This is a genomic window from Microbacterium sp. Z10_103, assembly GCF_058310455.1.
Genome location: NZ_JBZEGK010000001.1, coordinates 2,754,024 through 2,867,493, shown reverse-complemented (window position 1 = coordinate 2,867,493; position 113,470 = coordinate 2,754,024). Strand labels below are relative to the sequence as shown.

Genomic DNA, 113,470 nt, shown 5'->3' with positions numbered 1-113,470 from the left:
GCGTCGCGGCCCACCGTGGTCACGCTCTCCAGCAGTGCGGGCTCGTTCTGGGCGGTGAACAACCCGGATCGGATGGAGTCGGGCCTGTCCGTCGCGCTCTACTCGGCGTCCAAGGCCGCGGCAACGATGCTCACCGTGCAGTACGCCAAGGCGCATCCGGACATCACGTTCAACGCCCTGGAGCCGGGAACGACGGCGACCGACATGACCGCCCGCTTCGGAACGGGCAGGTCGCCCGAAGAGAGCGCCCGGGTCGTCGTGCGCGCCGTGACTCTGGGCGTGAACGGCCAGAGCGGCACCTTCCAGGACGAAGATGGCGAACTGCCCTGGTAGGTGGCTCGCACCGCCCGCGGGCCCACCCGCTGATGACTGAGCAGGAGGGGTGGAGCGCTGAGCGCTCCACCCCTCCTTATACATATGTGCGCCCTCGTTACATCGTGAGAGGCTGACCCAGCATCACGCGGCCCTGGGAGGCGAGCAGCACGTCGTGCTGCGCGCCGATGTGCGTGCGGTACATCGCCGCATCCTGGTAGTACTTGCCCATCCGGGTCCCTGCCAGTCCGGCCGACGTGCTGCCCGCCGTGGTGAAGGCGATCTCGATGGCCTCCTGTGCGAGGCGCGCGGCCTGCACGATCTGGCCGCGGATGCGGACGTCATCGGCGGTGGTGAACTCCGCGCCGCCTTCGCTCCACGCGCGGTTGAGCTGCTCGAACTCGCGGATGGCCCCGAGCAGCAGCGTCTGCGACGCCTCGGCGAGCGAGGTGACCTTGCCGTACCAGAGCTGGTACTCCGGTGACTGCGAGCGGGGGATCCGCGGGGGGAAGCTCGAGCCGCGCTGCATGAGGGTTTCGTACTCGTCCATGCAGGCCAGGGCTGCGCCCACCTGGGTCTGCGTGAGGCCCGCGATGAAGAACGCCGACGTGCGACCGAGGTACAGCGGGTTCCCGTGCAGCTGGTAGCCGGGCGTGCCTTTCTCGCCCCACACGATGTCCTTGAAGTTGAACGGCACCACGTTGTGGGAGGGGACGAACGCGTCGTCGATCTCGATCGAGTTGGAGCTGGACGCGTGCAGGCCGATGGTCTTTCCGAAGCCCCAGTCATCCAGGATGGTGAAGTCCTCGCGCGGCAGGATGAACATGTACAGCGCCTTGCTGCCGTCCTCCTGCGTGATCGGGGCGACCGGCATGAAATGCGTGCCGTACGTGCATCCCGAGTTGTAGTCCCACCGGCCGGTCAGGCGGTAGCCGCCGTCCACGGCGGTGACCTCGGCGCGCTGCGGGAACGCGCGGGAGGGGGAGATGAACGGATGCGCCGACCCGAACACCTCGTCCTGCGACTGCGCGGGGAAGTGCGAGGCGAACTGGTAGGCATGGCTGGCTCCCAGTTCCCATGACCAGCCCACGCCCGGGTCGCCGCGCGAGATCTCGATGGCGACGCGGAAGAAGGTCTCGAGGTCGGTCTCGAACCCGCCGTAGCGGCGCGGGCGAAGAAGGTCATAGAGCCCGGCCTCGCGGAACGCCTCGTGGATCTCAGGCGAGTAGGTCCCGAGCTGCGCGTGCTCCGGCTGCAGCTCGCGCAGGCGTTCGCGCAGCGCCCGGGCGCGGGCGATGAGTTCGTCCGCGGTCGGCTGCTCGGTCGCGTCGCGTTCCTCGACCATCGTCATGTGGATCTCCGTTCGCTTCATCGCGTAGCGGTGCGCAATGTATATACCAACTATAACGATACCGGCGCGCGGTGGGGGGCGCAAGGCGTCGAGCCGCCGCTCGGTAAGCTCGGGGCATGCCGCAATCCCCTACGCGCGACGAGCTGCTCGGCGAGCTGGGCGACCGCATCATCGAGGTCTTCCGGGCGCTGCAAGGCCAGGTGACCGTGCCCCGCGAGGGCCTCATCCACGTGACCCGCTCCGAGGCCGACATCATGCGCATCCTCATGGAGTCGCCGGGAACGACGGTGACCGAGATCGCCCGCGCCTTCGGCCAGCACAAGAGCAACACGAGCACGCGGGTGGCCGCTCTCGTGGAGAAAGGGCTGGCCCGGAAGGCCTCGGCGGAGGCGGACGGGCGAGAGGTCCGCGTCTTCGCGACCGACCTCGCGCGCGAGAACCTCCTGAAGTACCGCTCCGTGTGGGCCGAGCACCTCGCGCCGGTCGCGCCCGAGGACGACGAGCGCCTGGCTGTGGCGGCACAGGTCATCGCCGAGATCGCCGACGGGCTCGAACGCGGCGGTCGCCGCACGCCGGAGCGCTGAGCGCGCTCAGGCCGCAGCACCCGGGAGCGCTGAGCGCGCTCAGAATCCGACGAACACACCGGTGATGTCCTCCGCGGTGAGCGAATTGCGCACCACGAGGTCGATATCTCCCAGCGCGTAGGTCCGGGTCACGATCGGGCTCGGGTCGAGTTCGCCGCGCTCGAGCATGCCCGCCCAGCGGGCCAGGTCTGGAGCCGGAACGATCTGGCCGTTCTGGCAACCGACGACCTTCTTGCCGTACACCGTCAGCTCCAGCTGGGGCAACACGACCTCGGTGTCGGAGTGGTCCACGCCCGCGAGCACCACCGTGCCGGCGCGGCGCGCCATGAGCACCGCCTGCCGGGTGGCGCGCGCAGGCCCGGCTGCCTCGATGACCGCGTCGGCGCCGCGCCCTTCCGTGAGCGCGCGCACGGCCGCCACCGGGTCGGTGCTGGCCGGATCCACGTCGTCGGTGGCGCCGAGCCGGCGTGCCACCGCGCGGCGATGCGGGTCGGGATCGAGCGCGATGATCCGTTCCGCTCCGGCCAGACGGGCGCCCTGCACCGCCCACAGGCCCACGTGGCCGAGCCCGACCACGGCGACCGATTGGCCGGGCTGCACCTGGGCGATGGTGAAGACCGAGCCGAGCGCCGTGCTGACGCCGCACCCCAGCAGGCACGCCACCTCATCCGGAAGGGCGTCGGAGAGGGGATGCACCTGCACACGGTCGACGCGGAGCAGCTCGGCGTACGCGCCGACACGGCCCGCCGCACGCACCTCCCGCCCGTCCGGGAGATCGGCCACGATCGGGTCGGAGCCGTCCATCAGGACGGAGCACTGGTCGGGTCTGCCGGCCGCGCAATAGAAGCACTCGCCGCACTGCGGAGTGGCGGAGACGATCACCCGCTGCCCCGGGCGGAGACCATCCACGGCGCTGCCGACGCTTTCGACGACACCGATGGCGGTGTGACCGAGGATCACCGGGGGCACCTTGCGGCGCATCGCGCGCCATCCCATCCAATCCGTGGAGCAGAAGGGCGCCGCCGTCGTCCGGACGACCAGCTGGCCGGCGTCGGGCTCCCGCAGCTCGACATCGCGCACCTCGAAGGGCGAGGCGAAGGCCGTGAGGACGGCTGCGCGTGCCCGCACGTCAGTGGCCTCGGTCGTCGCCGTGGATGAGGCGGGCGACGTGTCCGCGGAGGTGGATGAAGTCGGGGTTCTCGCGCGTCGTGATCTGGTTCCGCGGTTCGGGAAGGTGCACGGCGATGTCTTCGACGATGTGTGCCGGAGGGCGGGAGAGAACGAGCACGCGGTTGGCGAGATAGACACTCTCGTCGATGTCGTGCGTGACGAAGAGGATCGTCATGTCGTACCGCTCGCGAATCTGCAGGACGAGATCCTCCAGGCCCTCTCGGGTCTGCGCATCCACCGAGGCGAACGGCTCGTCCATGAGGAGGAGCTTCGGGCGGTACGCGAGAGCCCGCGCGATCGCGACGCGCTGCTGCATCCCTCCGGAAAGCTGCCACGGGTAGCGCTTGGCCATCCCCGTGAGGCCCACCGCGTCCAGCGACTCGGTGACGAGCGCGGCGCGTTCGGCCTTCGACATGCTCGATCCCTGCAGCGGGAAGGCGACGTTCTTCTCGATCGTGAGCCATGGCAGGAGCGAGCGGCTGTAGTCCTGGAACACCATGGCCATGCCGGCGGGAACGCCCGCGCTCTTCTTCCCGCCCACCCAGACCGCACCCTCGGTGGGGGTGAGGAGCCCGGCGAGGGTGCGCAGGAGTGTCGTCTTCCCCGCGCCGGAGGGGCCGACGATGGAGACGAACTCGCGCGGTTGCACCGAGAACGCGAGGCCTTGGATCGCGTGGTGAGCCGTGGGACCCGAGCCGTAGACGTGCGACACATTGTCGACGACGACGATCGCGTCGGAGGTGGCGGGCGATGTGCCCGCGGTCTGGGGAGTGGTGTCAGTCATGGCTGCGTCCTTCAGGTCCGAGCACGGGAGAGCCGGTGCCACGCGAGGGTGCGGCGCTCCACGAGGTCGAGTAGCGAGTTGATGATCAGTCCGAGGATGGCCAGCGCCAGCATCCACGACCACATGTCCAGTAGCTGGAAGCGGCCCTGCGCCTGGATGAGGAGGAATCCGATGCCGTTGCTGGCGAGCATGAACTCCGAGACGATCGCGAGGAGGAGTGCCGCGGTGCTCGCGATGCGCAGGCCCGCGAAGATCTTCGGCATCGCCCCCGGCAGGATGATCGAGAACAGTCGCCGTGCGGGGGAGATCTTGAAGACCCGGCCCATGTCGAGCATCGTGCTCGCGATCGAACCGACGCCGGATGCGGTGTTGATCAGCACGAACCAGGAAACGCCGTAGGCGATGAACGCGACGCGCATGTCGTCGCCGCCGCCGAGCAGGATGATGAACAACGGCAGCGTGGCGGTCGCGGGGATCGAGCGGAGGAACTCCACGATCGGCGTCACCGTCTCGCGGGCGGCGCGGTTGAGACCCATCGCCGTGCCGACGATGACGCCCCAGACCGTTCCGATGGCGAAGCCGAGCACCATGCGCCCCACCGTGGCGAGGAAGTCGCCGAAGAAGAGCGGTGTGAAGAACCCCGGGCCGCCGAAGAGCAGCTGCCACAGGTTCGCCGCGATGGCCAGCGGCGGGGGGAAGAACGGGGAGGGTGCGAGTGTCGTTGCCACCTGCCACACCGCCACGACGGCGGCCAGAGGCACCAGGAAGTAGGCGAGTCCTACCAGGAACCGTCGGCTGCGACGAGGACGCCGGACCGTGGGGACGCCGTGGGTGAGCAGCGAGTGCGGCGCTGCCTGGATCTGGGTCATCGCCCCTCCGCTCGGGTCGTGGCTTCCCAGCCGAAGAAGCGGCGCTCCACCCAGCCGATGGCCAGGTTGATGACAAGGCCCAGCACGCCGGCGGTGACGGTCGCGGCCAGGACCGCGAGGTACGCGCCGGCGTCGCCGTAGGCACGCTCGCGCGAGATGAACGCCCCGATGCCTTCGGCGCCGCCGGCGATGAGTTCCACGGTGATGACGACGATCAGCGCGATCGAGCTGGCGATGCGGATGCCGGTCATCACGAACGGCGCGGCGGAGGGGACGACGATGCGCCGGACGATTCCCCATCGGCCGATGCCGAAGGTGCGCGCCATGTCTTTGGCGTAGGGGTCGACGTCATGGACGCCGTAGAGGGTATTGAAGACGATGGGCCAGACGGCGGCGAACACCACGATGACGAGCTTCATCTCCATGCCCGCCCCGAGGATCAGCAGCACGAGCGGCACCAGGGCGACCGGCGGGATGGGGCGGACGAGCTCGACGATCGCGCGCGCGCCGCGGTACGCGGGCTGGTAGATGCCGAAGGCCACGCCCAGGGGAATCGCGATGACGCAGGCGATCAGCATCCCGAGGATGTAGGTCAGGAGCGTGGAGCCGACGTCGGCCCGGAAGACGGGATCGCCCCACAGGGCGACCGCCTCGACGACGACGGCCGAGAAAGGTGGCAGGTAGGTCGTGCTGACCAATCCCGAGCGCGAGATGATCTCGAGCAGGACGGCAAGACCCACCACGCCGGCGACGCCGCGCAGGATGGCCGTCGTCCGGCGCCGGGAGGCTGCGCGCCCTTGCGCCGAACGCGCCGCGCGGCGAGGCGCCACGGTGGTCGGACTGGTCACGGGGTGGTTCCTTCGGTCGGGGGAGTGCGGCGGAGCGAGGTTCACCCGCTCCGCCGCACCGGGTCAGCAGTTGGACGGAGCCGGCAGGACGTGGGAAGAGAAGTCGAACTCTTCCTCGAGGCTGCCGCTGGCGAAGTAGATGTCCGCGTTGCGCTGGATCTCTACCAGACGGTTCTCCGTCTGGTAGTCGAGCATCACTTCGTTGGCAGCGACCTCGGCAGGCGCACCCAGGAACGCCGAGAACTGCTCCTCGAAGAGGGCGCGGTCCTCCGCCAGCGCACCCTGCGCTGCGAAGATCGAGCACTGGATGGCGGCGACGGTGTTGGGGTTCTTCTCGACGAAGTCACGCGAAGCGACCCAGCCCGATTCGGCCATGCCCTCGTACTCGCCCGAGCCGTAGTCGAACACGGGAACGCTACCCATGCCGCGGACGGCGGCAAGGGTCGGGCCGACGGCGCTGGACGCGTCGACGGTGCCCTGCTCGAGGGCGGCGGCGACCTCGCCATAGGGCAGCTCGACCCAGTTGACCTCTTCGGGATCGAGATCGGCCTGGAGCATCGCGTCCCGCAGCTTGATGGCGTGGCTGCTGGTGAGGGAGATGACGTTCACCGTCTTCCCCGCGAGGTCTTCGATGCCCTCGATGCCCGAATCCGGGAGCGCTTCGAGCGAGCCGGTCTCCGGCGTGCTCGCCCAGCCCTCGGCGATGACGACGAGCGGGAGGCCCTGGTTGATGGCGTCGATCACGCCGAAGTAGCTGGTGTTGGCCGCTGCGGCGTCACCGGAGATCACCGAGGTGACCGCGATTCCGCTGTTGTCGACGAAGGAGGGCTCGATGGTCAGCCCGTATTCGCTGCCGTACTCGTCGGCGGCGAACTGCAACGGGATGGTGCCCGGGCCGCGGATGCCGGTGAGCGTCACATCGGTGACCTCGGCCGCCGTGGGGTCGCCGGTGGCCTCGGGGGTGGACGCGTCGTCGTCGCCGCCGGCCCCGGAGGTGCAAGCGGACAGGGCGAGTACGCCCGCGAGCATGACACCGGTGACAGCAGCCAGTCGCGAACGGTGTCGAGTGTGCGTGGAAGACATGCGATTCCTCTCCATTGAGAACCGGCGAGTGCAACGCGCGGCCTTGTCCGACAATAATACGGCGGACAGATGCGGTCAATATACCCGCTATAACTAACCTGCTCCGGAGCGCCTGTATGGCGCCCGGCGGGGCCCGCTACTCGGCGTTCTCGGCGGCGCGAAGGTGCTTGAGGGCGGTCTTCGCGGCATTGCGCACGTGGGTGGCGCAGAGCTCGGCCGCGGCTTTGCCCTCCCGCTTTCGTGCTGCCGCTGCCACCGCGCGCAGCTCTTCGGCGGCCACTTCGGCGCGGCCGGGTTCGCTCATGGACGTCGCCCGCAGCAGCCGCACGCGGGCCTGCAGCCCCTCGATGATGTTCTGCAGCGACGGACTGGCGGCTCCCTCGACGAGAACCTCGTAGATCTTGTCCTTGGCGTCCAGGACGATGCGGATGTCGTCGGTGCCCGCGGTGAGGCGGGCGAAGTCTTCCACGCTCGCGTCGAGGCGGTCGAGTTGTGCGTCGGTGGCGCGCTCGACGAAGCGCTCCACCAGCACGGATTCGAGAACGGCGCGGATGTCGTACATGTCCTCGGCCTCGGCGAGCGAGGGTGCGCTGACGACGGCGCCGCGCTGGGGGACGACGGTGACCAGGCCCTCGCTGGTGAGTTCGCGCAGTGCCTCACGGACGGTGGTGCGCGAGACCCCGAGCTGTTCGATGAGTTCGCGTTCGACCAGGCGCTGTCCTGGCCGCAACTGGAAGTCGAGGATGGCTGCGCGCAGGGCCATGATGACCTGTTCTCGCAGCGGGGCGGCCACTCTGTCGACCGGCGATCCTGACCATGCTGCCACGGGGTTCGTTGTCGACATCAGGGGGCATCCTCACTGCGGGCGGTGACACAGATCATACCCGCGGGAGGGTGGGATCGTCGGGCAATCATGCAAAGGCGCCGCTCCGCTGACCTATATTATCGTCAGACAATCTGCGCGGGGCTCGCCCGGCGGATGCGGGCGTCGACGGAGGCGCGGAAAGGCGGGACGATGTCGTACGCGGGTCTGCAGGGGAAGGTGGCCATCGTCACCGGAGGAGCCGGCGGGATCGGCGCGGCCGTCGTCACGCGATTGTCCGAGGCGGGCGCAAAGCTCGTGGTCGTCGACATCGACGAAGCACGGGCGAAGGCGGCGGCGGACGCCGTCGAAGGGGAGGCCATCGGCGTCGGCGCCGACGTGTCGACGGAAGAGGGTGTCCGGACGTACCTCGACGCGGCACTCGGGGAGTTCGGCTCAGCCGATCTCCACCACCTCAACGCGGGCATCGCCGGAAAGCCGGGACTTCAGGTTCCCGACACCACCGTGTCGGAGTGGGACGCCGTCATGGGAGTGAACCTGCGCGGCCCTTATCTCGGCATCCGCGAGGCGATCCGCCACTACGCCGCCACCGGGACCACGGGGTCGATCGTGGTGACCGCCTCGATTGCGAGCCTGCGCGGCGCGGCCGACCTGCTGGCCTATACGACGTCGAAGCACGGCGTCATCGGGTTGGTCCACGGCGCGGCCGTGTACGCCGGGCCCGCTGGGGTGCGCATCAATGCGGTTGCGCCGGGCATCGTTCCGACGCCGATCTTCGGCGCAGCCGGGATCGAGGACATGAACCACCGCGCGAGCACGTCGCCGCTGCGCCGCGCGGGCACCCCCGATGAGGTGGCAGCCGCCGTGGCGTTCCTCCTCAGTGACGACAGCTCGTACATCACGGGTACCGTCCTGTCGGTGGACGGCGGGGCGAGCGTGCAGAACACCAACCGTTATGGCGGAGGGGCAGGCCTGTGGGATACCGCTGCGGTGGATGCCGACCTTCATCAGCTGTTCGGGAACCGCCCATAGATTGTCATACGGTATTTACATCACACAAACTGTCAGACAGGATGGGGGACACCCATCCGCGCTGTTTCAAGGGAGAAGCCGCCATGTACGTCATTACTGGTGTGGGCGGATACGTGGGAAACGCGGTCGCGGAGAACCTTCTCGCTTCCGTCCCCGCTGATCAGATCATCGTGACCAGCCGCAACCCGGACGTGCTCGAACGGTGGGCCGAACGCGGGGTCGCGGCTCGCGCGGCCGACTACGAGGACGCCGATTCGCTGCGGGCGGCCTTCGCCGGCGGAGATCGCCTGTTCCTGGTCTCCGCCATGGAGGCGGGCCCCAACCGCCAGCGCCAGCATCGCAACGCGGTGGAGGCGGCGAAGGATGCCGGCATCCAGCACATCATCTACACGTCGTTCATCGGAACAGAGCGGCCGGACGTGATGTCGCACGAGGTCGCGGACCACAAGTTCACCGAGAAGCTCATCATGGACAGCGGCATGAGCTGGAACATGCTGCGCAACAACCAGTACGCCGACGCGATGGCCGAGAACCAGGCCGCCATCGCCATCACGAGCGGTCAGTCGATCGGCAACACCGCCGACGGAAAGGTCGCCTTCGTGGCCCGCGACGATGTCGCCGCTGTGGCCGCCGAGATCCTCAAGGGCGCCGGCGAACCGAACACGGGGTACGACGTCACCGGCCCGGAGATGTTCACCTACCGGGAGGTGGGGGAGATGATCATCGAGCTCAGCGGGGCGCCCATCCAGATCGTCGACCTCAGCGATGACGAGATGTACGCCATGTGGGACGCCCTCGGGGTTCCGCGCGAGGCGACGGGTGACTTCTCCTCCTCGCCCGTTCCGTGGTGCAGCGACGGCATGGTCTCCTTCGGACAGATGGTGCGGATGGGCAGCATGGCGAAGGTCACCGACGTCGTCGAGCGGTTCACGGGGCGCAAGCCCCGGCGCCTGATCGACCTCATGCAGGAGCGCCGAGCCGGCTGGCCGTCGGCCCCGCAGGGGGTGGCCGGATGAGCGACGAGTACGAGGTCGTCATCGTTCAGTACGGCACACGACGAGGGCGCCGCTCCGAGGTCTTCCTGAACTACCACATCTACGGCCAGGACGATGCTCCGATCGGCATGGACTACTTCGTCTGGGTGCTCCGCAACGACGAGCGCACGATCCTCGTCGACACGGGGTTCTCGGAGGAAGGCGGACGCAACCGCCATCGCACGTTCGTGCGCGAGCTCCCGGAGATCTACGCGGCGCTCGGGATCGACACCGACGCCGAGCAGACGATCGTGGTCACCCACGCCCACTACGACCACATCGGCAACCTCGGCCTGTTCCCGCGCGCGCAGATCGTGATCGCCGAGTCGGAGTTCGACTTCTGGACCGGCGACATGGGCCGGCGCGCCCAGTTCCGCTACTCCACCGAGGACGCCGAGATCGATGAGCTGCGGGCGGCGCACGCGCAGGGCCGCGTGCGCACGTTCCGCGACCGGCTGGAACTCGCTCCCGGCGTCGAGCTGCTCGAACTCGGCGGGCACACGCCCGGCCAGTGCGCGGTGCGCGTGCGCACCTCGGAGGGCGATGCTCTGCTCGCGTCGGATGCCGTCCATTACTACGAGGAGTACGAGGACGACCTGCCCTTCGCGTTCGTCGCGGACCTGCCGAAGATGTACGCCGGGTTCGACCGCGTGCGGGCACTGATGGGCGACGGGGTGCGGCATCTCGTGTCGGGCCACGACCCCGACACACTGGGCCGATTCCGCAAGGTGGAGTCGGGACCGCTCGCCGGGGTCGCAGCGACCATCGGCACCGCCGGATCACGAAAGGGAACAGCATGACCGATCGCGTCGGATTCATCGGCCTGGGCAACATGGGAGGCCGCATGACGCGGCGGATCGTCGACGGCGGCGTTCCCGTGCTCGGCTTCGACATGGTGCGCGACGCCGTGACCGCCGCCGGCGCCGATCCGGCCGGAAGCGCCGTCGAGGTCGCCTCCCAGTCCGACATCGTCTTCCTGTCCCTCCCGGACAGCAAGGTCGTGGAGCGCGTGATCCTGGGTGACGAGGCGTTCATCCCGGCCCTCCGCGAGGGCACCGTCGTCGTCGACCTCAGCACCGCCGCACCCAGCTCGACCGTCCGCATCTCGGCGCTGCTGGCCGAGCGCGGCGTCGATTACGTCGATGCCGGGATCTCCGGCGGCGCGGCCGCTGCGGAGAAGGGCACGCTCACCCTGATGGTGGGCGGCTCGGCCGAGGCGCTCGAGCGAGCACGTCCCGTTCTGGCCCACTTCGCCACCGGCATCCACCCCATGGGCGCCTCGGGCACCGGGCACAGCATGAAGCTGCTCAACAACTTCCTCAACGCCATCAGCCTGTCCGCCACCGCGGAGGTCATGGTGGCCGCGAAGAAGGCGGGGCTCGACCTCGAGACCGTGCTCGACGTGCTCAACTCCAGCTCGGGCGTGAACTTCGCCACCCAGAACCGCTTCCCGAAGATCATCCACGGCGACTACCTCAAGGGCGGCCTCACGAACGCGCTCATGACGAAGGACGTGGTGCTCTACGTGGATCACCTCCACGAGCTGGGCGTGGCCTCGCTCAACTCCGCCGCCCCGCTGGCGGCCTTCGGACTGGCCAACGCGCTGGGCTATGCCGACGAGATCAGCAACCGCGTCGTCGACGCGATCGGCGACGTCTCGGGACACGTGCGCCTGACCGATCCCGCGTGAGCATCCCCGCTCGCGCGCCCCACACCCCCCTCCAGAACAGGAACAACCGCGACATGGCGAACAACGACGACCCCACCCGACGTGAGACATACGAGGACGGCCTCCAGGTGCGCCGCGAGGTGCTCGGCACCGCACACGTGGACCGTTCGCTGGGGCAGGTCACCGAGTTCTCCCGCCCCATCCAGGAGCTCGTCACCGAGTACTGCTGGGGTGCCGTGTGGACCCGGCCTGGGCTGGACCGCCGCACACGGAGCCTGTTGAACCTGGCGATGCTGTCGGCGCTCAACCGCGGTCACGAGCTCGGCGTGCACGTGCGCGGCGCGATCCGCAACGGTGTCACCCCGGAAGAGATCCAGGAAGCCCTCATGCAGGTCGCCGTCTACGTCGGGGTGCCGGCATCGCTGGAGTCGTTCCGCATCGCCGAGGCCAAGCTCGAGGAGATGAAGGCGGCGGGCGAACTGTGAGCGTCTCCACGGTCGGTTTCGTCGGCCTCGGCAACATGGGGACGCCCATGGCGCGCCGCCTGGTCGAGGCCGGGCATCGTGTCGTCGGCTTCGACATCGCGGAATCGGCGCGTGAGCGCCTCACCGCCGCGGGCGGCGAAGCCGTCGCGCGCGCAACCGACGTGGTCCGGGATGCGCAGATCGTCATCCTGATGCTGCCCAATTCCGACATCGTGGATGCGGCCGTGCTCGGCCCCGACGGACTCCTCGCTGCCGCTCCGGCCGGCACCCTGTTCGTCGACATGAGTTCGTCAGAACCCCTGCGCACGCGGGCCCTCGCCGACCTCGTTGCCGTCGGCGGCGCGCGACTCATCGACGCGCCGGTATCCGGAGGCGTCGGCGGTGCCGAGAAGGGCACGCTCACGATCATGGTCGGCGGCGACGCGGCCGACGTCGCCGAGGCCACGCCGGTGTTCGAGGTGCTCGGGCGACCGGCCCATGTCGGCGCGATCGGCGCGGGGCATGCGCTGAAGGCTCTCAACAACCTGATGTCCGCCGCGCACCTGTGGGTCACCAGCGAAGCGATGCTCACCGGGATGGCCTTCGGTCTCGACCCGAAGGTGATGCTCGAGGCGATCAACCGCTCGAGCGGTCGCAGCGGATCCACCGAGCACAAGTGGCCGAACTTCATCGTCGGGGAGACCTACGATTCCGGGTTCGGCCTGAGCCTCATGCTCAAAGACATGAAGATCGCCACGGGCCTCGCCGAGCGCCTCGGGGTGCCGCACGAACTGAGCGACGCGGCGGTCGCGCACTGGGCCACCGCATCCGAAGACCTCGGCCCGCGCGCCGATCACACCGAGGTCGCTCGCTGGCTGCGCGCCGAGAAGGCCCCCACGACGAAGGAAGGAGCCCAGCAATGACCGACGCCGAACGCCGCCAGCAGATCCGCACCGAGGTCGAAGAGACCGTCGGCGGATGGGACGGACGGCTGCAGGCCGTGCTCGACCTCGATCCCGAGTTCCTCTCCGCCTACGGGCGGCTCGCGGGGGTCCCCGATCGCACCGGCGCTCTCCCGGAGAAGGTGCGTCACTTCATCCGCCTGGCCGTCGCCGCCAACTCCACCCACCTCTATCTTCCGCCGGTGCGCGGCCACATCCGCCGGGCGCTGGATGCCGGCGCGACGCCGGCCGAGGTGATGGAGGTGCTCGAGTGCTGCGCGACGCTGGGAATCCACGCCATGAACATCGGTGTGCCGATCCTCGTCGAGGTGCTCGAGGAGGCCGGGATCCGCACCGAGGCGGCCGCGCTGACGGACTACCAGGAGAAGCTCAAGGCCGACTTCACCGAGAAGCGCGGCTATTGGCATGACTTCTGGAACGAGATCCTCGAGCTGGCGCCGGAGTTCTTCGACGCGTACACCGAGTTCTCCTCCGTGCCGTGGGTGAGTGGGCCGCTCGAACCGAAGGTGAAGGAATTCATCTACATCGCCTTCGACACCGCCGCCACGCACCTCTACACCTCGGGACTCAAGCTCCACCTGCAGAACGCGGTGCGTTATGGCGCGACGGCGCAGGAGCTCATCGAGGTCATGGAGATCGCCGCGACCCTCGGCATCCACGGCGTGCTCGAAGCGGCCCCGATCCTCGCCGAGGAAGCGGGACGATGAGCATCGCCCAGCGGGACGCGAGCTATGCCCTGCCGGCCGAAGCCGTGCAGCGCTTCCGCGAAGCGCTGGGTGATGAGGCGGTCGTGGTCGACGAGGCCGGCCGCGACGAGTACCGCGACCCGTACTGGCTTCCCGAAGACCGCACGTACGACTCCTCGGCCGTGCTGTACCCCTCCTCCACGGAGGAAGTGCAGGCGTTGGTCCGCATCGCGAACGACCTCGGTGTGCCGCTGTGGACGTCGTCGCAGGGCCGCAACAACGGCTACGGCGGGCCCTCGCCACGGGTGAAGGGCTCGGTTCTGGTGAGCCTGCGGCGCATGAACCGCGTGCTGGAGATCAACGACGAACTCGCCTACGCGGTCGTCGAGCCCGGCGTCACGTGGATGGAGCTGCACGCCGCCATCGAAGAGGCCGGTTACGACCTGCTCGTGTCGATACCGGACCTCGGGTGGGGATCGGTCATCGGCAACACGATGGACAGCGGCGTGACGTACCTGCCGCTGGGCATGGACTGGCAGGCCCCCACCGGCATGGAGGTCGTGCTCGCCGACGGATCGCTGCTGCGGACCGGCATGGGTGCCATTCCCGACTCCCCGTCGTGGCACGTCTACAAGCGCGGGCTCGGCCCGGTGCTGGATCCCCTGTTCGTGCAGTCCAACTTCGGCATCGTCACGCGCATGGGCTACTGGCTCATGCGCAAGCCCGATGCGTACGCGCCGCTCTTCCTCACCGTGCCCCGTGACGGGCAGCTGGAGCAGGCCATCGACATCCTTCGCGAGCTGCGCCTGGCCGGAGTCATCCGGGGCGTCCCGGTCATGCAGAACACCGTGACCCTCGCCTCGCACTTCCCCGAGCTCCTGGGCAAGATGCAGGGGGCGGACACGACGCTCAGCTCCGAGAAGCTCGACGAGATCGCCGATCTCACCGGCGTCGGCCGGTGGGGCATGCGCACCGCCGTGTGGGGGGATGCGGCGGTCGTGGCCCGCCACGTCGAGATGATCACGCACGCCTGGTCTGCCATCGAGGGATCTCGTGTGGACCACGCCCGCACCTACCGCCACGACGAGTGGGATCAGATCGAGCACTTCGTGGACAAGGTGCAGGGCGGCATCCCGAGCCTGGACATGCTCGAGGCGATGCCAGACAACGTCGGCCACGTCGGGTTCTCCCCGGCGGTGCCGCTGCAGGGCGCCGCGATCCGCGAGGTCGTCGATCTCCTCGAGGACATCGTCGTGCGGGAGGCGGGAGTGAACTTCGTCGTCGGCATCTGCGTCTCCAGCGAGCGCAGCGCGATCGTGGTCAGCGGCCTGGCCTTCGACGCATCCGATGAAGAGCAGTCCCGCACCGCCTACGCGACGGTGAAGACGATGGTCCGGGAGGCCGGCAAGCTCGGCTACGGCGAGTACCGGGCGCACCTGGATTTCATGGATCTCGCCGCCGAACAGTACTCGTTCAACGACTTCGCGTACCGCAGGTTCGTGGAACGCATCAAGGACGCCGTCGACCCGCGCGGCATCCTCTCACCGGGCCGGCACGGCATCTGGCCGGCGAACAGACGAAAGGACTGACATGGGAGCCCAACTCGACAGCGCCGTCGATGAACTCCGCGGCACGATCACCGGCACGGTGTATCTGCGTGGCGAAGAGGGATACGCGGCCGAGATCGGCGGGTTCAACCTGCTCTCGCCGAACAACCCCGATCTGGTCGTCACCCCCGCCGATGAGGCAGAGGTGCAGACCGTGGTGCGGTGGGCCGCCGCGCAGGGGACGACCGTCCATCCGCAGGCCACCGGGCACGGCGCGTACCGCCAGCTCGACTCCGGTGTGCTGTTGAAGACCAGCCGCCTCGACACCCTCGTCGTCGACGCGGAGAACGCACGATTCACCCTCGGTGCGGGGCTCACCTGGCAGGACATCGTCCCCGCCCTGCACGCCGCCGGACTCGGCGCGGTGACCGGCTCCGCCCGGACCGTCGGTGCGGTCGGCCTGGTGCTGGGCGGCGGTATCGGACCGCTCGGACGCACGCTCGGCATGGCCGGCGACTGGGTGCGCGGATTCCGCGTGGTCGACGGGAACGGCGACGTGCTCGTGGCGACCCCGACCGAGAACGACGACCTGTTCTGGGCGCTCCGCGGCGGCAAGGTCGGACTCGGCGTCGTCACGGAGATGACCGTCGAAGCCCCGCGCATGCCGTACGTCTACGGCGGCGGCATCTTCTACGCCGAGGAGGACATCGACCGCCTCGCCCACGCGTGGCTGGACTGGGTGCCCGGTCTGCAGGACTCGGCGAACACGTCGTTCGCGATCCTGCGCCTTCCCCCCGACCTCCCGGCTCCGCTGGGTGGCGCGACGGTGTTCCACATCCGCTTCGCGTACGTCGAGCTGGGTGCCACGAACGAGGAGCTCGCCGAGCGCGGCGAGGCGATCCTCGCCTCCTGGCGGGAGATCGCCGGCCCCGGCATCCTCGACACCGTCGGGATCCTGCCGAGCGACCGGATCGCCGAAATCCACTCCGAGCCCACCGACCCGCTGCCGCTGTGGGAGTGGGGCGACTTCCTCGGGAGGGTGGACCACGAGCTGATCGACGTGCTCGTCGAGAACGCCGGCGGGGGCGTCGCCTGCCCCCTCGCTACCGTCGAGGTGCGCTATCACGGTGGCGCGCTGGCCCGCGATCCCGAGCACCCGAGCGCGATCGGCGGACGCAAGGAGCCCTTCACGCTGCTCGTCCTGGGCGTGCCCATCGACGGCATCGCGCCCTGGGAGGTCGTCGAGGCCGCCGGCTACGCCATCCGCGACCGGCTGACCACCTACAGCGGCGCCGAGGTGAACTACAACTGGGCGGGCCACCCCACCGCCGAGGTCTTCCAGAACCGGCTGTGGTCGAAGGCGAACGCCGCGCGCCTGAGCGAGATCCGCCGCGCGCACGACCCCGCCGGCGTGTTCGAGTTCGGCAACTGACGTGACGAGCATCGCGGGACGCGTCGCCGTCGTCACGGGCGGAGCCTCGGGCATCGGCCGGGGCATCGCCGAGCAGTTGATCGCCGAAGGCGCGACTGTCGTGATCGCCGACATCGAGCGCAGGGCGCTGGAGGCGACGGCCGCGGACATCGGGGCCACCGGCATCCGCGTCGACGTGAGCGACCCCGCCAGCGTGGAGGGGCTGGCCGACGAGGTGGTCGACCGGTTCGGCTCGGTGGGGATCGTCGTGAACAACGCGGGAGTGGGACCCCTGGCGCGCATGGCCGAGATGACGCTGGATGACTGGCGCTTCCTGGTGAACGTGAACCTCTGGGGGGTCATCCACGGGGTCTCCACCTTCCTGCCGCGACTTCTGGCCAACCCGGATGGCGGGCACATCGTGAACACCGGATCGATGGCGTCGTTCTCGCCGATGTCGGGGGCCGGCGCCTACGCCGTGACCAAGTACGGGGTCGCCGCGCTCACCGAAGCTCTCGCCCTCGAGCTCGCCGAGGACGACGCGAACGTGCACGTCACGCTCCTCGCCCCCGGCACCGTGCGCACCAACATCAAGGCGAGCCTGCGCAATCGCCCTGCGGGGCAGGGTGGTGCGCTCGCCGACGTCGACATCTCCGAGGGTCCGGCGGGAGACCTCCGGTGGATCGACCCCATCGACGCGGGCCGCATCGTCACGCGGGCGATCCGCAACGACGACCTGTACGCGGTGACCCACCCGGACTGGTGGCACATCGTCGACGTGCGCCAGCAGGCGATCCGTGCGGCGTTCGAGAAATACCCCGTGGAGGAGTCATGAGCGTTTTCGGTGCTGCCGGAGTCCTGCGGCAGATCGGCGAGCCGTTCTCGATCGAACAGGTCGAGATGCTGCCGCTGGATCCCACCCGGGTGCTGGTGAAGACCCACGCGAGCCCGTTCTGCTCGACCGACGTGAAGAACTGGCAGGGCAAGCTCTACAAGATCCCGCCCACGATCCTCGGTCACGCCTCCATCGGCGAGGTCGTCGAGGTCGGCGCCGACGTGCGCGGTGTCTCCGTCGGCCAGCGTGTGGTCGTGCCGGGCACCCCCGAGTGCGGCCGCTGCTACTACTGCTCCATCGGTGAGCCGTGGCAGTGCTCCGAGCTGTTCGACCTGGGTGGGATCTACCCCGACATCGCCCGCGGTGCCGACGGCGCGCTCATCTCGTGCGCGGGATGCGTCGGCGGTTACGCGGAGTACATGTCGATCTCGGGCAACCAGGTGTTCCCCGTCGAGTCCGACCTGTCCTCCGAGGTGCTCTCGCTCCTCGGGTGCGGCGTCAGCACGGGCGTGGGCTCGGTAGAGAACGTCGCGCAGCTGGCCCCCGGCGAGTCGGTCGCGATCGTCGGCGCCGGCCACCTCGGACTGTGGATGCTGCAGGCTGCACGTCTGGCGGGAGCCGGAACGATCGTCGTCATCGAGCCGCATGAAGGGCGGCGCCTGCTCGCGGCCGACATGGGCGCCGACCACGTCATCGACCCGTCCGACGTCGACCCCGTCGCTGCCGTGCGCGACCTCACCGGCGGTCGCGGGGCCGATGTCGGACTCGAAGCAGCCGGTCCCACCGCATCCCAGCGCACGGCGGTGGAGGCGACGCGTCGCGGCGGGCGCACCGTGCTCACCGGGTTCGAGATCGGTGGCGCGCAGCTCACGCTGCCGCAGGTGGAGACGGCTCTGCAGAGCCGCCGCATCCTCAGCTCCCAGAACGGGCAGCTGCACATGCGCAGCGACCTGCAGCGCTACGCGGGTCTGCTCGAGCGCGGGCGACTGGACCCTGCGCCCATCCTGACGCGGACCTACGCGCTGTCCGAGCTCGACTCGGCCCGCGACCGGTCCGGGTCGCTCGAAGACGTCTGCGGAGTCATCGTCTTCGACCACTGAGCCCCCTCGGGCTGAGCTCCCGAAGGCTCAGCCCGAGGGCCTGTCCCTGATCCGCTCGGTGCGCGCGGATCAGGCGCGGTACTTCGCGGGCCAGATGCCGTGCCGGCCGGGGGAGAGGATCCCTCCGGGATCGACAGCATCCTTGATGGCCTCGGCGAACCGGCGGTACGCGTGGTCGCCGAAGGAGTACTGCGCCGCGGCGTCATCCATGAAGTCGAGGTGGGCGCGGTATTCGCCGTACCCCATCGCGCCGACCTCGGCGATGAGCTCGCGGACCGTATCGAAGGTCGCACGCACCTGCGCCTCATCCCGGCGGTCGAAGCTCATGGCGCTGACGATCATGGCGCTGCGGTCGTTGGTCGGGAAGATCGCGCACACGAAGTTCGCGCCCGTCCGCGCCACCACGCGCTCCTTGATCCGGTCGATCACGCGCACGACCTCGCCACCCTGCAGCGGCACGACCGGCGAGAACCCGACGTGGCCGACCCAGTCGGGCATCTGCTCCATCATGTCCATCGAGGGGATGCCGGCGGAGATCTTCTGCATGAACGTGGTGATCTCGCCCCAGTTGTCCGGGGTGAACCGGCCGAGCACGTCGACGCGGGCGCCGTCGATGTCCGACCACGCCTCGCGGATGCGCGACAGGTGGTGCTCCACGACCGGCTCATCACCCCACAGCGCCGTGCGTACGCCCCAGCGGCCGATGCCGGTTGCATCCGCCAGCTCGTCGAGGCGCTCCTCGGACCACGTCGGGTCCGCACCGGGGAACATCCCCATGTGCTCGGGGAACTGGGTGCCCATGGTGATGAGGTTCTGCAGGTTGGGCACGCCGCGGATGATGCCATCCAGACGCAGCTCGCGGATGATGTCGACGGCCTGCCCGAGCTGCGCGTCGCGCGGCACCGACAGGTAGAGGGGCAGATAGGACCGGGGGCGGCGTTGCAGCCACACGCCCATCCGCGTCACGATGCCGTAGTTGGACTGCGTGAACAGCGGGTCCAGCGTCGGGCCGAGACCCCGCTTGAACAGGTGCCACGACGCGCTGTCGGGGATCGCCCCCATCCCGGTGCGCATGAGCGACCCGTCGGCGAGCACGACCTCCATGCCGGTGGGTGCCTGGTAGTCGCTTCCCAGCGGCAGGTAGGTCATGCCGTTGTCGAGCGAGTTGCCGATGATCGAGCCCCACCCGATGTCGGGTACCGAGAGCATCAGCTCGTCACCGAGCTCGTGCAGCGCCTCATGAAGGTCGAGCCAGCGGACGCCCGGCTCCACGACGGCGTAGGCGAGTTCGGTGTCGATGTGCAGGATGCGGTTCATCCGGCGCAGTCCGATGAGGAGCGACCCGCTCACCCGCGGGGACGGACCGCCGTAGCCGTTGTTGCGTCCCTGCGACGACGTCCACACCGGGATGCCGTGGCGCCCGGCGATGCGGACGACCTCCTGCAGTTGCTCGACGCTGTCGGGGAAGACCGCGCCGCAGGAGTCGTACGTGCGATCTTCCTGGAACCAGTACGGGTCACGGTAGGTGTCGCGCTCCTCCTGCGTGAACAGGGTGTTCTCGCGGCCGACGACGGCCACGAGTTCGTCGCGCGCCGCCTCCGGAAGCACCGGCGCCGCGGACGCGACGGGGTCTGTCATCGCGTGCCCTCCGCCTGCTGCGCGGCGTCGTAGTCGGCCTCGGAAACCTCCTCCAGCCAGACCGTGTCGCCGAGGGTGATGGCGGTGTGACCCATCAGGGACTCGGCGGTGCCGCCGTGCCAATGGCGTTCGCCGGGCTCGATCCACACGGTGTCACCCTCGGTGATCACGCGCGGCTGGCCGTCGGCCCCGCACACCAGGCCCCGGCCGCGGAACACCTGCAGGATCTGTCCCTGCGAGTGGTGGTGCCAGTAGGTACGCGCGCACGGCGTGAAGATCACGTTGTTGATCTTCACGTCAGGGGAATCGGTGATCACCGGATCCATCCACACTTCTCCGGTGAACGTGCCGCTGGCGCGTCCGGAGGCGGATCCTGATCTGCCCGGAATGAGTCGCATCTGGGTGCCTTTCTTCGAACGTCATCGTCCGGATTGTCAGACAGTACTATACCGCGCGGCAGAGATAGTTGTATGTGTTGTAACTAAAAGCTATCATCGCTACGCGGCCGTGCGGTCGCGATCGAAGACGCGAAGGAGCTCGACGATGAACACTCTCGACACCCCCATCGAGCCGCCGTCCAAGGGGGAGTTCCGCGACGTGATGGGCCGGTTCGCCAGCGGCGTGACCGTCATCACCACGCGCGAGGGAGATGTCGATTTCGGCGCGGCCGCCAGCGCCGTCAGCTCCCTCTCCGACGAACCGCCGATGATCCTCATCTGCCTCAACGTCACCTCCTCCACGGCGCAGGCGATCACCCGCACCGGCACCTTCGCCGTCAATGTCCTGGCCGAGGACTCCGCACCCATTGCGCAGCGGTTCGCCAGCAAGGGCGCCGACAAGTTCCAGTCGATGGCCCTCGAGCGCGGCCACGGCGGGGCTCCGCTCCTGTCGGGCTCCATCGCGCAGTTCGAATGCGTGGTGGAGGACTCCGTGCGCGGGGGAACCCACCTCGTCTTCCTGGCGCGTGTCGTTCGCGTGACCTCCCACCCCGGTAACCCGCTGGCGTATTTCCGTGGATCGTTCGGAACGATGGAGACCGCCCCGGACTCCGCGGCCCTGCGTGCCGTGCGCGACTACGTCGTGAATACGGTCACCGATCAGTCGGTGCCCCTGGATGCGGAGGCCATCGCCGAGGCCCTCGAGATCGAGGTCGGCCGCGCCTTCCGCGCCCTGGTCGCGCTCGTGGATGAGGGGCTCGTCCGCCGCTCGGGTGCCACCTTCGAAGTGGAGCCGGTGCCCGACCAGGTGATCTTCGACTACTACGCCGCCAAGCTCGCGATCGAAGTGGGCGCGGCCTCACAAACGGTCGGCCGGCTCGGCGAGGATCAGCTGGCCGAGCTCCGCCGGCTCATGGAGGACACGCTCCAGTACGTGCACGATGACGAGTTCGTCGACCCGGAGGGGTGGATCCGGTCCAACGCGGCGTTCCACGAGTATCTCGTGACGCTCGCCGGCAGCGTCATCCTCACCGAGACGTACAAGGGCTTGCGCCTCCCGTCGCTCGAGCTGCGCACCATCCGCCAGTCGACGAAAGCCACGTCGAAGCTTCTGGATGACCACTCCGCGATCGTCGAGGGCTACGAGTCCGGTGACGTGGCTAAGGTGCTGGAGACCCTGGCCCTGCACGCTCGCCGCCCGCAGGAGAGCCGGGCCGCCGTCGCGTCCTGACGGCTCCGGTCCGCGCTCCCCGCCCCCCGGCCCGGTCCGCGCGCCGGCCCGCGCCCCGGCGCGAAATCAGGAGATGCGGCGGAGGCAGGACGATTTCGGCCGGATCCTCCTGTGTCCGCCGCATCTCCTGAACTCGGCGCGCGACGTAGCGCCCGCGCCGCGGACTGTGCGCGGCGTGGCGCTGTGACGCTCGGCACGCACCGCGTCCTGAGGCCGCGGCGTCCTGAGGCCGCGCCGTCCTGACGCCCGCCCCGGGGCCGCCGGCCCGCACGCCTCCGGCCCGCACGCCTCCGGCCCCCCCCGCCGCCCGGCGCGAAATCAGGAGATGCGGCGGAGGCAGGACGGTTTCGGCCGGATCCTCCTGTGTCCGCCGCATCTCCTGAACTCGGCGCGCGACGGCGCCGGGCGGGCGCGGGTGGCGGGGTCACATCACCATGCCGCCGTTGACGTTGATGGTCTGACCGGTGATGAACTGCGCCTCATCCGAGCAGAGGTAGACGATCGTGGCCGCCATCTCCGACGGCGGGACCACCCGCGGGATCGGCTGGAGCTGCACGAGTGAATCGAGAAGCTCCTCGTCCTGCGGAAGCATCGCGGTGCGGGTGGCGGCGGGCGCGACGGCGTTGACGCGGATGTTCTCGCTGCCGACGAGGGCCGCGATAGCCCGGGTCATCCCGAGCACGCCGGCCTTCGACGCCGGGTAGGCGGCCTGCAGGGGGTACGGGGCGAGCGCGCCGACGCTGGAGATCGTGACGATCGCGCCGCCGCGCTCGCCGACGCGGCGGATCAGCGGCAGTGCCGCGCGGACGCAGTAGAAGGTTCCGGTGAGGTTCACCCGGATGACGAGGTCCCAGGCGGCGTCGTCGATCGTGGACGGATCGGGGTCGCCGCCGCGTTCGGTCAGCCGCCACGGAGCATCCGCGATGCCTGCCGCGGTCACGAGGGCGTCCAGGCGTCCGTGCTCCGCCTCGATGCGCGCGAAGGCCGCGTTGACGGCGCCGCTGTCACCGACGTCGACGGTCAAGGGGGTGACTCCGGAGTCGGCGGGCCACGCCTGCGCCAGCGCGTCCGCGGACAGATCCAGGGCGTACACGACGGCCCCCTCGGCGCGAAGCCGATCGGCCACCGCGAACCCGATGCCCTGTGCGGCGCCGGTCACGGCAGCCACACGCCCCTCGAACCGCCGCATCCCCGGCCACGCGTCGCTCTGCGAGAACCCTGTGTCGCTCATCTTCGAACCTGCCCTTGCGCCAGTGTCTGATTGTCGTACGATAATCGCATCTGCAGGGCGTCGGGCACTCGACTCGGCCGCGCCCCGATCGACTTCGAAGGAGAAATCGACGTGCACACCTTCAGCCGCCCGCGGACGGCCACGCTCTCGGTCGAGCGCGTTGCCGTCTCCGGCACCTGTCCGAACTGCGGCAGCGCCGACCTGAGCCGCTACCGCGTCTTGAGCGAAGGTGGCTGGTGGGATGCGGTGAAGTGCCAGGACTGCCTCCACTCCGTGGAGCGCACCCAGGCGCCCCCGCTCGGCAGCTTCGTGCCGCTGGGGACGACCGTCGAGGGCCTGTCGGGAGGAACGCGATGATCGGGGTCGACGTCGGCGGCACGTTCACCGACGTGGTGTCCATTCGCGACGGCCGCGTGGAGGTCACCAAGGTCCCGAGCGGCCGCACCGACCCGGCCGCGTCGGTCATCGAAGGCGCCCGGCGCCTCGGCGTCGACCAGAGCGCGGTGTTCAATCACGCCAGCACGATGGGGCTGAACGCGGTGCTCGAGCGCCGTCTGCCGAAGGTGGGGCTGCTCACGACCGACGGATTCCGTGACGTGCTCGACCGCGGCTCGGTGCACCGGCCCCTCGACGCGCAGACCGACCCGTCGTGGCGCCGCACGTTCGGCGACGCGGCGCGGCCGCTCATTCCGCGGTACCTCCGCCGCGGGGTGGTCGAGCGGATGACCGCGCAGGGCGATGTGCTGCTCGAGCTCGACGAGGCGCAGGCGCGGCACGAGCTGGAGATCCTGGCCCGGTGCGAGGTCGAGGGCGTGGCCATCTGCCTGATCAACGCGTACGTGAATCCTGCCCACGAGGAACGCCTCCGGGAACTCACCCGTGAGGTGCTCGGCGACGACATCGAGGTGTCGATCTCCTCGGCCACCTCGCCGCTCGCCAAGGAGTACGAGCGATCCTCCACCACGGTGGTGGACGTCATTATGAAGCTGCTCTTCGGCGGCTACGCCACACGCCTGAACGCGGACCTGTCCGGCCTCGGATTCGGTGGCCAGCTGAACTTCGCCGACTGCGCGGCCAACCTCCTGCCCTGGGAGGAGGCGCTGCAGCGACCCTTCCGCATCCTGTTCGCCGGCCCCGCGGCGGGCACGGTCTCCAGCGGCCACCTCGGTCGGGCGATCGGCCGGTCGAACATCCTGTGCGCCGACGTGGGCGGCACCTCCACAGACGTGTCGATCATCATCAACGACAAGCCGTTCGTCCAGAACACCTTCGAGATCGAGCACGACCTCATCATCAACGCGCTATCGACCGAGGTCTCGAGCGTCGGTGCGGGCGGCGGCAGCCTCGTGACCATCTCGTCGGCCGGCGGCATGCTCGTCGGTCCGGGCAGCGCGGGGGCCGAGCCCGGACCCGCGTGCTACGGCCGCGGCGGCACGCAACCGACGGTGACGGACGCCGCGTTGCTCATCGGCATCCTCGACCCCGACGGGTTCGCCGGGGGCGAGCTCACGCTCGACTCCGCCGCCGCACGCCGCGCCTTCGATGCGCTGGACACGCCGATCCCGTTCGCCGAGCGCGTCAGCACGGCGTACCGGCTCGCCGTGGCACACATGGCCGAGGAGATCCTCAACGTGGCCGTCCGCCACGGCGTGGACGTGCGCGACTTCTCGCTCATGGCGTACGGCGCCGCGGGCGGGATGCTGCTGCCCGCGGCCCTGGACCTCCTGCCGCTCCGCGAAGTCGTGATCCCGCCGCATCCGGGGCTGTTCTCCGCCCTCGGGCTGCTCTCCGCCGACCAGGTGTTCCACGAATCGGAGAGCGCGTACGTCGTCTTCTCGCCCGACTCGGCCGATCAGATCGCCGCGGTGTACGACGCGATGGAGGCCCGGCTGCGCGACCGCCTCGGCGATGCGGCCGAGGGGCTGCCGGTGCGCCGGAGCTTCGACGGGCGCCTCGTCGGGCAGAGCTGGGAGACCCCGTTCGTCGGGATCCCCGACGAACCCATCACCGCGGAGTCGATCCTCGACGTGGTCGCCGGCTTCCACGACACGTACGAATCCCGCAACGGCAACCGCTTCGACGGGTTCCCCGTGGAGGGGGTGACCTACCGCGTGGAGATCGTCGTCCCGGCCGAGAAGGTCGAGTACACGCCCGCTGCCGCACGCGAGTCGTTCCCAGCGACACCGGAGGGCACGGTGACCCTCGAGTACCTCACCGAGCAGCCCATCCAGGCCGAGTGGTACCGACGCGAAGCTCTCGAGGTGGGGGCGACCGTCACCGGACCCGCCGTCATCCGAGAGGAGCTCAGCACCACCTTCCTCATGCCGGGCCAGACGGCGGTCATCGGCCGCTGCAGAGAGATCGTCATCACCTCGGGGAGGACCGCGTGAGCACCATCGACACCGCACCGCAGAGGCGCACGCTCCTCCGCGACCTCGACGTCGCCGCGTTCCGCGACCGCTACGACTGCGACCGCTACACCGCCACGGTGCTCGGCAACCGCTTCGACTACCTCGTGGAGCACATGAGTGCGCGCCTGCTGACCGGCGCCTTCTCGCCGGTGCTCCGCGACTTCTACGACCTCGCGTGCACGATCGCCGGCCCGCCCGAGCTCGACTATCCGGTCCCCGCCGCCAGCAACGGCATCGTGCTGATGGCCGGCACGACGATCGACGCCGTGCCGAACATGGTCGGAGAGTTCGGTGTCGGCCGGCTGCGGCCGGGCGACGTGCTCATCGCCAACGACCCGTACCGCACGGGCAACCACAACAACGACCTGGTCTTCACGCGCCCCGTCTTCCGCGAGGGCCGCATCGTCGCGTTCGTGACGCTCAATGCGCATCAGCTCGACATGGGCGGCACCGTCCCCGGCGGGTTCAGCGCGACCAAACAGAACGTCTTCGAGAACGGTCTCGTCCTGTCGCCTCGGCTGCTGGTGAGCGAGGGCGTCAATGTGCCCGAGAACTGGAGCGTCATCTTCGACAACGTGCGCATGGCCGAGGTGCTCTACCCCGACATGCTGACGGTGTGCTCGAGCCTGGAGCTCGGCGAGACGCTCGTGAACGAGTCCATCGACCGCTACGGACTGCCGGCGTTCCACGGCGCCATGCGGTACGCGACCGACGTCGCCGCCGAGCGGATGGCCGTCGGGATGGCGGAGCTTCCCGACGGCGACTGGGAGGCCGAGCACGGGGTGGACTGCGATGGCATCGACGACACCGAGTCGTACCCCGTGCACGTGGCCATCCGCAAGCGCGGCGACCGCATCGAGGTCGACCTGTCGGGCACGCACCGCCAGGCGCGCACGTCGATCAACGCCACCGTGTGGGAGGTCAAGACCGCCATCGGGGTCGCCCTGAAGTACAACTTCGATCCCCGCGGCCGCTTCAACTCCGGCCTGTTCCGCAACATCGACATCGTCATCCCCGAGGGCAGTGTCGTCTCGGCACTGCCTCCGGATGGCGCGGTGTTCCTGTACTTCGAACAGAGCCAGGTCATCCTGGCCACCGCGCTCATGGCGCTGGAGAAGGCCATGGGTGATCGGGCCATCGCCGGCGATCGAGGGGGGACGAACCTGCACACGGCGTTCGGCGCCTGGCCGGACGGAAACCCGTGGGTGTCGGCCATGCAGTGCGGGGGCGAGATCGGGCCCTTCGGCGCGAACCGGCACGGCGACGCCGACACGCAGTGCATGTCGTACCTCGCCAACGGCGTCGCGCCATCGGTCGAGGCCGTGGAGAAGGACAGCCCCGTCGTCATGCTCCGCCACGAGCCGGTGCCCGACACGGCGGGGCCGGGCTACCACCGGGGCGGCAACGCGATGCTCCGCGACACCCTCTGGCTCACGGATGCCGCGCACTCCATCATCGAGCTGCGGCACAAGTCGGTCACCGGCTTCGGCGTGTATGGCGGCGGTCACGGCGTCAACGGCGGCGTGTGGATCTATCCGCCGACCGGCGAAGGAGCCCGCAACGTTCCCGCCACGGGCCCCGACTCCTTCCGCGACGGCACGCCCTGGGCAGGTGTGCTGGACCCGGAGAGCCACGCGCCCTCCCGGCACGGCCAGTACCACTACCCGTTCTCGTCGGCCAATGTCAGCACGGCGAACTCCGTGCTCCGGTACATCACCAACGGGGCCGGCGGGTGGGGCGACCCACTGGAGCGCGATCCCGACCGGGTGCGCGTCGACGTCCGCGACGAGTACGTCACCATCGACGGCGCCGCCCGCCTCTACGGCGTCGTGGTGACCGGCGATCCCGCCGAAGACCCCGAGGGTGTTGCCGTGGATGAGGCGGCGACGGCCGCCCTCCGGGCGCGCATGCGGGCAGCATCCCGATCGTGATCGAATTTATATATACCCGTTGAAACCTCCTGTGTAGGATTGCCCCACTGTCCGACAATGCGGTCGGACCATGACAACGAAGTCAGGGAGACAGTCACATGCGCAGAGGAATCAAGAGCGCTCTGGGAATCGGCACGGTCTTATCCATCGTCGCGCTCGCAGGGTGCGCGGGAGGCGGCGGAGAGACCGAGCCGGGCGGTCCCGAGGGATCCGGCGACGTCGAGCTCACCTACATGGACGAGGAAGGCAACTGTGCCGCCGGCCCCGCGGACGGCGTCGAGTTCGAGGCCGCTCAGGAGTACATCGCGTCGTTCGGCGAGCCGGTGGAAGAGCTGCTCTTCACCGAACCGCTGCCCGAGCCGGTGAGCCCCGACACCACGGTCGCGTTCCTCAACAATGACACCGCCGTCGCCGGCATCATGTACTCGTTCATGGAGCAGGCGGCCGCGGGTGCGGGTGTCGAACTCATCAACGTCAGCACCGGCACCGACGCGCAGAGCATCAACTCCGCCCTCAACTCCGTCGTGGAGATGAACCCCGACGTCGTCATCGCCGTCGCCAACGACGCCGTCTTCTGGCAGGACCAGCTCCAGGCCCTGATGGACAACGACGTCGCCATCGTCTACGCCTCGCAGCCGAACGCGGAGGAGTTCGGTCTGAACGACAGCCTCGGCGGTTACAACGTCTCCCTGGTCAACGGCAAGGTTCTCGCCGACGCTGCGGTCGCCTTCACATGCGGCACGGGCAGCGAGTTCGTCTTCTACAACATCCCCGAGCTGGGCTTCTCGCAGATCCAGCTCGAGGCGACGCAGGAAGAACTCGCGACGATCTGCCCCGACTGCAACCTGCGCGTCGTCGACATCTCCATCGCCGACCCGAGCCCGGCGGACAAGATCGTCAGCGACCTGCAGACGCACCCCGAGACGCAGTTCTTCGTGACGCCCGCCGACCAGTTCCAGGTCGGGCTCGCGGAGAAGGCCGGCCTCGCGGGCCTGGAGAACGCGTATGGCATCGGACAGTCTTCGCTGCCGCCGAACATGCAGCAGATCGCGGACGGGCTGCAGACCGCCGGGTTCGGCGTCGACCTGAACATCTTCATGTGGATGCTGCTGGATGAAGGCTTCCGCAAGATGCAGGGCGTGTTCACCGAGTACGAGGACTGGGAGGCCGTCGGCCGCTCCGTCTCGCGCGTGATCACCCCGGCGAACGCGGAGGACTACCTGCAGGGCTTCGTCGCCTTCCCGGGTATGGAAGAGGAATTCACGACCCTGTGGGGCGTGACCAAGTAACCCGATCCGAGGGGGCGTCGCGGATCCCGCGGCGCCCCCTCGCTCATCTGTGAGAAAGGCATGAGCATGCCGGACATGCCAGCAGGAATGCTCCTGGACTTCGCGGCGCAGCTGCTCGGGGACGAGCACGTCTCGCGCGGCGACGACCTGGACGACTACCTGGACACCTATGCCCTGGGAGACCCCGGGAAGTTCGCGCCGGCCGGGGCGGTGCGCCCCGCCAGCACCGAGGAGGTGCAGGCCATCGTCCGCGAGGCGAACGACCTGGGCGTCGCGCTCTGGCCGTTCGGCCGCGGCAAGAACTTCGGGTACGGCGGGCCCGCACCGCGCGTCTCCGGCAGCGTCACGGTGGACCTCTCCCGCATGAACCGTGTGCTGCACGTCGATGACGAGACCGCGTACGCGATCGTCGAACCCGGGGTGCGGTTCTTCGACCTCTACGACGCACTCCGCGAGCGTGGCTCGCGGCTGTGGGCCTCGGTTCCCGACCTCGGGTGGGGGAGCGTCGTGGGCAACGCCCTGGAGCGCGGCTACGGATACACGGCGCACGGTGACCACCAGCAGTTCATCTGCGGGATGGAGGTCGTGCTGCCGACCGGCGAGATCATCCGCACGGGTATGGGCGCCCTCCCCGGGTCCGAGGCGTGGGCGCTGTACCGCGGAGGCTTCGGCCCGGGCCTGGAGGGCCTGTTCCTCCAGTCCAACCTCGGAATCGTGACGAAGATGGGCGTGTGGCTGATGCCGCGCCCGGAGGAGTTCGCTGCGTGCCGGCTCGCGATCGAGCGCGAGGAGCAGCTTCCGCAGCTCGTGGATGTCATCCGCGAGCTCAAGCTCGACGGAACCATCGACGGCGTCGTCAATGCCGCCAACGCGGTCGGGGTGGCCGCCGGGATGGCTCCGCGCGAGCGGTGGTACGACGGCGACGGGATCGTCCCCGACGACGTCGTGGATGTGATCGCCGGTGACCTCGGGCTCGGCCGCTGGAACATCAAGTGCGCCGTGTACGGGACCCCCGCGATGCTCGATCTCAAGTTGGCGCGGATGCGTGCCGCCATCGAGGACATTCCCGGCGGCAGCGTCGTGGTGAATCGCTACGCGGGTGACACCCCCGCCGCTGACATCCCGCCGCTGGATCACTTCGCCGCCGGCATCCCCGGCATGATCCTCGCCGACGGAGTGCGGTGGCGGGCGAACGGCCCCACCGGCGCGCACATCGGGTTGTGCCCGGTGTCACCCCTCACCGGGACGCACGTGGCCGCGGTCTCCCGCATCATGCGCCAGCACATCGAGGCCGCCGGATTCGACTACATCGGCGGATGGCTCGCCACCGAGCGTCATGCCGTCAACGTGCTCATGATCTTCTTTGACGCGGCCGACGTCGAGGAGTCGCGAAAGGTGGCGCAGGCCTTCGCCGAACTCGTCCCGATGCTCGCAGAGCACGGGTACGGCGAGTACCGCGCGCATCTGGAGTTCATGGACCTCGTCGCCGACCAGTTCTCGTGGAACGACAGCGCGCTGCGGGAGTTCACCCGGACGCTGAAGGATGCCGTGGATCCCCGCGGCATCCTCGCGCCGGGCAAGCAGGGCATCTGGCCCCGCAGCGGCCCGGCGGCCCGCCCGTGATCCGCACGCGGGCCCTCGTCGCCCGGGGCGACGGATCCCGTCCGCGCGTGATCGACGTCGACCTGCGCCCGCCGGGGGAGCGGGAGTTGCTGGTCGAGATCATCGCCGCGGCGGTATGCCGCACCGAGCTGCTCACGATCGATCGCCGGAGTGCCGATCCGGACGCAGCCCCCGGCCCGCCCACGATCCTCGGGCACGCTGCCGTGGGCGTCGTGTCCGCGGTCGGCGGCGACGTGGAGCGGGTGCGTCCGGGACAGCCCGTGATCGTCACCGGCACGCGCCAGTGCGGTCGATGCTTCTTCTGCACCCATGGCGCACCGGGGGCGTGCGACGAGATCTTCCGGTACATGACCCGCGAGATCGGCACCGCCGCGGACGGCGAGGAGATCTTCTCCGACGGCGGGATCGGCACGCACGCCGAGCGCATGGTCTTCCCCGAATCCAACGTGGTGCCCATCCGCGGCGGTGCCGACCCGCGCCACCTCGCGATGCTGGGCTGCGGCATCCCCTCGGGTGCCGGCGCCGTGAGCGAGGTCGCGAAGGTGCGCTCCGGAGAATCCGTGGCGGTCTCCGGATGCGGGCACGTCGGCCTCTGGATGATCCAGGCAGCCCGAGCCGCCGGAGCCGGCACCATCATCGCCATCGACCCCGATCCCGCGCGCCGCGACATCGCGCTCGCCATGGGAGCGACTCGTGTGCTCGACCCCGGTGACGCCGTGGTGCAGCAGGTGCGGGCCCTGACGGAAGGCCGTGGCGTGGACGTCGGACTCGAGGCGGCCGGCACCACCACAGCGATGGAGCAGTCGTTCGAGATGACCCGATACGGCGGACGCGTGGTGCCCACGGGCCTCGAGAGCGAGGTCGCCCGGGTGAGTCTCAACAACCTGCAGTACTCCCTCGGCTCGCGCACCATCACCGGCGCGCAGTGCGGGGGCGGCGACGTTTTGTCGCTCGTGCCGCGGCTGGAGCGGATGCTCGAGGACGGGATCCTCGATGCCCGGTCGATCCTCACGGCCGAGCGCAGCCTGGAGGACGCCGCCGAGGTCTACGACCTGCTCGCCCTCCCCGCCCACCTGACCGGCGTGCTGATGATGCGCGGCGGCGGTCAAGGACGTGCGACCCACTGAGGTTCCGCGGGTAATGCGTGGTGGCGGACGTGGCGGTGCGGGACCGCGGTGTGGTGACGTGAGAAGCAGCAGAGAAGGAGAACGATGTCGACGACGACACGCGAAGCGGTTCCGAGCGCGGACGAGGTCGTCGCGCGGGCGCGATCGCTGAAGGAACTCATCCGCGACCAGCAGGATGCGGCGGAGGAGCGCGGCCACTACACCGAAGCGGTCCACGAGCGCATGATCGAGCTCGGTCTCTACCACCTGCTGACTCCGCGGCGATATGGCGGATATGAGGTGTCGCTGAAGACCTGGCTGCGCACGGTCATGGAGATCTCGTCCGGAGACCCGGGCACCGGGTGGTGCTATTGCCTCGGGCACTCGCACAACATCCAGGCCGCCTCCCTCTTCGGCCAGCGCGTCCAGGATGACCTCTTCGGCACCGCGGCGGGCTACTTCCGTGCGTCCCACAGCCTCGCACCGGCCGGCGTCGCCGTCCCCGTCGAGGGCGGGTACCGGCTCACGGGCGTCTCCCGGTACCAGTCCGGCTCCCCGTACTCGACACATGCGATCGTGCTGGTGCGGGTGGCGGACCCGGCATCCGAGGGGGCAGAGGGGGCTCCGCAGGCCCTGCAGGCCATCATCCCGGCGGAGCAGTTCCGGCTGCTCGACGATTGGGGCGGCGGCCGAGTCCTGGGGATGCGGGCGAGCGGGTCGAACTCCGTCGCGTTCGACGACGTGTTCGTTCCCGCCGACCGGATGGTGCCGCCCACGTGGGCGGGGCAGACCCCGCCGGAGGAGACCGGAGCCGGCGTGCACGGCAACCCGATGTACATCGGCAGCGTGCAGACGTTCCTCGGCGCCGAGCTTGCCGCCGTCATGGTGGGTACCGCCCGGGCCGCGATCGACGAGTGGACGGACCTGTCCCGCACGCGGATGAGTCCCCTTCCGCCATTCGTCCCCCGTGATCACGACCCGGCGAGTCAGCGGATCCTCGGCGAAGCCACGGTCAAGGCGGATGCGGCCGAAGCGATGCTCCTCCAGGTGGCGGAGACGATCGAGCGCTGGTCGGCAGACTTCGCCGCAGGCACGGCGCCGCTCACGCGCGGCATGGACACCCGCCTGAACGGGCTGAGTCTGGAGGCCGGGCGACTGGCGGCTGAGGCGGCCGAGATGCTCGTTCAGTCGGCGGGGTCTTCCGAGGCGCGTCCGGGTCGCCGGATGGAACGCTACTCGCGGGACGTGCAGATGTACCGCACGCACGCGGCCGCGCAGTACGGCGCGTGGATGCAGGGGATCGGTGCCACCGTCCTCGGTGTGCAGGAGTCGGCCTTCGACCTGCCGAAGGTTCCGACCGGAACGGAAGGAAAATGACGATGGCCGGAATGCTCTCCGTGGAAGCACGTCAGGCGGTGCAGGATCTTCTCATCGACCTCAATTGGGCGCTGGACACCGGCGACGTCGAGCGCTTCGCGGGCGTCTTCTCCCCGGACGCCGACTTCGTCGTCGAGTCGGACGACGATCGTCACCGGATCGAAGGACGGGACGGGATGGTCGCCGACTTCCGCGCCCGTCTCGCCTCGTCTGCGGGCGGCTCACAGCACCGGGTGACGAACAGCCTGTTCGTGCCGGGAGCCGATGGGTCCTGCACCGTGTGGTCGTACTGGTCCACCAGCGTGCGCTCGCCGCAGACGGGTGAGGTGGATCTCGCCGCCAGCGGGTGGATCTGCGACCGCCTCGAAGAGGAGGCGGGGAACTGGGCGATCCGGCACCATCACGTGACCATCTGGCGCGACGGGATGACTCACCCGCTCTCGGGCGCCGCCTGCTGCTGATCCGCCGTCTTCCACACCTCGCGGGCCGCGGCGATCACGGCGCGCGTGGCCGGAGACGGCCGCATCCGACGTGACCACGCCAGCGCGACGTGCTCGACGGGGAGTCCGGTCTCCAGAGGGCGCACAGCGAGTGCGCGGCCCTCGTGGCTGACGTCTCCGTACGGGCGGTGGATGTGGATGGTGTAGCCGAGCCCGCGGCCCACGAGCGAGCGCGCCAGCTCGGAGCTCGGGGAGCGGAACGCCACTTTCGGCGACAGGCCGGCGGTGTGGAACATCGATGCCGCGTGGGTGGCTCCCGGTTCGGTATCCAGCATGATCCAGCTCTCATCGACCAGGTCGGCCAGCTCGACCCGCTCGCGGTCGGCGAGGGGATGACCGGCGGGAAGTACCACCTGAACGGGCATGGGGCGCAGTCGGATGAAGTCCAGGTCGACCGGCAGCCGATGGTCGAGGGCGATGGCCACGTCGACCTCCCCGGAGCTGACGCGCGGCCAGAACGACTCCTCGAGCCCGAGCTCCGCGGTGAGGACGAGACCGGGGTGCTTCCTGGAGAGAGCATCGATGATGGGCGGCAGGATCGTCGGTGCCATCTCGTCCGACCCCCCGATCAGCACGGCGCCGGAGACGGGAGCCGCAGAGCCGGTGAAGTCCTGCTCGAGCAGCGCCGCCTCGGCCACCAGCGCGCGGGCACGGTCACGCAGCTCACGCCCGCTCGTGGTGAGGGAGACGCCGTACGCCCGGCGCCGAACGCACAGCCGCACGCCGAGGGAGCGCTCCAGCGTGGTCAGCGCACCCGCCACGGCCGAGGGGGAGGCGTGGAGCAGGGCGGCAGCCTCCGACATCGAGCGGGAATCGGCGATCGCGAGGAAGTACTCGAGCTGTCTGAGCGTGATGTTGCTGGGCACGATGCTCCCGGTCGGTTCCGCGGGGCACATCGCGGCGCAGCCGTCGTGCTTCCTCGCTTTATCGGTGGTCTGATGCATGGTATTCGCCGCGGGCATGTGATGACGTGGTGACGGTGGTTCGACAGCGGATCCGCCGGAGGAGGGCACAGATGACGCGTATCGAGGGAAGAGTCGCCGTCGTGACGGGGGCGGGTTCCGGCATCGGGCGGTCGATCGCGCATCGCCTCGCCGCAGGTGGCGCCGCCGTGGCGGTGGCTGACATCGACGCGGAGCAGGCGGGGCGCGTGGCGGGCGAGATCGGGGGCCGGGGGTATGTGGTGGACGTGAGCGACCCCGGCAGCGTGGCGGCTCTGGCGGCGGGTGTCCGACGAGATCTCGGTGCCGCCGGCATCCTCGTGAACAACGCCGGCGTGGCATCCACCGCGCCGTTGGCGGAGATGACCGAGGCCGACTGGGCGTGGATGCTGGGGGTGAACCTCCTCGGCCCGATCCACGGCGTGGCGGCGTTCCTGTCCGATCTCCGCGCCGAACGGGGGCACGTGCTGAACACCGGATCGATGGCCGGTCTGGCTGCAGACACGGGATCGGGCGGTTACGGCGTGACCAAGTCGGCGCTGACCGCCTACACCGAGGTACTCGCACGCGAGCTCGCCGACGACGGCGTGGGGGTCACGCTCCTGGCACCGGGGCCGGTGCGCACCCGGCTGGGCTCGAGCTCCCGCAATCGCCCCGCCGACTCCCGGGGCGCGCTTCGGGACAAGGACCTCACCGTCGAGGACGGTGGGACCCTGCCCTGGCTGGACCCCGACGAGGTCGCCGAGGTCGCCATCCGTGCGATCGAGGCGAACAGCCTCTATGCGCTCACCCATATCGAGTGGCGCGACATCGTCACCTCGCGGCACCGCGCGATCGAGCAGGCGTTCGACGGCGCGCTCAGCGCTCGGAAAGGGGATGCGTGACCGCTCCCGGCCACCGCTGCAGCCACCGGTAGACGAACCGCCACTCCCCGTCGCGCCGCTCCACGACGTCTTTCGAGTGGCCGGTGGAGTGGAACGACACCTCGCTGTTCTCGCGGTGGCTCGTGAACCAGTACGAGCGCAGGATCCATCGGTCGGGTGACCCCGCCGGGTCGGGGAGATACATCCGGTTGGATTCGCGATGCTGGTGCCCGGCGTAGCCCCCGAAATGGCTGGCCGCGAACTCCCGGATCGAGCCGACCCCGCGCCGCGCATCGATGGACCCGTCCAGCTGCGTCTCCTCGAGAACGGCGTCATCCCAGAACGTGCCCAGATAACGCTCGAGGTCCTGCGTGTCGAGTGCCCACAGGTAGTCCACGTAGAGGTCGTCGATGGCGAACCGGACGTCTGCGGCGGGGCCGGGCGGGCGGGTGGATGTCATGGCGTGCTCCTCGGGACTCTCCGGCGCACTCCATCGGGCCGCCGTCGCCAGACGGTACGCACGTACGCGGTGGGCGATCAAACGGCCTTTTCCGGGCAAGCACCGCGTGAAGCGCGTGGAACTCGGCGCGAGCCCGCCTGATATAGGTATACATCTTGCAACTTTTCTGTATGCTTGGCTCATTGTCGGACAATCCTTCTTCGGACGATGAGGTCGTTGAAAACGAGCCGCGTAGACGCGGCCGTCGGGGAGAGAAAGCGAACACCATGCAAAGACGCATCAAGAACGTCCTGGGATTCACGAGCCTGGTAACGGTGGCGCTTCTCGCCGCCGGGTGCTCCGGGGGTGGCGGCGACGCCGCCGGGGGCGGCGGGGGAGGCGAGTCCGAGGTCGAGCTCACCTACATGGCCGACGACGGAACCTGCGCGACCGACCCCATCGAGGGCATCGACTTCGAGTCAGCGCAGGAATTCATCGCGCCGTTCGAGGAGCCCGCGACGTCCATCCTCGCGACCGAGCCGCTGGAGGAGCCGGTGTCACCCGACACGACGGCCGTGTACCTGAACAACGGCACGCCGGTGGCGGCGATCTTCCAGGAGAGTCTTGCGGCTGCGTCCGCGGCGGCCGGGATCACGTTCGTCAACGTCGACACCGGCTCGGACGCTCAGAGCATCAACTCGGCCATGAACTCGGTCGTGGAGATGCAGCCGGACATCGTCTTCGATCAGTCGGTCGACGCGATCTTCTTCCAGGACCAGCTGAAGCAGCTGCAGGATCAGGGCGCCGTGGTGGTTTACGGCGGTCAGCTCAACGCCGAGGAGTTCGGGCTCGTCGATTCTCTGGGCGGCGTGGGCAGTGTCACGGTCAACAGCGACGTGCTCGCGGCCGGGGCCATCACGCTCACCTGCGGCACCGCGACCGAGTTCGTGGCCTACAGCATCCCGGAGCTTCCCTCCTCGGCGCTGCAGAACGTGCGCATCGCGGAGAAGCTCGAGGAGCTCTGCGCCGAGTGCAACCTGCGTATCGTCGACATCTCCATCGCCGACCCGAGCCCGGCCGACAAGATCGTGTCGGACCTGCAGGCGCACCCCGAGACGCAGTTCTTCATCAGCATGGGTGACCAGTTCCAGATCGGGCTGCAGGACAAGGCGGCCCTCGCCGGCATCGAGAACGCCTACGGACTCGGCCAGTCGTCGCTGCCGCCGAACTTCCAGCAGATCGCCGACGGCCAGCAGGTGGCCGGCTACGCGGTGGACTTCGGCCTGTTCATGTGGCTGCAGGTCGATGAGGGCCTGCGCCGGATGCAGGGCATGGATGTGCCCTACCTCGGCGACTGGGTGAACACCGCCCAGACGCTCTCGCACTTCGTGACCATTCGCAACGCCGAGGAGTCCCTCGGCACCGGGTACGTGGCGTACCCGGGCATGGAGGACGAGTTCAAAGCCCTGTGGGGAAAGTAATTCGATGACCGATGTTTCATCCGGACGCGGGGCGGCTTCGGCCGCCCCGCGGCTCCTCCGTATCGACGGCATCATCAAGGACTTCCCGGGCAACCGGGCGCTGGATGAGGTTTCCCTCGACGTCGCCAGCGGCGAGATCGTCGCCGTCGTCGGGCACAACGGGTCGGGCAAATCGACCCTCGTGAAGATCCTCGACGGCGTGTACACCTCGGACGGCGGCACAGTCGAGCTGGCCGAGGTGGACGGACAGCAGACCAACCTCTACGTCATCCACCAGGACCTCGGTCTCGCGAAGGAACTGACGGGGCTGGAGAACCTCGGGATCACCAAGGACAAGGGCATTTCGGCGCTCGCTCCGTTCCGCAGCAAGCGCGAACGCGCGCACGCCCGCGAGCTGATCGGCCGCTTCGGTGAGCCGTTCGACCTCGATGTGCCGATCGGCAGCCTCGCTCCGGCGCAGCGCTCGATCATCGGGATCGCTCGCGCCCTCGACGGCTGGACCCACCCCCGCAACATCCTCATCCTCGATGAGCCCACCGAGGCCCTGCACGCGAGCGAAGTGAAGGTGCTCTTCGAGGCCGTGAAGTCGCTGGCTGCCGCCGGGGCCGGCGTCATCTTCATCTCGCACCGCCTCGACGAGGTGCTGGAGATCGCCGATCGCGTGGTCATCCTGCGCGACGGGGTGAAGGTCGCCGATGAGTCGCGGGTCACGATGGACCACGACCGGCTCGTCTCCTTCGTCACCGGCGTGCCGGTGGGCGAGGCCGAGACGGGTGAGCCGTTCCGCGGCGACCTGGGCGCCGTCGCGCTGGACGTGAGGGGTCTCACCGGCGCGGCGCTGGACGGGGTCGACATCACGATCCACGCCGGCGAGGTCGTCGGCGTCGCCGGGGTGCTCGGCTCCGGCCGCGAAGCGCTGCCCGCCATGCTGTTCGGTTCGATCGACTCGGATGCCGAGACCTTCGCCGTGCAGGGCAAGAACTACCCGCACCGCAACCCGCAAGAGAGCATCCGGCGGGGGATGGGATTCGTGCCGGGCGACCGTGCGCGCTTCGGGTCGGTGCGCCCCATGACCGCGCGGGAGAACGTGACGCTGCCCGAACTCAAATCGCTCACCGGTCCGCTCGGAGCGATCAGCGGCCCCCGCGAGCGCGCACACACGACCGAGCTCATGGCGAAGTACGACGTGAAGCCGCCGCGCGCCGAGCAGATCTTTGCGCAGTTCAGCGGCGGAAATCAGCAGAAGATCGTGTTCGCCAAATGGCTGCGCAACAACCCGGTCGTGCTGCTCCTGGAGGAGCCGACGCAGGGCGTGGACATCGGCGCGAAGCAAGCGATCTACGACGCCATCGACGCCGCAGCGGAAGGAGGAGCGGCCGTTCTGGTCTGCTCCTCCGAGGCCAAGGAGCTCGTCCGGCTGTGCAACCGCGTGCTGGTGCTGCGCGGCGGCAAGGTCGCGGCGGAATTGGCAGGTGATCGGCTGACCGAGACGGCGCTGATCATGGAGGGCTACGGGCTCGTGGGCAAGGGAGAGAAGTGAACAAGACCGAGACGATTCCCGTGGCGGAGGCCACCGGGTCGAACGCCACCGTCACTCGCGGAGGCTGGTGGCGGATGCTGTCCTTCCGCAACATCAGCGCGCTGTACATCTTCATCGTGCTGTTCGCGATCTTCGCGATCATCACCCCGCGGACGTTCCTCACCCCCGGCACCTGGCTCGTCCTCCTGGACGCGCAGTCGATCACGGTGCTCGCGGCCATCGCCGTGCTCATCCCGCTGGTCAACGGCGTCTTCAACCTGGCCATCGGCGCGGAGGTCGGCTTCGCGGTCATCCTCGTCGCTGTCCTCCAGGTGAAGTTCGGCGTGCCGTGGGGCATGGCGATCCCGCTGACGATCGCCGCCGGAGCGCTCATCGGCTTGATCTCCGGCCTCATCATCACCAAGGGCAAGATCGACAGCTTCATCGCCACCCTGGGTATGAGCTCGATCCTCCTGGCCGGCCTGGCGTTCATGTCGGAGAGCCGTCAGATCATCGGGCTCGAGGAGGGCTTCCGCGCCTTCGCCACCGGCGGCCTGCCGCTCTCGCCCGACAACCCGAGCCTGAAGATCACCAACCCGGTGTTCATCATGCTGATCATCGCGCTGATCGTCTGGTACGCCCTGGAGCGCACGCCCTTCGGTCGCCGCATGTACGCCGCCGGCTACAACCCGGACGGCGCGCGCCTGTCGGGTGTGAACGTGGCCCGTCTGCAGATCCTCTCGCTCGTCGCGGGCGGTGTGATCGCCGCTTTCGCCGGTGTGCTGCTGACATCCCGGATCAACGCCGGTGACCCGACGGTCGGTCCCGGCCTGCTCCTGCCCGCGCTGACCGCGGTGTTCCTGGGGTCGACGCAGTTCAAGGGTGGCCGCTTCAACGTGTGGGGCACGGTCATCTCGGTGTACGTGCTCGCCGTCGGCATCAAGGGTCTGCAACTCCTCGGCGCGCAGAACTGGGTCAGCGACCTGTTCAACGGTGTCGCGCTGCTCGCCGCCGTCGGGCTCTCCCGGTGGGAGCGCACCGCCAAGCGTGGCAGCGCCATCCGCCGCGCCCTGCCGTTCCGCAAGCGCGGGGCCTGACGCCGCATCCCTCGGACGCCCCCGCTTCGGCGGGGGCGTCCTTCGTTCCTGCCCCGGGCGGCCGGTGCCGGTCCTGACTCAGGCTGATCCGGGCCGCATGGCCTCCCAGGGCTGGTGGCGCGGGGTGTCGCCGCGTGTGGCCTGAGTTAGGCGCGGCCGAGGCCCGGGCGAGGCCGACGGCCCAGGCCGAGGCGCGCGAACGCGAAGGCCCCCCGCCGAGTGGCGGGGGGCCTTCGCGCAGGACGTGCCGGCTAGAGGAGGTTGCGGCGGGAGACCTCCGCGATGGCGCTCCAGTCCGCATCCTTCAGGTCCGGATCGGCGAGGGCTGCTTCGAACACCTGGATGAGGGCCGGAAGAGTGGCGGGGGTGACGCCGCCGGCGGCGGCCACCTCCGCGGCGAGCCCGAGGTCCTTGCGGCCGAGGGTCATCGAGAAACCGGCGGGGTGGTACTTCTCGTCCGCGATCATCTTGCCGTAGCCGGTGTAGACAACGCCCCCGAAGAGCGTGTTCGACAGGAGCTCGGTGAAGAGCTCCGGCGGCACGCCCACGCGCTCGGTCATCGCGACGGTCTCGCCGATGGCCTGCAGCGCGTGGATGATGTTGTAGTTCACGGCGGCCTTGACGGCGTTGGCCGCCGAGGGCGTCTCGCCCAGCCGCCACACGCGCTTGCCCATGATCTCGAGGTACGGGATCACCGACTCGACGGCGTCCGAGGCGCCGGCTGCGAGGACGTTGAGCTGTCCCGCGGCGGCCACCTCCGGGCGGCCAAGAACGGGGGCCGCGACGTAGCCCACACCGGCGTCCGCGAACGAACGCTCCAGGCGGTCGGCGAGCGACGGGGAGATCGACGCCATGACGACGTGGGTGCAGCCGGATGCTGCCGCCAGCGCGTCCGGATGCAGCACGCTCTCCACCGCCGCGTCGTTCGCGAGCATCGAGAACGACACGTCGGCGGCGAGGGCCTCCTCGACGCTGGCCGCGGATGCCCCCTGCTCGACAAGCGCGGAGACCGCGCCCTCGGACCGGTTCCACGCCTTCACGTCGTGCCCCGCGTCCACCAGGCGCGCGGCCATGCCGCGCCCCATCAACCCGAGGCCCAGGAATCCGACGGTGCTCACGCTTCTCCGCGCCCCCACACCGTGTTCTTGTGCGACTGTGCGTCGCGCTCGAGGTTCAGCGGGCCGTCGATCGTGTAGTAACGGCGGCCGGCGACGATGAGTTCCTCGGCCGGGAACTTCGTGATGACCTCGCACCCGTCAGCGGTCACGACGACCTCTTCCTCGATGCGCGCGGCACCCCACCCGTCGGCCGACGGCCAGTAGGTCTCCAGGGCGAACACGTTGCCCTCCTGCAGCACCTCCGGGTGGTCGAGCGAGGTCAGGCGCGAGAAGATCGGCTTCTCCCAGATCGACAGTCCGACGCCGTGGCCGTACTGCAGGGCGAACGCGGCCTCCTCGTCGGCGAAGCCGAACTCCTGGGCCGTGGGCCACACCTTGACGATGTCGGCCGTGGTGGCGCCGGGCTTCACCAGCGCGATCGCGCGGTCCATGTACTCCCGCGCGCGGGTGTACGCGTCGCGCTGGGCGGAGCTTGCCGAACCCACGGCGAACGTCCGGTAGTAGCACGTGCGGTAGCCGTTCCAGCTGTGCAGGATGTCGAAGAACGCCGGGTCGCCGGGGCGGATGAGGCGGTCGGAGAAGACGTGCGGATGCGGCGAGCAGCGCTCACCGGAGATCGCGTTGACGCCTTCGACGTACTCGGAGCCGAGGTCGTACAGCGTCTTGGCGACGAGTCCGACGGCCTCGTTCTCGCGGACCCCGGGGCGGAGGAACCGGTACAGCTCTTCGTAGGCGGCATCCACCATCGACGCGGCCTGCGTGAGGAGACGGATCTCGTCATGCGTCTTGATGCGCCGGGCCTCCATGAAGATCTGCTGGCCGTCGACGACCTGGATGCCCTCCTTCTGGAGGGCGAACAGGATCGGGAGCTCGATGACGTCGACGCCCAGGGGCTGATCGGCGAGGCCGAACTTCTCCAGTTCGCGCTTGATCTTCTTGGCCACGCCCTCGGCGATCCCCGCGTCGGGCGGGAAGGCCCCGCGCAGCGTCGAAATGCCGGCGCGCGCTCCCGACTCCATGCGCGGGCGCTTGGCGCCCTCGTGGGGAGCGTTCGGGTTCGCGTCCATCTCGGCGGTGGTCGTGTCGAGCCACGGGTTGTAGAGCTTGTGGTGCTTGGCGGCGGAACCGAAGTCCCACACGATGGGGTCGGTGTTGCGCGTGAGGAGCGAGAAGCGGATGAGCTTGTCCATCGCCCACGTGCCGATGTGGGTGGCGCTCATGTAGCGGATGTTGGAGAAGTCGAAGGCCAGCACCGCGCCGAGGGAGGACGCATCCAGCTGCGCCTTCAGGCGTGCCAGGCGCTCATCCCGGAGGCGGTCGAAATCGACCCGCTGCTCCCAGTCGACGCCGTTGGTCCCGGTGGTCCCCGTGCTCTTCATCGAGTTCTCCTTCGTCGCGGATGATCGCGGATGGTCGCGGTAACGCTGAACGCGCGTGAAGTACAGCTTAACACCGGGGGCCCGCCGAGCCCAGAGAGGGGTGTGCACGCTGCGGGATCCCGCACACCGCTGCGGAGCCCATCGGCTGGCGCTGGACACCCCCGGCAAGCAGCCGATCTACAATGACGGCAGCGCGCTCGCTACGGCGGGCGAACGCGACGACGGAAGGCGGCATCATGCCGGAGAGGCTCGGCGAACGCATCCGCGCGGCCCGCACCGAACGAGGGCTGAGCCTGCGCAGTGTCGCGCAAGCCCTGGGTGTCTCGGCGAGCCTCATCTCCCAGGTGGAGATCGGCAAGACCCAGCCGTCCGTCTCCACCCTCTATGCCCTGGCCAGCCACCTCGGCGTCTCGCTCGACGATCTCCTCGGCATCCCCTCGACGCGCGAACCCGAGAGCCCGATGTTCGGCCACGCCGGTCCGCCCCTTCCGGATGTGCAGCGCGCGGCGGACAACGCGGTGATCGAGATGGAGAACGGCGTGCGGTGGGAGCGGCTGGCGGCCGGCGCGGGCGGACCCGCCGACGCGCTCCTCGTCACCTACGCACCCGGCGCCAGCAGCTCCGTCGAGGGCAAGCTCATGCGCCACGCCGGTGTCGAGTACGCGTATCTGCTCGAGGGGGAGCTGACCCTGCACCTCGATTTCGAGACGTATGTGCTCCGCCCCGGAGACTCGCTGCAGTTCGACTCCGTGCGACCGCACCTGTACTCGAACCGCTCCGACGCCGTCGCCAAGGGCGTCTGGTTCGTCGTCGGGCGTCGTCAGCAGAACCGTTCACTGCCGGATGCGCCGGCCTCCGGGAACGACGCGACCGCCGAGCCGGGGGCACCGGCGTCGGCGGTCGACGTGCTGCGTGCGATGGACGAATTGGCCTGAGTCAGCGACGGCCGTGGCGCGCGGGACGCGCTTCGGTGGCCCACGGGTCGACGAGCGACTTGATCTGCGTCGACCGGCCCTCGAAGAGCGGGGTCAGGGCGAGGTCGGCGACATCTGCCAGCGGGATGACCTCGCCGGCGATGTCCGACCAGTCCTCACGTGTCCCGAGCAGGCGCACCGCCTCCGGGAAGTCGTCCGCGAAGACATGCGCCACCGTGCCGATGATGGTGTACTCGCGCAGCGTCCACGTGCCGAGGGGGAGCGCCGGCTCGCCCCGCTGGATGCCGACGGGGACGATGGTGGAACCGGGCATGGCCGCCTCCAGCACGGAGGCGAGACCCGGTGCCGATCCGCTGACTTCGAAGAAGACGTCGGGGTCCATGCCGAGTTCGGCGAGCTTTTCGGTCAGGCTCATCGAGCCCGACAGCAGCCCCGCGGTGGCACCGAGTCGCTGAGCGAGGTCGAGGCGTTCCTGGTTCAGGTCGACCGCGAGAACGCGCGCCCCCGTGGCGGCGGCGGCCACGGTGATGAACGTCCCGATTCCGCCGGCGCCGACGATGACCGCATCCTGACCCGCTCGCAGGCCGCTGCGCCGCACCGCGTGGACCGCGATGGCCAGGGGCTGGGCCAGGGCGAGGGTGTCGGTGGTCAGTCCGGTGTCGGAGACGTCGAGCAGAATGCTCGCGGGCGCCACGACGTATCCGGCGAGCCCGCCGTCGAAGGCGAAGCCGAGCGTCTTGTACGAGCGGCACAGGTTCGTGCGGCCGGACCGGCACGGCTTGCATTCCCCGCATGCGATGCCGGCGCCGCACACCACGGTCGCGCCGACGGGAAGACCCTCGACGCCTTCGCCGAGCGTCTCGACCGTGCCGACGAACTCGTGCCCGAGGGCGACCGGCGGCTCGGCGAGCACGAGGTGCCGGCCGAACTCGGTCGCGTCGCTGCCGCACACGCCGCACGCGCTGATCCGCACCAGCACCTCACCCGGACCCGGCGTGGGGACGGGCTTGGACTCGACCCGCAGATCGCCGACTCCGTGCAGGACCGCAGCCTGCATGTCGGTCATCGGAAGGAGCCCTCGTCGATCGGGAGCTGGACGGCGGCGCGCTCGGCGAGCATCCACCCGATGAACTTCTCGTACACCGCGAGGTGGTCGGGGTGGTCGAGGTAGGCGTCCAGACCCTCCTGGTCATCCAGGATCGCGGCGACTCCATAGTCGGAACCGGCCGGGCGCAGGTGCAGATTGGGGCCGGCGGTGTACGAGCGGATCGCGGGAATCCCCTCCGCCATGGCCATGAGGGCGTCCGTGAGCGCCGATACGTCGGCCTCGGTGACTTCTTCTTTCCACCGGAAGGCGGCGATGTGCAGGATCATGGGCGTCCCGTTCCTTCTCTCCATCGAGCTGTTCAGCGCAGATTTACATTCTGTGGCGTCGCGCCGCGCAGATCCAGCGTAGCGCCGAATCGGTCGAACGGCTGTTGTAAAGTGAGGCTGTCCAGCGTGGGAAGGAGTCGGCATGAGCCGTCCACGAATCGCCGTGCTCGGAGCCGGGGCGAATGGAGCCTCTGTCGGGGCCGACCTCATCGCCGCCGGGCACGATGTCACCCTCATCGAGCAGTGGCCGGTACACGTCGAGGCGATGCGCGCCGACGGCGTGCACGTGCTCTCGCCCGACGGTGACCTCCATGTCCGGCCGCATGTGATCAACCTGTGCGAAGTGGCCGAGCTGACGCAGCCGTTCGACATCGTGCTGATGCTGATGAAGGCGTACGACTCGCCGTGGGCCGCTCGACTGGTCGCCCCCTACCTGGCTGATGACGGCCTGATGGTGGGTGTGCAGAACGGGATGACCGCGCGCACGGTGGAAGAGGCGGTCGGGAGCGCTCGCACCATGGGCGCGGTCATCGAGTGCTCTGCGACCATGAGCGAACCGGGGGTCGTGCATCGCCACACCCCGGTTTCGCGCTCCTGGTTCGCCGTCGGTGCCCTGCCCGGCGGTCCGGCTGATCGTGCGGGGGAGATCGCCGACCTGCTGCGGCACGCGGGCACCGTGGCGATGATGGAGAACATCGAAGCGGCCAAGTGGATGAAGCTGGTCAGCAACTCGACGCTCCTGGTGACGTCCGCGGTCCTCGGCCTGCCGATGCTGGATGCCCTGAACACTCCGGGGTACCGGGAGGTCATGGTCGCCGCCGGGAACGAAGCCCTCGAGGTGGGCAGGGCGCTGGGTCACCCCGTCCTTCCGATCTTCGGATTGACCCCCGAGGAGGTCGCCGACCCCGCCACGGTCGTGGACATCATGACCGACAAGCTCTTCGCGGGCTTCGTCGTGCCCGGCGCGACGACGACCGTGCTGCAGGACTGGACGAAGGGCCGGCACTCCGAGGTCGATGACTTGAACGGCCACGTCGCCGCAGAGGGACGGCGGCTGGGGATCGCGACCCCCGTGAACGACGCCGTCGTGCGCCTCGCCCACCGCATCGAGCGGGAAGGCCTCCAGCCTGATCCGAGCCTGCTCGCGGAGATGCTCGGCGCAGCACGGTGACGACCCGTCGCGGTGCGCTCGTGGCCACTGCCGCGGCGCTGGCCGCCGGCGCGGCGGTGTCGGTGCAGACCTCCATCAACGGGCACACCAGCGTGATCGTGGGATCGCCGGTCCTGGCGACCGCGATCAACCACGGCAGCGCGCTCGCGCTCGCTCTCATCGTGGCGCTCGCCCTGGGCGCGTTCCCCCGGGCGGCCCGCTCGCTGCGGCGGCGACGGAGCGAGGTCCGGTGGTGGTGGTTCCTCGGGGGCGTGATGGGGTTCGCCGCCGTCCTCGCGATCATCGCCGTCACCCCGGACGTAGGGGTCGTCGCGGTGGGCGTCGCCGTGACGCTCGGCCAGCTCGCCGGTTCCATCGCGGCCGACTCGTGGAGCCTCGGTCCGGGTGGCAAACGGGCGCTGAGCCCGTTCCGCCTGGGCGGAATCGGGGTGGCCGTCGTGGCTGTCGCGGTGGGCGCCTTCGGGCGGTTCGAGATCGGCAACCTCTTCGTCATCGTGATCGTCGTCGTCGCCGGGGCGATCATCGCCATCCAGCAGGCAGCCAACGCGTGGATCATCGAGGTGACGGGGGAGTTCTCCGTCATGTCCGTCATCAACTTCGGTGTCTCGGCGCTGTTCATCGGCACCGCTCTGCTGGTGTCGATGGCGGTCGAACCGCTCGACTTCGGCGCCATCCCGTGGTGGGCGCCCCTGGGCGGGGCACTCGGCGCTGTGATCGGCGTCGCCTCCGCGCTCGCCGTCCGCGCCATCGGGGTGCTCAGCCTGATGCTGTGCATCGCGGCCGGGCAGGCTCTCGGGTCCATCGCGGTGGACTTCCTGGCACCGGTGGATGCTGTCGGCCTCACCCCCGCGTCGGTGATCGCTGCCGCGCTGGCCGTGGCCGCGGTGGGTCTGGCGGGTCTCGGATCGCTCTCGCGGCGCGCCCCGCAGGTCGGTACGTCGCGGATGGGCGCGGCCACCCCCGACCCGCTTCCCTGATCCCCGAGGAGCTCGACATGCCGATACCCACCGTCGCCGCCGTCGCGTATGAGGGTGTTTCGGAGTTCTCGGTCGAGACCGTGCAACTGCGCGACCCCGGGACCGCCGATGTGGTCGTCGAGCTGGCCGCCAGCGCCTTCTGCTACAGCGACTGGATCTCCCTACGAGGGGATGCGGGGCTCGCCGAGGGCGGGCTGTACCCCGCCGTGCTCGGGCATGCGGCGGTCGGGACGATCACGCACGCCGGCGCAGAAGCGCGCCACCGGCCCGGAACCCGCGTGCTGATCACGGCCACCCCGGAATGCGGGCGGTGCTTCTGGTGCACCCGCGGGCGTATCGACCAGTGCGCCGAGCTGTTCGCGCCCGCTCCCGCGATCGGAACGCTCGAGGACGGCCGGACGGTACGAGGCCCCGGTGCCGCGGCGACCTACGCGGAGTGCACGGTGATCCGCGACATCCAGGTCTTCCCCACCGACAGCGACCTGCCGGATGAGTGGCTGGCGATGTTCGGATGCGGCGTCGTGTCGGGCATGGGCGCCGTGGTCAACGTGGCGCGGGTGGCGCCGGGCGAGTCGGTGGTCGTGATCGGATGCGGGCAGGTCGGGCTGTGGATGGTGCAGGCCGCGCGCGCGGTGGGCGCCGGCGAGATCATCGCCGTCGAGCCTCTCGCGGAGCGGCGGGAACTGGCGGCACGCCTGGGTGCGACCCTCACCCTCGATCCCGCGACGGATGACGTCGCCGAGCGGGTGCGCGCAGCCACCGGTGGGCGCGGAGCCGACCACGGACTGGACGCGGGCGGCACGACCGCATCGGTGCGGGACGCCTTCGCCCTCTCCCGGCTGGGAGGGATCGTGACGCTGACCTCGTACGTGACCCGTCACACGTCGGTCGATTTCCCGCTGTTCGACCTGGCGCTCCGGGGCCGTGATGTGCGCAGCTCGCAGAGCGGTCGGCTGGACATGACGCGTGACATGGCGCAGTTCCTGCCGTGGATGGCCGACGGCCGCGTCGACCCGCAGGCGCTGATCGGCGGCATCCGGCCCCTGTCCGCGATGGCCGATACGCTCGCCGCATCCCGCGACCGTCGCGAACTCACACCGATCGTCACCCCGTAGGGGCGCGGCGGGTTGCCCCGCTCGGCAGCGGCGCCTCAGTACTGCTCGGGAAGCCGCGGCCGGTAGGGCGCGGTGAGCCGCGCGATCTCGCTGTCATCCAGCACGAGGTCAAGGGCGGCGACCGCATCCCGCAGGTGACGCTCGTCGGTGGCGCCCACGATCGGTGCCGTGACCGCGGGCTGCTGCCGCAGCCACGCGAGCGCCACGTGCGCCATCGGCACGTCGCGTTCGGCCGCGATGGCCTGCACCTCGTCGACGATTGCGTGGTCGGAGTCGACCGCCTGCCGATAGTTGGCTTGGGCGACGAGGTCGGTCTCCGTGCGGCGGGTCTCGGCCCCCCACGGCCGGGTGAGCTTGCCCCGGGCGAGCGGGCTCCACGGCACGACCCCGACGCCGGCGTGCGCGCAGTAGGGGAGCAGGTCGCGCTCATCCTCGCGGTAGATGAGACTGTACTGGTTCTGCATCGAGATGAAGGGCGCGAGGCCGAGCTCGCGCTGCCGCTCACGCGCCTCCACGAACTGCCACGTGCGCATCGAGGAAGCGCCGAGGTACAGCGCCTTGCCGGCCCGCACCACGTCGTCGAGGGCGACCAGCGTCTCCTCCAGCGGCACGTCCGGATCGAAACGGTGGATCTGGAGCAGGTCGACGCGGTCGGTGCCGAGCCGCCGGAGGCTCGCATCGACCTCCTGCACGATGGCCTTCCGCGACAGTCCGCGACGGTTGGGGCCGGAGCCCATGACGCCGTGCACCTTCGTCGCCAGCACGATCTCGTCGCGGTTCGCCATGTCGCGGAGCGCCCGACCGAGGATCTCCTCGCCCGAGCCGTCGGAGTACACGTTCGCGGTGTCGAAGAACGTCAGGCCGAGCTCGAGGGCATGCGCGATGAGTTCGCGGCTGCGTTCCTCGGGGAGCGTCCACGGGTGCGTTCCGCGCTCCGGCTCTCCGAAGCTCATCGAGCCGACCGCGAGGGGTGACACTTCGAGGCCGCTGCGTCCCAGCCGTACGTAGTCCATGCCGTCCAGTATGCCTGTCCGACAATCCGCAGTCGACCCGCCCGCGCACTCCCCGCGCTCTCCCCGAGAAACGACGATCCGGACGAGAAACGGCGCAGCGCGTCCCGTCTCGTCCGGATCGTCGTTTCTCGCGGGCGGGGGCGGGCGGGCGGGCGGGGTCAGGCGTCGCGGCGGGCGCCGGGGGAGGGGCGCACGGTGAACGTGCGGGGGGCGCGGAAGCCCGCGGCCGCGAAGGCGTCGGCGACGGCGGATGCGGCGGCATCGACGCGATCGGAATCGAGCAGGGCGATCGCGGCGCCGCCGAAGCCGCCGCCGGTCATCCGGGCACCCAGGGCGCCGGCAACCAGAGCTGTCTCCACCGCGAGGTCGAGTTCGGGAACGGAGATCTCGAAGTCGTCGCGCATGGAGACGTGGGATGCGGTCAGCAGGTCGCCGATCGCCCGCGGGCCCTCAGCATCCAGCGTGGCGACCGTGTCGAGTACCCGCTGGTTCTCGGTCACGATGTGCCGGACCCGCCGGAAGGTCACATCGTCCATGAGTTCCTGCGCGCGCGGCAGGTCGGCCACCGTCACGTCGCGCAACGCCGGAACGCCCATCGCACGTGCCCCGGCCTCGCACGACTCGCGGCGCTCGCGGTATCCGCCGGAGGAATGCGCGTGGGTGACGAGCGTGTCGATCACGAGGATCTCCAGCCCCTCGCGGGCGAACGCCAGGTCGACCGAGCGGGTCTCGAGCGTGCGACAGTCCAGGAAGGTCGCCGCATCGGCCTCGCCGAGCATCGACGCCATCTGGTCCATGATGCCCGTGGGCGCCCCGACCGCGTCGTTCTCGGCGGTGCGCCCCACGCTCGCGAGGGCGACGCGGCTGAGGCCCCCCGCCCATACGTCGTCGAGGGCGCAGGCGACCGCGCTCTCGATGGCAGCGGATGACGAGAGGCCGGCGCCCACCGGGACGTCGGAGGCGATCGCCATGTCGACGCCACGGGGCTTTGCGGACGGGGCCGCAGCGCGCAGCGCCCACGCGACGCCGAGCGGATAGGCAGCCCAGTCCAGATCGCCGCCGGCGATGGCGTCGTCCAGGTCGGCGAGGGGAACCTCGGCGACGCCCTCGGTGAAGGTCGTGGAGACGCGCACCAGGTCGTCCTCACGCAGGGCCACGGCGGCCGAGGTGCGGTGCTCGATCGCGAACGGCAGCACGAACCCCTCGTTGTAGTCGGTGTGCTCGCCGATGAGATTGACCCGGCCCGGCGCCGACCATTCCCCGGCCGAGGCGCGATCGGTGATCGAGGCGAGCAGGTCGGATGCGGCGGTCATGCGAGCTCCTCGGGGACGGTCGCGAGGGCCTCGCGCAGCCGCGCGGCCTGGGTCTCGGGCGGGATGTCGGCGATCCACGCACCCATGGCCGACTCCGACCCGGCGAGATACTTCAGCTTGTCCGCGGCCCGGCGGGGCGAGGTGAGCTGCAAATGGAGGCGGACGGCATCGCGGCCGGCGCGCACGGGCGCCTGGTGCCACGCCGCGATGTAGGGCGTGGGGGAGCCGTACAGCGCATCGATCGCACGCAGCAGCCGCAGATAGAGGGGTGCGAGTTCCTCGCGCTCAGCCTCGTCGGTGGCGGCAAAGTCGGGCACGTGCCGGTGCGGGACCAGGTGCACCTCGATCGGCCAGCGCGCGGCGAACGGCACGAATGCCGTCCAGTGCTCGCCCGACATCACGACACGGTCGGAGTCCGACTCGAAATCCAGGATGCGCGCGAACAGGTCGCTCGACGTGCGCGCCGCAGCATCCAGCATCCGCTGCGTCCGCGGCGTGACGTAGGGGTAGGCGTAGATCTGGCCGTGCGGATGCGCCAGCGTGACGCCGATCGCCTCACCGCGGTTCTCGAACGGGAAGACCTGCTCCACGCCCGGAAGCGCCGAGAGTGCGGCGGTGCGGTCGGCCCACGCCTCGATCACGGTACGGGCGCGGGTGCGGGTGAGCGTGCCGAACGAGCCGGAGTGCTCGGGACTGAAGCACACGACCTCGCACCGCCCGACCGACGTGCGCGAGCGTCCGAGACCGAGGGATGTCAGGTCGTCGAGCCCTCGGGGTGGGTCGTCGCCTTCGGGTGCGTCGCCGGTCGCCCGGGCGAGCGCGGGCCCGAAGGACGGCGAGCGGTTCTCGAAGACCGCGACGTCGTACCGGTCGGGGATCTCCGACGGATTGGTCGGCGTCTGCGGCGCGAGCGGGTCGAGGTGCGCAGGGGGGAGGAACGCGCGGTTCTGGCGCGCGGCGGCGATCGAGATCCAGTCGCCGGTGAGCACGTCCTGCCGCATGGTCGCCGTGCCCGGGCGCGGGTCGAGTACACGCGCGTCGATCGAGCGATCCGGCCCGAGGCCCGTACCGGGATCGTCGTAGTAGATGAGCTCGCGGCCGTCGGCGAGCCGTGTGGGACGCTTGACGACTCCGGCGCCGAGCGTCGTCTCCGCCAGGGCAGATGTGTTCACGTTATGACGCTAGCCGCCGGGCATGTTATCGTCAACACGTCTCGTGAGAGCACCGAGGGGGTGCGGATGCCGGTTTCCATGGCCGATGTCGCCGCCCACGCGGGCGTCTCAGCGCAGACCGTATCGCGGGTCGTGAACGGCAGCCCGCGCGTGGACCCGTCCACGCGCGCCCGCGTCGAGTCGGCCATGGCGACGCTCGGGTACCGGATGCATCGCGCCGCGCGGGCTCTGCGCACGGGCCGCACCCGCACGATCGGCCTCGTCGTCTCCTCCCTCGCGTCGGTCGGAAACTCTCGGATGCTGGAGGCGATCGCCGAGGTCGCCGCTCAGCGCGACTACGCCTTGACCGTTGTGACGCTCGCCGCCGCACGGACGGTGTCCGACGCATTCGCCCTCCTTCGCGACCAGGGCGCGGACGGGGCGATCGTCCTCAACGAGGCCACGACACTGCTGCGGGAGTCCGACCCCGCCGCGGGGCTGTGCGTGGTCGTGGTCGATTCGCCGCAGGACGACCGGTTCGCCGTCGTCCAGACCGACCACGCCGACGGGGCCCGGATCGCCGTCCGGCACCTTCTCGGGCAAGGGCATGGCACGGTGCACCATCTCGCCGGTCCCGCGGATTCCTACGCCGCCGCCGAGCGGGAGCGCGGGTGGCGTGCCGAGCTGGTGGCGGCCGGGAAAGGCGCTCCGCCGGTGGTGCGGGGCGACTGGACCTCGGCTTCCGGCTACGCGGTGGGGGCCGACTTCACCGACGCGACCGCGGTGTTCGTCGCGAACGATCAGATGGCTCTCGGTGCGCTCCGCGCGTTCGCGGACGCCGGACGCCGCATCCCGGAAGACATCGCCGTGGTGGGTTTCGATGACGTCGTGGATGCCGCGCAATACCGCCCCCCGCTGACCACCGTGCGGCAGGACTTCGACGTCCTCGGGAAGCGCGCGGTCGACGCACTGGTGGCGATGATCGAGGACGGCGCTGCGCCCGGCGCGACCAGCATCCCCCCGGAACTCGTGGTGCGGGCGAGTTCAGCTCCGGGGTGACGCCGGCGCGAAGCGGCCCTATTCGTGTTGGTGACCCAGCTCGGGCTCCGCGACGAAGCGCGCGACCGGCTCGGAGAAGCCCTCGAGCTCGAGCACGACCAGCTCGTTCACGCCCGCGCGCGCGACCGGAGCGGGGACGTACAGCGTGCGCTGCGGGCCGTTGCGCCAGTATCGGCCGAGGAAGAAGCCGTTGACGAAGGCGTAGCCCTTGCCCCACGCAGCCACGTCGAGGAAAAGGTCGGTGGGGGTGTCGAGCGTGAATGTGCCGCGCCATCCCGCCCGGCCCGATCCGTCGCCGGGGGCCGCGTGCAAGACCTGCCGCACGGCGGCGACGAGATCGACCGGCGTGGCTCGCCACCCCGTCACCGGCGCAGCGTCAAGGGTCACCGGGCCGTGGATCCCCTTCTCCTCGCCGAGCCGGGGACCGTAGTTCACCCGCCCCTGATCCTCCACGACGATGGTGAGTGTCCGACCCCGTGGCACCCTGATCGAACGCTCATGGAGAGCGCGCGACAGCCGGCCGGCAGGTGCGTCGTCCACCGCCACCCACGCCATGTCCCGTACTTCACCGATGCTGAGCGTGCCGGCATCCCCGGCGAACGCGCCGTCGGCGAGCGTCACGTCGTAGCGAACGAGGGGGCCGAGCTGCCCGAGGCTCTCGAACGACGCCGGGGCATCGGTGAGGGCGGCGGATGCGGCGGACGCCCACTCGCCGGTGGCGGTCAGCGGCATGGTGAGCACGGGTGCGGCGGGCCGTGACGGGGGGACCTCGTCGGGCACCGGTGCGTACTTCGCGAGAACCTCACGGAACGCAAAGAACTTCTCCGTCGGGTAGCCGGCCTCATCGACGGGCGCGTCGTAGTCGTAGGAGGTGACCGTGGGCGCATACCGGCCCTTGTCGTTCGCGCCGTTGGTTGTGGCGAAGTTCGTCCCCCCGTGCACCATGTACACGCTCACGGAGGCGCCCGCCGCCAGCAGCGCATCGAGCTCGGCGGCCGAGGCGGCAGCATCCGTCGTGTGATGCACGCCTCCCCACCAGTCGAACCAGCCGTCCCAGAACTCCGAGCACATGAGCGGCCCGGTCTGCTGATGAGCGCGCAGAGTGGCGAGCCGCTCGTCCACCCGAGAACCGAACGACCCGGTGGCCAAGAGCTCAGGCAGGCTGCCGTCGCGCAGCATGTCGGGTTCGGGCTGGTCGACGGTCGTCAGCGGCACGGTGATGCTGCACTCCCGGGTCAGATCGACCAGAGTGCGAAGGTACTCTTTGTCGCTGCCGTACGCGCCGTATTCGTTCTCGATCTGCACCAGCACGACCGGGCCGCCACGGTCGATCTGCCGCGGCGCGACGATGTCGTAAACGCGTCGCAGGTAGGTCGTCACCTCGTCGAGATACCGCGGATCGGACCGCCGCACACCGATGCCCGGCATCCCGGTGAGCCAGACCGGAAGTCCCCCGTTGTGCCATTCGGCGCAGATGTAGGGACCGGGCCGCACGATCGCGTGCATGCCCTCCGCTGCGATCAGGTCGAGGAACCGTCCGAGGTCGTTCCACCCCGTCGCATCCCACTCGCCGTGCACCGGTTCATGGGCATTCCACGCCACGTATGTCTCGATGGTGTTGAGCCCCATCAGTCGCGCGGTGTGGATGCGGTCTTCCCACGCGTCCGGATGCACGCGGAAGTAGTGCAGCGCTCCGGAGAGGATGCGGTGCGGGGCGCCGTCGAGCAGGAAGTCGGTGTCGCCGAGAGTGAAGGTGGTCACGGTGCCTTTCGGTTCGGGGTGCGGGGCGAGCCGGCGGCCCGCCCCGCACGAGGCGTCACTCGACAGTGAAGCCCTGGTCGTTGCCGTACTGGATCAGCTGCTCCTGCCAGGCGGCGAGCCCTTCGTTCAGGTCGCTGTGATTCGCGTAGGCCTGCCCGACGGTGTCGCCGTAGATGCTGTTGGCGTACACCTGGTAGGGCAGGTAGCTCCATCCCTCGCGCACGTCGCCGGCGGCGGCGGTGAGGACCTCGTTGATCTTCTGCCCCCCGAAGTACTCCGACTCCAGGCTCAGGAAGTCCTCCGACTCCAGCTGTCCGACGGTGGAGGGGAACCCGCCGCTCTCGGCGAAGATGGCCAGGCTCTCGTCGTCGTTGTTGAGCCACTTCAGGAACGCCGCAGCCAACGCCGGGTTCTTGCTCTGCTTCGTCACCGCCTGTCCGCCGCCGCCGTTCTCGGCACTGACGGCGGTGCCGTCGTACGTGGGGATCGGCGCGACACGCCAGTCGCCCGCAGCATCCGGAACCGACGATTCGAGAACACCGGGCATCCATGCGCCGGTGATGAGTGTGGCGATCGAGCCGTCACCGAGGCCCTGGTACCACTCGTCGGTCCAGCCGGGGGTGTCGGAGAGCAGATCGTTCTCGACGAGCTGGTTCCACGTGTCGGCCCACTTCTTCGACCCCTCGTCGGCGATGTCGATCGTCACGTCGGTCCCGTCCACCTCGAAGGGGTGACCGCCGGCCTGCCAGATCATGCTGGTGGTGAAGCCCGCGTCGCCGGTGTCGGAGGTGATGTGCTTCGTCGGGTCGGCCGCCGTGAGCTGCTGCGCGGTGGCGATGTACTCGTCCCACGTGGCGGGCACGGTCAGGCCGAACTGGTCGAAGACGGCCTGGTTGTAGAAGAGCGCCATGGGGCCCGAGTCCTGGGGAAGGCCGTAGATCTTGCCGTCGAAGTCCACCGACCCCCACGTCGATGCGGTGTAGTCGTCTTCCAGCTCGTCGAACCCATACGGCGCCAGATCGAGCAGGGCGTCCGTCAGAGCGAACTGCGGGAAGGCGTAGTACTCGATCTGCACGACATCGGGGGCACCGGAGCCCGCCTTGATGGCATTCTGCAGCTTCGTGTATTCCTCGGTGTTGGTGCCCGCGTTGACGAGGTTGACGGTGACCTCCGGGTACGCCTTCTCGAACGCCGCGACCTGTGCCTCCGCCGACGGCGTCCACGACCAGTACGTGATCTCACCGCCCTGAAGCCGTCCCAGAACTTCGCATCCGTGAAGGCGGCGATGTAGTTGTCGAAGCCGACGAAGGCGTTGCCGCCGATCAGCTGCTCGCGGAAGACGCTGAGATACAACGAGTACGCGAGCGGAGCGAGGAACACCAGCGCGAAAACGACGGCGAACGGTGCGACGAACAACCAGCCGCGATCGTCGACGCGCAGGCGTCGGCGGCGGGGTGAACTGCCGGTGCTCGCGCGTGTCACCGTGGGGGGTGCCGCCGTGGTCGTCATCGCACCGAAGCCTCTTCCCTGAGCAGGCCACGCAGCGGAGCGCGGCCGATGTTTACGTCAACATACGCGCGGTCACGCTAACATGTCAACGTCAACATCCCAGGGGGCGCGCGTGACGGATACCGACACACCCGACTCTGCTGCGCGCGCGCGACCGCGTCGCGAAGTCTCGATGGCCGACGTCGCAGAAGCGGCAGGCGTCTCGGGGCAGACGGTCTCGCGAGTGGCGAACGATCGCGCCAACGTCGATCCGGTGACGCGCTCGCGCGTGCTCGAAGCCATGGAACGGTTGGGGTATCGGCCCAACAGCGCCGCGAGGGCACTGCGGTCGGGGCGCTTCCGCAGCATCGGTGTCATCATGTTCTCGCTCGCCAGCTACGGCAACAGCCGGACGCTGGATGCAGTGGCGTCGGTCGCGGCGGCAGCCGGCTACTCGATCACGCTGATCACCGTCGACACAGCGACGCAGTCCGACGTCTCCGGGGCGTTCGTGCGGCTGCGAGAGCACGCCGTGGACGGTGTCGTCATCCTCATCGAACGCCACCGCCTGGGTGAGGCGGAACTCGCGCTGCCCTCCGGGCTTCCGGTCGTGGTGGTCGACTCCAGCGCCACGTACGCGTATCCCGTCGTCGACAACGACCAGGCGCTGGGCGCGCGGTTGGCTACCGAGCATCTCCTCGACCTCGGGCACGCGACGGTGTGGCATGTCTCCGGTCCCCTGGAGTCGTTCGCAGCCGAGCGGCGGCGACAAGCCTGGCGGGAAACTCTCGAAGCCCGCGGATCCTCCGTGCCAGAGGTGGAGGTGGGGGATTGGACGGCCGATTCCGGCCACCGGATCGGGCGACGCCTCGCTGGGGTGGCGGAAGCGACCGCCGTGTTCGCCGCCAACGACCAGATGGCGCTCGGAGTCGTGCGCGCGCTGCACGAGGCCGGTCGGGCGATACCCGCGGAGGTGAGCGTCGTCGGGTTCGACGACATGCCCGAGGCGGCCAACTACTGGCCACCGCTCACCACCGTGCGCCAGCACTTCGACCGCGTCGGAGCAGGGGCGATCCGAGCCCTCCTGGCCGAGCTGGACGGACAGCCCCCGGAAGATGAGCGCACGCTGATCCCCACGGAACTCGTGGTGCGGGCGAGCTCCGGGCGCCGCGCGGTCTGAGGCGCCGCATCCCGCATAGCATCGAGGCCATGACGCGCGTCGTCCTCGCACCGGACAGCTTCAAGGGCACGGTGCCGGCAGCCACTGCGGCGCAGGTTCTGGGGGAGGGCTGGCGCAGCGCACGTCCGCACGACGACCTCGTGCTCCGGCCGATGGCCGACGGCGGGGAGGGCACGATCGACGCGATCGCGACGGCCGTTCCTGGCGCCGAACGCATCCCCGTCACCGTTTCCGGCCCGGATGGATCGCCGGTGCTCGCATCCTGGCTCCTCCTTCCGCCCACGCGCGACGCCCCTCTGGGCACCGCCGTCGTCGAGCTCGCCTCGACCTCGGGGATCGAGCTGCTCGGTGACCGGCGCCTCCCCGAGACGGCATCAACCCTCGGCTTCGGTCAGGCCGTGGCCGCCGCACTCACGACGGGGGTTTCGCGCCTCGTGCTGGGGATCGGGTCCAGCGCCTCGACGGACGGTGGGGTCGGGCTGCTCACGGCGCTGGGTGCGCGATTCCGGGATGCCGCGGGCTCGGAGATCCTCGCGGGGGTCGCCGGGCTCGGAGTCGTCGCGAGCGCTGACCCCTCAGGCCTCCGGCCGCTGCCGCCGGGCGGAGTCGTCGTCCTCACTGATGTGACCAATCCGCTCCTCGGCGCTTCCGGGGCCGCCGCGGTCTTCGGCCCGCAGAAGGGCCTCGACGCCGACGGGATCGCGCGCGCCGAGGCGGGGCTCGCCCGGCTCGCCGCGCTCATCCCGTCCATCGACCCGGAACTGCCGGGTGCCGGTGCCGCCGGGGGCACCGGATGGGCACTCGCCGCGTGGGGCGCGCGCCTGGTGCCCGGCGCCCGCGAGGTGGCGGAGCTCATCGGGCTGCCCGCGGCCGCCGCATCCGCCGACGCGGTCGTCACCGGGGAAGGCTCCTACGACGTGCAGTCCGCCGCCGGCAAGGTACCCGCGTATGTCGCCGGCCTCGTGCCCTCGCGAAACGTGGGTCTCGTCGCGGGACGCATCGCGCCGGATGCCGACACCGCGGTGTTCGCCGCATCCGTCTCGCTCACCGACCTGGCCGGATCATCCACGGCCGCGATGGGCGACCCGCTTCGCTGGCTCCGCGAGGCCGGGAGCCGCCTCGCCCGCACCCTGCTGCCCTGACCCGGCGCCGCCGCCGAGCCGCCTCATCCGCCGAGTGCACGGGTTCCTGCCGATCGCACGGCTTCTCGGCGCAGGTAGGCCGTTCGTTCGATAGGAAGTCGTGCACTCGCGTGGCGCGCCTCGCGTGGCGCGCGGGCTAGGCGTCGCCGAGCGCGGCGGAGACCACCGCGCGGGCCTCGGCCTGCACCTCGCGGAGGTGCTCCTCACCCCGGAGGCTCTCGGCGTAGAGCTTGTACACGTCCTCCGTGCCCGAGGGGCGGGCAGCGAACCACGCATCGGCGGTCTGCACCTTGAGCCCGCCGATCGCCGCGCCGTTGCCGGGGGCGTGCGAGAGCTTGGCCGTGATCGGCTCGCCCGCGAGCTCGGTCGCTGTCACCGCATCCGGCGACAGCTTCGCCAGCTGAGCCTTCTGCGCGGGGGTCGCCGGAGCATCGACGCGCTGGTAGGCGGATGCCCCGAATTCGGCCTCCAGCTCGGCATAACGCTGCGAGGGGGTCTTCCCCGTCACCGCGAGGATCTCCGCCGCCAGCAGGCACAGGAGGATCCCGTCCTTGTCGGTCGTCCACACCGAGCCGTCGGTCCGCAGGAACGAGGCGCCCGCGGACTCTTCGCCGCCGAAGGCGACCGAGCCATCGAGCAGCCCCGGCACGAACCACTTGAACCCGACCGGCACCTCGAGGAGCGTCCGGCCGAGGGATGCGGCGACCTTGTCGATGATCATCGACGAGACGAGCGTCTTCCCCACCGCAGCATCCGCGGGCCAGCCCGGCCGGTGTGCGAAGAGGTAGTCGATCGCGACGGCGAGATAGTGGTTCGGGTTCATGAGCCCGGCGTCGGGCGTCACGATGCCGTGGCGGTCGGCGTCGGCGTCGTTGCCGGTGAGGATGTCGTACTCGTCCCGGCGCGCGACGAGCGAAGCCATCGCGGAGGGCGACGAAGGGTCCATCCGGATCTTCTCGTCCCAGTCCAGCGTCATGAACCGCCACGTCGGGTCGACGTCGGGGTTCACGACGGTGAGGTCGAGCTCGTACACCTCGGCGATGAGCGACCAGTACTCCACGGATGCGCCGCCCAGGGGGTCAGCGCCTATCCTCACCCCGGCGCGCTTGATGGCGTCGATGTCGATGATGGTCGCGAGATCGCGCACGTAGGCGTCGCGGAAGTCGTACTCGCCGAGGGTTCCCGCGTCGAGGTCGGCGTACCGGGTGCGCCGCACCCCGTCCAGCCCCGCGGCGATGAGCTCGTTCGCGCGGTCCGCGATCCAGCCGGTGGCATCGGTGTCGGCGGGGCCGCCGTGCGGGGGGTTGTACTTGAAGCCCCCGTCGCGGGGCGGGTTGTGGCTCGGGGTGACGACGATGCCGTCCGAGCGGCCGGGGTCATCGAGCGCCCGGCCCCGGTTGTAGGTGAGGATGGCGTGGCTCAGGGCGGGCGTCGGCACCCACGAGTCGCGCGCATCCACCCGCACGTCCACGTCGTTGGCGACGAGCACCTCGATCGCGGTGCGCTCCGCCGGGAGAGACAGTCCGTGCGTGTCGCGGCCGAGGAACAGGGGACCGGTGATGCCCTGCGCCGCTCGGTAGTCGATGATGGCCTGCGTGGTGGCGAGGATGTGGTCTTCGTTGAAGCTCGTCGACAGCGACGAGCCGCGGTGGCCGCTCGTGCCGAAGGCGACGCGTTGCTCGGGGATCGACGCATCCGGTTTGCGGTCGTAATACGCCGCGATCAGCTCGTCGATGTCGATGAGATCGGATGCTTCGGCGGGAAGTCCTGCGCGACTGCTCATGGCACCAGTCTGCCGCGCGGTCGCCTCTGGCGGCACTGGTTTGACACGATCCGTCGGCTTCTGTCAGGCGGCACGCACGCGCCGAGCGAGAAACGACATCCCGGGCGAGACAGGACGCGTCGCGCCGTTTCTCGTCCGGAACGTCGTTTCTCGGCGAGCGCGCGGGGCGAGCGGACGCGGCGAGCGGGCGGGACGGCATAGCGGGCGGGTCTAGGCTGATCGCCGTGACGCCCGAGCACGAGAACCCGCCTGCCCGTCGTACGTACAGCTACCTGGGTCCGGCGGGAACCTTCACCGAGGCAGCCCTCGCGCAGGTGCCCGAAGCCCGCGACCAGATCTGGCGCTCGGTGCGCAACGTCGGAGAAGCGCTCGCCGACGTGGTCGAGGGGCGGTCGGATGCGGCGATGATCGCGATCGAGAACTCCGTCGACGGCGGGGTCTCCACCGCGCAGGATGCGCTGGCGACGATGCCGGGCCTTCGCATCGTGGGGGAGTACCTCGTGCCGGTGAACTTCGTGCTCGTCGGCCGGCCGGGAACGCGCATGGAAGACGTGTCGCTCGTCGCGGCGCATCCCGTGGCCTACGCACAGTGCCTGCAGTGGCTCACCGCGACCCTCCCCGCCCACGCGCACATCCCCGCGGCCAGCAACATCGCCAGCGCGCTGGGGATGCTGGATGGCAGCTCCGATGCGGATGCGGCGATCGCCGCGCCCGGCATCATCGCGCACCACGACCTCGCCGTCCTGGCAGAGGGGATCGGCGACAACCCGAACGCCGTGACGCGGTTCGTCCTGGTCAGCCGCACGGTGGCACCGGCTCCGCCGACGGGCGCGGACAAGACGTCCCTCATCGTGGAGCTGCCCGAAGACCACCCGGGCGCCCTCCTCGAGCTGCTCGAGCAGTTCGCCACCCGCGGCATCAACCTGAGCCTGCTCGCGTCGAGGCCCATCGGCGACGCCCTCGGGCGATACCGCTTCGTCATCGACGCCGACGGGCACATTCAGGACGAGCGGATGGCGGACGCCCTCCTCGGTCTCCGCCGCTTCAGCCCGAAGGTTATCTACCTCGGGTCGTACGCGCGCGCCGACCGAGCGATCGTCCGCTATCCCCCGCGCTACTCCGACGACGTGTTCGTCGAGGCGCGGGACTGGGTGCGCGGCCTGGTCAGTGGGGAGCCCGGCGTCTGATGCCGGAGGTCCTGCGCTACGCAGCCTTCACCGACCCCGATCGGCCGGGCGGCGGCAACCCCGCGGGTGTGGTGCTGGATGCGGACGATTTCGGCCCGTCCGAGATGCAGCGCATAGCGGCCGAGGTCGGGTTCAGCGAGACCGCTTTCCTCAGCCAGGACGGCAGCATCCGGTTCTTCTCGCCTCTGGCGGAAGTGCCCTTCTGCGGACATGCGACGATCGCCACCGCCGTGGCGCTCGCCGCGCGCGACGGCGCCGGGCCGCTGACTTTCCGCACGCCCGTCGGTGACGTGCCGCTGGAGACCTCGCCCGGAACGGACGGGGTGCTCCGGGCGGCGTTCACGAGCGTCGAGCCGCGCGTCGAGGAGTTCGACCCGGCCGTGCTCGCCTCCCTGCTCGAACTCCTCGGGATGCGGGAGGAAGACCTCGATCCGTCCTTTCCGCCCCGTATCGCCTACGCGGGCAACCGCAATCCGGTCCTGGTGCTGCGGGACGCGGGCGTCTTCGACGCGTTCACGTTCGACCCGTCCGCGGGGCGGGCGATGATGGATGCGGAGGGGTGGTCAGGCACCGTGACGGTGATGCTCCGCGTGGCCGACACGGCCTGGGAGGCGCGCAACCTCTTCCCGGTGGGCGACATCACCGAGGATCCGGCGACCGGCTCGGCCGCGGCATCCTTCGGGGGCTACCTTCGGGCGCTGGGCGCGGTGGAGACGCCCGCGCGGATCGTGATCCGGCAGGGCCGGCACGTGGGGCGGCCGAGCCTGCTGATCGCTGACATCCCCGACGCCGGCGGCATCACCGTGTCCGGTACGGCCTCCCCGCTCTGACGCCTCGATCGCAGTGATCTACGCTGTGGGGATGCGTGAGCCGCTGCGGCTGTCCACAGGTTCCCTGAGTTCCGCGATCTTCCGCCTCGCCCGCGTGCACAAGTCGCTCGCGGCGAAGCTGCTGCGGCGCACGGGGCTGCGGCCGGGGCAGGAGCTGGTGCTCATGACCCTGTGGGAGCACGGCCCGCAGCGCATGACGGACCTGGTCCGCACCCTCGATACGGATGCACCGTCGATGACGCGCAGCATTGGGCGGCTGGAGAAGGCCGGCCTGGTTCGCCGCGGTCCATCCCCCACCGATCGGCGCGTCACCGTCGTCGAGGCCACAGACGCCAGCGCCCCGCTGCGGAAGGATGTGGAGGCCGCGTGGGCCGAGCTCGAGGCCCTGACGGCGCGGTCGTTGAGCGAGGGCCAGCGTCAGCAGTTCCTCGCCCTGCTGACCGACGTCGAGAAGCCGCTGCGCGAAATCGAAGACACGCTCTAGGCGCCCGGCCGGATGGTCAGCGGCGTGCGGCGTCCGTGTACTCCGGGGCCCACGCGCTGCCTTGCTCACGGTCGAGCGCGGTCTGGGCGCGGTTGCGCATGAAGAAGATGTACACCGTCAGGCTCACGGCGATCACGGCGGTGACGTAGACGATGAACCACGTCACGTTCTCACCGGCCAGGAAGGCCTGGTAGATGGCCGGAGCAGTGCCGCCGAACACCGAGTTCGCCAGGGCGTATCCCAGACCCACACCGAGCGCCCGGACCTCCGCGGGGAAGACCTCCGCCTTCACGATCGCGTTCACCGACGTGTAGCCGGTGAGGATGACGTAGCCCACGGCGGTCAGGGCGAAGGCGACGAGCGGCGATTGCGTCTGCGGCAGGAACGTGATGAGTACCCACGTGTAGAGCACGCCTCCGATCCCGAAGAACACCAGCAGCGGCTTTCGGCCGACCCGGTCGCTGAGGAGTCCGCCGAGGGGCTGCAGCAGCATGAGGAAGATCAGGCCGAGGAGGTTCGTCCAGGTCGCGGCGACCGCGGCGTCTTCCCCGAATGTCGTCTTGACGATCGTGGGCGCGTTGACGCTGTAGGTGTAGAACGCGATCGTGCCACCGGCGGTGACGAGGAACACCCACACCAGCTGCCGCCAGTACGACGTCAGGAGCGTCTTGAGCGACCCGGCGCCGCGGTCTTCGCCCGAGCGGACGGCCGCAAGGTGCTCCTCGCTGAGCGACTCATCCATCGTCCGTCGCATCCACAGGACCACGAGTGCCGCGATGCCGCCGATGAAGAATCCGATGCGCCATCCCCAGTCCTCGACCGCCTCCACCGGCAGCACGGCGAGCACGATGAGCAGGGTGAGCTGCGCCAGCACGTGGCCGCCGATGAGGGTCACGTACTGGAATGAGGAGAAGAAGCCCCGGCGACGGGCGGTGGCCGCTTCGGACATGTAGGTGGCGGAGGTGCCGTACTCGCCGCCGGTCGCGAAGCCCTGCACGAGCCGGGCTCCGATGAGGATGATCGCCGCCCAGGCCCCGATGGCCTCGCGGGTGGGCATCACCGAGACGAAGAAGGAGCAGGCGGACATCACGGTGATGCTGACCGTGAGCGCGGCCTTCCGGCCCCGCCGGTCGGCGAACCGGCCGAAGAACCACGACCCGATCGGGCGCATGATGAAGGTGACGGCGAAGATCGCGTAGATGTAGAACGTCGAGTTCCGGTCATCCTCGGCGAAGAACTGCGCCTCGAAGTACGACGCGAACACCGTGTAGACGTAGACGTCGTACCACTCGACGAGGTTTCCCGCCGATCCTTTGATCGTGTTGAGGATCGCGCGTCCGGTGCTCACCGGGGCACGCGTGGGGCTGGAGGGCGCCGTCGCTTCGGTCACTCCGTGAAGATTACGCCACCACCGCCCCTGCTGCCCAGGGTTGCGCGGGACGGCTCCTCCGATTACGCGCTGCGGCGGCGCAGAAATCGAGGAGATCTCGCAGATCGAGGGCCGAAACCGGGGAGGGGCTCCTCGATTTCCGAGATCCCCTCGAAAACCGCGGCCAGCCCGACGCGGCAGAGAAGATCAGCCGACGCGGGCGGGAAGGTCAGCCGACGCGGGCGGGGCGATCAGCCGACGCGGGCGGGGGTCGCCAGGAGTTCGAGGGTCTGGATGCGGCCGGGCGCCGTCTCCATCGGCTCGCCGTCATACGCGCCGGCGACCGGCGAGATCATGACCTCATCCACGCCGTAGCGGTCGGCGAATGCGGTGAGCTCCGCGGTGACCTGCTCGCCAGTTCCGACGAACCACTTCTGGCGCGCGGCATCCATGATCGACGTCGACATGCCGTCCCACGGATCGGCCTTCACCTGTTCCACCGTCTCGAGCGGGACCAGCGGGCGGTTGGTGCGCAGGCGTGCCATCATGCGCAGCTGGGGCAGGGCGCGGTCTTCGGCTTCCTCGGCAGTGGGGGCGGCGACGACGTTGGTCGTCAGGAAGGTCCGGGGCTCGGGATGCTGCGCACTGGGCTGGAACTGCGTGCGGTACAGGTCCAGCGCCCGCTCCAGACCCTCTCCGGCGAAGTGGTTCGCGAACACGTAGGGCAGGCCGAAGCGCGCGGCGAGCTGAGCGGAGTAGTCGCTCGAGCCCAGCAGCCACACCTCGGGCGTGGTCGTGGAGGCGGGCGTCGCGTGCACGGTGTACTCGCCGCCGGAACTGAACCGAACGGTCGCACCCTCGGGGGAGGTCAGCGAGATGATGTCGGCGATGTGGTCGGGGAAGCGATCGACGTCGCTGGTGGTCCCCGAGCGGTGCAAGAGCTGCGTGATCACGGGGTCCGAACCCGGTGCCCGTCCGATGCCGAGGTCGATCCGGTCGGGCGCGATCGCCTCGAGTGCGGCGAACTGCTCGGCGACGATGAGCGGCGAGTGGTTGGGGAGCATCACGCCACCCGAGCCGACGCGGATGCGGTCTGTCCGGGCAGCAGCGGCCGCGATGAGCACCGGAGGAGTCGTCGAGGCGACGGCGGGCATGTTGTGGTGCTCGGCGAACCAGTAGCGGCGATAGCCGAGGCGGTCGGCGTGCACGGCGGTGTCGAGGGATGCGGCGACCGCCTGGGCGCTGGTCTGCCCGTCGCGGACGGGGACGAGGTCGAGGACGGAGAGAGCGGGAGCGGGAGCAGTCATTACTCATGCCAACCCGGCGCCGCCCCCTTCCTATTCCCTGCACCGCGCACCCCGCCCCGGCGCGGCACCCCCGCGGTTTTCGAGGACATCCCGGAAATCGAGGAGAGGGATGCAGCATCCGCTCCTCGATCGGCGCGATCCCCTCGATTCTCGTGGGAGCGCCTGCGGTCCCAGGCGAGTGCACGACGACCGCCCGCCGCCCTCGCGCCCCCTGTGATCGCGGGCCCCCAGCACAGAGCAGACCCCTGCGCACCCGTGTTGACAACCCACCAGACCCGTTCGTACTGTGCAGCCGTTCGCAGGCATGCGGCTGGCTTCGGGCTCGGGTCTGTAAACGGCCACAGAACGTGGACATGCGCGGTGCTTCGCGCGAAGCACCAGAGAGGGGACGGCCGGATGACCGCCACACAGGAGCGCACGAGGAGCAGCAGCACGCGCTCCCAGCCACCGCCCGCCCCGCCCCAGCGCAAGACGCCCCATAAGGGCGCGATCGCCATCTTCACGGGACCTTTCGGCATCCTTTTTCTGCTCTTCTACCTGATTCCGATCGGCTATGCGGTCTGGCAGTCCCTGTTCGTCGTGCACCGAGAGGGCACTTTCGGCGCTCCCCAGCAGGTGTTCGGGGGTCTCGCCCAGTACGTTCAGGTGTTCCAGAACGGGCCGTTCTGGGAGTCCATCGGCCGGGTGTTGCTCTTCGGCGTCGTCCAGGTGCCCGTGATGCTGGGGCTGGCGCTGCTGTTCGCGTTGCTGCTGGATTCTCCGGTTCTGAAGGGGAAGAAGTTCTTCCGGCTCGCCTTCTTCGCGCCCTATGCCGTGCCCGGGGTCATTGCGGCGATCATGTGGGGCTTTCTCTATTCGCCCAACCTGTCGCCCTTCACCGACGTGACGGGCGTGATCGATTTCCTCTCTCCCGAGCTGGTGCTGTGGTCGATCGCCAACGTCGTGACATGGGTCTTCGTCGGCTACAACATGCTCATCATCTACTCCGCGCTGCTGTCGATCCCCACGGAGATCTACGAAGCGGCACGCCTGGACGGTGCCGGACAGATTCGCATCGCGTGGTCGATGAAGATCCCGATGGTCGCCCCCGCGATCATCCTCACCGCCGTGTTCTCGATCATCGGCACCCTTCAGCTGCTGGCCGAGCCGCAGGTGTTCCGATCCTTCACCGCCGCCGTGTCGTCGACCTTCACGCCGAACATGACCATCTACGCCACGAGCGCGATTCCCAACACCAACCTCGCCGCGGCGTTCTCGGTGGTGCTCGCCCTGGCGACGTTCGCGCTCTCGTTCGCGTTCCTCAGGGGCACCCAGCGGAAGGCGAACCCATGAGCCTCCTCGCCCGGACCCGCGGCGCCACCGCGGACGAACCGACCCCCACGCGCGGCCCCCGGGAGAGCATCCTCTCCCGCTCGGCGGCGCTGATCGTCATGGCCGTCTTCACCCTGTACTTTCTGGTGCCGATCTGGTGGCTCTTCATCGCCTCCACCAAGGACCGCAGCGATCTGCTCACCACTCCGGCGCTGTGGTTCGCGGACTGGAACTTCTTCGAGAACGTCCGTGACCTCGTCTCCTACGGCGACGGCGTCTACCTGCGCTGGCTCGTCAACAGCCTCGGCTACGCAGGCCTCGGGGCCCTCTTGGCGACGATCATCGCGGGGATGTGCGGTTACGGCCTGGCGAAGTACCGCTTCCGGGGCCGCGAAGCCTTCTTCAACATCGTCCTCGGCGGTGTCCTGGTGCCCGCCACGGCTCTCGCCCTGCCCCTGTTCCTGCTGTTCAGCCAGGTCAACCTGACGAACACCTACTGGGCGGTGCTGCTGCCGAGCATCGTGAGCCCGTTCGGGGTGTACCTCAGTCGCATCTACGCCGCCTCGTCGGTGCCCGATGAGCTCATCGAAGCTGCCCGGATCGACGGCGCGGGGGAAGTCCGCGCGTTCTTCACCGTGTCGTCGCGCCTGATGATGCCCGCGCTGGTGACGGTGTTCCTCTTCCAGTTCGTCTCGATCTGGAACAACTTCTTCCTGCCGCTGGTCATGCTCCGCAGCGAGGAACTGTTCCCCGTGACGTTCGGCCTCTACTCCTGGAACACGCAGCTCAACCAGATCCCCGAGCTGCGCACCTATGTCCTCGTCGGTTCGTTCCTGTCGATCGTGCCCCTCATCATCGCGTTCCTCCTGCTCCAGCGCTTCTGGCGCAACGGCCTGGGCACCGGCTCCGTGAAATGACCCATGCTCCCGCGGTCACCCGCGCCATCCAGTGAGGAAGATCATGCAATACACGAAGAGGGCGGTCGCCACCGGAGTCGTAGTGCTCGCCGCGATCGGACTCGCCGGATGCGGGGGCGGAGCCGAGGGAGGGGCCGCCGCATCCTGCACCCCCTCCGAGGGGAATGTCACGCTCGACTTCACGTCGTGGATCCCCGGCGTGAAAGACGTCGTCGAGATCTGGAACGAACAGAACCCGGAGATCCAGGTCGACGTCCAGACCGGGCCGAACGGCAACTCCGGCACATACCAGAGCTTCTTCAGTCAGATTGCGGCGGGAAACACTCCCGACCTCGGTCAGATCGAGTACGACGCACTGTCGAGCTTCCGGGTGCAGGACGGCCTGGAGAACCTTGCGCTGTGTGAAGACGTCGTGGATGCGGAGTCGGATTTCATCCCGTGGACATGGGGACAGGTCACGCTCGGTTCCGCCGACGGGGTGTACGGCGTCCCGCAGGACTCCGGGCCGATGGCGCTCTTCTACCGTTCCGACCTCTTCGCGGAGCATGGCATCGGGGTCCCCACGACGTGGGCGGAGTACAAGGAAGCCGCCGTTCAGATCCGCGAAGCCGGTGGCTACATCACGAACTTCTCCACCGCGGACATCAACCAGTTCGCGGGATTCGTGTGGCAGGCCAACGGAAGTTGGTTCGCTGACGAGGGGGATGAGTGGCGGGTCGATCTGACCGGCGAGGAGTCGACCAAGGTCGCGGATTACTGGCAGGAGCTGCTCGATGAGGATCTCGTGGCCACGTATCCCGCGTGGACCGAGGAGTGGAACAACGCGTATAACTCCGGCCAGGTGTGGAGCTGGACCGCGGCCGTGTGGGGCGCCAACTCCATTGCGAGCGGCGCGCCCGACACAGCCGGTCTGTGGTCGGTCGCCCCGTCGCCGCAGTGGGAGGCCGGCGGCCAGAGCGCGGGTAACTGGGGCGGTTCCTCCGTCGCCGTGTTCAAGGGAACCGAGCACCTTTACGAAGCCACGAAATTCGCGCTCTGGCTGAACACGTCGGAAGAGGCGCTCACCGCGCTGAACCAGTCGGCGAACATCTACCCGGCGACGACGGCCGGGCTGAGCCTGCCCTCCCTGCAAGAGGGCGTGGAGTTCTACGGCGGCCAGAAGATCTACGACGTGTTCGCCGCCGCCGCGGGGCAGGTGAACCCCGACTTTCTGTGGGGACCGACCATGACGCAGACCTACGCCGATGTGTCGGACGGATTCCAGAGGGCTGTCACGGGACGGGGCACCTTGCTCGAGGCGCTCAGCTCCGCCCAGAAGGCGACGATCGCTGCCCTGAAAGCGCAGGCGATCCCGGTCGCGGAGTGACGGTCACGCGGGGGATCAGCGGCCGGGCACGTACTTGACGGGGAGGCCCTGCTTGTCCTTCGTCGCACCCGCGATCACGAGGATGAGGTCGATGAGCCACCAGATGCCGAAGCCGCCGACGGTGATGAGCTTGAGGATGCCGGTGCCGATCTTGCCGAGGTAGAACCGGTCGATTCCGAGCTCGCCGAGGAAGATCGACAGGAGGAGCGTCGCGAGCCAGGACTTGGGGCTCAGTCCCGCGGGCGCGACGCCGTAGGGCTGCGGGGCGGCGGGGTACTGGGGCTGCGACATGGCTTCTCCTCTGGTGGGCTGGCGTGCGTTCGAGCGTACGGACCGGGCCTCGGCATGGACAGGGGGCTATCCGGATTCCCGGGGAGGGTCAGCGGGATCGCTTGACGGCGTCGTAGGCGTCGAGCGCCTGTCGACGTGTGCCGGCGAGGTCGACGATCGGCTCGGGAGCGTCATCGGCGAGGTACTCCGGCGCCCACCTCCGGGACGTACTCCCCGTGCGGGTCGAACTTCGCCAGCTGCCGTTCGGGATTGAAGATGCGGAAGTAGGGCGCGGCATCGGCGCCGGAGCCGGCGACCCACTGCCAATTGAAGGCGTTGTTCGCTGCATCCGCGTCGACGAGGGTGTCCCAGAACCACTCCTCGCCGCGCCGCCAGTCGATCAGCAAGTTCTTGACGAGGAAGGATGCCGTCACCATCCGCACGCGGTTGTGCATGTAGCCGGTGCGCCAGAGCTCCCGCATCCCCGCGTCGACGAGTGCGAGGCCGGTGCGTCCTCGCCGCCACGCCTCGAGGTGACCGGGGTCGAGCGGCGGCCAGGGGAACGCGTCGAACTCGGCCCGCCAGTTGCGGGTGGCGAGGTCGGGGAAGTGAAAGAGCGTGTGCCAGGCGAATTCGCGCCATCCAAGCTCCGATAGGAACCGCGATGCCGCGTCGGGGTGGGCACTCGACGCGGGGTGTTCGACCGTCGCGTGCCAGACCTGGTGCGGGCTGAGCTCGCCCCACCGCAGCCGTGCGGACAGCATCGAGGTCGCCTCGCCGGCCGGCTCGTCACGGGACCGGTCGTAGCCGCCGAGGTCGTGCGCGAGAAAAGCGCGCAGTCGTGCGCGGGCGGCCGGCTCTCCCGGCTCCCATCGCTCGCGAAGGCCTTCTGCCCAATCGGGATGCGTCGGACGCAGGGACCACGCGTCGAGGTCCTCGGACGCGGGGCGCGAACTCGGGCCGGGGATGTCTCCCGGCTCGGGCAGCGGCGCACGCGGGGCGGGGAGACTCTGGCACGCGCGCCAGAACGGCGTGAAGACGGCGTACGGGCTGTCGGTGCCGGTCCGCACGGTCCACGGTTCGAAGAGGAGCGAGCCGTCGAAGGAGGCGACCGCGACCCCGGTGCCGCGGAGCGCCGTCTTGATGCCCGCGTCGATGCCGCGCTCCGCTCCGCCGTATCGCCGGTTCCAGAAGACGGCGCCGGCCCCGGCGTCGCGCACGACCGCCGGGACGACCTCCGCCGCTCTCCCGCGGCGCAGGATGAGGGTCGAGCCGCGCTCCTCGAGAGCGGTGGCGAGTGAAGCGAGCGACTCGTGCAGCCACCAGCGCGCCGCGCCGCCCAGGGGGCGGATGCCCTCGCCGTCCTCACGCACGTACAGGCCGATCACCGGCTCGCCACGTTCCAGGGCGGCGGACAGTGCGGGGTTGTCCGCCAGCCGCAGATCGTCGCGGAACCACACGACCGTAGTCATCCGCCCACGCTAGTTCCCCCTGCGGTTACGGACGACTCTTGTCGGAGTCTGGGCGCGCAGAACGAAAAGCGTCCGTAATCGTCCGCTAGGGGGGTTAGAGGGTGGAGGTGTCGTGGCCGGCGGGAACGGCGATCCGGAGGCCGCCGGGGACGATGCGGCAGAAGATGCGGGTGGCCTCGCCGAACTCGTCGCCGTCGAGCTCCACCGGCTGGGCCGGGCTCGTCGCGGTCTCGATCCCGTGGCCGCTCCGGTAGTGCACCGAGGTGTCGCGGCCGCGCCGCTCGAGCACCCGGCGACCGGCACGGAAGCGTCGCAGGAAGGAGTTGTCCCACCAGATCTTCCGCCACACGCCGAGCCATCCGAACGCGCCCGCCGGCTGGATGATGGCGACATCGAGCATGCCGTCGGTGATCGAGGCCTCTGGAATGAGGGCGATCCCCGCCGGGAGGGACCCGCAGTTGGCGAAGAGGATGCTCTGCACCCGGGCCGAGTGCAGGCGCTGCTTGTCGAGCTGGTAGACGATACGGAAGGGCTTGGCGGACACGAGCGAGCGGGCCGCTCCGTCCACATACGCGACCCATCCCACGGTCTTCTTCAGCTGCGGGTTGGTGTTGGCGATCATCGCCGCATCCAGCCCCATACCGGCCATCACGACGAACCCGTGCTCTTCGGTGGAGCCGTCTTCGCGGCGGAGCCGGGCGACTCCCACGTCCACCGGGATGACGTCGCCCTCGAAGGTCGCGCGGATCATCACGTCCGCGTCATCCAGCGGCAGCGCGAGGTTGCGCGCGAGCAGGTTGCCGGTGCCGCTGGGGACGATCGTGAGCGGGACTCCGGTGTCGGTCAGCGCCTCGGAAACGGCGCGCACCGTGCCGTCGCCTCCGGCCACGAGGATCGCGTCGGCGCCCTCCTCGAGGGCTGCGCGGGCGGCGTCGTCGCCGAGGTCGTCGACCGTCGTCTCGAAGAAGAGCGGCTCAGCCCACTCGGCCTCCTCGGAGAGGCGCACCATCAACGCGCGCAGCTCCGCGGGATCGACCTTGGTGGGGTTGTAGACGAGTGCGGCGCGTTTTCGGTCGGTGGGCGGAGCATCCATCGTGGTCTGCTCGCCGTCGGCGGTGACCTGAACGGCCTCGCCGGTCTCACCGTCGGTCGTGTCGGGCGCCACGTCCTCGGGTTCGCGGATGACGTCGTCGGGCGCCGCGGCTTCGTGCGCGGAGGGCGTCTCGGTGTTGGCCCCCCGTGGACCGGGTGCCTCCGGCGCATCCGCGGTGCCGCCGGCGTCGGTCGAGGCAGCCGCGTTGTCGTCGCGGTCGTCGTCGTCGCGCAGCGAGTCGGCGTGGAACTCGGCTCGCTCGGCCGCGCCGGGCGGGGCCTCATTGTTGAGTGGCGCGTCGTCGGCCTGCGCGGCGTCGGGTCGCTCTTCGGCGCCCGCCGTCTCGCCGCCCTCGCGCGTCGCCTCGTCGAGCTCAGGTGCCGCGCCGGCTGTCTCATCGCTCTCGCGCGTTTCGGAATCGGCCGCCATGCTCCCACCCTAGGGCCGCTCCCGGCCCCGCGAGGCGTTCGGACGGGGCTGCGACGGAAAAGCCCTGGCCTAAGATTGGACGGTGATCGATCTGACCCTGCTGCGAGAAGATCCCGAGCGGGTCAAGCGCTCGCAGATCGCGCGCGGCGCGGCCCCGGAGACAGTGGATGCCGCGTTGACGGCCGACCGCGACCGACGCGCCGCGATCACCGCCTTCGAAGAGTTGCGCGCCGCCCAGAACGCCCACGGCAAGCGGGTCGCGCAGGCCCCGAAAGAGGAAAAGGCCGCACTGGTCGCCGAGGCCAAGGAGCTGAGCGAGAAGACCAAGGCGGCGCAGCACGCGGTGACCGAGGCGGAAGCGGCGGCGGAGCTGGCGCTCGCCAGGATCGAGAACCTCGTCATCGACGGCGTCCCGGCCGGTGGCGAAGAGGCCTTCATCACGCTGCGCACGCACGGAGAGGTCCCCGCCTTCGACTTCGAGCCGCTCGACCACCTCGCCCTCGGTGAGAAGCTCGGCGCGATCGACATGGAGCGGGGCACGAAGGTGTCGGGCAGTCGCTTCTACTTCCTCACCGGGATCGGCGCGCGCCTCGAGCTCGCGCTCATGAGCCTCGGGCTCGACCGGGCGATGGCCGCGGGTTTCACCCCCATCATTCCGCCGACGCTCGTGCGACCCGAGGTGATGCGCGGCACCGGCTTCCTCGGCGAGCACGCCGACGAGGTCTATCACCTGGCCGAGGACGACCTCTATCTCGTCGGCACGAGCGAGGTTCCGCTCGCCGGCTATCACATGGACGAGATCCTCGACTTCGGCCGTGGACCCAAGCGCTACGCCGGCTGGTCGACCTGCTACCGGCGCGAGGCCGGTTCGTACGGCAAGGACACCCGCGGCATCATCCGTGTGCACCAGTTCAACAAGCTCGAGATGTTCGTCTACACCGAGCCCGACGCGGCCGAGGCCGAGCACCTCCGCCTCGTCGAGCTGCAGGAGGGGATGCTGCAAGACCTCGGCCTTTCGTACCGTGTCATCGACGTCGCGGCCGGAGATCTCGGATCCAGCGCCGCGCGCAAGTACGACGTCGAGGCCTGGGTGCCCACGCAGAACGCCTATCGGGAACTCACCAGCACCTCCAATTGCACGACCTACCAGGCCCGCCGTCTCAACATCCGTTCGCGCAACGAGGGCAAGACGCAGCCTGTCGCCACGCTCAACGGCACCCTCGCCACCACGCGGTGGATCGTCGCCCTCCTGGAGACGCACCAGCGCGCCGACGGCTCCGTCGTCGTTCCGGAAGTGCTGCGGCCCTACCTCGGCGGACTCGACATCATGGAGCCCATCGCGTGACGCCCGAGCGCACATCGCCGCCTGACACCGGCAGCGTCGAGGTGACGTCGCCGGGGGATGCGGCCGAACTGGTCGAGGAGATCGCTGAGGACGCGCCCGACGGCCGCCTCCTCATCGCTCTGGACATCGACGGCACCGTGATCCTCGAGGACGAGAGTCCGAGCCCGGGGGTTCTCGAGGCTGTGGCTCATGCGCAGGCGCGCGGGCACGAGGTGATGCTCGCGACCGGTCGCAGCTGGGACACGACGCACCGCATCATGGAGCTGCTCGGTATCGAGCCGGACTATGCGGTGTGCTCGAACGGCGCGATCGTGATGCGCCGCCAGGCCGGCGGCACCGGCGCTGCGGCTTACGAGCTCGCGCACGTGGAGACCTTCGATCCCGCCGAGGTGCTGGAGTTGCTCCGCGGACACCTCTCCGACGCGCGCTACATGGTCGAGCTGCCCGACGGGACGCGGCTGTACACCGAGTACCTGGAGGACTGGAACCTGCGCGGGGCCGATCTGGTCGCCTTCGAGGAACTCTCGCACCGGCCGGTGTGCCGTGTGGTCGTCGTGTCGCCCGAGCACACCGACACCGACTTCCTCGACCTGGTGTCGCGCATCGGGCTCACCCAGGTGTCGTACGCGATCGGCTGGACCGCGTGGCTCGACATCGCCCCGCAGGGGGTCAACAAGTCCACCGGACTCGAGCTCGTCCGCACCTGGCTGGGGATCGCCCCGGCGAACGTGCTGGTGATGGGCGACGGCCGCAACGACGTCGAGATGTTCGAGTGGGCGCTACGCAACGGTGGGCGCGCCATCGCCATGGGGCAAGGCCCCGAGGAAGTGCTCGCTGCGGCCGGTGAAGTCGGGCTGTCGGTCAGCGAAGGCGGCGTCGCTGCCATCCTGCGGGAACTCTGACGTGGATGCGGCCGGCCACGGCCATCCCGCACCACGCCGTCGCCGGAGCGCTCGAGGTCGAGGTGGATGCCGACGGGCTGACGCCCTGGCGGCTCCCCGTGGCAGCGCACCGGTACGCACCTACCTCGCGCGCATCGTCGCCGGTGGCGGGGAGCTGCGGCAGGGTGGCGCGGTGCTCCGGCCCGGCGCTTCGACCTTGAGGGCAACGCCGTGGTGGCGCTCGGCGGCGCGGTGCTCCGGCCCGGCGGCGTGGTGCGCCCGCGCTTCTGAACGTGTGAGGCCCGCCGCATCCCCGTAGCGAGTCCGCCGCATCCCCGTGGCGAGTCCGCCGCATCCCGTTGCCAGTTCAGGAGATGTGGCGAGATCAGGTCGTTTCCGGAAAAAGGAGCCTGCCTCGGCCTCATCGCCTGATCTCGTGCCGTGGGCGCCTGGGAGGTTTCGCGGGTGGCGAGGCCGCGGGCGGCGGGGAGGATGTGGGTGGTGCGAGCGTCGGCCCGCGGCCGCGTGGGGCCGTCGGGGCGTCGGCCGACGCGCGCTTGTGTGCGCCCCGCCGCATCGCCGGGGCATCCCCGTCGCGAGTTCAGGAGATGTGGCGAGAGCAGGTCGTTCCGCGCGAAAGGAGCCTGCCTCGGCGTCATCTCCTGATCTCGTGCCGCGTCGCGGCCGGGCCGCGGGGTGGCGGGGAGCCGCCCCACGCTCAGGCGAGGGGATGCTCCGCGTCGTACCCGCGGAACGAACGGCGCCGCGCGTACAGGGCCGCAACTACGGCGAAGAGCAGGGCGCCCAGGAGCGAACCACAGCGCGACATGAGCGGCGCGAATCCGGTGAACACGTCGCCAAGGGCAGACGCGCGCGATTTGTAACCAACCAGTTTGTTTGCTAGAGTCTGAGCATGAGAGCAGATGGTGAAGCGACGCGAGCCCGTATCCTCGAGGCCGCCGCAGACGAGTTCGCGACGTATGGCATCGCCGGAGCGCGCGTGGATCGGATCGCGGCGAACGCCCGGGCGAACAAGGCGCAGCTATACGCGTACTTCGGGAGCAAGGACGCCCTCTTCGACGCGGTCTTCGACCAGGCTCTGCACGCGATCGTGAACGCCGTGGCGCTCGACGCCACCGACCTTCCCGGTTATGCGGCCCGCCTGTACGACGAGTACCTCGAGCGTCCGGAGCTCGTTCGTCTGGCGACGTGGTCGCGGCTGGAGCGACGACCGACAGGCGCTCTCACAGGCGAGTCGCTTCCCAGCGAGCCCGAGAAGCTGGCCGACATCGCCGCCGCGCAGAGCGCCGGCTATATCGACGCGACTCTCGAACCCGCGGACGTGCACTCCACGGTGATTGCGCTGTCCCTCACGTGGGGGCCGACCAGCACGACCTTCGCGGCCAGTTCGGCCGACGACGAGACCGCGCACGATCGCCGACGGCACGTGCTGCGGACACTCGTTGCGCGAGCATACGCACCCACAACTCAGCCGCTCTGAATCGACTCTCTCAAGGAGAGAACCATGTTGTCACCCGAAGTGCTCCGCGCCCTCGCCATCACTCCCGCCTCCTCGACGGAGGATCGGCTGGCGGACATCACCACCTATGGCCGGCGCAGCGGAAAGCCGCACCGCATCGAGGTGTGGTTCTATCGCGCCTACGGACGCATCTACCTCAGCACCACGCCGGCGAAGCGGGACTGGTACGCCAACCTCCTGGCGAACCCGCATTTCATCTTCCATCTCAAGATCGGCATCCACGCCGACCTCCCGGCCGTCGCCACGCCGATCACCGACCCCGAGGAACGGCGACGCATCTTCCAGGTCTTTGTCGATGACCTCAACCAGCCGAGCAACCCCGGTCACGTTCCGCAGCCGCAGTATGTGGAGGACTGGCTTGCCGGCAGCCCGCTCGCCGAGGTCACCTTCGACGACGCCTGAGTGCCCATGACACGCACGGCTCGGCCGTTCGAGATCGGTGCGAGTGCGGGCGAGCGGATGCGACGTCCGGCGCTCGGCTAGACTCGGCCGGTCGACGGATGCTGCGAAGCATCGTCGGGAGGGTTGTCCGAGCGGCCGATGGACCTGGTCTTGAAAACCAGTGGGCAGCAATGTCCCGTGGGTTCGAATCCCACACCCTCCGCGCAACCCGCATGGCTAAGCCCCATTTCGGTGTAGCGGATTCATGACAATCGACGAGATCGCCCGCGTAGCCTCCGAGTACTTCGGCCTCGACCACCTGCGTCCCGAGCAGCGCGAGGCCATCGAGGCATCCGTCGCCGGCCGCGACGTGCTCGTGGTGTGGGCCACCGGGTCGGGGAAGTCGGCGGTATACCAGGTCGCGGCGGCGCTTCGCCCGGGTCTCGCGGCCGTCGTCTCGCCGCTGATCGCACTGCAGGAGGATCAGCTCGCTCGGCTGGAGGAGGCTCCGGATGCTCCGACCGGCGTCGCGGTGAATTCGGCCCACGGCGCCAAAGCGCAGCGCGAGGCGTGGCGGCGGGTGAGCGCGGGTGAGGTCGAGTACGTGCTGCTCGCGCCCGAGCAGCTCGCCAAAGACGAGGTGGTCGACCGGCTCGCCGAGCAGAACGTATCGCTCCTCGTCGTCGACGAAGCGCACTGCATCGCGTCCTGGGGGCACGACTTCCGGCCCGACTACCTGCTCCTGGATGCGGTGGCCGACCGGCTCGGCCGGCCGCCGGTGCTCGCTCTCACCGCCACAGCATCCACGCCTGTCCGTGAGGAGATCGTCGAGCGCCTGGGAATGCGGGATCCGCTGATCCTCGCCGGCGACGTCGACCGGCCCAACATCACCCTCACCGTCCACCGTTACGCGGAAGGCTCCGACAGGCGCGCCGCCGTCTTGGCTGAAGTGGCCGAGCTGCCGAAGCCCGGTCTGCTGTACGCGGCCACGCGCCGCGGCTCGGAGGAGTACGCGAGCGAGTTCGAGAAGCGCGGCATCCGCGCCGTCGCCTATCACGCGGGCCTTCCCGCGCGCGAGCGCGAGCGTGTGCACGAGCGGTTCCATGCCGACGAGCTCGATGTGGTCGTCGCCACCTCCGCGTTCGGGATGGGGATCGACAAGCCGAACGTCCGCTTCGTCGTCCACGCGGACGCCCCCGATTCCGTGGATGCGTACGCGCAGGAGATGGGTCGCGCCGGACGCGACGGACAGCCCGCGCACGCGACCCTGCACTATCGCCCCGAAGATCTCGCCCTCCGCCGCTACTTCGCGACGAAGCATCCGGACGCCGCGGAGCTCCGCCGCCTCGTCGCCGCGCTGCAAGACGGCGTCACCAGGCCCAGCGAGCTTGCGCGAGTGGTCGACGCGAGCCTGCGGCGGGTCACCGCGCTGGTCGCCCTGCTCGTGGACGTCGCCGCGGTGCGCACGGAAGAGGATGGCCCGAAGCTGCGGCGCGGGCAGGACGCTGAGGCAGCCGTCTCCGCGGCGCTCGAGCGTACCGAGGAGCGTGAGCGGATCGACCGATCTCGCATCGAGATGCTTCGCGGCTACGCCGAGACGCGCCGGTGCCGGCGACACGTGCTGCTCGGCTACTTCGGGCAGACTCTCGACGAGCCGTGCGGCAACTGCGACACCTGCGCCGACGGGTCGGCGTACGAAGACCACGTGCCCCGCGTCGAGGCCGGAGCCAGGAAGCCCGGTGGGTTCGCGGTGGACGAGCGTGTCAGGCACTCCATCTGGGGGGAGGGCACGGTGATGGCCGTCGAGGATGACCGGATGACGGTGTTCTTCGAAAGTCAGGGGTACAAGCAGTTGTCGCTCGCCCTGATCGCCGAGCATCACCTTCTTCAGCCGGTCCTCACCGGCCTTTCAGGTGGGCGAACGTAGGATAGCGCCGCCCGCACGCCCGGAAGGACACGAGTGAGCTCGATCAAGCCCGTCCAGCGAGGTCGCCGTACGGTGGCCCGCCACGGTCGCCTGACCTCGCCGCGCCCGTTCGCCCAGGTGATGCGGATCCTCGCCATCGGCCTCGCTGTCGTTCTGGTCGCCGGGGCGGGTGTCGCCGCCTACATCGGGTACGACCTGACATCGAGCTTCAACGCCGACGCCGTTGAGCTCGACGGGCAGGGGCCGGTGCCGCCCGACATCGGTGAGATCGAAGGCGGCGTGAACCTCCTCATCACCGGCACGGACGAGTGCGAACCCGAGTTCGCCGGGTACTTCGGGGAGCGCTGCACGGGCCCCGACGCCGAGGGCAACCTCAACGACGTCAACATGCTCGTGCACATCTCGGACAACCCACGTCGCGTGACGGTGGTCTCGTTTCCCCGTGACCTGATGGTCCCCATCCCCGCGTGCACGGCCGAGGACGGGAGCTCCGTCTCGGCGTCGCGCAAGCAGCAGATCAACAGCGCCTTCATGACCGGGGGCCTATCGTGCGTCGTGAACACGGTGTCTGAGCTCAGTGGACAGGACATCCCCTTCGCGGCCAAGGTGAGCTTCGGGGGCGTCATCAACATCACCGACGCCGTCGGCGGAGTGGATGTTTGCATCGCCAACGGCATCCGCGACCGGCACACCGGCATCGACTGGCCCGCCGGAAACCGCAACATCCAGGGCATCGAGGCCCTGCAGTTCCTCCGCACCCGGCACGGCGTGGGTGACGGCGGCGACCTGGGGCGCATCAGCAACCAGCAGCAGTACATGTCCAAGCTGGCGCGCAAGCTGGTCAGCGAGGAAGTCCTCTCCAACCCCGCCGCCCTTTACAAGCTGGCCTCCACCGCGCTGGAGAATGTCGACCCGTCCACGAGCCTCACCAACCCGCTGACGCTCGTGCAGATCGCCCTCGCCGTGAAGAACGTGCCGTTCGAAGAGATCGTCTTCGTTCAGTACCCCACGGGCCCCGACCCCGCCGACCCGAACCGCGTGGTGCCCGACCTGGATGCCGCAGACGCGCTGTGGGCGGCCCTGGAGGCGAATCAGCCGCTGCAGTTGACCGGAGATGTCAGCGGCGGCGATGGCGTCATCGACGCGGATGCGCCGGACGGGGAGACCCCGGTCGAGCCGACCGATCCGACCGAGCCTGCCGAGGGTGCTGAGCCGACGGAGGGCGCGACGGAGACGCCCGCCCCGGAGGAGAGCGCCGTCGCCCTTCCCTCGAACATCACCGGGCAGACCGCAGCGCAGAACACCTGCTCCAACGGCAACCTCCGGTAGCCGCATCCGCCGTTCGAGGAGGCGCGTCGCGCCGGTTAGTATTAGTGCGTGCGTCCGCCGTTTCGGCGTCGGATGCCTGGAGACGTCGCATAGTCAGGCCTAGTGCACCACCCTGCTAAGGTGGAGTCCCCTTACGGGGACCGAGGGTTCGAATCCCTCCGTCTCCGCAGAAATCCCCCGGCAAGCCGGGGGATTTTGGTTTTGACGGTGTTACCAGTCGACACCGTGAGATGGGCCGTGTAGGCCCCAGGTGACCCGTCCTGTGGGACGGCGGTCGCAGATGCTCGGTGCCGGAGCCGAGGAGCAGTTCGTAGGGCTGCTTGCCGCGTGCGAGGGCTTGCACCATCGGGGCACGAGACGGGTGGGTGGATGCAACGACGATGTCGCCCCTCTCGTCATAGTGCATTTATAGAGTTGTACGAATCACTATTCGTCCCATATCGTGGGCTAGTAGGCGCTCGACTGAACGCGCGACCCGCAACGAGGCGGAGGTGGCCAGTGACCTTACCCATGGAAGTCGATGTCATCGTGCTTGGCAGCGGGGCTGCCGGGTTGACCGCGGCATTCGTCGCAGCGGCAGACGGTGCGACTGTCGCGTTGTTCGAGAAGCATGACCGGGTCGGTGGCACGAGCGCGTGGTCCGGCGGTCACGTCTGGATCCCGGCAAACTCGAAAATGCGCGAGCACGGTCTCGATGACAGCATCGCCGCGGGCGTCGAGTACCTGCTCGGCGTCGGGCGGGGCCTTGCCGAGGAACCGCTCGTCCGCGCCTTCGTCGAGAACGGCGCCGCGATGATCGACGACCTCGAGTCTCGTGGCGGCATCGAGTTCTACTCGGTCCCGGGGCTCCCCGACTACCACCCCGAGCATCCCGGGGGCCGGCCTGGCGGCGGACGCACCCTGGGTACTCCCTTGTTCCCGTTCCGCGAACTCGGCGAATGGCGTGACCGGGTCGAGGTCACGCCGTACTACTCGCCGTACTTCCGCATGGATGAGACCGGGATCGGCTCCGGCGTGCCGAAGCCGCCGACCGCTGACGAGCTGCAGCGTCGAGCCGATTCCGATGAACGCGGCCAGGGCGGCAGCCTCGTCGGTTTCCTCCTGCGGGCGGCCCTCGGCGCCGGCGTCTCGGTCGAGACGTCGACGCGCGGCCTCGAGCTCGTGCGAGACGGAGATCGGGTCGTCGGAGTGCAGATTGAGGATGCGGAGGGGCGGCGCGAGGTGCGCGCGCGGCTCGGGGTCATCCTCGCCACCGGTGGCTTCGAGTGGAACGAGTCGTACCGCAGGACCTATCTTCGGGGCGGGGTCCATCGACCGGCGTCGATCCCGACGAACACCGGTGACGGGTTGCGGATGTCGATGCGAGTTGGCGCCGACCTGCAGAACATGCGGGAGGCGTGGTGGACGCCGATCGCGATGCTGCCCGACGGCGTGAACCCGATGAATCTTGACATGATCAACGGCGATCGCACGCGACCGCGAAGCATCATGGTGAACCGTCGAGGACGCCGGTTCGTGAACGAAGCGGCGAACTACAACGCACTCGGAAGTGCGTTCCACCAGGAGGACGTCACGGCGTTCGGGCCGGCGAACATCCCGGCGTGGGTCATCCATGACCAGACGTACCTCGAGCGCTATGGATCCCGAGGGACGCCGTTCGACGGCACGTCCGCGCCACCTTGGCTCACGTCGGCGCCGAGCCTGCGCGCGCTCGCCGAACGGCTCGGGATCGATGCCGACGAACTCGAGTCGACGGTGGAGCGTTGGAACCGCGCCGTCGCCGACGGCGTGGATCCCGATTTCCGCCGTGGCGAAAGCGCCCACGATCGGTGGTGGGGTGACCCATGGAACAAGGGGACTCCGGCGTCGACGCTCGGCCCGATCACCGACGCACCCTTCTACGCCATGGAGCTCCGGCCCGGCGTGCTCGGCACCAAGGGCGGCCCGAAGGTCGACGCCGATGCGAGGGTCATCGATCTCGACGGTCAGCCGATACCCGGCCTGTACGCCGCCGGGAACGTCTCGTCGCCGACCGGTTCCGGCTACGGGGGTCCAGGCGGCACGCTCGGCCCGGGGATGACCTTCGCGTGGCTCGCCGCGCAGCACGTGACGAGCGATCTTCGGCCACTTGAGAGCAGGGAAGTCTGATGGACCCATCGATCAGCGTGGGGATCGCCTACCCCCAGAGCGAGCTCGGGGGCGACCCGGATGCGTTCAGGGCCTTCGGCGGTGAGGTCGAGCGGCTCGGCTTCGACCATCTCGTAATGTTCGACCACCCGGTGAACGCGGTGCACGGAATTGACCGCGACCCGCCGCTGCCGCCCCGCGCGTATACCGAGCGAGACCCGTTCCACGACCCACTCGTCGCGTTCGCGCACCTTGCAGCCCTGACCGAGCGGATCGAGCTCATCACCGCCGTGCTCGTGCTCCCGCAGCGGCAATCGGCCCTGGTCGCCCGTCAGGCCGCCGACGTCGCACTGCTGTCCGGTGGTCGACTCCGGCTCGGCGTCGGCGTCGGATACAACCCGGTCGAGTACGAGGCGCTCGGGCAGGACTTCCGAACCAGAGGGCGTCGGCTCGACGAGCAGATCCCGTATCTGCGCCGGCTCTGGACGGGCGAACCGCAATCCTTCAGCGGTCGATTCGACACCATTCTCGAGGCCGCGGTCGTCCCTCCGCCGCACGAGCCCATCCCCATCTGGATCGGAGGATCGTCCGAGGCGGCGTATTCGCGCGGTGCGCGCCTCGGTGATGGGTTCATCTTCGGGTATGGATTGGGCGACGAAGCGCTGACCGCATGGCAGCGAGTCCAGGACCTCCTGGGCGAAGCGGGCCGTCCTGTCGAGGGATTCCGGTCGGCGTTCAGTCTCCTGCCCGAGGAAGTGGGCAGTCGGAGCATCGGTGATGTGGTGGCGGCCGTGCTGCGAATTCGTGATGCGGGAGGTACCGACGCGACCGTGACGACGGCGCGATATGGGCTGACGTCGCTGCGGGACCACCTGGATTTTCTCGCAGAGATCCGGGATCGAGTCTGCGAGGCGCTCGCGGGTCGCTGATCAGCCTCACGAGCATGTGTGCATAATGCACGCGGGTGTGCAATAATTGGGATTCAGCGGCACAGCAGCCGCGACCGATTCGTGGCGATCTCCCCGAATGCTTGAGAAGCGTTAGAGACCGTGCACCGTGAGATACCAATGGAGGTAGCGTCACATGAGAACCATTCATCCCCGCCGCCGTGCGCTCGCCGCGCTCGTCGCCAGTACTGCGGTCATGGCGACTGTGCTGGTCGGGTGCACCCCGACCAGCGAGGCGCCCGAGGTCGAGGAGACGGCGACCGAGTTCGAACCACTCGTCATCACCTATGCCGACTACCTGACCGAGACGTCGACGTTCGGGCGGATGAGCCTCGCTTTCCAGGAGGGCGTCACCGAGCGTACCAACGGCGCCGTGACATTCGAGAACTACTGGGCCGGTGCCCTCCTCGGCGCTCCCGAGCAGCTCTCCGGGGTCCGTGATGGCACCGCCGACATCGCCCTCATCTTCGGCGGCATCTTCCCCGCCGAGCTTCCCGTCGCATCCTGGCTGCTCGGCCTCGGTCTCGACCAGACCGGCTCACCGCTCCACGACTTCGTCGGCGGGTCCGCAGCAATCCAGGAAATGGTGCAGGACTACAAGCCCCTCCTCACGGAGTTCGCGGGCCACAACCTCAAGCCGCTCTACTGGACCAGCACGGTGCCATTTGCGCCGTACTGCGTCGAGCCGGGCGAGACCGCCGATGCGTTCGCCGGCCGCAATACCCGCGCATCCGGCGTGTACCAGTCCGGCGCCACTGAGGCACTCGGCGGCGTGCCTGTCACCCTGCCGTTCAACGAGATCTACGAGGGTCTGCAGCGCGGTGTGATCGATTGCCAGCTCGTCAACCCCGGCGCCTACGCGTCGTACGGGTTCGAAGAGGTCTCGCCGGAGTTCCTCCCACTGCCCGTCATCTCCCCACTCGGCGGCTACACCGCGAACCTCGAGTTCTGGGAGTCACTGTCGCCCGAGCTGCAAAACATCATCTATGAAGAGGCCGCCAAGGCGACCGTGCTCGACTTCTCGACCATCGAGCTCGCGGACACCAGCGCCTTCGGCACGTTCCTCGAAGACGAGACCGTGCGGATCAACGACGTGAGCGAACTCCTGCCGATGCTCACTGAGTATCAGGAAGACACCCTCGCGGAGCTCGCAGCCACTGCGCCCGCCGGAGTCACCGACCCGGAAGCGATCATCGAGCGGTTCGTCGAGCGCAAGGCGTACTGGGGTGACGTGCTCGTCGAGCTGGGATACCCGCTCATCGACGGCGCCGACACCGAGGCGGTGTTCGACTTCTACGTCGGTGCCGCTGACATCGACATCGAGCCCTTCTGGGAGCGATTCCGTGAAGAATCGGTGCTGACGACGCTGCCGAACTGACGTCTGATCGCACTCCAGACTCGCGTGCCGCGGGCTGCAGGCTCGGCCCGTGGTGGGGCTGAAGCCAGCAGCCCGCGGCACGCGGTCGTTCCGCCGGACGTCAGTGCTTCGGAGCCCACGGCCGCCAGGCCGGATTCGCCGGCGAGATGATGTCGACCGACAGCGGGTCCACCACGGTGAACGCGGCGGGCACCTGACCGCGCACCTGGAAGATCCGCAGATACCCGGTGTGGCTGATGACCCAGCGGCCAGAGCGCTTCACGTACTCGTCGAGGCACATCGACGCCGCGCGGATGACGGTGTCGTCCTCGTAGACCACGAGCTCGTCGAGTCGCCACCGCGCACGCGCCGACGTCTCATCGAGGATCTCGATCTCGGGCTGGGCGACGACATGCGTGCTGTGACGCCTCGACCAGGTGCGGAGTTCCTCGACGACCGCGTCGGCCCCCAGGAGCTGCAGTGTGCCGTCGGCGTAGGCCGTCGTCACATCATCCGCGAGGCATTTCGCGTAGCACGACGTAGTCACGCGTGTCGATGCTGCGCATGTACTGGTGCTTGAGACGCCGGATATCTTCGATGTCGAGCAGTCGTTGCAGTGGATCCATGCAGGGCACGCGACCCGATGTGTGTATAACGAACATCAGTATGCGATACTTGGTCAGTCCGTGAGTTACCGATGGAGGTACGGCGCCATGGCCGATGAGCTGTCTGCAGTGCTGCAGCGCGAGCGCTGGGAGCAACGCTTCGGGTGGCTCCGCTGGATCGACCGGTCCACGACCGCGCTCGCCATCCTCGCGGGCATCGCCTGCCTCGGCATGATGGTGAACATCGTCGCCGATGTCATAGCGAGGGCAGTCGCCCGTCCGTTGCCCGGCACCGTCGATCTCACGCAGTTCGCGTGGATGCCGGTCGTCATCAGCCTGGGTCTCGGGTACGCCCTCCTCGTCGGCCAGCACATCAGGGTCACCCTGCTCACCGGTGAAGCATCCCCGCGCACTCAGCGCATCATCGAGATCATCGGCATGGCCGTCACCCTCGCCACGGCCGCCGCACTCGCGTGGTTCAGCATGGAGCGGGCGATGACGGCGACGGGGATCGCCGAAGCGCCGGCGTCGACCCCGTGGCTGCCGATCTGGGCGTTCCGATGGGTGCTCGTGATCGGCGTCCTCGGTCTCGTGCTCCAGGCCGCCGCCCAGTTGGTGCGCGCGATCACCGTTCCCGAGTTCGACCCCGAAGACGACAACGAACTCGTGAACCTCGGCTCGCAGCCGCCGGTCACGAACCTCGACGAAGCGCTCGACGCGGCGCAGAGCAGCGGGGGCATCCGATGACCACCGTCGCCACCGAGCCGGATCGCAAGCAGCTCGTCCGTGCGCGCCGATGGTCGATCGGCCTCATCATCACCGGATCGATCAGCGTGCTCTTCGTCGTGCTCCTGCTCGCCGTCGAGCTCGACAAGCTCACGATCGGACTGCTCACCCTCGGTCTGATGCTCGGACTCATGCTCATCAAGGTTCCGATCGGCATCTCGATGGCGCTCCCCGGCATCCTCGGCATCTTCGTCCTCGTCGGCCCTCGAGCGGTGACCGGTACGCTACAGGACTCCCTCTTCAACACCTTCGCCTCGTGGTCGTACAGCGTGATCCCGATGTTCGTGCTCATGGGGGTCGCGCTCGGCAAGAGCGGCCTGATGATCAAGGCCTTCGAGGTGGCCCGCCGCTGGCTCGGTTGGTTGCCCGGCGGACTCGCCGTCTCGACGAACTTCGCCGGTGCCGGACTCGCTTCGACGAGCGGCAGCTCGATCGGCATCGCCTACGCGATCGGCCGCGTCGCGATCCCCGAGATGATCCGCGAGAAGTATCCGCCGTCGCTCGCGCTGGCGTCGGTAGCAGCCACGGGCTCGCTCGGCATGGTGATCCCGCCGAGCATCCTCCTGGTCATCTACGCCGGCGTCGCCGAGACCTCGGTCGGCCAGCAGCTCCTCGCGGGCATCGTCCCCGGATTCATCCTCGCCATCCTGTTCACCATCGTCATCGTCGTGTGGAGCCTCATCGCGAAGGTGCGATCGAAGAACGCCACGACCTACACCTGGCGACAGCGGTTCGGCGTCCTCCCGTTCCTGCTCCCGATCCTCCTTATCGCGCTCGTCGTGCTCGGCGGCATCTACCTCGGACTCTTCACCGCCACCGAAGCGGGCGCGATCGGTGCGGCCATCACCGTCGTGGTCGGTGTGGTCGCCGTCATCACGACCACGCTGAACGCCCGTCGCACAGGAGTCCAGCCGAAACCGAGGGTCGTCCGATCCCTCGGCGTCTTCTTCAGCGGCACCCTGCGCGAGACGATCGCCGCCGTCTCGTCGATCTTCCTGCTCCTCGTCGGTGTGCTCGTGCTGACGAAGGTCATGGCCCTCAGCGGACTCGCGCAGAGCTTCGCCGACTTCATCATCACGATGGGGCTCGACCGCACGGGGTTCCTGCTCATGCTGATCCCGCTCTACCTGATCCTCGGCATCTTCCTCGAGTCCCTGCCGATGATGCTGCTCACGTTCCCGGTGCTGCTCGGACCACTCACGGCGCTCGACGTCGATCTCATCTGGTTCGGCATCTTCTTCATCATCATCGCCGAGATCGACCTCATCGCACCGCCGCTCGGGGTGCTCAACTTCGTCGTCCACTCCATCGCGCGGCAGGGCACGAAGGGCATGCCCGGCGTCAACATCCGACTCACCGACGTGTACAAGGGCGTGGTGCCGTTCATCACGGCCGCGGTCGTGCTCATCGTGCTGCTGACGGTGTTCCCGGAGATCGTGACCTGGTTGCCCGACCTGTCCGTCAGCGGGTGACGCTCAGGCGACCGGGGCCACGCGATGCGCTCCGGCGGCCTTCGCTCCGCTGATGGCGGGATGCTCGGCGCCTGGCGACGAGATGAGCAGCGTGCGCTCGAGGCGACGGTAGGTGAAGAGCCAGACGCCGTCGCGGCGCTCGCAGCGTTCGTGATAGAACCCGAACCCACGTGCCCAGTGCTCGGCGTCGCCCTGCGACCAGTAGAGCTGGTCTTCCAGGTACCAGATGGCCGAGGCCGAATCCGGCGATTCGATCGTGATGTCGGGCGTGTGCGAGTGATGCACCGTCGCGACGCCCTCGAGCACCGCGCTCGCCCGCTCGACCAGCGCCTCAGGGCCGATCCACGACTCAAACCCGTCGTTCGCCGACTCGTGGTCGGGGGCATGCAGGGCAGCATAGGTCGACCAATCCTTCTGGTCGAGCGCCCGATCCCGACGAGCCTTGAGCTGCAGGACCTCCTGGATTGCGATGAGCCGATCGAGATCGGCGGACTCGCCGGCGATCACGAGATCCCGAGCTCGTCGGTGGCGGCCGCGCGGCCGGCGTTGCGACCCCAGATGCCGGCGACCGCTAGCGTGGCGCCGGCGCCGCCGTAGACCATGCCCGACGCGCTCGCCGCCGCGTTGCCGGCGGCGTAGAGGCCGGGGATTACTGGCCCGTCGACATGCAGGACACGACCAGACCCATCGGTCTTCGGTCCGCCCTTCGTGCCGAGTGCCGAGCTGAAGAGCTCGGTCGCGTAGAAGGGGCCGGCTTCGAGAGGGCCGAGCGTCGAGAACACCGAATCGGGGTCGAGGATGCGGCCGCCGGGGAAGCGGTCGTACGCGCTGACGCCCCGCGAGAAGTCGGGATCGATCCCGTCGATCGCGTTCGCATTGAACCTCGCCACCGATTCGGTGAGGCCCGCGGCGTCCACGCCGATGAGTGCTGCGAGCTCGTCGAGCGTGTCGGCGCTCGTGACCCAGTCGGGAACGCCGCCGCCGGCGCCGCCGCCGAAGACGCCGAATCGATCGACCACCGATTGGGAGAAGATGATGAAGGCGGGCAGGTTCGGGTAGGTGAGGCGCGATTCGTCGAGATGATGGAAGGCGCCGCCGAACGCGTTGTAGTTCGCCGCCTCGTTCGCGAAGCGGCGCCCCGCCGAGTTGACGATGATGGAGCCGGGCATCGCCCGCTCTCTGGCCACCAGGAGGCCGTGCTCGCCGCCGTCGCGACGCTCGCCGGGGAGGGCGATCACCGGCGACCACCATGCCTCGCGCATGTTGCCGAGGTCGGCACCGACCCGCATCGACATCCTGAGGCCGTCACCCGTGTTCGTCGGTGCCCCGACGCGCCTCGTGAGGGGACCTCGGAGGAATGACCGGGAGAGCTCGGCGTCGTACTCGAAGCCGCCGGTCGCGATGACGACCGCCTTGGCGGTGACGGCGATGTCGCCCGAAGGTGTCGACACCTCCACGCCTCGGACGCCGTCGTCCATGATCAGCCGGAGGCCCCTGACGTCGGTGCGCACCTCGACGCCGCGCTCGAGCACGGCCTCGAGGAGACCCCCGACGAGGGCTCGACCGAGTCCCTCCTGCAGGGCAGCCTCTCGCTGGGCGAGCACCTCGGGGGCGATCACGCCGGTTCCACCGCCGAGCGGCATCTCGACGAGCACGACGCGGCGCGCATCGCCGCTGATCCGATCGACCCACTCCGGGATGCGCTCGAACGAGAAGAGACCGGGCTCGAGCGTGCGACCGCCACCGGCCAGGGCGCCCGGGTTCTCGGTGTGATAATCGGGGAAGCCCTCGACCACGGTGAAGCGGAGTCGCGTCTCGCGCTCGAGGAAGTCGATGAGATCGGGCCCGCCGCTGACGAGCACCTCGGCCAGCTCGGGATCGATGAGGTCGTTCGACAGGCTCATCAGATACTCGAGACCGCGCTCGACCGAGTCGTCGATGCCGAGTTCCTCGGCCTGATGATTGCCCGGGATCCAGATGCCGGCCCCGGAGAGCGCGGTGGTCCCACCGATGAGGGAGGCCTTTTCGAGCACGATGACCTTGGCGCCCTCGACCGAGGCTGCCAGGGCTGCCGTGAGGCCGGCTGCGCCCGAACCGAGGACGATCACATCGAACGATTCCTGCATGTCACACCTTTGCGCCGGCGATCGTGCTCGACGCGGCGTTCGGCGAACGTGCGCATAGAGAGCACGATTGATCCCTAATTGCACCAAGCCTATCCGGCACGGCACGCGCAATCAAGGCGGGAAGCACGGATGCTCCACCGCCCGGCCTCGTCGTCTAGGAGGACTCGCCGCGCAGGAGGGCGCCGACGTCGTCGGCGGCCTGGCGCATGATCGGACCGGCCGTCTCGGCGATGTCGGAGCGGTAGGTGATGAGGTTCAGGCAGGCCGACGTGACCCCATCGGTCGGGATCCACGCGGCGACCGCGAACTGGCCCTCTTCGATTTCGGCATGGCTCGATGCGTACCCGCGGGTGCGCGCGACCGCGACCGCCTCGGGTTCCCCGTCGCGCGGTGGTTTGGCCGCGAGGAGCGCGTACCCGGCAGCGCCGAGAGTGAGCGGCGTGCGCATCCCTGGACGGAACGCGATGTGGTGCGAGGCCGTCGTCGGTTCCACCATCGCGATCGCGACGGCCTCGTCGCTCTGTTCGACGAAGAGCGAGACGGTGGATTGGAGCCGATCGGCGAGGGTGCGCATGACGGGCCGGGTGATGTCGCGCAGCGTCGGCAGGTACGACTCCGACAGCGTCGCGAGCCGAGCCCCTGGCGCATAGAGGCCATCGCGGGTCCTGGTGGCGAGGTCGAAGTCGACGAGCGTCTGCAGGAGGCGGTACGAGATCGACCGGTGGACCCCGAGCAACTCGCTCACCCGCTGCACCGTGAGTCCCTCGCGCGAGTCGGCGATCGCCAGCATGACGTGCAACCCCCTCGCGAGAGTCTGGTTGCCATCACGGGGCTTCACGGCTCCATTGCTGTTCGCATTCTGCACATTTCTCAGCATAGCCTCGACGTCAGACCAGCCGCAGGATGTCTTCGACGCGCTCTTTCGCATCGCCGAACAGCATCGAGGTGTTCTCGCGGAAGAACAACGGGTTCGACACCCCCGCATAGCCTGACGCCATCGATCGTTTGAACACGATCACGTGGCCTGCTTCCCACACGCGAAGCACCGGCATCCCGGCGATCGGGCTGCTCGGATCCTCGGCGGCCGCTGGATTGACGGTGTCGTTCGCTCCGATCACGAGGACGACCGAGGTCGATCCGAGATCGTCGTTGACCTCGTCCATCTCGAGCACGATGTCGTACGGCACCCGCGCCTCCGCGAGCAGTACGTTCATATGCCCCGGTAGCCGCCCGGCCACCGGATGGATCCCGAACCGCACGTCGATGCCGCGTTCGCGGAGCCGGTTGGCCAGCTCGGCGACCGGATACTGGGCCTGGGCGACGGCCATACCGTAGCCGGGGGTGATGACCACGGTCTCGGCGTCCATGAGCAGCTCCGCCGCATCCGCCACTGAGATCTCACGGTGCTCACCCACCGCGTCGTCGCCGACGACGGGGGCCTCGATGCCGAATCCGCCGGCGATGACCGAGAAGAACGATCGGTTCATCGCCTTGCACATGATGTACGAGAGGTAGGCACCGGAGGAACCGACGAGGGCACCGGTCACGATGAGCAGGTTGTTCGAGAGCAGGAAGCCGGCGGCCGCGGCGGCCCACCCCGAGTAGCTGTTGAGCATCGACACGACGACGGGCATGTCGCCGCCGCCGATGGAGGCGACGAGGTGCCATCCGAGGGCGAGCGCGAGGATCGTGACGACCACGAGCAACCAGAGCGCCGGTGAGACGACGAACCAGACGGTCAGCCCGACGAACGCGACCAGGGCGCCGACATTGAGCAGGTTCTTGCCGGGCAGCATGAGCGGTCGGGACGAGATCCGCGCCGACAGCTTGAGGTGGGCGACGATCGAGCCCGTGAAGGTCACGGCGCCGATGAAGACGCCGATGAAGATCTCGGCGTTGTGGATGTCGCGGAGGGCGCCGTCGAGACCGCTGTGATGGAGGGCGCCACTCCACCCGACCAGCACCGCGGCGAGTCCGACGAACGAGTGCAGGAGTGCGATGAGTTCGGGCATCCCGGTCATCTCGACGACCCGCGCACGCCACAGACCGATCGAGCCGCCGACCACGACCGCGACGATGAGGAGCACGAGCCCGACCGTCGCCTGCGGATCGCCCCACGCGTTCTCGACGGTGACCCAGACGGTGGCGCCCACCGCGAGGAGCATTCCGGTGATCCCGAAGACGACGCCAGATCGAGCGGTCTCGTGGGTGCTGAGTCCTCGCAGGCTCAGAATGAACAGCACCGCGGCGACAAGGTAGGCGGCGGTCGAGATGGCGGCGGCGGTCATCGGTCGGCCTTCCGGAACATGGCGAGCATCCGCCTCGTGACGGCGAATCCGCCGACGACGTTGATCGACGCCAGCAGGACGGCGATCGAAGCCAGGATCTGCACCGGCAGATCGGGGATGGTCAGCTGCAGCATGGCGCCGATCACGATGATGCCCGAGATCGCGTTCGTGATGCTCATGAGTGGGGTGTGCAGCGCGTGGTGGACCTTGCCGATGACGTAGAAGCCGACGACCGTCGAGAGCACGAGCACCGTCAGATGCTCAGGGAGCGGCGCGGGGGCGATCGCCGCGACGGCGAAGAGTGCGGCGATGCCGAGCACGATGAGCGCGGCGCGTCGTATCGGCGACGATCGGCGAGCCGGGGAATTGGGGGCCGGCGGTGCGGTCGCCGCGATCGGTGCCGCGGACACCGTGACCTGGGGAGGAGGCCAGGTCGACTCCCCGTCGCGGACGACGGTGATCGAGCGCTGCACCACGTCGTCGAAGTCCAGGACGAGGCGGCCGTCCTTGCCGGGGGTGAGCAGGGTCAGCAGGTTGACGAGGTTCCGTCCGTACAGCTGCGAGGCCTGGGCGGGGAGACGGGCGGCGAGATCGGAATAGCCGAGGATGACGACGCCGTTCTCGGTGACCGTCCGCTCGCCGTTCTTCGATCCTTCGACGTTGCCGCCCTGGGCCGCCGCCATGTCGACGATGACACTGCCGGGCTTCATGGCCGCGACGTCGGCGGCCGTGATGAGCCTGGGGGCAGGCCGCCCCGGGATGAGCGCGGTCGTGATGATGATGTCCACGTCGCGCGCGTTGGTCGAGTAGAGGTCGGCCGCAGCGCGGTCGTACGCCTCACTGGTCGCTTTCGCATAGCCGTCGGTCGATGCCATCTCCTCGTCGACGACGACCGGGAGGTACGTGCCGCCGATCGACTTCACCTGGTCGGCGACCTCGGGCCTGGGGTCGGTCGCCACGACGATCGCCCCGAGGCTCGAGGCGGCGCCGATCGCGGCGAGACCGGCGACGCCGGCGCCGGCGACGAGAACGCGCGCCGGTGGCACCTTGCCGGCGGCGGTGACCTGGCCGGTGAAGAACCGACCGAACTCGTGCGCCGCTTCGATGACGGCGCGGTAGCCGGCGATGTTCGACATCGAGCTCAGCACGTCCATCGACTGCGCCCGCGAGATGCGGGGCACGGCATCGAGGGCGAGTGCGGTGATGCCTCGTGTCTCGAGCGATTCCCGGATGTCGGGGCGGAGGGCGGGGCTCAGCAGCGCGATGATCGTCGCGCCGTCGGCGAGCAGCGCGACCTCGGCCGGTGACGGCGCGGCGATCTTCAGCACGATGTCGCTGCCCCACGCCGACCGTCGATCGGTGATCTGAGCACCTGACGCCTCGTACGCGGAGTCCGGGAACGAGGATGCGACACCGGCGCCGGTCTCGACCGCGACGATGTATCCGAGGGCGAGCAGAGTCGTCACCGTCGCCGGCGTCGCCGACACCCTCGTCTCGCCGTCGCCCTCTGCGACGATGCCGATTCGTGCCACTGGTCGTGTCTCGCCTTCTGTTGAGGTCATCGCTTCGCCGATCATGCGCGTGTCGCGTCGTCGCGACCGTTGAGGGCGCGCCGCAGCGCCGCGGTCACGTCGCGCAGGAACGCGCGGGTGCCGTCCGTCACGGGATGCGGGACGAATCCGCCGTGGATGACCCCGGGATAGACGTGGAGCTCGGTCGGCACCCCGGCCGAGATGAGCGTCGCCGCGTACCGCAGGTTCGAGTCCACGAGTGCGTCGACATCACCGACCCCGATGAACGCCGCAGCGACATCGCGCACGAAGTCCGGTGCGGCCCGGCCGGGGACGGCGGTGACCGGCGGAGCGCCGCGATCACCGACACCGGCGAGATACGCGTCCCAGGCGAGTCGCTCGGCGCTGAGGTGCCAGAGCCCCCAGTGACCGGAGCCGCCCTCGAGCGCGCTGATCGACGGATGCTCCCGGTCGTCGAGCATCGGATACACCAGGGCCTGGAGCAACGGCTGCGGGGCTCCGAGCTCGCGCAACCTGATGCAGAGCGCTGCCGCGAGGCCGGCACCGGCACTCGAGCCGAGCACGACGAGGCGATCCGGATCGATGTCGGGATTCGATCCGTCGCCGAGCGTCGACCACACCGCGAGCGCGTCGTCGAGTCCTGCTGGGTACGGGTGCTCGGGGGCGAGTCGGTAGTCGACCGACACGATCGCGCATCCGAGCTCGATCGCGAGCCGCTCGAGCCGTTCGTCGTTCTCGTTCAAGGTGCCCATGATGTAGGCGCCACCGTGAAGGTACAGCATCGCGGGCGCCGGGCTCGTGAGGTCGGCAGGACGGTACCAGCGGACCGGAATCGGGTGGCCGGACGCCCCGATGACGGTGTCGTCCGATCGGGCGACGTCGTCGGATGCGGGGGTGATCGGCCTGGGGAGTGAGCCGTACGTCGCCCGGATCGTCGCGATGCTGGACGTGTCCCAGTGCGCGAGTCGATCGAGGAATGCGCGGCTGGGTGGTTCGATGCGTCGGTCGACGTCGATCGCCGGCGGCGGGGCCGAGCTGGGATCGACCGTGTCGATCGTGCTCTGGATCGTCGCCGCGACGTCGACGGGTCGGGTGACGGTCACCGTGGGTGCCGCGCTCGAGTCGTGGTCACCGATCACGATCGACCCGGGGGCCACGACGACGAGTGCGATTTCGCGGATGCCGCGACCACGCACCCGGTCGGCCAGCTCGACGGCGAGCGGAGCGCCGCTGCCGATGCCGACCACGGCGAGGCGTCGGAGATCCCCACCGAGCGCCACCCCTCGGGCGCGAACCCACTGGAGCGCTCGGTCGACGTCATCGAGGTCGGATCGCCGTTCGTCTCCGGGCCGGTGCTCGACGGTGACGACCACGGCCTGGTCGGCGAGTCCATCCGCGCCGACGTCGTCGCGTCCGTCCTCGTCGCCGATCCACAGCACCAGCGGGCGGAGGCGGACCTCGACGCTCGGGAGCACGCGCACCGCGACTCCCGGGATGAGTTCGACCGAAGTCGGAAGGTCACGGTCGGCGTCGTGATTGCCGCGCTCGTCCACATCCGCCTCCATTTGGTGGTCTGCTCGATCTCCGCCCCCGTCCGGCGGCCGGCGCTATCTGCACGCAACTGTGCACTAAATGCGAACCTTAGTGCAACTCCCACGATTCTGTCATGCTCCGCTTCGAGGGGCGATTGACGGGATGCGTGGGAGCGAATACGCTCAATGCAACTATTGAACTGTAACGTTCTCTCAGGGAACGACGTTCGCGAGATCGCGGATGGCAGTGGCACGCGCGAAGGAGCTCGAATGCCTGAAGTCACGACGTCCATCCCCGACGGCCACGACGCCGCATCCCTCGATGGCCGCGTTGTGGTCGTCACGGGCGCCGGCCAAGGGCTCGGCGAGGCGTACGCGCTCGCTGCCGCGGCCGCCGGCGCGACGACGCTGCTGGTCGACGTGAACGAAGCCGCGGTCGAGGCCGTGGCCGACCGGATCCGTGAGGCCGGCGGAACCGCCCTCGCCCAAGCCGGCTCGGTCACCTCGTGGGACGACTCCGAGCGCGTGGTCGCCACCGCCATCGAGCGGTTCGGCCGACTCGACGGATACGTCGCGAACGCGGCGGTCATGCACATGGCGAGTCCGTGGGACGAGCGCGAGAGCGCGCTGCGCAGGATCGTCGAGATCAATGTCGTCGGCGTCATGATCGGGGTGAAGCACGCACTGTCGGCCATGGTGGAGGCGGGCAACGGCGGGTCGATCGTCACCATCGTCTCCGGCGCCCAGCACGGCATCCTCGGCATGAGCGCCTACGGCGCCACGAAGGGTGCCGTGAACGCGATGACGGTCAACTGGGCCATCGAAGGCGCGCCCCACGGGATCCGGGTCAATGCGGTGTCCCCGTGGGCGATGACGCCGATGACGGCGGAGCACATCGATCAGAGCGGTGCCGATCCGACGTCGTTCCCGACCGCGGACGAGATTGCCCCGTTGGTCGTTGCCCTGCTCTCCGACTCGACGAGCAGCGTCACCGGCAGGATCGTGCGATTCGACGGCCGATCGGTGAGCACCTACCGGACCGAGCTCGACTCGATTGCGACCCGCACGGATTCCTGGCGTCCCGACGAACTCGGCGACCAACTCAACGGGTATTGGGCCGAGTCGATCGGCCACTGAGGAACGGCAGCACTTCCTTCGAGAAGAGGCTCGCGCCGCGCTCGCCGTCGTCGTGGAAGCCGGGGCCGAACACGACGAACCGGTCGAGGCCGAGCGCCTCGAGCTCGAGGAGCCGCTCGAGGCAGTGCTCAGGCGTGCCCACGATCGCGAACCGGTTGACGAAGTCGGGGACGAGCACTTCGCCGACGAGCTTTTCGCCCTCGAAGTCGCTGTGCTTGGTCATGGCGTAGCCCCGTCGGACGGCGTCGTAGTGCGCCGCGTCGGCGGAACCCCCGGGGCCGGCTGCCCGGCCGCCCCCGATGACCTGGAAGCGCGCGAGCGGGAGGGCGAGCTTCGCCGCGGCGGACTGGACCACCGACGGGTCTCGATGGCAGACCACGACCAGCTGAGCGCCGAGCGAGGGCGTCGGTCGTCCGGCCGCTGTCGCGGCGTCGGTGACACGCGCGATCGCCCACCGGATCCGCTCGGGCTCGGCGCCGACGCTGAAGGTCACCCGATCGGCCACGCGCGCGGCGATGTCGATCACGCGCGGTCCGGTTGCGGCGACATCGACGGCGACCGGCGTCAGCGAGGACGGGAGCCAGCCGAGACTGGCCGTGGATGGGCGGTCGCCGAGCTCGAGTCGGGCGGCGGATTCGGCGGCCCCCGTGAGTCCGTCATCCCCGAACGCGATCGATCCGCCGCTGAGGAGCGTCCGGATGTTCGTCAGTGCGGTCTCGAAACGGCTCGTCGGGGACGGCGAGTAGCCCAGGTACGCGAGAGCGGAGTCGCCGCGGCCGATGCCGAGCACCGCGCGCCCGTCCGAGACGGCGTGCACCGTCGCGATCGCGGCCGCGGTCACGGCCGGATGCCTGGTCAGCGGGTTCGTGACGCCGGTGGAGAGCCGCAGGGATGACGTCTTCGCCGCCCAGACGCCCATGAGCGCGTACGGATCACCCCCGAGCGACTGGGAGTCCATGAACATCTGGCCGTCCCAGCCTTCGGCCACGATCGACGACGGGTCGAGGCCCAGCGTGTCGACGCCGCCCGCGCGCCAGACCTCGGTCATGCGCCCGGTCGGGCCTCGGGCCGTTCGGGATCCATCGGCTGAAGACCTTCTTCGATCGCCTTGATGAGGAGCGCCGTGAACGGGGTGTAGAAGCGCGCCATCCGGATGAAGCCGGTGGCGAACCACAGGCCCGGCTGTTCGGATCGGCGCCAGGTGTTGGCGTACTCGCCGTCCGCTGCCCTGCCGTACGCCTTGTCGATGCGGTCGGCGATGTGACCGAGCGCCGGCTTGATGTGGCCCCAGAACTGGTGGTACCCGGTGGCGAAGACAAGCAGCTCCACGTCGGTGAGCTCGGTACCGTCACTGAAGACGACCGTGTTGCCGTCCCTGATCTCCGTGACCTCGACACCCTGCTTGAGCTTGATCCGCCCGTCCGCGACGAGCTGCGACGCGCCGATGTCGATCTGGTAGGAGTCCTTGCCCGACTGGTGGTTGCCGAGGATGCCGGTGCCGTTGAGGCCGCGGTTCAGCTTGAACCCGGCCGACTCGAGCCCTTCGAGCAGCTCGCGGTCCTCCTCGGCGGCGAGCTCGACGAGTTCCTTGTTGATCTCGTCCGAGCGCTCGTTCGGCATCGCGTACGTGATCTGATCGGCGAACTCGGGGCTGAGCGGCATACCCTCGTAGAAGAGGGACGCCCAGTACTTGTGGTACGTGTCATAGGTGACGACGTAGGTCGAACTGCGCTGCAGCATCGTGGTGTCGGCCCCGTGCTCCCACAGGTCGTGGGCGAGCTCGTGCCCCGAGACCCCGGCGCCGATGACCAGCGCTCGCTTGCCGTCGAATCTCGCGCCGTCCTGGAAGCTGTCGGAGTGCACTGCGAGCCCGGTGAATCGGTCGAGGCCCGGGATCTGCGGAATCTTCGGCCCGGCGAAGAGGCCGCCGGCGACGATGAAGTGACGGGGCCGGAGCACACGGATGCTGCCGTCGCCGCGCTGGACCCGGATGTCCCAGCGCTGCTTGTCCTCGTCGTAGCGACCGCCGATGAACGTCGTGCTCAACCAGGTGTTGACGTCCATGAGCTTGGCGTACGACTCGAGGAAGTCGGCGACCTTGTCCTTCGGCGCGTGCGCCGGCCAGTTCGGCGGCAGTTCGAAGTACGGCAAGTGGTCGCCGTGGACGCTGGAGTGCAGAGCGAGCGAGGAATAGCGCTTGCGCCAGGTGTCGCCGACGCGCGCCTCGCGGTCGATTACGAGGGTCGACACGTCGAGGGCCCCGAGTCGTGCGGCGAGCGCGAGGCCGTTGTGGCCGGCGCCGAGGATGAGCACGGCGGGATCGGTGTCCTCGAATGCGGACTCGGCGGCGCGGTCGTCGGACCACCGTGTGCGGCCGGGGACGATGCCGTAGACCTTCCCTTCGGGGCGGTGACCGCCGACGTGCTCGGGGAAGTCCTGAAGACCCACGATCTGCGTCTGCATCATCGAGGCGATCCATCCGGCCGCCGATGCGCGCAGTTGCACGTAGCCGCGGTCGACGCGGTCGGTGGTGGTGAAGTCGAAGAAGCCGGCGATCCCGCCGTTGAACGCAATCGGTGCCTGCTCGGCGCTCAGGCCGATGTCCGAGACGTTCCACTCTCGGGCGAGTTCGATGAGGCGGTCGACCGTCTGGCCGTGACCGACCGTGTGATGAAAGTCCCACAGGAACGCCATGAAGTCCCGCCAGGTGATGTCGTCTCCGAGAAGCGCTCCGAGCGCAGCGGAGTCGGATTCGGCGATCGCGTCGGCGAACCGGCTCAGCCAGGTGCCGAAGACCTCGGCGATTTCCGTCGGCGAGAGGGTCGACGTCGGGATCGACAGGGTGTCGGTCATGGGATCCTTTGGAGTCGGAGTGGTTCGGTCGCCGTCGATCGAGAGCGACCCTCGCCCGCGATACCGGTTGCCATCTTCATCGATTCTGGGCTACCAAGTGTCCGCTGACGATCGGGTGTTCAATTATCGCACTCAGATGGGCAGTATTCGCACATTACCGTCGAGTTTCGACCTCGTCAAGCCCGCAGCGGTGTCGTCGATCACGCACGGTCCGTGAATGCCGAGCCCAGGATCGCACGGGCTTCGTCGCCGCCGTCGAGCGGCCGCGCGATGCGGCGCTGCACCCGCCAGCCGTCGTCAGTGCGCACCCAGTCCCAGCGGTTCGCGGCGATGCGCCAACACGTGTAGTGCTGCTGTTCGGGGTCGTAGCGGAAGACTTCGGAGTATCCCCACGAGGTCGCTCGGTCGCCGTCGAGTTCAATCCGGTGGGCCCCGATGACGTGGGCCGATCCACTCCGGATGTTCGCCTGGTGCGGTTCGGCTGCGACGTGGTCCTCGATGCCGGCCCGGCCGGTGAAGACCATTCCAGGCGCGGCGTCGAAGATGCTGTCATCGGTCCAGATCGACGCCGCGGCGACGGCGTCGCCGGCGTCGGCGCTCGAGCCGTAGGAAACGATTGAGTCTGCGATCGCGAGCCGGTCCTCGAGCGCGGCGATTCGCGCCTCGAGGCGCGCGATGATGTCGGTGTCGTCTGGCATGGGAGGGGCCTCTCGCATTGGCTCGAGTTCAGTCGAACCCGAGGTCGGACTTGGAGAAGGGATAGCGGTCGATGAAGTCGTCGACATCGGCCGGTGCCGGGGCGAAGATCGGCGACATCCCGCCGTCGACCACGAGGCTCGTGCCGTTGACGAACTCGGCGTCGGTCGACATCAGGAACGCGGCTGCCGCCGCGATGTCGTCTGGTCGTCCGAGCCGCGGGGATGCGGCGATGCCGAGGTGCGCGTTCCGGAAGATCGCGTCGACGTCGTCCCTCGGCTCGCCCGTCACGATCCTGCCGGGCACGATCGTGTTGCATCGGATGCCCTGTTTGCCCCATCGAGAGGCGACGTGGCGGGTCAGGGCCATGATCCCGGCCTTCGCCACCCCGTACGCCACCCTCGTGGGTTCGCCGAGGAGCCCCGCCATCGAACTCGTCAGCGCGATGGAGCCGCCCCCGGACTCGATGAGGTGCGGCACCGCGAACCGCACCGAGACGAGGTGCCCCCGAAGGTTGACCCGGACCAGATGGTCGAAGACGTCGAGGTCGATCTCGGCGAGATCCACATCCTGGCCGGGGCCGCCGTACATCGCCGCATTGTTGATGAAGCCGTCGAGTCCGCCGAGGGTCTCCGCAGCGCCGTCGATGAAGTGCTTCACCGATTCGTCATCGGCAAGATCGACCCGCTCGACGGCGAGGATGCGCCCAGGGCCGTCAGCAGCATCCGCGGCGGCGCGGGCGCGTTCGACACTGCGACCACCGATGACAAGCTCGGCGCCCTCCGACGTCAGCCGGGCGACGATCGCCCCACCGATCTGTCCGGGTGAGGTGCCGATGACGGCGATCCGCTTGCCGGTGAGCCGCGTCTGGAATGCGGAGGTACCCATGTGTTCCTTTCGACTCCATCGTCGATCGAGGCGGTGCATCGCCCACTTGACCCGCCTCTACCCGATCGATAGAGTGGCCGATAAGTGCACTTAGTGACGCAAATAGTGCACAGGTCAATCTTATTGCAGGAGGACGACGATGTCCACGTTGGATCTGTCGGCGGTGGTGGATGAGCTCAGCGCCCGAGTGGCGCAGCTCGAAGACCGACTCGAAGTGGCCAAGCTCATGGCGTCATACGGTCCTGCCGCTGACAGCGGCTCGCCGGATGACACGGGTGCTCTCTGGCTCGAGGACGGCGTGTACGACGCGAAGGTCGTCGCGTTCGACAGCGCTGCCGGCATCGCCGACATGATCGCATCCGACCCCCATCAGCGCTTCATCCACGACGGGGCGGCGCACATCGTGAGCGCCCCGATGATCGAGGTCGACGGTGACATCGCGGTCGGCACGTGCTACCAGCAGGTGCTGCTCCGCGACGCCGATGCCGACGGATTCAGGCAGTGGCGGGTGAGTGCGAACCGTTGGGAGATGGTGCGCACTGACGACGGATGGAAAATAGCCAGGAGGTGGAACCGCGTGCTCGATGGAAGCGACGAGGCCAGGGGGCTGCTCGCCGCGGCGCGAAGCGGCGCCAGACACGGTGTCTGGGCGCCGGCACTCGACGGAGGAGACCGTTGAACGCCGGGGCCGACGCCGGTCTCCTCACCCCGGACGTCGCGGTCGTCGGAGCGGGCATGGGCGGCATCTACGCCGTGCACAAGCTCCGATCCGAGGGCTTCTCGGTCGTCGGTATCGAGTCGGCACCCGAGGTCGGCGGCGTCTGGTACCACAATGCCTATCCGGGCTCGCGGGTCGACCTCGAGAGCGATACCTTCTGCTTCTTCTTCGATGAAGACCTCTACCGCGACTGGACCTGGTCCGAGCGGTACGCCACCCAGCCCGAAGTGCTCGCGTATCTCAAGCACGTCGCCGACCGATTCGACGTGCGCCGCAGCATCCGCTTCAGCACCCGGGTGATCGGCACCACCTGGCTGCCGGATGAGGATCGTTGGCTCGTCGAGACGGACACCGGTCCGTCGGTGAAGGCCCGCTTCCTCGTCATGGCGACGGGGCAGCTCGCCCGACCCCGCGATCTCACGTTCGCGGGTCTCGAGGAGTTCGAAGGCCACTGGTACCGCACGTCCCACTGGCCGGAGGACGCGGTCGATCTCGCCGGCAAGCGCGTCGCCGTAATCGGCACCGGTTCATCGGGCGTGCAGGCGATCACCGACATCGCGGGATACGCGGGGCAGCTCACCGTCTTCCAGCGCACTCCGCACTACTCCATTCCCGCGCAGAACCGCCCGCCGGACGCGTCGCGCATCCGGCGACTCAAGGGTCGGTTCCCGGCGCTCTACGGCGACCTGCTGGCGACGGACGCGGCGACCTTCATGCCACCGCCCGCAGGTCCGGCCGCGTCGTACACCGAAGAGACCCAGTACCAGCTCATGCAGCAGCGCTGGGATTTCGGCAGCCAGTCGATGCTCGGGGTCTTCAACGACCAGATGACCGACTGGGCGTCGAACGAGCTCGTGTCCGAGTTCGTCAGGCAGAAGGTCCGCGACATCGTCAAGGATCCGGCGCTCGAGGCGAGCCTCGTGCCCGACTACCCGATGGGGACGAAGCGGCTCATCCTCGACACCGGCTACTACGAGGTGTTCGCCCAGCCGAATGTCGATCTCGTCGACGTGCGTTCGAACCCGATCGAGCGGATCACCCGGACGGGGATGCAGACCCAGGACCGTCACATCGAGTTCGACGTGATCGTCTTCGCGATCGGGTTCGAAGCGTTCACGGGCACGCTGATCGAGGCGAACATCCGCAATGACGAGGGGATCGCGCCGACGGACCTCTGGGACCGCGGGCCGCGCACCTACTTGGGGCTGCAGACGAGAGGATTCCCGAACCTCTTCATGCTCATGGCGCCGGGGAGCACCTCGGTACTGGCCAACCTCTACGTGGGCAACACCTATCAGGTGGACTGGATCGGCAACCTCATCTCGCACATGAAGGCGAACGACCTGACGCAGGTGCAACCGACCGACGAGGCCCAGGATCGGTGGGCCGCGCTCCAGGCGGAGGGCGCAGAGAAGCTCATCAGGCGTCAGGTGAACAACTACATGGTGAAGGTGAACGACGACGGCAGTCGCGTCTACGTGCCGTGGGGCGGCGGGCTTCCCTCGTACGTCCGCCACGCCGACGCCGAGGCCGCCGCCGGGTATCCGAGCCTCGAGTTCACCTGATTGGAGACGCTTGACTTTCGAGACGGGCGCCCCTACTGTTTCGCCAAGTATTGATCATTGCTGATCGATAAATGCACGACTGTCTATCACGAGGAAGTGGGAACGATGGGTGACATCACGGTGCAGGCCAACGAATGGCTCGCCGAACTGGAAAGCGCGATCAGAACTCGCGACAACGCTCGATTCGAGCAGCTCTTCACCGAGACCGCCATGTGGCGCGACCTCATGGCGTTCACCCTGACGATCCGCCAATTCCACAGCCGGGACGCCATGGGCGAGATCATCTGGGCCTTGGCGGACGAGCTCGAGCCGTCGAACTTCGCGGTCGACACGGAGTTCCCGGTCGACCCGATCTCCCCGGTGCCGTTCGCGCCCGAGGGAACCTACGAGATCAACTTCACGTTCGAAACCGTCGCCGGCTACGCCGATGCCCTCGTCAACGTGGTCGTCGATGAGTCGTCGCCGGTCGGGATCAAGGGCGTCCTGCTCTTCACCCGTCTCAAGAAGCTTCGCGATCTCGAGCCGACGTGGCCGAAGTTCGGTCGCTACAGCCAGGAGCAGCTCGAGAACGAGCGCAAGCAGCAGGCCGCCAAGGCCGAGTACGAGGACCACGATCCCGAGGTGCTCATCGTCGGCGGTGGACACAACGGTGTCATGACGGCCGCAGCCCTCGGTCGACTCGGCATCGACGCGCTCGTCGTCGACCGCTACGAGCGCAACGGCGACAGCTGGCGCAAGCGTTACGAGTCGCTCGTGCTCCACATGCCGCACGGCATGATGCACTTCCCGTACCTGCCGTTCCCGGAGAGCTTCCCCGACTACATCTCGAAGGACCGTCTTGCCGACTGGTACGACGTCTACGTCACCGCCCTCGACCTCAACGTCTGGCTGTCGACCGAGTTCATCAGCGGCGAGTTCGATGAGGAGAAGCAGGAGTGGACCGCCGTCGTCCGTCGCGGCGATGGCTCCGAGCGGGTGCTGCATCCGAAGTACATCATCCTGTCGACCGGCGCGGCCGGCACTCCGCGCATCCCCGACCTGCCGGGCCTGAAGGACTTCACGGGCGAGATCGTCCACAGCTCGAAGTTCCGCTCAGGTGTCGACTATCAGGGCAAGAAGGTGCTCGTCGTCGGTGTCGGTACGAGCGCGCACGACATCGCATTCGACATCGTGAACAAGGGCGGCTCGGCGACCATGCTGCAGCGCGGTCCGACTTTTGTGGTCGACCTGCCGTCGGCGAACCTCAACTACGGGGCGTTCAACACCCGCGATGTGCCGACGGACGTGCTCGACAAGCGGTGGATGTCGTCACAGATCAAGCCCATGATGTTGAACAACTTCAAAGCGGTGACCGCGATGGGCAACGAGCTCGACAAGCAGCTGCACGAGGACCTGCGCAAGGCAGGACTCGTCCTCGAGGAATCGGAGTACGGCTGGTTCGCGAAGTACTTCGAGGTGGGCGGTGGCTACTACATCAATGTCGGCGCATCACAGGCGATCATCCGCGGTGACATCACCGTCAAGCAGGCTGCCGACCTCGACCATTTCGTCGGGAGCGGGCTTGTCATGAAGGACGGCGAGGAACTCGAGTTCGATGCCATCGTCATGGCCACTGGGTGGACGAACCAGAAGACGCTGCTCGAGCGACTGTTCGGCGCCGAGGTCGCCGAACGAATCGGTGACGTCGGCAGCTACAACGAAGACGGCGACCCGGAGCGGCACCAGTACAAGCCGATCGCCGGCCAGCCTCGCCTTGCGATCTGCGGCAGCGGTATCTGCGCTGGTCGCTGGTACGCGCCGCTCGTCGCGCTGCGCATCCAGGCCGAACTGCAGGGTCGGATCCCTGAGGACTGGCAGACGCCGGGCCACATCAGCCAGATCCCGTCCGGGCAGCTCGCCACCACCTCGTAATCCCTCGCCACACGAGAGCAAGGACGCCTCATGCGCATCGGCAACATCTCGATCACCTCCGTCATCGACGGGGAGATCTCCATCCCGACCGAGAACTACTACAACGAGGGGAAGACGAACGACGACTGGAACGAGTTCTCGTTCTCGCTCTGCCACATCACGCACAATCCGGTGCAGACCGTCGGCAGCTTCCTCATCGAGGGGGTCGGCGACCGGCTGATCCTGGTGGATGCGGGGGTCGGGAACAATCCGACGTTCCCGTTCTCCGGCGGGGCGCTGCGCTCCGGTCTGCTGGCGCTCGGAGTGCATCCGAACGACATCACGGATGTGCTGTTCACCCACCTGCACTTCGATCACATCGGGTGGGCGTCGTTGAACGGGAAGCCCTTCTTCGAGAATGCGACCTACCGGGTCGACGAGCGCGACTGGAACTACTTCATGGCCCCCGGCTATGAGGTTCCGGAGTGGGAGCATTTCCTGGCGAAGCCGGAGTTCGACGCACCGCAGCCCCGCCTCGGTCCGATCGCGAACCGCCTCGAGACGTGGAACGGCGATTCGCAGCTGTTCCCCGGCATCGAGACCGTCGACGCGGCCGGCCACACGCCGGGCACCTCCATGATCCGCATCGCCGACGGTGGGGAATCCGGGCTCATCCTCGGCGACCTCATCCACGGGTACCCTGAGCTGCTCGAAGAGGAGGACTGGACGCTCCCGTCGCACAAGGACGGCGAGGCGGCAGCCCACCAGATCGATGTGGTGCGGCGCGGTCTCGTCGACACTGGCGAGCCCTTCGTGGGATCGCACGTGCCCGGCATGCGGTGGGCGCGATTCGGCAAGGAAAACGGCAAGCGGACGTTCGAGAATCTGCCCGTCTGATCAGGACGACGATGAAGGCCCCCAGATCCGTCCGGGGGCCTTCATCGTCCTCAGAGCGCGCGCCGACGGTGCTGCACGAGGTCGACGACGCTGAGCAGCATCGTGATGGCCAGCACACTGATCGTCACGAGCACCGCGGCGCCGTAGGCGGTGGCGAACCCTGCCGATCCCGTAGCCGTGTCACGCGTGTTCGCGATGGTGGCGAAGAAGAGTGATGCAGCGATCGCCGTGCCGATCGCCGTCCCGATCCGCTGGCCGACCTGCGAGAGCGAGCCGGCGACTCCGGCATCCGTCACCGGCACGTCGACGAGCGTGATGGTCTGATTCGCCGACGTGACGAAGCCGCCCCCGAAGCCGGCGATCGCGAGGGCCCCCGCGATCAGCAGCGGCGTGGATTCGCCGGATGAGGTGCTGGCGATGGCCAGGAGCAGGGCGAAGGCCGCGATCGCGCCGATGAGTCCGGCGGTGACGAAGGCCCGACCCCACCGCAGCACGTGCCGGCCGGCGATCGTCGACGCGAGGGCGCTCATGAGCGCGAAGGGCACGGAGACGAGTCCGGCGAGGATCGCCGAGAGACCGAGGCCCTTCTGCAGGAAGATCGTGGTCACGAGGAAGGTGGCCGGCATCGCGCCGTAGTACCCGGTCGCGAGGATCAGGCCATTGCGGAACGACCGGTGACGGAACAGGGCGAAGTCGACGACCGGGGAGCGCCCGCGGCGGCGGTACGCCTGTTCCCACCAGACGAACGCGATGGCCGCGGTCGCGGCGGCGACGAGCCAGAGCCACCGCAGCGGTGAGTCGGACTGCCCGCCCGTGGTGAGCGCGAACGGGAGCATGAGCGAGAACGTCGCGATCGCGAGCAGCAGCGTTCCGATCGGATCGAGCGTGCGGGTCTCCGGCTCGGTTCGAGCCGGGCGCTTGGGGAGGAATCGGATCGCGAGCAGCAGCACGATGATCCCGATCGGCACGTTCATCCAGAACAACCAGCGCCAGCCGTCGACGTCGCCGCCGAGGAAGATCATCAGGCCGCCGAGCGTCGGGCCGATCGCCGCCGCGATGCCGACCGACGCGCCGAAGGTTCCGAATGCACGACCTCGAGCGGCCCCCTGGAAGATCTGCTGGATGAGCCCGATGGTCTGCGGCATCTGGATGCCGGCGGCGACGCCCTGGATGAGTCGAGCTGCGACGAGGAACTCGATGGTCGGTGCGGTCGCGCACAGCGCACTGGCGAGCGTGAACGCGATGACGCCGATGAGCAGCATGGTGCGGCGCGAGTACAGGTCTCCGAGTCGGCCGGCCGGCACCAGGGCGAGCCCATAGGTCAGCGCGTAGCCGGCGGTGATGAGCTGGAGGGCGGTCGGGCTCGCGCCCATCGATTGCTCGATCGCCGGGATACCGACGTTGACCTTTGAAATGTCGATGATCGTCAGCGCGGCGACCGTGAGACAGATCGCGAACGCCTGCCACCGCACACGTTCGGGGTAGGCGGATGCCGGGGGTTGGCTCATGCAGTCGGTTCGGCCGCCGCGCGCAGGTCGTCGCCGATCTCGTGTGCGAGCTCGACCACCGTCGGATACGCGGCCGCGATGACGTCGAAGAACGCGAGGAACCCGTGGATCTGCTGGTAGTGCCGTCGGCGCGATGGCACCCCGGCGGTGAGCAGACGCTCGTGGTACGCGATCGCGTCGTCCCGCAGCATGTCGAACTCGGCGCTCACGATGAGAGCGGGAGGGAGCCCGGCGAGGTCGGTGGCGGCGAGCGGGGAGAACGACGGATCCTCGTCGAGACCCGGCTGCGAGGCGCGATAGCGATCCCAGTACCACCGCATGTGCTCAGTGGAGATGAAGTAGTCGGTGCCGTTGACCGATGGGGCATAGGCGGCACCAGACATCGACGCATCGAGCGCCGGGTAGAGCAGCACCTGCAGTCGGATGGCGTCGTCGCCACGTTCCCGCCACCGCAGCGTGAGCGCGGCCGCCAGGTTTCCGCCTGATGAAGCGCCGATGAGCGCGAGCTTCGACCCGTCGGCGCCGAATCGAGGGGGGGCGACGTCGATCGCCCATTTCAGTGCCCGGTCGCAGTCGTCGAGCGGCCCCGGGTACGGCGCCTCCGGTGCGAGTCGATAGCCGATGTTGACCACGAGCATGTCGCCGTCGGCGGCGAGGATGCGGCAGGTCGTGTCGTGGAGTTCGATGCTGCCCGACACCCAGCCGCCACCGTGGATGTAGACGGCGAGCGGCTTCCCGGTCGCACCGCTCGCCGGCGTGTAGGTGCGCACCCGGAGGCCGTCGCCGAGGTCGTGGTCTTCAGCGTCGACCGCACGCGCGTGCGGCGTGAGCAGCGCGGCCCCCGGCGTCGCGGTGAGCCGGGAGCGCTCGTCGTGCAGGTAGGCGGCGATGGCTTCGTCGGTCTGCACCTCGTCGGCCCGGAGGGCGAGGGCGGCTCCGAATCCCGCGAGGAATGCGGCCGCGTCGGCGTCGAGCGGTCCGCGTGGGTCGCCCGCCGAGATCGCGGTCACGATTTCGCGACGAGCGCGTCGAACCGGGGGATGACCTCGGTCGCCAGCAGCTCCATCGATCGACGCCACAGTTCCGGGGTGTCGGCCATGTCGTACTCCTCGACGAGCACCGTGCCGAAGCCGCCGACCTGCGTGTAGGTCTCGAACAAGCGCCGGGCGACGGTGTCAGGCGACCCGACCGACCAGAGGTGGTCGACGAGATACTCGGCCGTCAGCGCTTCGTCGTCGGAGATCGACGGGTCGTGCTTGAGGAAGCGGGGCCACCCTGCGGCGCGGTTGAGCGGGGCACTCGCTTCATCCCACTGGCGCCGCTGGTTGCCACTGAGCACGAGCTCCTTGGCTTCGGCGTCGGTCGGTGCGACGAATACGTCGCGGACGATGCGCCAGATCGATCGGTCGGCTTCGCGCCCGGCCTCCTTCGCGCCCTCTTCGTAGGCGTCCCAGTGGCTCTTCAGATACATCGGATTGAACAGCAGGCTGAGCGGGATGTACCCGCGGGTCCCGGCGAAGCGCAGCGAGCTGCTTCGCTCGGTCAACCCGGCGATCCCGAGCTGCGGATGCGGCTGCTGCAGTGGCTTCATGAAGGGCTTGAATCCGAGCATCTCGGGGGCGAGCTCGACGTTCCAGTACTTGCCGTCGACCTTCCACGGGCCGTCCTCGGTCCAGATCTTGAGGATGATCTCGAGCGACTCCTCCATCATCTCTCGATGCTGGCCGGTACTCGAGTCGATGCCGAAGAGGGGGAAGTCGGTCGGTACCGAGCCGGCGCCGAAGCCGACCATGAGTCGCCCGCCGGACATGTGGTCCAGCTGCATCAAACGGTGGGCCAGCTCAGCCGGGTTGTAGAACGGCAGGAGGTGCGCCCCCGGGCAGAGCTTGATGTTCTTCGTGCGGGCGATGGCCGCGGCGATGAGCAGATCCGGCGCGGGGACGGGCTCCCAGGGTGCGGTGAAGTGCGATCCGAGCCACACCTCTTCGTAGCCGAGTTCGTCGGCCCACTCGATGATGTCGAGGTCGTACGCGTAGGAGTCCGCGAGGGGACGCTCCGGCGGGTGCGACGGCATGATGAACATTCCAAGCTTCAATGCTTGCTCCTCGAGAAACGTGACGGTGAGGCGAGGCTATGGAGAGACGGACCAGTTGTCAACCTAATAGTGATCAACTGTGAGCGTTAATTGCACGACCGGGGACGAGCGGATGCTCGGGTGCGGTCCGATGATCGCACCCGAGCATCCCGTTCTCGTCCTAGTTGGCGATCCAGAGACCGTCGGCGATCGTGGAGTCGCACGGCACGAGCACGAGGTCACCGTCCGCGACCGTCGGGAACCGGTAGTCATCGCTGTACGCGAATCCGCCCGGGTACTCGACGAGGTAGTCGGACGGGATCGGCTCATCGAGCAGTGCAGCCGTGAGCGCGCTCGCCGACGTGTCGCCACCGGTTCGCTCGATCGCGAGCGCCATGAGCTTCACGATGTCGAATCCGATCGAGCCCGCGGCTGCGCTCTGTGGGTTGCCGACGTAGGCGTCGAGCAGGGGCTCCATCCACTCGGCCGGCGCGTCGGTCTTCACGGTCGACGCGTAGACCGGCATCGAGCAGTTGTCGAGGCTGCCGGCATCGGCGTACGACGACGGCACCGATCCCGAGCTGGAGATGCCGACGTACACCGGGATGTCCATTGCGCCGACCGTCGATCTGGCCGTGAAGGCGCGGGAGATCTGCTCGAAGCTGTTGAAGTCGAAGAACACGGCGTCGGGCTCGGCCTCGAGGATCCGCAGGTATTCGACGTCGAAGCTCAACTGCGCGGGGTCTGGTCGCTCAGCCTGGATGATCTCGATGTCGTTCTCGGCGGCGACGGTCTGGAGGTCGTTCCAGAACGCGTCACCGTCGGCGTCGGCACCGATGATCACGCCGAGGGTCTCGACCCCCTCGGCGTCCATGAGCTCGGCGAGCACGCGCTGCGGCTCGCGCGACGGCAGGGAGAGATCGAACATGTACGGGAACGACTCGGGGTCTTCCAGCAGGGGTGAGAGCGCCGGGGTGATCGAGAAGATCTCGCGTTCCATGAGGATCGGCAGGACGGCGAGTGTCTCGTTCGCGACGACGCTCGGCACGATCACGTCCGGCACATAGCCGGAGTCGAGCAACTCGGTGAGCGCGCTGACGGCGAAGGTGCCATCGCCCTTCGTGTCGACGAGTTCGACCTCGATCTGGCGGCCGAGCACGCCACCCTCGGCGTTGACCGCTTCGACTCCGGCATTGAAGCCGGCGAAGAAGCTGTCGGCGTAGGCGCCGTATGGGCCGGTGAGGCCGTACATCACCGCGAGTTGGATGGGTCCGTCCGATGGCTCGCCCGATGCATCGCCGGATGGGTCGCCGTCGGCGGCGCAGCCAGCGAGGGTCAGCAGGGCGACGCCGGCGGCCGCTCCCCGGAGTTTCCATTGCTTGTGCATGAGTGCAGTCTCCTTTGACTAGGCACATAGCGCACTTGGCTGCGCGTAATGTGCACGGTCGCAACAATGACACCGACGCAGTCCGGACGCAAGGACCAGTTGCTGCCACCCCTGCTCGGGAATGAAAGGAGCCGCCATGCTCGGAATCCGAGCTGTACTCGACCGAGGCGATTTCGACCGGAGGTGGTCGCAACGGTCGTGTCAGGACGACCGATGGCCGCCTTGACCTCGAACTCGCCGTGGCCAGGGCGATGGGCGGCACCGGTGAGGGGGCCAACCCCGAGCAGCTGTTCGCCGCCGGCTACGCCGCGTGCTTCCACTCGGCACTGCGTGCCGTCGCGGTGGGGGAGGTTCGCGCCGAAACGGCCGACTCGAGCGTCTCGGCGCGGGTGAGTATCGGTCCCAACGGCAATGGAGGATACGGGCTCGCGGTCGTGCTCGAGGTGTCGCTTCCCGGCCTCTCACGGCAGGACGCCCTGGCGCTCGCCGAGGCGGCGCATCTGGTGTGCCCGTACTCCAACGCGACCAGGGGGAACATCCGGGTCACGCTCGCGGTGACCGACCCGGCGACGCTACATCACCGGGATTGACGGCACGCAACTCAACCACTATCGTGCTCATATTGGATACGCGGGAGCATTAAATGCACACGCGACGATCGCTCAACGGTGAACGGTCGGAGGAGGCACTCACATGATGACGGCCGTGTTCGCTGGCCTGTCGACCGGCGCGATCTATGCGCTGGTCGCGATCGGATACAACATCACGCTCACGTCTGCCGGCGTGGTGAACTTCGCGTTCGCGAACATCCTCGTCTTCGGCGGGTTCGTCGCGCTGACCGGGATCGGCCTCGGCCTGCCGCTGCCGATCATCCTGTTGCTCTCCGCGATCACCTGCGCGCTGCTCTCGATCATCGTCGAGCGCGGCGCGATCCGCTTCCTCCCCTCCGGTTCACAGGCGGAACTCATCACGACCCTCGGAGCCGGCACGGCGATCACGGCGCTGACCGCCATCATCTGGGGGGCCGACCCGCAGCGGCTCGACCTCTTCCCGCAGGCGCCGATGGATCTGCTCGGCGGGCGCGTCCAGCCGATCAGCCTGGTGCTGATCGCGCTGCCGGTCGCATTCGGCCTCGTGCTGCACCTGCTCATGGCGAAGACGCGATTCGGCCTCACCAGCCGAGCGCAGGCCTTCGACCGCGAGGCGACCATGTTGCGCGGAGTCGACGTGCGATGGCTCTCGATCATCGCGTTCGGTGTCTCCGGGCTCTTCGCCGGACTCGTCGGGCCGTTCGTGCTCATGTCGACCACCGCGAGTCCCTGGATTGCGCTGACGATCGCGCTGAAGGGTTTCGTCGCCATGGCGCTCGGTGGGCTCGGGAGCCAGCTCGGGGCCGTCATCGCCGGCTTCATCATCGGACTCGTCGAGGCGTTCGTCGCCCTCTGGGTCGGGCCGTTCTTCGGCGACTACGCGGTCTTCATCCTCTTCGTCCTCGTGCTCGTCTTCCGAGGCCAGGGACTGTTCGGCAAGCGCAGCCTGAGGAGCGTCTGAGTGAGCACCAGCACCGCGGTCGTCGGCCGCCGCCCCTTCCGACCCCTGCTCCCCATCCTGTGGATCGCGCTCACGGTGATCGTCGCCGTGTTGCCGTACCTGGGCCTGCCCCCCTTCTGGACGCGGCAGATCCTGCTCGTCGGCATCTCGGCCCTCCTCGTGAGCGGCCTCAATCTCAGCATCGGCTGGGCGGGCGAATTCAACATGGGCCTCCCGGCGATGTACGCCGCCGGCGCCTACGTCACCGCCTACTTCGCCACCCGGGTGTTCAACGACCTCGTCATCTGCTTCATCCTGGCGGCCCTCGCCGCGGTCGCCGTCGGGCTCCTCGCCGGCGCCCCTGGACTCCGACTCGGCGGATGGATGCTCGCGGTCTGCACGTTCATGCTCGTGCTCCTGATCCCCGTGACGCTGCAGGTCATTCCGTTCAACGTGCTCGGAGCGCAGTCCGGATTCACCGGGATCCCGCGTCCTCAACTCTTCGGGATCACCCTCGACACCCTCGGCTTCTACGTCGTCGTCATCATCGTGGTGTCGCTGTGGTTCGCCGCCTACCGAAATGCGGTCCGCTCGCCCTTCGGCAACTCGCTGCTCATCCTCCAGCACGGTGATCACCTCGCGCCGTCGCTCGGCCTGTCGCGCTACCGCCTCAAGATCACGACGTACACCTTCGCCTCGCTCCCGATGGGTCTCGCGGGAACGCTGTACGCGTTCAACGATCGCTTCGTCGCACCCGAAGCCATGGGGCTCGGGCTCATTCTGACGACACTCGTCGCCTCGATCGTTGCCGGCCGGCGGGCCATCTATGCGGTGTTCGTCGGCGTGATCTTCGTGCAGATCGTGAACTCCCTCTCGACGAAGTTCGGGGAGTTCGGCGACGTCGCGTTCGGAATCTTCCTCGTCATCGGCGGTATCGCGTTCGGCGGCGGCGTCGCCGGAGCCGCCCACTGGTTCATCGCGCGAGCGAAGCGGAGCCGGACTGCGGCCGCGGCCGAGTCCGCGCTGGCCGCGGTCGCCGACGCCGAGGCGCACGCCGCCGAATCGATCCCGGTGATGAAGCTGCCGGCCCTTCCCGGCCAAGCCCTCCGGCTGGATGCGGTCTCGAAGCAGTTCGGTGGGGTCGCCGCCGTGCGCGACGTGACGCTCACCGCGCAGGCAGGGCAGATCACCGCGCTCATCGGACCGAACGGCTCGGGCAAGACGACCACGCTCAACATGATCAGCGGCTTCATGCGACCCACGAGCGGACGGATCATGATCGGTGACACCGATGTGACCGCGCAGGGCGCCGTCGAGGTGGCACGGCAAGGCGTCGCGCGCACGTTCCAGACGCCGGCGATCCCGATCGAGCTCTCGGTGCTCGACGTCGTCGCCTCGAGCCGGCTGCAGCGCCACCGCGTCTCGCTGTTCGCCACCATCCTTCGTCTGCCGAAGTACGGGCGCGTGACCAGGGAGAACCGCGAGTCCGCCGCGAAATGGCTCCACTTCCTCGGGCTCAGCGCGGTCGCCGAATTCCCAGCGGGCGCGATGCCGCTCGGCACTCGGCGCATGATCGAGCTCGCGCGGGCCCTCAACTCGGAACCCTCGATCGTGCTCCTCGATGAGGTCGCGTCGGGTCTCGACCGCGACGAGGTGGCCGAACTCGCCCTCGTGCTGCGTCGAGTCCGCGACGCCGGCGCCACGATCGTGCTCGTCGAGCACAACTTCAGCCTCGTGCAGTCGCTCGCCGACCACGTGGTCGTGCTCGCCGAAGGGACGGTGTTGACCGATGGCACCCCGGCCGAGATCGCAGATCATCCCGAAGTCCTGCGCCGATTCCTCGGCACCGGCGCCGGCGTCACCGGCACGACCATCGCGGGCGCCGCTCCGATCGAGACCACGGAAGGCAGCGCGACATGAGCAGCATCCTCGAAGTCGAACACCTCGCAACGGGGTACGGCGATCTGCGCGTGGTCTGGGATGTCAGCTTCCAGGTCGGCGAAGGCGAAGTGACGGCACTGCTCGGCCGCAACGGAGCCGGCAAGACGACGATCCTCCGGGCGATCATGGGGCTCAACCCCGTCCACGCCGGGCACATCCGCCTCGACGGTGATGATCTCGGCCGCCTCCCTCCGTACAAGCGCGTCGGCCGAGGAATCGGAATCGTGCAGGAGAACAAGCGCCTGATCGGCGACATGAGCGTCGAGGAGAACCTGCGGCTCGGGGCCTACTCCAAGTCGTTCTCGTCTGCCGGACTCGCGGAACGGATCCACTGGGCCTACGACATGTTCCCGATCCTCGAGGAGAAGCGCCGTCAGAACGCCGCCATGCTCTCCGGCGGCCAGCAGCAGATGCTCGCGATCGCGCAGGCGCTGATGCCGGAGCCGAGGGTGCTGCTCGTCGATGAGCCATCAGCCGGCCTGGCGCCGTCCATCGTCGGCGAGGTACTCGGCAGCCTTACCCGGTTGCGAGATGGCGGC

At 68.9% G+C, this 113,470-nt stretch carries 100 protein-coding genes, 2 tRNA genes and 2 pseudogenes (2 of these 104 only partly in view); 61 read left to right on the top strand and 43 right to left on the bottom strand.

Features of this window, described 5'->3' with window-relative positions; translation table 11 throughout:
* On the top strand, positions 1 to 333 hold the final stretch of the coding sequence (locus tag AC4FS2_RS13925; RefSeq protein WP_491156028.1) for an SDR family NAD(P)-dependent oxidoreductase. 351 nt of this gene lie to the left of the window's left edge; the window shows 333 of its 684 coding nt (coding positions 352-684); its start codon lies beyond the left edge, outside the window; its stop codon occupies positions 331 to 333.
* Positions 334 to 430: 97 nt separating this feature from the next.
* On the opposite strand, the gene AC4FS2_RS13920 is transcribed toward AC4FS2_RS13925, so the two are convergent.
* Entirely contained in the window at positions 431 to 1,663 is a 1,233-nt protein-coding gene (locus tag AC4FS2_RS13920) for an acyl-CoA dehydrogenase family protein (protein ID WP_491156030.1), read from the bottom strand.
* A 116-nt stretch (positions 1,664 to 1,779) separates the two neighbouring features.
* On the opposite strand from AC4FS2_RS13920, the gene AC4FS2_RS13915 reads away from it, so the two are divergent.
* Positions 1,780 to 2,247, top strand: a complete 468-nt coding sequence (locus tag AC4FS2_RS13915; RefSeq protein WP_491156031.1) for a MarR family winged helix-turn-helix transcriptional regulator — start codon at positions 1,780 to 1,782, stop codon at positions 2,245 to 2,247.
* 39 nt (positions 2,248 to 2,286) lie between these two features.
* On the opposite strand, the gene AC4FS2_RS13910 is transcribed toward AC4FS2_RS13915, so the two are convergent.
* From AC4FS2_RS13910 to AC4FS2_RS13885, 6 genes and pseudogenes are all read right to left on the bottom strand, one after another.
* Complete coding sequence (locus AC4FS2_RS13910; RefSeq protein WP_491156033.1) at positions 2,287 to 3,375, bottom strand: zinc-binding dehydrogenase; 1,089 nt, start codon at positions 3,373 to 3,375, stop codon at positions 2,287 to 2,289.
* A gap of 1 nt (position 3,376) precedes the next feature.
* The gene (locus AC4FS2_RS13905; protein ID WP_491156035.1) at positions 3,377 to 4,201 is read right to left on the bottom strand and encodes an ABC transporter ATP-binding protein; all 825 of its coding nucleotides are present in this window, start codon (positions 4,199 to 4,201) and stop codon (positions 3,377 to 3,379) included.
* Between the two features lie 11 nt (positions 4,202 to 4,212).
* Positions 4,213 to 5,070: an ABC transporter permease gene (locus AC4FS2_RS13900; protein ID WP_491156036.1), complete on the bottom strand. Its 858-nt coding sequence runs from the start codon at positions 5,068 to 5,070 to the stop codon at positions 4,213 to 4,215.
* On the bottom strand, positions 5,067 to 5,918 hold the full coding sequence (locus AC4FS2_RS13895) for an ABC transporter permease (RefSeq protein WP_491156037.1): 852 nt from the start codon (positions 5,916 to 5,918) through the stop codon (positions 5,067 to 5,069). The genes AC4FS2_RS13900 and AC4FS2_RS13895 overlap by 4 nt, the downstream gene beginning before the upstream one ends.
* A gap of 282 nt (positions 5,919 to 6,200) precedes the next feature.
* Positions 6,201 to 6,947 (bottom strand): annotated as a pseudogene (locus AC4FS2_RS13890) (ABC transporter substrate-binding protein); the annotation flags it as partial.
* 190 nt (positions 6,948 to 7,137) lie between these two features.
* Complete coding sequence (locus tag AC4FS2_RS13885) at positions 7,138 to 7,845, bottom strand: GntR family transcriptional regulator (protein ID WP_491156039.1); 708 nt, start codon at positions 7,843 to 7,845, stop codon at positions 7,138 to 7,140.
* A gap of 171 nt (positions 7,846 to 8,016) precedes the next feature.
* Here AC4FS2_RS13885 and AC4FS2_RS13880 point away from each other — a divergent pair, with 171 nt between their 5' ends.
* From AC4FS2_RS13880 to AC4FS2_RS13830, 11 genes are all read left to right on the top strand, one after another.
* A complete protein-coding gene (locus AC4FS2_RS13880) occupies positions 8,017 to 8,856 on the top strand; it encodes an SDR family NAD(P)-dependent oxidoreductase (protein WP_491156041.1) in 840 nt (279 codons plus the stop codon).
* Between the two features lie 83 nt (positions 8,857 to 8,939).
* Positions 8,940 to 9,872, top strand: a complete 933-nt coding sequence (locus tag AC4FS2_RS13875; RefSeq protein ID WP_491156043.1) for an NAD(P)H-binding protein — start codon at positions 8,940 to 8,942, stop codon at positions 9,870 to 9,872.
* Positions 9,869 to 10,690 carry an N-acyl homoserine lactonase family protein gene (locus AC4FS2_RS13870; RefSeq protein WP_491156046.1) on the top strand — a complete coding sequence of 274 codons (822 nt, stop codon included), beginning with the start codon at positions 9,869 to 9,871 and terminating at the stop codon, positions 10,688 to 10,690. Before AC4FS2_RS13875 ends, AC4FS2_RS13870 begins: the two co-directional genes overlap by 4 nt.
* Positions 10,687 to 11,580, top strand: coding sequence for an NAD(P)-dependent oxidoreductase (locus tag AC4FS2_RS13865; RefSeq protein ID WP_491156048.1), 894 nt, complete (start codon positions 10,687 to 10,689; stop codon positions 11,578 to 11,580). Before AC4FS2_RS13870 ends, AC4FS2_RS13865 begins: the two co-directional genes overlap by 4 nt.
* Before the next feature lie 53 nt (positions 11,581 to 11,633).
* Positions 11,634 to 12,044, top strand: a complete 411-nt coding sequence (gene pcaC, locus AC4FS2_RS13860) for a 4-carboxymuconolactone decarboxylase (protein ID WP_491156050.1) — start codon at positions 11,634 to 11,636, stop codon at positions 12,042 to 12,044.
* Complete coding sequence (locus AC4FS2_RS13855; RefSeq protein WP_491156051.1) at positions 12,041 to 12,946, top strand: NAD(P)-dependent oxidoreductase; 906 nt, start codon at positions 12,041 to 12,043, stop codon at positions 12,944 to 12,946. The genes pcaC and AC4FS2_RS13855 overlap by 4 nt, the downstream gene beginning before the upstream one ends.
* Entirely contained in the window at positions 12,943 to 13,692 is a 750-nt protein-coding gene (locus AC4FS2_RS13850) for a carboxymuconolactone decarboxylase family protein (protein WP_491156052.1), read from the top strand. The genes AC4FS2_RS13855 and AC4FS2_RS13850 overlap by 4 nt, the downstream gene beginning before the upstream one ends.
* Positions 13,689 to 15,260: an FAD-binding oxidoreductase gene (locus tag AC4FS2_RS13845; protein ID WP_491156053.1), complete on the top strand. Its 1,572-nt coding sequence runs from the start codon at positions 13,689 to 13,691 to the stop codon at positions 15,258 to 15,260. The genes AC4FS2_RS13850 and AC4FS2_RS13845 overlap by 4 nt, the downstream gene beginning before the upstream one ends.
* Position 15,261: 1 nt before the next feature.
* The gene (locus AC4FS2_RS13840) at positions 15,262 to 16,650 is read left to right on the top strand and encodes an FAD-binding oxidoreductase (RefSeq protein ID WP_491156055.1); all 1,389 of its coding nucleotides are present in this window, start codon (positions 15,262 to 15,264) and stop codon (positions 16,648 to 16,650) included.
* A gap of 1 nt (position 16,651) precedes the next feature.
* Positions 16,652 to 17,464 carry an SDR family NAD(P)-dependent oxidoreductase gene (locus AC4FS2_RS13835; RefSeq protein ID WP_491156056.1) on the top strand — a complete coding sequence of 271 codons (813 nt, stop codon included), beginning with the start codon at positions 16,652 to 16,654 and terminating at the stop codon, positions 17,462 to 17,464.
* Positions 17,461 to 18,564, top strand: coding sequence for a zinc-binding dehydrogenase (locus tag AC4FS2_RS13830; protein WP_491156058.1), 1,104 nt, complete (start codon positions 17,461 to 17,463; stop codon positions 18,562 to 18,564). The genes AC4FS2_RS13835 and AC4FS2_RS13830 overlap by 4 nt, the downstream gene beginning before the upstream one ends.
* 69 nt (positions 18,565 to 18,633) lie before the next feature.
* On the opposite strand, the gene AC4FS2_RS13825 is transcribed toward AC4FS2_RS13830, so the two are convergent.
* Positions 18,634 to 20,202 carry an FAD-binding oxidoreductase gene (locus tag AC4FS2_RS13825; protein ID WP_491156060.1) on the bottom strand — a complete coding sequence of 523 codons (1,569 nt, stop codon included), beginning with the start codon at positions 20,200 to 20,202 and terminating at the stop codon, positions 18,634 to 18,636.
* Entirely contained in the window at positions 20,199 to 20,600 is a 402-nt protein-coding gene (locus tag AC4FS2_RS13820; protein WP_491156062.1) for a cupin domain-containing protein, read from the bottom strand. Before AC4FS2_RS13820 ends, AC4FS2_RS13825 begins: the two co-directional genes overlap by 4 nt.
* 145 nt (positions 20,601 to 20,745) lie before the next feature.
* Between AC4FS2_RS13820 and AC4FS2_RS13815 the strand changes: the two genes are divergently transcribed.
* On the top strand, positions 20,746 to 21,870 hold the full coding sequence (locus AC4FS2_RS13815) for a flavin reductase (RefSeq protein WP_491156064.1): 1,125 nt from the start codon (positions 20,746 to 20,748) through the stop codon (positions 21,868 to 21,870).
* Positions 21,871 to 22,294: 424 nt separating this feature from the next.
* Here AC4FS2_RS13815 and AC4FS2_RS13810 read toward each other — a convergent pair whose 3' ends face one another.
* On the bottom strand, positions 22,295 to 23,101 hold the full coding sequence (locus AC4FS2_RS13810; protein ID WP_491156066.1) for an SDR family NAD(P)-dependent oxidoreductase: 807 nt from the start codon (positions 23,099 to 23,101) through the stop codon (positions 22,295 to 22,297).
* Between the two features lie 111 nt (positions 23,102 to 23,212).
* On the opposite strand from AC4FS2_RS13810, the gene AC4FS2_RS13805 reads away from it, so the two are divergent.
* The 8 genes from AC4FS2_RS13805 to AC4FS2_RS13770 all read left to right on the top strand — a co-directional run bounded on the left by AC4FS2_RS13805 (position 23,213) and on the right by AC4FS2_RS13770 (position 33,299).
* On the top strand, positions 23,213 to 23,458 hold the full coding sequence (locus AC4FS2_RS13805; RefSeq protein WP_491156068.1) for a hypothetical protein: 246 nt from the start codon (positions 23,213 to 23,215) through the stop codon (positions 23,456 to 23,458).
* Positions 23,455 to 25,491 carry a hydantoinase/oxoprolinase family protein gene (locus tag AC4FS2_RS13800; RefSeq protein WP_491156070.1) on the top strand — a complete coding sequence of 679 codons (2,037 nt, stop codon included), beginning with the start codon at positions 23,455 to 23,457 and terminating at the stop codon, positions 25,489 to 25,491. The genes AC4FS2_RS13805 and AC4FS2_RS13800 overlap by 4 nt, the downstream gene beginning before the upstream one ends.
* Positions 25,488 to 27,443, top strand: coding sequence for a hydantoinase B/oxoprolinase family protein (locus AC4FS2_RS13795; protein ID WP_491177599.1), 1,956 nt, complete (start codon positions 25,488 to 25,490; stop codon positions 27,441 to 27,443). Before AC4FS2_RS13800 ends, AC4FS2_RS13795 begins: the two co-directional genes overlap by 4 nt.
* Before the next feature lie 98 nt (positions 27,444 to 27,541).
* Positions 27,542 to 28,732 carry a sugar ABC transporter substrate-binding protein gene (locus tag AC4FS2_RS13790; RefSeq protein ID WP_491156073.1) on the top strand — a complete coding sequence of 397 codons (1,191 nt, stop codon included), beginning with the start codon at positions 27,542 to 27,544 and terminating at the stop codon, positions 28,730 to 28,732.
* Between the two features lie 75 nt (positions 28,733 to 28,807).
* Positions 28,808 to 30,355: an FAD-binding oxidoreductase gene (locus AC4FS2_RS13785; RefSeq protein WP_491156075.1), complete on the top strand. Its 1,548-nt coding sequence runs from the start codon at positions 28,808 to 28,810 to the stop codon at positions 30,353 to 30,355.
* 47 nt (positions 30,356 to 30,402) lie between these two features.
* Positions 30,403 to 31,482, top strand: a complete 1,080-nt coding sequence (locus AC4FS2_RS13780; protein WP_491156078.1) for a zinc-binding dehydrogenase — start codon at positions 30,403 to 30,405, stop codon at positions 31,480 to 31,482.
* Positions 31,483 to 31,566: 84 nt separating this feature from the next.
* Entirely contained in the window at positions 31,567 to 32,838 is a 1,272-nt protein-coding gene (locus tag AC4FS2_RS13775; protein ID WP_491156080.1) for an acyl-CoA dehydrogenase family protein, read from the top strand.
* Positions 32,839 to 32,840: 2 nt separating this feature from the next.
* Positions 32,841 to 33,299, top strand: coding sequence for a nuclear transport factor 2 family protein (locus AC4FS2_RS13770; protein WP_491156082.1), 459 nt, complete (start codon positions 32,841 to 32,843; stop codon positions 33,297 to 33,299).
* On the opposite strand, the gene AC4FS2_RS13765 is transcribed toward AC4FS2_RS13770, so the two are convergent.
* The gene (locus AC4FS2_RS13765; RefSeq protein WP_491156084.1) at positions 33,269 to 34,204 is read right to left on the bottom strand and encodes a LysR substrate-binding domain-containing protein; all 936 of its coding nucleotides are present in this window, start codon (positions 34,202 to 34,204) and stop codon (positions 33,269 to 33,271) included. The genes AC4FS2_RS13770 and AC4FS2_RS13765 overlap by 31 nt on opposite strands.
* A 149-nt stretch (positions 34,205 to 34,353) precedes the next feature.
* On the opposite strand from AC4FS2_RS13765, the gene AC4FS2_RS13760 reads away from it, so the two are divergent.
* Positions 34,354 to 35,163, top strand: a complete 810-nt coding sequence (locus AC4FS2_RS13760) for an SDR family oxidoreductase (protein WP_491156086.1) — start codon at positions 34,354 to 34,356, stop codon at positions 35,161 to 35,163.
* On the opposite strand, the gene AC4FS2_RS13755 is transcribed toward AC4FS2_RS13760, so the two are convergent.
* A complete protein-coding gene (locus tag AC4FS2_RS13755; protein ID WP_491156088.1) occupies positions 35,138 to 35,602 on the bottom strand; it encodes a nuclear transport factor 2 family protein in 465 nt (154 codons plus the stop codon). The two genes, AC4FS2_RS13760 and AC4FS2_RS13755, sit on opposite strands and share 26 nt — an antisense overlap.
* A 266-nt stretch (positions 35,603 to 35,868) precedes the next feature.
* Between AC4FS2_RS13755 and AC4FS2_RS13750 the strand changes: the two genes are divergently transcribed.
* Genes AC4FS2_RS13750 through AC4FS2_RS13740 form a run of 3 tightly spaced genes read left to right on the top strand, consistent with a single transcriptional unit; the run spans position 35,869 to position 39,678 of the window.
* On the top strand, positions 35,869 to 37,062 hold the full coding sequence (locus tag AC4FS2_RS13750) for a hypothetical protein (RefSeq protein ID WP_491156090.1): 1,194 nt from the start codon (positions 35,869 to 35,871) through the stop codon (positions 37,060 to 37,062).
* 4 nt (positions 37,063 to 37,066) lie between these two features.
* A complete protein-coding gene (locus AC4FS2_RS13745; protein ID WP_491156092.1) occupies positions 37,067 to 38,602 on the top strand; it encodes a sugar ABC transporter ATP-binding protein in 1,536 nt (511 codons plus the stop codon).
* Positions 38,599 to 39,678: an ABC transporter permease gene (locus AC4FS2_RS13740; protein ID WP_491156093.1), complete on the top strand. Its 1,080-nt coding sequence runs from the start codon at positions 38,599 to 38,601 to the stop codon at positions 39,676 to 39,678. The genes AC4FS2_RS13745 and AC4FS2_RS13740 overlap by 4 nt, the downstream gene beginning before the upstream one ends.
* A gap of 251 nt (positions 39,679 to 39,929) precedes the next feature.
* On the opposite strand, the gene AC4FS2_RS13735 is transcribed toward AC4FS2_RS13740, so the two are convergent.
* Positions 39,930 to 40,796: an NAD(P)-dependent oxidoreductase gene (locus AC4FS2_RS13735; RefSeq protein ID WP_491156095.1), complete on the bottom strand. Its 867-nt coding sequence runs from the start codon at positions 40,794 to 40,796 to the stop codon at positions 39,930 to 39,932.
* Positions 40,793 to 42,175, bottom strand: a complete 1,383-nt coding sequence (locus AC4FS2_RS13730) for a M24 family metallopeptidase (RefSeq protein WP_491156097.1) — start codon at positions 42,173 to 42,175, stop codon at positions 40,793 to 40,795. The genes AC4FS2_RS13735 and AC4FS2_RS13730 overlap by 4 nt, the downstream gene beginning before the upstream one ends.
* A gap of 236 nt (positions 42,176 to 42,411) precedes the next feature.
* Between AC4FS2_RS13730 and AC4FS2_RS13725 the strand changes: the two genes are divergently transcribed.
* Positions 42,412 to 43,110 (top strand): helix-turn-helix domain-containing protein, encoded by a 699-nt coding sequence (locus AC4FS2_RS13725; RefSeq protein ID WP_491156099.1) that lies wholly within the window; start codon positions 42,412 to 42,414, stop codon positions 43,108 to 43,110.
* Between the two features lies 1 nt (position 43,111).
* On the opposite strand, the gene AC4FS2_RS13720 is transcribed toward AC4FS2_RS13725, so the two are convergent.
* Both AC4FS2_RS13720 and AC4FS2_RS13715 read right to left on the bottom strand, forming a co-directional pair.
* Positions 43,112 to 44,176 (bottom strand): zinc-dependent alcohol dehydrogenase, encoded by a 1,065-nt coding sequence (locus AC4FS2_RS13720; RefSeq protein WP_491156100.1) that lies wholly within the window; start codon positions 44,174 to 44,176, stop codon positions 43,112 to 43,114.
* Positions 44,173 to 44,484, bottom strand: a complete 312-nt coding sequence (locus tag AC4FS2_RS13715; protein WP_491156101.1) for a Dabb family protein — start codon at positions 44,482 to 44,484, stop codon at positions 44,173 to 44,175. The genes AC4FS2_RS13720 and AC4FS2_RS13715 overlap by 4 nt, the downstream gene beginning before the upstream one ends.
* Before the next feature lie 142 nt (positions 44,485 to 44,626).
* Here AC4FS2_RS13715 and AC4FS2_RS13710 point away from each other — a divergent pair, with 142 nt between their 5' ends.
* From AC4FS2_RS13710 to AC4FS2_RS13700, 3 genes are read left to right on the top strand one after another with little or no spacing between them, the layout of a single operon-like run.
* Positions 44,627 to 45,655: a ketopantoate reductase family protein gene (locus AC4FS2_RS13710; RefSeq protein WP_491156102.1), complete on the top strand. Its 1,029-nt coding sequence runs from the start codon at positions 44,627 to 44,629 to the stop codon at positions 45,653 to 45,655.
* The gene (locus AC4FS2_RS13705; RefSeq protein WP_491156104.1) at positions 45,652 to 46,632 is read left to right on the top strand and encodes a DMT family transporter; all 981 of its coding nucleotides are present in this window, start codon (positions 45,652 to 45,654) and stop codon (positions 46,630 to 46,632) included. The genes AC4FS2_RS13710 and AC4FS2_RS13705 overlap by 4 nt, the downstream gene beginning before the upstream one ends.
* A gap of 17 nt (positions 46,633 to 46,649) precedes the next feature.
* Positions 46,650 to 47,747, top strand: a complete 1,098-nt coding sequence (locus AC4FS2_RS13700) for a zinc-binding dehydrogenase (RefSeq protein WP_491156105.1) — start codon at positions 46,650 to 46,652, stop codon at positions 47,745 to 47,747.
* A 35-nt stretch (positions 47,748 to 47,782) separates the two neighbouring features.
* Here the strand turns inward: AC4FS2_RS13700 and AC4FS2_RS13695 are convergent, their stop codons facing one another.
* The 3 genes from AC4FS2_RS13695 to galT all read right to left on the bottom strand — a co-directional run bounded on the left by AC4FS2_RS13695 (position 47,783) and on the right by galT (position 51,245).
* Complete coding sequence (locus AC4FS2_RS13695; protein ID WP_491156107.1) at positions 47,783 to 48,760, bottom strand: aldo/keto reductase; 978 nt, start codon at positions 48,758 to 48,760, stop codon at positions 47,783 to 47,785.
* A gap of 158 nt (positions 48,761 to 48,918) precedes the next feature.
* Positions 48,919 to 50,073, bottom strand: a complete 1,155-nt coding sequence (gene galK / locus AC4FS2_RS13690) for a galactokinase (protein ID WP_491156109.1) — start codon at positions 50,071 to 50,073, stop codon at positions 48,919 to 48,921.
* Complete coding sequence (galT, locus tag AC4FS2_RS13685) at positions 50,070 to 51,245, bottom strand: galactose-1-phosphate uridylyltransferase (RefSeq protein ID WP_491156110.1); 1,176 nt, start codon at positions 51,243 to 51,245, stop codon at positions 50,070 to 50,072. The genes galK and galT overlap by 4 nt, the downstream gene beginning before the upstream one ends.
* Before the next feature lie 66 nt (positions 51,246 to 51,311).
* Between galT and AC4FS2_RS13680 the strand changes: the two genes are divergently transcribed.
* A complete protein-coding gene (locus AC4FS2_RS13680; protein WP_491156112.1) occupies positions 51,312 to 52,283 on the top strand; it encodes a LacI family DNA-binding transcriptional regulator in 972 nt (323 codons plus the stop codon).
* Positions 52,284 to 52,301: 18 nt separating this feature from the next.
* On the opposite strand, the gene AC4FS2_RS13675 is transcribed toward AC4FS2_RS13680, so the two are convergent.
* Positions 52,302 to 54,044 carry a glycoside hydrolase family 35 protein gene (locus AC4FS2_RS13675; protein ID WP_491156114.1) on the bottom strand — a complete coding sequence of 581 codons (1,743 nt, stop codon included), beginning with the start codon at positions 54,042 to 54,044 and terminating at the stop codon, positions 52,302 to 52,304.
* 55 nt (positions 54,045 to 54,099) lie between these two features.
* A complete protein-coding gene (locus tag AC4FS2_RS13670; protein WP_491156115.1) occupies positions 54,100 to 55,584 on the bottom strand; it encodes an ABC transporter substrate-binding protein in 1,485 nt (494 codons plus the stop codon).
* Positions 55,585 to 55,725: 141 nt separating this feature from the next.
* On the opposite strand from AC4FS2_RS13670, the gene AC4FS2_RS13665 reads away from it, so the two are divergent.
* Both AC4FS2_RS13665 and AC4FS2_RS13660 read left to right on the top strand, forming a co-directional pair.
* On the top strand, positions 55,726 to 56,712 hold the full coding sequence (locus tag AC4FS2_RS13665) for a LacI family DNA-binding transcriptional regulator (protein WP_491156773.1): 987 nt from the start codon (positions 55,726 to 55,728) through the stop codon (positions 56,710 to 56,712).
* Positions 56,713 to 56,741: 29 nt separating this feature from the next.
* Complete coding sequence (locus AC4FS2_RS13660; protein ID WP_491156117.1) at positions 56,742 to 57,854, top strand: glycerate kinase; 1,113 nt, start codon at positions 56,742 to 56,744, stop codon at positions 57,852 to 57,854.
* A 136-nt stretch (positions 57,855 to 57,990) separates the two neighbouring features.
* Here AC4FS2_RS13660 and pgm read toward each other — a convergent pair whose 3' ends face one another.
* On the bottom strand, positions 57,991 to 59,637 hold the full coding sequence (pgm, locus tag AC4FS2_RS13655) for a phosphoglucomutase (alpha-D-glucose-1,6-bisphosphate-dependent) (RefSeq protein WP_491156119.1): 1,647 nt from the start codon (positions 59,635 to 59,637) through the stop codon (positions 57,991 to 57,993).
* Positions 59,638 to 59,861: 224 nt separating this feature from the next.
* On the opposite strand from pgm, the gene pheA reads away from it, so the two are divergent.
* From pheA to AC4FS2_RS13640, 3 genes are read left to right on the top strand one after another with little or no spacing between them, the layout of a single operon-like run.
* Positions 59,862 to 60,824, top strand: a complete 963-nt coding sequence (pheA, locus tag AC4FS2_RS13650) for a prephenate dehydratase (RefSeq protein WP_491156121.1) — start codon at positions 59,862 to 59,864, stop codon at positions 60,822 to 60,824.
* Positions 60,824 to 61,654 carry a PhzF family phenazine biosynthesis protein gene (locus AC4FS2_RS13645; protein WP_491156123.1) on the top strand — a complete coding sequence of 277 codons (831 nt, stop codon included), beginning with the start codon at positions 60,824 to 60,826 and terminating at the stop codon, positions 61,652 to 61,654. Before pheA ends, AC4FS2_RS13645 begins: the two co-directional genes overlap by 1 nt.
* A 31-nt stretch (positions 61,655 to 61,685) precedes the next feature.
* Positions 61,686 to 62,138 carry a MarR family winged helix-turn-helix transcriptional regulator gene (locus tag AC4FS2_RS13640; RefSeq protein ID WP_491156125.1) on the top strand — a complete coding sequence of 151 codons (453 nt, stop codon included), beginning with the start codon at positions 61,686 to 61,688 and terminating at the stop codon, positions 62,136 to 62,138.
* Positions 62,139 to 62,154: 16 nt separating this feature from the next.
* On the opposite strand, the gene AC4FS2_RS13635 is transcribed toward AC4FS2_RS13640, so the two are convergent.
* Together AC4FS2_RS13635 and AC4FS2_RS13630 are read right to left on the bottom strand one after the other, a co-directional pair.
* On the bottom strand, positions 62,155 to 63,528 hold the full coding sequence (locus AC4FS2_RS13635; RefSeq protein ID WP_491156127.1) for an MFS transporter: 1,374 nt from the start codon (positions 63,526 to 63,528) through the stop codon (positions 62,155 to 62,157).
* Positions 63,529 to 63,758: 230 nt separating this feature from the next.
* The gene (locus AC4FS2_RS13630; RefSeq protein ID WP_491156128.1) at positions 63,759 to 64,814 is read right to left on the bottom strand and encodes an LLM class flavin-dependent oxidoreductase; all 1,056 of its coding nucleotides are present in this window, start codon (positions 64,812 to 64,814) and stop codon (positions 63,759 to 63,761) included.
* Between the two features lie 396 nt (positions 64,815 to 65,210).
* Between AC4FS2_RS13630 and AC4FS2_RS13625 the strand changes: the two genes are divergently transcribed.
* Genes AC4FS2_RS13625 through AC4FS2_RS13615 form a run of 3 tightly spaced genes read left to right on the top strand, consistent with a single transcriptional unit; the run spans position 65,211 to position 68,408 of the window.
* The gene (locus AC4FS2_RS13625) at positions 65,211 to 66,146 is read left to right on the top strand and encodes a carbohydrate ABC transporter permease (RefSeq protein WP_491156130.1); all 936 of its coding nucleotides are present in this window, start codon (positions 65,211 to 65,213) and stop codon (positions 66,144 to 66,146) included.
* A complete protein-coding gene (locus AC4FS2_RS13620; protein ID WP_484507961.1) occupies positions 66,143 to 67,042 on the top strand; it encodes a carbohydrate ABC transporter permease in 900 nt (299 codons plus the stop codon). Before AC4FS2_RS13625 ends, AC4FS2_RS13620 begins: the two co-directional genes overlap by 4 nt.
* Before the next feature lie 43 nt (positions 67,043 to 67,085).
* Positions 67,086 to 68,408, top strand: coding sequence for a type 2 periplasmic-binding domain-containing protein (locus AC4FS2_RS13615; RefSeq protein WP_491156133.1), 1,323 nt, complete (start codon positions 67,086 to 67,088; stop codon positions 68,406 to 68,408).
* 15 nt (positions 68,409 to 68,423) lie between these two features.
* On the opposite strand, the gene AC4FS2_RS13610 is transcribed toward AC4FS2_RS13615, so the two are convergent.
* From AC4FS2_RS13610 to AC4FS2_RS13600, 3 genes and pseudogenes are all read right to left on the bottom strand, one after another.
* A complete protein-coding gene (locus AC4FS2_RS13610; protein ID WP_491156135.1) occupies positions 68,424 to 68,699 on the bottom strand; it encodes a TM2 domain-containing protein in 276 nt (91 codons plus the stop codon).
* Positions 68,700 to 68,787: 88 nt separating this feature from the next.
* Positions 68,788 to 70,150: pseudogene (locus tag AC4FS2_RS13605) on the bottom strand (cryptochrome/photolyase family protein).
* Positions 70,151 to 70,244: 94 nt separating this feature from the next.
* Positions 70,245 to 71,672: a diacylglycerol kinase family protein gene (locus AC4FS2_RS13600; RefSeq protein ID WP_491156137.1), complete on the bottom strand. Its 1,428-nt coding sequence runs from the start codon at positions 71,670 to 71,672 to the stop codon at positions 70,245 to 70,247.
* Between the two features lie 82 nt (positions 71,673 to 71,754).
* Between AC4FS2_RS13600 and serS the strand changes: the two genes are divergently transcribed.
* Positions 71,755 to 73,017: a serine--tRNA ligase gene (gene serS, locus AC4FS2_RS13595; RefSeq protein ID WP_491156138.1), complete on the top strand. Its 1,263-nt coding sequence runs from the start codon at positions 71,755 to 71,757 to the stop codon at positions 73,015 to 73,017.
* The gene (locus AC4FS2_RS13590) at positions 73,014 to 73,919 is read left to right on the top strand and encodes an HAD family hydrolase (protein WP_491156139.1); all 906 of its coding nucleotides are present in this window, start codon (positions 73,014 to 73,016) and stop codon (positions 73,917 to 73,919) included. The genes serS and AC4FS2_RS13590 overlap by 4 nt, the downstream gene beginning before the upstream one ends.
* A gap of 697 nt (positions 73,920 to 74,616) precedes the next feature.
* Here AC4FS2_RS13590 and AC4FS2_RS13585 read toward each other — a convergent pair.
* Positions 74,617 to 74,751, bottom strand: coding sequence for a hypothetical protein (locus tag AC4FS2_RS13585; RefSeq protein WP_491156140.1), 135 nt, complete (start codon positions 74,749 to 74,751; stop codon positions 74,617 to 74,619).
* Between the two features lie 60 nt (positions 74,752 to 74,811).
* Between AC4FS2_RS13585 and AC4FS2_RS13580 the strand changes: the two genes are divergently transcribed.
* The 9 genes from AC4FS2_RS13580 to AC4FS2_RS13540 all read left to right on the top strand — a co-directional run bounded on the left by AC4FS2_RS13580 (position 74,812) and on the right by AC4FS2_RS13540 (position 83,527).
* Entirely contained in the window at positions 74,812 to 75,399 is a 588-nt protein-coding gene (locus tag AC4FS2_RS13580) for a TetR/AcrR family transcriptional regulator (protein ID WP_491156141.1), read from the top strand.
* A 24-nt stretch (positions 75,400 to 75,423) separates the two neighbouring features.
* Positions 75,424 to 75,840, top strand: a complete 417-nt coding sequence (locus AC4FS2_RS13575; RefSeq protein WP_491156143.1) for a nitroreductase/quinone reductase family protein — start codon at positions 75,424 to 75,426, stop codon at positions 75,838 to 75,840.
* A gap of 117 nt (positions 75,841 to 75,957) precedes the next feature.
* Positions 75,958 to 76,042 (top strand) — tRNA-Ser (locus AC4FS2_RS13570).
* 42 nt (positions 76,043 to 76,084) lie between these two features.
* Entirely contained in the window at positions 76,085 to 77,746 is a 1,662-nt protein-coding gene (locus tag AC4FS2_RS13565) for a RecQ family ATP-dependent DNA helicase (protein ID WP_491156145.1), read from the top strand.
* 33 nt (positions 77,747 to 77,779) lie between these two features.
* Complete coding sequence (locus tag AC4FS2_RS13560; RefSeq protein ID WP_491156146.1) at positions 77,780 to 79,075, top strand: LCP family protein; 1,296 nt, start codon at positions 77,780 to 77,782, stop codon at positions 79,073 to 79,075.
* 78 nt (positions 79,076 to 79,153) lie between these two features.
* Positions 79,154 to 79,242: transfer RNA gene (locus AC4FS2_RS13555), tRNA-Ser, on the top strand.
* A 331-nt stretch (positions 79,243 to 79,573) separates the two neighbouring features.
* A complete protein-coding gene (locus AC4FS2_RS13550; protein WP_491156149.1) occupies positions 79,574 to 81,223 on the top strand; it encodes an FAD-dependent oxidoreductase in 1,650 nt (549 codons plus the stop codon).
* Positions 81,223 to 82,131 (top strand): LLM class F420-dependent oxidoreductase, encoded by a 909-nt coding sequence (locus tag AC4FS2_RS13545; RefSeq protein WP_491156151.1) that lies wholly within the window; start codon positions 81,223 to 81,225, stop codon positions 82,129 to 82,131. Before AC4FS2_RS13550 ends, AC4FS2_RS13545 begins: the two co-directional genes overlap by 1 nt.
* Before the next feature lie 154 nt (positions 82,132 to 82,285).
* Positions 82,286 to 83,527, top strand: coding sequence for a type 2 periplasmic-binding domain-containing protein (locus AC4FS2_RS13540; RefSeq protein WP_491156153.1), 1,242 nt, complete (start codon positions 82,286 to 82,288; stop codon positions 83,525 to 83,527).
* A gap of 100 nt (positions 83,528 to 83,627) precedes the next feature.
* On the opposite strand, the gene AC4FS2_RS13535 is transcribed toward AC4FS2_RS13540, so the two are convergent.
* Positions 83,628 to 84,053: a nuclear transport factor 2 family protein gene (locus AC4FS2_RS13535; protein ID WP_491156155.1), complete on the bottom strand. Its 426-nt coding sequence runs from the start codon at positions 84,051 to 84,053 to the stop codon at positions 83,628 to 83,630.
* 166 nt (positions 84,054 to 84,219) lie between these two features.
* Here AC4FS2_RS13535 and AC4FS2_RS13530 point away from each other — a divergent pair, with 166 nt between their 5' ends.
* Together AC4FS2_RS13530 and AC4FS2_RS13525 are read left to right on the top strand one after the other, a co-directional pair.
* Positions 84,220 to 84,858 carry a TRAP transporter small permease subunit gene (locus AC4FS2_RS13530; RefSeq protein ID WP_491177596.1) on the top strand — a complete coding sequence of 213 codons (639 nt, stop codon included), beginning with the start codon at positions 84,220 to 84,222 and terminating at the stop codon, positions 84,856 to 84,858.
* Positions 84,855 to 86,369, top strand: coding sequence for a TRAP transporter large permease (locus AC4FS2_RS13525; RefSeq protein ID WP_491156159.1), 1,515 nt, complete (start codon positions 84,855 to 84,857; stop codon positions 86,367 to 86,369). The genes AC4FS2_RS13530 and AC4FS2_RS13525 overlap by 4 nt, the downstream gene beginning before the upstream one ends.
* Before the next feature lie 3 nt (positions 86,370 to 86,372).
* Here AC4FS2_RS13525 and AC4FS2_RS13520 read toward each other — a convergent pair whose 3' ends face one another.
* The 6 genes from AC4FS2_RS13520 to AC4FS2_RS13495 form a co-directional block, all read right to left on the bottom strand.
* A complete protein-coding gene (locus tag AC4FS2_RS13520) occupies positions 86,373 to 86,876 on the bottom strand; it encodes a nuclear transport factor 2 family protein (RefSeq protein WP_491156161.1) in 504 nt (167 codons plus the stop codon).
* Entirely contained in the window at positions 86,873 to 88,495 is a 1,623-nt protein-coding gene (locus AC4FS2_RS13515) for an FAD-dependent oxidoreductase (RefSeq protein WP_491156163.1), read from the bottom strand. Before AC4FS2_RS13515 ends, AC4FS2_RS13520 begins: the two co-directional genes overlap by 4 nt.
* Positions 88,496 to 88,649: 154 nt before the next feature.
* Positions 88,650 to 89,333 (bottom strand): IclR family transcriptional regulator, encoded by a 684-nt coding sequence (locus tag AC4FS2_RS13510; protein WP_491156165.1) that lies wholly within the window; start codon positions 89,331 to 89,333, stop codon positions 88,650 to 88,652.
* A 49-nt stretch (positions 89,334 to 89,382) separates the two neighbouring features.
* Positions 89,383 to 90,783 carry a Re/Si-specific NAD(P)(+) transhydrogenase subunit beta gene (gene pntB, locus AC4FS2_RS13505; protein ID WP_491156167.1) on the bottom strand — a complete coding sequence of 467 codons (1,401 nt, stop codon included), beginning with the start codon at positions 90,781 to 90,783 and terminating at the stop codon, positions 89,383 to 89,385.
* On the bottom strand, positions 90,780 to 92,315 hold the full coding sequence (locus AC4FS2_RS13500; RefSeq protein ID WP_491156168.1) for a Re/Si-specific NAD(P)(+) transhydrogenase subunit alpha: 1,536 nt from the start codon (positions 92,313 to 92,315) through the stop codon (positions 90,780 to 90,782). The genes pntB and AC4FS2_RS13500 overlap by 4 nt, the downstream gene beginning before the upstream one ends.
* Positions 92,316 to 92,356: 41 nt before the next feature.
* Positions 92,357 to 93,880 carry an alpha/beta hydrolase fold domain-containing protein gene (locus tag AC4FS2_RS13495; protein WP_491156170.1) on the bottom strand — a complete coding sequence of 508 codons (1,524 nt, stop codon included), beginning with the start codon at positions 93,878 to 93,880 and terminating at the stop codon, positions 92,357 to 92,359.
* A 237-nt stretch (positions 93,881 to 94,117) separates the two neighbouring features.
* Between AC4FS2_RS13495 and AC4FS2_RS13490 the strand changes: the two genes are divergently transcribed.
* A complete protein-coding gene (locus AC4FS2_RS13490; protein ID WP_491156172.1) occupies positions 94,118 to 94,984 on the top strand; it encodes an SDR family NAD(P)-dependent oxidoreductase in 867 nt (288 codons plus the stop codon).
* On the opposite strand, the gene AC4FS2_RS13485 is transcribed toward AC4FS2_RS13490, so the two are convergent.
* From AC4FS2_RS13485 to AC4FS2_RS13470, 4 genes are all read right to left on the bottom strand, one after another.
* Positions 94,950 to 96,032, bottom strand: a complete 1,083-nt coding sequence (locus tag AC4FS2_RS13485; protein ID WP_491156174.1) for an LLM class flavin-dependent oxidoreductase — start codon at positions 96,030 to 96,032, stop codon at positions 94,950 to 94,952. The two genes, AC4FS2_RS13490 and AC4FS2_RS13485, sit on opposite strands and share 35 nt — an antisense overlap.
* Positions 96,029 to 97,837: an NAD(P)-binding domain-containing protein gene (locus AC4FS2_RS13480; RefSeq protein WP_491156176.1), complete on the bottom strand. Its 1,809-nt coding sequence runs from the start codon at positions 97,835 to 97,837 to the stop codon at positions 96,029 to 96,031. The genes AC4FS2_RS13485 and AC4FS2_RS13480 overlap by 4 nt, the downstream gene beginning before the upstream one ends.
* Before the next feature lie 200 nt (positions 97,838 to 98,037).
* Positions 98,038 to 98,535 (bottom strand): nuclear transport factor 2 family protein, encoded by a 498-nt coding sequence (locus AC4FS2_RS13475; RefSeq protein WP_491156177.1) that lies wholly within the window; start codon positions 98,533 to 98,535, stop codon positions 98,038 to 98,040.
* 28 nt (positions 98,536 to 98,563) lie between these two features.
* Positions 98,564 to 99,421, bottom strand: coding sequence for an SDR family NAD(P)-dependent oxidoreductase (locus tag AC4FS2_RS13470; protein ID WP_491177594.1), 858 nt, complete (start codon positions 99,419 to 99,421; stop codon positions 98,564 to 98,566).
* A gap of 139 nt (positions 99,422 to 99,560) precedes the next feature.
* Between AC4FS2_RS13470 and AC4FS2_RS13465 the strand changes: the two genes are divergently transcribed.
* The 4 genes from AC4FS2_RS13465 (at position 99,561) to AC4FS2_RS13450 (ending at position 104,491) form a co-directional block, all read left to right on the top strand.
* Positions 99,561 to 100,100 (top strand): nuclear transport factor 2 family protein, encoded by a 540-nt coding sequence (locus tag AC4FS2_RS13465; protein ID WP_491156181.1) that lies wholly within the window; start codon positions 99,561 to 99,563, stop codon positions 100,098 to 100,100.
* A complete protein-coding gene (locus AC4FS2_RS13460; RefSeq protein ID WP_491156183.1) occupies positions 100,097 to 101,704 on the top strand; it encodes a flavin-containing monooxygenase in 1,608 nt (535 codons plus the stop codon). Before AC4FS2_RS13465 ends, AC4FS2_RS13460 begins: the two co-directional genes overlap by 4 nt.
* A 105-nt stretch (positions 101,705 to 101,809) precedes the next feature.
* Positions 101,810 to 103,615 (top strand): flavin-containing monooxygenase, encoded by a 1,806-nt coding sequence (locus tag AC4FS2_RS13455; protein WP_491156184.1) that lies wholly within the window; start codon positions 101,810 to 101,812, stop codon positions 103,613 to 103,615.
* Between the two features lie 30 nt (positions 103,616 to 103,645).
* The gene (locus tag AC4FS2_RS13450; RefSeq protein ID WP_491156185.1) at positions 103,646 to 104,491 is read left to right on the top strand and encodes an MBL fold metallo-hydrolase; all 846 of its coding nucleotides are present in this window, start codon (positions 103,646 to 103,648) and stop codon (positions 104,489 to 104,491) included.
* Positions 104,492 to 104,541: 50 nt separating this feature from the next.
* Here AC4FS2_RS13450 and AC4FS2_RS13445 read toward each other — a convergent pair whose 3' ends face one another.
* The 4 genes from AC4FS2_RS13445 to AC4FS2_RS13430 form a co-directional block, all read right to left on the bottom strand.
* Positions 104,542 to 105,999, bottom strand: a complete 1,458-nt coding sequence (locus AC4FS2_RS13445) for an MFS transporter (RefSeq protein WP_491156187.1) — start codon at positions 105,997 to 105,999, stop codon at positions 104,542 to 104,544.
* A complete protein-coding gene (locus AC4FS2_RS13440) occupies positions 105,996 to 107,009 on the bottom strand; it encodes an alpha/beta hydrolase (RefSeq protein WP_491156189.1) in 1,014 nt (337 codons plus the stop codon). The genes AC4FS2_RS13445 and AC4FS2_RS13440 overlap by 4 nt, the downstream gene beginning before the upstream one ends.
* The gene (locus tag AC4FS2_RS13435; protein WP_491177591.1) at positions 107,006 to 108,082 is read right to left on the bottom strand and encodes an LLM class flavin-dependent oxidoreductase; all 1,077 of its coding nucleotides are present in this window, start codon (positions 108,080 to 108,082) and stop codon (positions 107,006 to 107,008) included. The genes AC4FS2_RS13440 and AC4FS2_RS13435 overlap by 4 nt, the downstream gene beginning before the upstream one ends.
* A 172-nt stretch (positions 108,083 to 108,254) precedes the next feature.
* A complete protein-coding gene (locus AC4FS2_RS13430; protein ID WP_491156193.1) occupies positions 108,255 to 109,460 on the bottom strand; it encodes an ABC transporter substrate-binding protein in 1,206 nt (401 codons plus the stop codon).
* Between the two features lie 152 nt (positions 109,461 to 109,612).
* Here AC4FS2_RS13430 and AC4FS2_RS13425 point away from each other — a divergent pair, with 152 nt between their 5' ends.
* The 4 genes from AC4FS2_RS13425 to AC4FS2_RS13410 all read left to right on the top strand — a co-directional run.
* Positions 109,613 to 110,050 (top strand): organic hydroperoxide resistance protein, encoded by a 438-nt coding sequence (locus AC4FS2_RS13425; protein ID WP_491156774.1) that lies wholly within the window; start codon positions 109,613 to 109,615, stop codon positions 110,048 to 110,050.
* A 103-nt stretch (positions 110,051 to 110,153) separates the two neighbouring features.
* Complete coding sequence (locus AC4FS2_RS13420; protein ID WP_491156194.1) at positions 110,154 to 111,011, top strand: branched-chain amino acid ABC transporter permease; 858 nt, start codon at positions 110,154 to 110,156, stop codon at positions 111,009 to 111,011.
* Complete coding sequence (locus AC4FS2_RS13415; RefSeq protein WP_491156195.1) at positions 111,012 to 112,910, top strand: branched-chain amino acid ABC transporter ATP-binding protein/permease; 1,899 nt, start codon at positions 111,012 to 111,014, stop codon at positions 112,908 to 112,910. It begins immediately after the preceding gene.
* Positions 112,907 to 113,470, top strand: the 5' portion of a protein-coding gene (locus AC4FS2_RS13410) for an ABC transporter ATP-binding protein (RefSeq protein WP_491156197.1). It continues 171 nt past the right edge of the window; 564 of the gene's 735 nt are visible here — the first part of the coding sequence; it begins with the start codon at positions 112,907 to 112,909; the stop codon falls past the right edge of the window. The genes AC4FS2_RS13415 and AC4FS2_RS13410 overlap by 4 nt, the downstream gene beginning before the upstream one ends.

What these genes read in the sequence shown, in the direction of transcription:
- AC4FS2_RS13800 (WP_491156070.1), top strand. Translation starts at nt 23,455, where the DNA reads ATGATCGGGGTCGACGTCGGCGGCACGTTCACCGACGTGGTGTCCATT.
- AC4FS2_RS13900 (WP_491156036.1), bottom strand. Translation starts at nt 5,070, where the DNA reads ATGACCCAGATCCAGGCAGCGCCGCACTCGCTGCTCACCCACGGCGTC.
- AC4FS2_RS13920 (WP_491156030.1), bottom strand. Translation starts at nt 1,663, where the DNA reads ATGACGATGGTCGAGGAACGCGACGCGACCGAGCAGCCGACCGCGGAC.
- AC4FS2_RS13870 (WP_491156046.1), top strand. Translation starts at nt 9,869, where the DNA reads ATGAGCGACGAGTACGAGGTCGTCATCGTTCAGTACGGCACACGACGA.
- AC4FS2_RS13710 (WP_491156102.1), top strand. Translation starts at nt 44,627, where the DNA reads ATGAGCCGTCCACGAATCGCCGTGCTCGGAGCCGGGGCGAATGGAGCC.
- AC4FS2_RS13730 (WP_491156097.1), bottom strand. Translation starts at nt 42,175, where the DNA reads ATGAAGAGCACGGGGACCACCGGGACCAACGGCGTCGACTGGGAGCAG.
- AC4FS2_RS13775 (WP_491156080.1), top strand. Translation starts at nt 31,567, where the DNA reads ATGTCGACGACGACACGCGAAGCGGTTCCGAGCGCGGACGAGGTCGTC.
- AC4FS2_RS13540 (WP_491156153.1), top strand. Translation starts at nt 82,286, where the DNA reads ATGAGAACCATTCATCCCCGCCGCCGTGCGCTCGCCGCGCTCGTCGCC.
- AC4FS2_RS13435 (WP_491177591.1), bottom strand. Translation starts at nt 108,082, where the DNA reads ATGTTCATCATGCCGTCGCACCCGCCGGAGCGTCCCCTCGCGGACTCC.
- AC4FS2_RS13465 (WP_491156181.1), top strand. Translation starts at nt 99,561, where the DNA reads ATGTCCACGTTGGATCTGTCGGCGGTGGTGGATGAGCTCAGCGCCCGA.
- AC4FS2_RS13750 (WP_491156090.1), top strand. Translation starts at nt 35,869, where the DNA reads ATGCAAAGACGCATCAAGAACGTCCTGGGATTCACGAGCCTGGTAACG.
- AC4FS2_RS13680 (WP_491156112.1), top strand. Translation starts at nt 51,312, where the DNA reads ATGCCGGTTTCCATGGCCGATGTCGCCGCCCACGCGGGCGTCTCAGCG.
- galK (WP_491156109.1), bottom strand. Translation starts at nt 50,073, where the DNA reads ATGACCGCCGCATCCGACCTGCTCGCCTCGATCACCGATCGCGCCTCG.
- AC4FS2_RS13755 (WP_491156088.1), bottom strand. Translation starts at nt 35,602, where the DNA reads ATGACATCCACCCGCCCGCCCGGCCCCGCCGCAGACGTCCGGTTCGCC.
- AC4FS2_RS13485 (WP_491156174.1), bottom strand. Translation starts at nt 96,032, where the DNA reads ATGACCGAGGTCTGGCGCGCGGGCGGCGTCGACACGCTGGGCCTCGAC.
- AC4FS2_RS13515 (WP_491156163.1), bottom strand. Translation starts at nt 88,495, where the DNA reads ATGCAGGAATCGTTCGATGTGATCGTCCTCGGTTCGGGCGCAGCCGGC.
- AC4FS2_RS13630 (WP_491156128.1), bottom strand. Translation starts at nt 64,814, where the DNA reads ATGACTGCTCCCGCTCCCGCTCTCTCCGTCCTCGACCTCGTCCCCGTC.
- AC4FS2_RS13695 (WP_491156107.1), bottom strand. Translation starts at nt 48,760, where the DNA reads ATGGACTACGTACGGCTGGGACGCAGCGGCCTCGAAGTGTCACCCCTC.
- AC4FS2_RS13815 (WP_491156064.1), top strand. Translation starts at nt 20,746, where the DNA reads ATGAACACTCTCGACACCCCCATCGAGCCGCCGTCCAAGGGGGAGTTC.
- AC4FS2_RS13475 (WP_491156177.1), bottom strand. Translation starts at nt 98,535, where the DNA reads ATGCCAGACGACACCGACATCATCGCGCGCCTCGAGGCGCGAATCGCC.
- AC4FS2_RS13445 (WP_491156187.1), bottom strand. Translation starts at nt 105,999, where the DNA reads ATGAGCCAACCCCCGGCATCCGCCTACCCCGAACGTGTGCGGTGGCAG.
- AC4FS2_RS13495 (WP_491156170.1), bottom strand. Translation starts at nt 93,880, where the DNA reads ATGGAGGCGGATGTGGACGAGCGCGGCAATCACGACGCCGACCGTGAC.
- AC4FS2_RS13610 (WP_491156135.1), bottom strand. Translation starts at nt 68,699, where the DNA reads ATGTCGCAGCCCCAGTACCCCGCCGCCCCGCAGCCCTACGGCGTCGCG.
- AC4FS2_RS13480 (WP_491156176.1), bottom strand. Translation starts at nt 97,837, where the DNA reads ATGACCGACACCCTGTCGATCCCGACGTCGACCCTCTCGCCGACGGAA.
- AC4FS2_RS13615 (WP_491156133.1), top strand. Translation starts at nt 67,086, where the DNA reads ATGCAATACACGAAGAGGGCGGTCGCCACCGGAGTCGTAGTGCTCGCC.
- AC4FS2_RS13625 (WP_491156130.1), top strand. Translation starts at nt 65,211, where the DNA reads ATGACCGCCACACAGGAGCGCACGAGGAGCAGCAGCACGCGCTCCCAG.
- AC4FS2_RS13525 (WP_491156159.1), top strand. Translation starts at nt 84,855, where the DNA reads ATGACCACCGTCGCCACCGAGCCGGATCGCAAGCAGCTCGTCCGTGCG.
- AC4FS2_RS13875 (WP_491156043.1), top strand. Translation starts at nt 8,940, where the DNA reads ATGTACGTCATTACTGGTGTGGGCGGATACGTGGGAAACGCGGTCGCG.
- AC4FS2_RS13665 (WP_491156773.1), top strand. Translation starts at nt 55,726, where the DNA reads ATGGCCGACGTCGCAGAAGCGGCAGGCGTCTCGGGGCAGACGGTCTCG.
- AC4FS2_RS13715 (WP_491156101.1), bottom strand. Translation starts at nt 44,484, where the DNA reads ATGATCCTGCACATCGCCGCCTTCCGGTGGAAAGAAGAAGTCACCGAG.
- AC4FS2_RS13600 (WP_491156137.1), bottom strand. Translation starts at nt 71,672, where the DNA reads ATGGCGGCCGATTCCGAAACGCGCGAGAGCGATGAGACAGCCGGCGCG.
- AC4FS2_RS13470 (WP_491177594.1), bottom strand. Translation starts at nt 99,421, where the DNA reads ATGGGTACCTCCGCATTCCAGACGCGGCTCACCGGCAAGCGGATCGCC.
- AC4FS2_RS13420 (WP_491156194.1), top strand. Translation starts at nt 110,154, where the DNA reads ATGATGACGGCCGTGTTCGCTGGCCTGTCGACCGGCGCGATCTATGCG.
- AC4FS2_RS13770 (WP_491156082.1), top strand. Translation starts at nt 32,841, where the DNA reads ATGGCCGGAATGCTCTCCGTGGAAGCACGTCAGGCGGTGCAGGATCTT.
- AC4FS2_RS13760 (WP_491156086.1), top strand. Translation starts at nt 34,354, where the DNA reads ATGACGCGTATCGAGGGAAGAGTCGCCGTCGTGACGGGGGCGGGTTCC.
- AC4FS2_RS13565 (WP_491156145.1), top strand. Translation starts at nt 76,085, where the DNA reads ATGACAATCGACGAGATCGCCCGCGTAGCCTCCGAGTACTTCGGCCTC.
- AC4FS2_RS13845 (WP_491156053.1), top strand. Translation starts at nt 13,689, where the DNA reads ATGAGCATCGCCCAGCGGGACGCGAGCTATGCCCTGCCGGCCGAAGCC.
- AC4FS2_RS13620 (WP_484507961.1), top strand. Translation starts at nt 66,143, where the DNA reads ATGAGCCTCCTCGCCCGGACCCGCGGCGCCACCGCGGACGAACCGACC.
- AC4FS2_RS13905 (WP_491156035.1), bottom strand. Translation starts at nt 4,201, where the DNA reads ATGACTGACACCACTCCCCAGACCGCGGGCACATCGCCCGCCACCTCC.
- AC4FS2_RS13490 (WP_491156172.1), top strand. Translation starts at nt 94,118, where the DNA reads ATGCCTGAAGTCACGACGTCCATCCCCGACGGCCACGACGCCGCATCC.
- AC4FS2_RS13700 (WP_491156105.1), top strand. Translation starts at nt 46,650, where the DNA reads ATGCCGATACCCACCGTCGCCGCCGTCGCGTATGAGGGTGTTTCGGAG.
- AC4FS2_RS13455 (WP_491156184.1), top strand. Translation starts at nt 101,810, where the DNA reads ATGGGTGACATCACGGTGCAGGCCAACGAATGGCTCGCCGAACTGGAA.
- AC4FS2_RS13745 (WP_491156092.1), top strand. Translation starts at nt 37,067, where the DNA reads ATGACCGATGTTTCATCCGGACGCGGGGCGGCTTCGGCCGCCCCGCGG.
- AC4FS2_RS13915 (WP_491156031.1), top strand. Translation starts at nt 1,780, where the DNA reads ATGCCGCAATCCCCTACGCGCGACGAGCTGCTCGGCGAGCTGGGCGAC.
- AC4FS2_RS13545 (WP_491156151.1), top strand. Translation starts at nt 81,223, where the DNA reads ATGGACCCATCGATCAGCGTGGGGATCGCCTACCCCCAGAGCGAGCTC.
- AC4FS2_RS13865 (WP_491156048.1), top strand. Translation starts at nt 10,687, where the DNA reads ATGACCGATCGCGTCGGATTCATCGGCCTGGGCAACATGGGAGGCCGC.
- AC4FS2_RS13720 (WP_491156100.1), bottom strand. Translation starts at nt 44,176, where the DNA reads ATGACCGACATGCAGGCTGCGGTCCTGCACGGAGTCGGCGATCTGCGG.
- pcaC (WP_491156050.1), top strand. Translation starts at nt 11,634, where the DNA reads ATGGCGAACAACGACGACCCCACCCGACGTGAGACATACGAGGACGGC.
- AC4FS2_RS13575 (WP_491156143.1), top strand. Translation starts at nt 75,424, where the DNA reads ATGTTGTCACCCGAAGTGCTCCGCGCCCTCGCCATCACTCCCGCCTCC.
- AC4FS2_RS13825 (WP_491156060.1), bottom strand. Translation starts at nt 20,202, where the DNA reads ATGACAGACCCCGTCGCGTCCGCGGCGCCGGTGCTTCCGGAGGCGGCG.
- AC4FS2_RS13450 (WP_491156185.1), top strand. Translation starts at nt 103,646, where the DNA reads ATGCGCATCGGCAACATCTCGATCACCTCCGTCATCGACGGGGAGATC.
- AC4FS2_RS13790 (WP_491156073.1), top strand. Translation starts at nt 27,542, where the DNA reads ATGCGCAGAGGAATCAAGAGCGCTCTGGGAATCGGCACGGTCTTATCC.
- AC4FS2_RS13430 (WP_491156193.1), bottom strand. Translation starts at nt 109,460, where the DNA reads ATGCACAAGCAATGGAAACTCCGGGGAGCGGCCGCCGGCGTCGCCCTG.
- AC4FS2_RS13645 (WP_491156123.1), top strand. Translation starts at nt 60,824, where the DNA reads ATGCCGGAGGTCCTGCGCTACGCAGCCTTCACCGACCCCGATCGGCCG.
- AC4FS2_RS13580 (WP_491156141.1), top strand. Translation starts at nt 74,812, where the DNA reads ATGAGAGCAGATGGTGAAGCGACGCGAGCCCGTATCCTCGAGGCCGCC.
- AC4FS2_RS13850 (WP_491156052.1), top strand. Translation starts at nt 12,943, where the DNA reads ATGACCGACGCCGAACGCCGCCAGCAGATCCGCACCGAGGTCGAAGAG.
- pntB (WP_491156167.1), bottom strand. Translation starts at nt 90,783, where the DNA reads ATGACCGCCGCCGCCATCTCGACCGCCGCCTACCTTGTCGCCGCGGTG.
- AC4FS2_RS13785 (WP_491156075.1), top strand. Translation starts at nt 28,808, where the DNA reads ATGCCAGCAGGAATGCTCCTGGACTTCGCGGCGCAGCTGCTCGGGGAC.
- AC4FS2_RS13820 (WP_491156062.1), bottom strand. Translation starts at nt 20,600, where the DNA reads ATGCGACTCATTCCGGGCAGATCAGGATCCGCCTCCGGACGCGCCAGC.
- AC4FS2_RS13810 (WP_491156066.1), bottom strand. Translation starts at nt 23,101, where the DNA reads ATGAGCGACACAGGGTTCTCGCAGAGCGACGCGTGGCCGGGGATGCGG.
- AC4FS2_RS13725 (WP_491156099.1), top strand. Translation starts at nt 42,412, where the DNA reads ATGCCGGAGAGGCTCGGCGAACGCATCCGCGCGGCCCGCACCGAACGA.
- AC4FS2_RS13840 (WP_491156055.1), top strand. Translation starts at nt 15,262, where the DNA reads ATGGGAGCCCAACTCGACAGCGCCGTCGATGAACTCCGCGGCACGATC.
- AC4FS2_RS13640 (WP_491156125.1), top strand. Translation starts at nt 61,686, where the DNA reads ATGCGTGAGCCGCTGCGGCTGTCCACAGGTTCCCTGAGTTCCGCGATC.
- AC4FS2_RS13530 (WP_491177596.1), top strand. Translation starts at nt 84,220, where the DNA reads ATGGCCGATGAGCTGTCTGCAGTGCTGCAGCGCGAGCGCTGGGAGCAA.
- AC4FS2_RS13830 (WP_491156058.1), top strand. Translation starts at nt 17,461, where the DNA reads ATGAGCGTTTTCGGTGCTGCCGGAGTCCTGCGGCAGATCGGCGAGCCG.
- pgm (WP_491156119.1), bottom strand. Translation starts at nt 59,637, where the DNA reads ATGAGCAGTCGCGCAGGACTTCCCGCCGAAGCATCCGATCTCATCGAC.
- AC4FS2_RS13880 (WP_491156041.1), top strand. Translation starts at nt 8,017, where the DNA reads ATGTCGTACGCGGGTCTGCAGGGGAAGGTGGCCATCGTCACCGGAGGA.
- AC4FS2_RS13660 (WP_491156117.1), top strand. Translation starts at nt 56,742, where the DNA reads ATGACGCGCGTCGTCCTCGCACCGGACAGCTTCAAGGGCACGGTGCCG.
- AC4FS2_RS13885 (WP_491156039.1), bottom strand. Translation starts at nt 7,845, where the DNA reads ATGTCGACAACGAACCCCGTGGCAGCATGGTCAGGATCGCCGGTCGAC.